An 84245-nucleotide genomic window follows, 5' to 3' on the forward strand; every position below is an offset into this window, starting at 1 on the left:
ACCTTGTTGCCCCTCCGCGGGGGCCGCGACATAGCACCCGGCGGGGGCCAGGCGCGCGCCGCCCACACCCCCCCCCTCGGCCCGGCCCGGCGGGGTCCCCCGGGCGACGCCCCTTCGTGCTTGCCTTGACGTCCGCGTAAAGGTCTACCGTCGAAGACATGCGAATCGGGGAGCTGGCCGAGCGGGCCGGGACGACCACGCGGACTCTGCGGTACTACGAGTCACGCGGACTGCTGCCTGCGCGGCGGGCCGGAAACGGGTACCGGGCGTACGACGAGGACGATCTGCGTCTGGTCCAGCAGATCAGGACCCTCCAGGACTTCGGCTTCGAACTGGAGGAGACCCGGCCGTTCGTCGAGTGCCTGCGCGCCGGCCACCCGGCCGGTGACGCCTGCCCCGCCTCGCTCGCCGTCTACCGGCGCAAGCTCGGCGAGCTCGACTCGCTCATCGAGCAACTCCAGGCGGTACGCGCCCAGGTGGGCGCACAGCTTGCGAAGGCCGAGCTGGAGGCCGCGGCGGAGTTTCCCGGCGGTCCGGAACCACGTTGTGAACTGGGAGGATGACAGATGATTCATGCAGCAGAGGGCGTGGCCGAGGTCACCGACACCACCTTCGACGGGGAGGTGCTGGCGGCCGACCTTCCCGTACTGGTCGAGTTCACCGCCGACTGGTGCGGCCCGTGCCGCCAGCTCGCCCCCGTGCTCAGCGCCGTCGCCGCCGAGGAGGCCGAGCGCATCAAGATCGTCCAGATCGACGTCGACCACAACCCGGGGATCGCGAGCCGGTACGCGGTGCTGGCGACGCCGACCCTGATGGTGTTCCGCTCCGGCGAACCGGTGAAGTCGATGGTGGGCGCCCGCCCCAAGCGCAGGCTGCTCCAGGAGCTGGAGGACGTGTTCGAGACGGTGTGAGAACGGGCCGGGGCGTACGTCCGGACAGGGAAGAACAGCGCGCAACCGTAGAGGCCGCCCTCGGGAGGCCGCTACGGCCCGCGCTTACTCGAACCGTTCCAGGCGCTCGATGAAACCGTCGATCTCGGTGAGTCCGGGCGCGTCCGGTCCGCGATACTGGCTGGTCGCGTCCCGGAGCCTGATCGCGGCGGTGCGCGCCCGCGAGAAGCGCTCCGATCCGGCCTCCAGACGCATGATGTGCGCGAGCGCTTCCAGATAGCGGTCGACGGCCATCTCGTCGTGCTTGTCCGGGGCCTGCTGGACGTAGGCGCCGAAAGCAGCGACGGCGGCGGTGGTCTCTCCGAGTTCCATGCGGCACTGGGCCGCGAAAAAGCGGCACTGCTGTGCTTCTGCGTCGTCATTGCCGAATCGGCGGCCGATTTCTTCCGCAGTCTGTTCGAAGAGCCTGAGAGCTTCCCGGTGTGCTCCCGCGAGGAACTTCACGTGCGCGAGGGAGAGATTCAGGTACTCCGCCAGCCTGCCGTCCGTGGCCCTGGCCGAGGCGGCGACCAGGACATCTGCGGCCTGCGTGAACTGCTTCTTCAGGGCCAACTCCTCCGCACGCCCTGCCGCCTCGTCGGCCTCCGCGTCGGTCAGCGGCGAGGAGGCGGGGCCTGCCTCCGCAGGAACATCGAGCACCGTCGGCACATAGGCCTGGCCTCCGCCGGTATTGCGGCGTACCGATCCGCCGAACGGCCGGGTGAAAGGCGTGCATGGATCGAGTTCCAGACCGTCAGCCGTCAGCAGACGCGGGGTTCCGAACGGGGCACCACGGCCTGCCAGGGGCAGTAACGCTTCGTAGACAGCCGCCGCCGGCACGCGTTGCTCGGAGTCCTTGTGCAGCATGCGGAGCAGAAGCTGCTCGATGTCCGCAGGCACATCGGATCGAATCCCCCTGATCGGCGGGGGCGGCGTGTGCACATGGTGCCAGGTGAGGGACTGGTCGCCGGTTGCGGTGAAAGGGGTACGGCCGGTGAGCAGTTGGTGCAGCACACAGGCGAGCGCATAGATGTCCGCCGCCGGGCCGACCGCATTGGCCAGGCTCTGCTCCGGAGACATGAAGGCCGGCGTGCCGACGGTCATGCCCTCCTGCGTCAGATGGGGGTTGGCCCCAGAACCGAGGAGCGCTGCGACACCGAAGTCGAGGACCTTCACCACCCCGCCCGGCGTGAGCATGAGGTTCGCCGGTTTGATGTCGCGGTGTACGACATCGTGGTGGTGGACCTCGTCCAGCGCGGAGGCGATCTGTGCGCCGATGGCGGCAGCCCAGGCCAACGGCAGTGGTTCGTAGTCGTAATCCGTCTCGTCGATGAGGGTCTGTACCTCACGCCCCTTCAGTAACTGCATCACCACATACAGCCGCCCGGTGCCCTCGTCGACCCCTGTGTCGTAGACCGCCGGGAGACCGGGGTGCTCGTGGAGCCCGGCGGTCGTGCGTACCTCACGGAGGAAACGCTGACGTCGGGTCTCCAGCGCCTCATGGTGGGCCGCGTTCTGGATTGCGACGGCGTACGGGGAGGGCTGCTCGGCAAGCATCATCTTGACCGCGACGCGGCGGTCAAGACTCTCGTCGTAGGCGTGCCACACCTCACCCATGCCACCGGAACCGATGGGGGCGTGCAGGCGGTACCGTCCCGCAAGCGCCCTCCCCTGTTCTGCCGCGCCCTGCCCCGGTGCCGAGTCCCCCATGTGGCACGCCTCTCCCTTGTGATGATTGTGCTGGCCGTCCGTGCAGGTTACGGCGTAAAGGGTTCCGTTCGCCGGGTTCCGCTCTTCTTCAGTTCCGCCGCCCGCTCGGCAGTGGCCAGCCGGTCCGCCTCACGTCGTGCCGGCCGACGGATCAGGTTGTAGGACTGGGCAGTTGCGACCCGCCTGAACAGACGGTTCACCGGGTCCTCGTCGAAGTACCGCACCATCAGGGCATCGTTCGACTGCGCCTGCTTGATGACAAAGTCATCCATCTCCTTGGCTAGTTCCCGACCGTACGTCTCCTCGTCCTGGTGGAGGCCGATCTCCTGCATGTCCGGGTTCTCGGCGATCGAGACCACCAACTGGCCGAGCAGGATCTGGTCCGTGGTGGACAGCTCCGCTCCCAACTCGTCGTTGATGGACTGGATGACCTCCGCGAGTGACTTCTCCTCGATCTCGACGGCCGCACCGGCCGCCTCCGGAAGCCCCGGCAACACCTGCGCGCCGACGGCATCCAGCTTCAGCTCGGGCGTGCCGGTCTGCTTGACCCGCATATGGCTCGGCACGGTCTCGCCTATATCGGCGGCTGCGGTGCCGTCCGGGCGCGGCAGCCGACGCAGCAGGAACCGGCCGTACTGGAAGAGCCGTTCGAGCTCACGGTTCTCGAAGCCGATGACATGCGAGAGCCAGCCGTACGCCTTGACGTACGACTCCAGGGCCCGGCGGAACTCCTCCGCCTTGTCCGGCTCGTTCGCCGCGAGCATGTTGAAGCGGTCCACCGCCGGGGCCGTGTACTGGTAGAGCCGGGCGTGGGCCTTCTTCACGCGGTCCTCGGAGGCCCGGCCCTCGTCGAATGCGCCGAAGTACGCCTTGACGAGCGCTTCCATATCGGCTTCCACTAGCAGCTGGTACGCCATGACCTCGTCCTGCCGGTCGAACAGCAGGTTGGGCTCGATCTCTTCGGTCAGCGACGCCTCGTAGTACTTCTGGAACGCATCGAGTATCACTTCGGGCTTGTTGGCGAAGTCCAGAACGAACAGATCTTCCTGGGACTTCTCCGGATGCGTACGGTTGAGGCGCGAGAGCGTCTGAACGGCGGCCACATTGGCGAGCGGTTTGTCCACGTACATCGTTGTCAGGAGCGGTTGGTCGAAGCCCGTCTGGTACTTTTCCGCGACGACGAGGATGCGGTACTCGGGCTTGGGCACGGACGGCGGATTCGGATCGTCGACGCGTACGTATGCGAAGCGGCCCGGCAGTTCCTTCTCGGGGAATCCGTTGAGCTTCGACTCGGTGTACTCGACGCCGTCGAGTGTGAGCGCGCCGGAGAATGCGACCAGGGCAGCACAGTCCGTGGCGCCGCGTTCGTCCACGTACTTGCGGATCTCCTGGTACAGCCGGACCGCATGCTCGCGGCTGGGGGTAACGGCCATGGCCTTGGCCCGTCCGCCCAGCTTGTCGGCGCTGTGTGAGCGGAAATGGTCCACCATGATCTTTGCCCGCTGGGCCATCGAAGCCTCGGACAGCAGCGCGGCCCGTACCAGTTTGGAGCGCGCCTTACGTGGGTCGACCTGCTGCTCGACCTGCTCGGCCGCATCGTTCTGTAGTTTGAAGTAGGTGCCCCAGGTGGTGTACGTGCCCAGCACATCGAGGATGAAGCCCTCGTCGATGGCCTGGCGCATGGAGTACACGTGGAACGGGCCCGGCTGACCGGTGGACGGATCCGGCGTGCCGAAGAGCTGCAGAGTCTTGGACTTGGGCGTGGCGGTGAACGCGAAGAAGGACATGTTCGGCTGCTTGCCACGGGCGAGCGCCTCGGCGGTCAGGGGATCGCCGTCCGCGTCCACAGCCTTGACGCCGAGCGCCTTCTTGAGCGCGGCCGAACCGTCTCCTCCTTGGGAGGAATGCGCCTCGTCGATGATCACCGCGTAGCGGAGCTTGCCGAGTCCGCCGACCTTTTTCAGGATGAACGGGAACTTCTGCAGCGTGGTGATCACGATGCGCGCGGTGGCGCCGGTCAGCGCCTCGGCGAGCTGTGCGGAGTCCTCGTCGATCCGGACGACGACACCGGGGGTGTGCGTGAACTGATAGATGGTGTCCTGGAGTTGCTTGTCCAGCACCCGACGGTCGGTGATCACGATGACCTTGTCGAAGACCGGTTGGTTCGGTTCCATCCCCTTGTCGCGCGCGGCCTCCCCGAGTTGGGCCGGGTTCTCCGGGGTGTGCAGGGAGGACAGGCGGTGCGCGAGCCAGGCGATGGTGTTGGACTTTCCGGAGCCGGCCGAATGCTGGACGAGATAGTTCTCCCCGGCACCGTTCAGTCCCGCGTGCGCGGTGAGCTCCCGCACGGCGTGCCACTGATGGAACCGCGGGAAGATCAGCGGCTGCGTGTGAGCGCTGCCGGGACGGTGCGACGGCGACTTGCCGGCCTTCGCCTGCTCGTCCTCGACATGCAGGTAACGCTCAAGGAGCTCTAGCCAGTTGTCGCGGTCCCAGATCTGCTCCCAGAGGTATGAGACGGGGTATGCCCCGTCCGCCACCTTCGACGGGTTGCCCGCACCGCCGGTTGCACCGGGCCCCCCGGTGCCGGTGTTGAACGGCAGAAACCGGGTCTTCGGACCGGCCAGGCGGGTGGTTAGAAATGCCAACTGCGGGTCCACCGCGAAGTGGACGAGGCTGCGCTTGGCAAAGAACAGCTCCTTGGGGTCGCGGTCCTTGCGGTACTGACGGATGGCATGTTCGACGTTCTGCTCGGTGAAGTGGCTCTTCAGCTCGACTGAAGCGGTGGGAATACCGTTGACGAAGAGCGCCAAGTCCACGGACTTGGCCGGAGTTTTCGCGGAGTAGTGGAACTGCCGGACGACAGTGAGACGGTTGGCGTTGTACTGATCCAGCGCCCCGGCGGCCAGCGTATGGGCGGGCCGGAAATAGGCGAGCTGGATCTTCACGTTCCGGTCGTTCACACCGCGCCGGAGCACGTCGAGCACGCCACGCTTGTCGATCTGCTCCGCCACGCGCTTGGCGAACCGCTGGATGGACGCGGTCTCGCTCTCGCCGTACTCGGCCCGCAGGCGCAGCCAGGCATTGTTCTGCGAGGCGCCGAGGAAGGTGGCGAGTTCAGCGGTGTCGATGCCGATGTCATGGTTGTACGTGTTGGACAGGCCCTTGTGCCAGCCGTGGGCCAGAAGCCCGTCCTCCACGGCGTTCTCGAAGGCTTCCTCGGTGTCGTTACGTGCCATGGAGGTCAGGCCCCTCGCTTCCCGGTCATGAGGTAGTGGACGTCACGGCAGAACTTGTCGAATGAGGGTGAGTTGCCACGCGCCATCGCGATGTCGAAGATCTCCGCGAGCGAGGCCTGGTCGACGACCGGCTTGTAGGGCCGCCCGTCCACGCGATGATGGGTGAGCCACCCCTTGCAGTCGCGAGAGGTTTCGCAGTCCGTGGGCACCTCGAGTCCGTGCGGCATGCCTCGACACCCGCCTAGCGTGGGCGCGGCCGCGATGAACCACGCTTCGAACTCGCGCTGCGCCAGAACCACAGCCGTGCGCCGGTCGGGGCGGGCAGCGGTCGCCCGCTCCAGCAGCGACGGCCCCAGGGCCGCCGGGCAGTCGTCGTCCGCGTCCAGCACGATGAGGACACCGCCCGAGCCGTCCGCCGGGACGCGGTCGGCCAGAGCATCGACCGACGCTTCGAGCCCACCCTGCTTGATCAGGCGGCCACGCCCCACCCGATAGGGCTTGAGAATGTTCGCATCCCAGACCCCTGCTTCGTGCGTCAGCCTGCGCAGGAGAATCGGCAGCGCAGACAGCTCTCCTTCGCCCTCCACCACGGAGGCGATGGTCATCCGCCCCATGTTCAGCTCTCCATTCGTGGCGGCTGCGGAACCATCTGATCGGAGCGCAACAAGTCGCCGACCGTGGCCAGGCCGTTGCGGACGATCCGCCGACTGACGTCATCCACAGGACCCACGGCCGTGACACCGTCCTGCACGACGACCACGCGAATGGCGTCAAGGTCTGCTTCCTTGCGATCGAAGAGCTCGGAACTCTGGCTCGTCGCGAGGATCTGGGTATGCAGACTTGCCTCGGTGAGTGCGTCGAACAGGGCCCCCGCAGCGCCGGGATGAAGTGCGAGCTCCGGTTCCTCCACGGCCACGAGCGGGAGCCGTCCGTCGCGAGCCCCCGGCTGGAAGAGCGCCGCCAGCAGGCCGATTGCTCGGATGGTCCCCTCGGACATGGACTCCGCCCGGAATTCCATGGGCCGCGCATCGGGGCCGACGGAGAGCGTCATCTTGGCTGCGATGTAGTCGCCGTCCTCAGTGGACGGGCCGACGTGTGTCAGTTGCGGCACGATCGCTCCCGCATACGCGGCGACACGCTCGCGCATCACAGGATCGAGAAGCCCCAGCACGCTGCCGAGGTGGCCACCGTCCTCGGCGAGTACGCCCGACCGGACAACCGGTCGGGCATCGCGGAGCGCGCAGAGCTCGGGCTCGTAGAAGAACATGCCCGAGAGGGCGTCACGCAGACGCCCGTAGGCCTCGCTGCCGGCACTCACGAGCGGTAGGAACAGCTCGCCTGGCCGCACCCTTCCCGTACGCCCTGCTGCGGGCTCTTCGACGGCTCCGTTCTCCACCTGGAACCGGGCATCAGGAGGACTGCCGACCGGGCCGATCTCGCAGTACTCGCGTTGGATCCACGCTTCGACATACCCCTGCTCCGAGCTGGGGGCGTATCCGAAAGTGATGTCGTAGCGGCCCGCCAGGACGGTGTCGTCGGAGCGCTCCGGAACGCGGAACTCCAGGGCGATGGTGCAGGTCTCGGCGGCCTCCGGAACCCGCCGCAGGACGTCCAGCAGACCTCCGCGCTCGCCGACTGCCTCGGGGAGGCCCCGGCTCACGGCGTCGCGTACGAACCTCAGAGCGTCGAGGAAGTTCGATTTGCCCGCGGCGTTCAGCCCGAGCAGGACCGTGAAGGGGCCGAGCTCGATGTCGCAATGGGCGATGGACTTGTAGTTCTCGATGCGTACGCGGGTGATGAAGGGGACGGTGGGGTTCCCGGTTTCGGTCATGAGGGATCGGTGCCTCGCCCACTGGCGGTGCTCACGTCGATCTGGCCGGTCACGGCGGCGGTGATCAGGGACTGGCGGCGCTCGGCGAGTTTGGCAAGCACTTGCTTTTGTAGCGAATTGAGCTGGTCGATTCGAGCAGTCTCGGCGTCGAGAAAGGCGGCGATGCGGCGTTGTTCCTGAATTGACGGAACCCACAACTCCACCTCGCCTAGTTCCTCGGCGTTCAAGTGAGGCTGGGCTGCGCGAGAGCTCGCCAGATTGATCTGATCTTGGAATCCAGTGCTCAAAAAGGCATGTGCCAGGTACTGGGAATCAACGGATTGAGGTGTTACGCGAAGGTCGTATCCTGGTGCGCTTCCTGCCCACTCTCTGGTAATTCGAGCGGAATCGCCTGTGTAAGCCCCACTCCGTACAACTAGGATCTCGTCCTCGTCGAGCAGTGGTGCCCTCTCAAGCGGAAGGTCCTCGAGTTTGGCGCGGAGGAGGCCGCCTTCAGTGATCCTCCCCCTGTTGATATTTGTTGCCCGCAAAATCGGAATACCATTTTCGGAAAGAGGTGGCGGTTGCCCCAAGCCGTATCGGATTTGTGCGATCCGTTTCAGAGCGACGTATTCATTCATTTGGTTACCTCTCCCAGCAGTGCCTGAATCTCCGCCTCAAGCGACTTCAGTTCCGCATCGATCTCCGCCAGCGGACGCGGCGGCTCATACACGTAAAAGTGCCGCGTGAACGGAATCTCATAGCCCACCTTGTACTGCTCGGTCAGCTTCGTCTTCGGGTTCTTGAGCTCCGCGACCCACGCGTCCTCGACGTGCGGCGTGACCTCCTCCGCCACGTACTCGTCGATGTCCCGGTCCATCGGCACGTTCTCCGCGTCGCGGAGGTCCGAATCATGCTCGGGCTGCTTGCCCTTCGCGTACTGGACCTCGCCCTCCGGATCCCGTACACCCACCGCGTCCCGCAGCGTCTTTTGGAACACCGAGCCCGACGGCCAGATCAGGCCGGCCGCCCTGACAGCCGCATGCAGGGCATCCCACGCGTCGGTCTTCTTCGACCACACCTGTCCGATCAGCGGCTTGAGCGCAGCCACGAACTCAGCCTGCCGTCGAGCCACTTCCTCCGCCTCCATCGACTTGTCGCCCAGCACCTTCTGGAGCGACGCGGACGCGGCGAGCTCAGCCAGCGTGTCCTCGGTGATCTCGAAGCGGAGTTTCAGGGGCCGGTCCACGGTGATGCGCTTGTATCCGTACTCCTCGTTGCGGAGGATCTTTACCTTGGCGTGGTCCGGGTGCGCCGGGTCCGCCGCGATCTGTTCGGCGTCGCGGTATATCGCGCTGATGCCGCCGATCTGCTCGTCGGAGATCTCCTTGCGCTTCTCGCCAAGGGACTTCCGCCGCTTCACCCATTCACCACGTGCGTCGATCATCACGACCTTGCCCTCGCGATACTTGGGCTTGCGGTTGCTGAGGATCCAGAAGTACGTGGAGATACCGGTGTTGTAGAAGAGCTGGTCCGGCAGGCCGACGATGGCCTCCAGGTAGTCGCGCTCCAGGATCCAGCGGCGGATTTCGGACTCGCCGGAACCGGCGCCTCCGGTGAAGAGAGGGGAGCCGTTGAAGACGATGGCGACGCGCGACCCGCCGATCTCCTGCCCGTTCTCGTCCTTCTTCAGCGGGGCCATCTTGTGGAGCATGTGCTGGAGGAAGAGGAAGGAGCCGTCGTTGATGCGGGGCAGGCCCGCTCCGAACCTTCCGTTGAAGCCGCGCTCATGCTCGTCCTTGACGGCCTTTTCCGCCTTCTTCCACTCCACGCCGAAGGGCGGGTTGGCCAGCATGTAGTTGAACTGGCGGTCTTCGTGCCAGTCGCGGACGAACGTGTTGCCGAGCCGGATGTTGTCCGCGGTATGCCCTTTGAGGAGCATGTCGGAGCGACAAATCGCGTACGACTCGGCGTTGATCTCCTGCCCGTAAAGATTGACCCGGGCTCCCGGCTTGATGTCCTTGATGTGTTCCTCAGCCGCGGCGAGCATGCCACCCGTGCCGCAGGCCGGGTCCAGGATGTCGATGACCTGGCCGGGGCGGCGGATCAGCGCATCGTCGGGGCCCAGCAGCAGCTCGACCATTAGCTTGACCACTTCACGCGGGGTGAAGTGCTCACCGGCCGTCTCGTTCGAGGCGTCCGCGAACTTGCGGATCAGCTCTTCGAAGACGTAACCCATGTCGTGGTTGCTGACCCTCTTGGGGCTCAGGTCGATACCCGCGAATTTCTGAACCACCTGATACAGCAGCCCGGCTTCCTGGAGCCGATCCTGCTGAATGTGGAAGTCGTACCGGTCGATGATCTCGGTGACCGCGGGGGAGAAGCCGCCGATGAAGTCCTTGAGGTTCTCGTAGACCCGCTTGTCGTCGCTGCCGATGGTCTTGAAGCTCTGCTTCGACGTGTTGTAGAAGGGCAGACCGGAGGTGGCGAGAAGGACCGCGTCCTTGCGGTCTCCGGTGTACGAGGTGTTCCGGTCCCGTACCGCCTGGCGGGTGTTGTTCTCTTCCATCACGCAGTCGAAGCGGCGCAGCACCGTGAGCGGCAGAATGACCTTGGCGTACTCCGAGCGTTTGTAGTCGCCGCGCAGCAGATCGGCCACCGACCAGATGAAGTCGGCACGTTCCTGATTGGTGTTGCTCACTCGGCACCTTCTCGTGTTACGTCCGGCGCCAGGGCGCCGTTGGTCAGTCCGTCGTAGGCCAGGTGGGCGGCCCGGTCGCCCATCCTGGCAACATCCTTGAGCCTTCGCTCGAACTTGCCCAGGTTCCGGAACGCGGCCCCATACCGGCGTTGCTGCTCTATGTCCATCTGCGGAAGATGGGTGCCCCGCAGATCGGCCCGGTGGGTGCCTGTTGTCGAGGTGTTGCGGCGGGTGTTGCCCGCGCTGCGCAGGAAGCCGCGCAGATAGTCCGTGTCGAGCTGATCGCTCGTCGAGACGGCCTCGTTCTCCTCTGTATGTACCAACCCGGCCTGGATCAGATCGCCGACGCCCACTGCGGGGAAATCGTCAAGCGACCCGGTCCCCGGGCCGGGGGGCAGGCTGGGCAGCAACTCGGCGAGTTCGCATAGCTGTTGCTCAAGCTCTGCGCGCAGCGCTAGGTACTCGGCCGGATAGTCGGGCTGGGCAGCGGTCACGTACGCGGACGGACTCAGGTCCACGTCCTCGCGCAGGAGATCGATCAATGGCACGTGCGTGACCTGGCCGGCGGCCGGCTCCAGAGGGCCGTCCGGATCGTTCTCCGTGAGGTCGACCATGCGTACGGACCGGACCGCTTCGTCCGTCGTGGAGGGGCGGCGGAGCTCCCACAGCAGGAGCGGCTGGTTGTGACTGGTCGCCAGCCCCGCAGGCAGGGCCACAATCGAGGCGAGGGCGCCACGACGTACGAGTTCCGTACGGATCCGGCGCCCGCTCCTGCGGTACGCGGCAGAGGGCGTGAGGGCGATGAGGGTACGGCCGCCCGGCGCGGTGTGGGAGTAGCAGTGCTGAAGCCAGGCAAGGTCCCCCTCGGCGCGAGGCGGTGCCCCCAGCTCCCAGCGGGAGTCGATCAACAGCTCCTCCCGGCCCCAGTCGGTCTGGCCCAGAGGTGGTTCGCAGACGACGAGCTGTGCACGTAGGCCGGGGTGCTGGTCCTCCCGGAGGGAGTCGCCGGCTTCGAGCCGGGTCTCATGGCCACCGGCAAGGCGCGCCCTCAGCCGGGCCAGGTGCACCAGACCAGTACTGATCTCCTGCCCCGCCCGGGAAGAACTCTCCGCTCCGGCGACCGCGAACAGGAGTGATCCGGCGCCGCACGCCGGGTCGTACACGAGCCCCTTGACCGGGCCTGCGAAGTGCGTGAAGGCGCGGACGAGCCGTGGGGACGAGACGGCTTGTGCGCCACTGCGTCCGACCGAGGCGATGAAGCGGTTGATCAAATCCTCGAAGAGCTGGGGCGCGGTTCGCTCGGCAGCCAGCTGGTCGACGACTTCGCGGAGGCTGTCCTGGAGTGCGTTGCCCTCCGCGTGGACCAGATACCCGCCGACATCGACAAGAGCGGTAGTCATGTCGTCGCCGTAGGCGGCGCGGAGCGCCTGCCAGAGGGCGACCTCAGGCGAGACCCCCCGTCCCTTGCGCTGTCCTGCCAGCCAGGTCTCGACCTCCTCGAGAGAGAAGAGCGGGCCCGCTGCTGTCCCGCCGACGGGAGCCGGGAAGTTGTCGTGGCGCCGACGCCAATTGGCGACCGCGGCCCGGGTGACACCGGCGAGTCGTGCGATCTGCGCCGCCGTAACGAAAGCTGCTGAAACGGATTCCTCATCCTCCATGATGGTGAGGGTACACGCGCCGACGCAACCAGCCAAGGCGTGAACGTGTTGACAGTGCTAACAACTTCCTGTCACTCTCCAATTGGCTTCGCTGTGAGCTTGCGCCTCCCTGGTGGCAGGTGCCTCACGAGAGCGAGGGGTGCCCCGGCGCGCCCGGATGTCGACGCGTCCGCCCGGCCCACCCGCCGCCCCACCGATGTCGAGGAGCAACCGTGTCCCCCAAGAAGCAGGCTTCAACTCGCAAGACCTCCCTGTACCGGCTCAACGCCCCCGCAGACCCTGGCCTCGACCTGCATACGCTGGTGGAAGAGCGGTACAGGGGCCGGGAAGGTTTCACCACCACGCCCGTCGACCACGCGGGTGTGGTTGGGTTGCTCGTGACCGGCTCCATCGCACGCGACCGCGCCGAATGGTGTGACGTCCTTTCGGAGCTCACGGGCGCCGATGTGCAGGTGGCGGGCCGCACCTCTTCCGGCCTGCTGCTTGTACGCACTGAGCGGGCCGTCTACGCCGTCACGTACGGCATGGGCCACCACATGATTGACTCGGCCCGCCTGGACCTCGGGTTCGGGCTCCAGTTCGCACTCCGCTGCCTGGACCAGGACGGCATCAGCCTGGTGCGGCGCCACCTCATGGACGCGCGCGGCCGCACCAACGAGAACTCGACCACTCGGGGCGGAAACCTGCGCGACCTCGGTACTGAATGGATCGGCTCCATCGTCAGCAAGATCACCGGAAAGGCGATCGACCTGCCTCTTACTCATACGTCCGCAGGCCGGCGGAGCCTCGGCGTCAGCTGTACCGACAGCTCCATCAGCCTTCCGCTGGGCCGCTCCCCGCAGCAGTTCCTGAACGATCTGCGGGTCATCGAGGACGCCTGTACCCAGCCCGCACCGCTGCCGGGACTGGAGTCTCTGGCCAAGGTCCGTTCATTGCGCCGCAGGGGTAAGACCGATCTCGTACGGGAGCTCAACGAACGGCTCGACCAGTACCTCGGCGATCTGGATGCCCCGGGCCTCGCCCTCAACTTCCCGGGCGAGTGCGCCTCGCATGCGACGGAGACGCGCGCCATTCGCATCATGCGTGGATCGCGCGTGATCGACGTCGGTGACCTCGACATCGATGACATCCGGCAGTTCGTCCGCGACCGCCCTGACGGATGTCGGCTGTCCACGCTCAAGGACGTTCGCGTCCAGCTGTTCGCCGACGAGGAGTGCACGGAATCCCTCAGCCCGCCGATTCCGGGACACCGCTGGATCACCGCCGAAGTGCGGAGCGGCGCGGCGCACCACTTCTACTGGCAGGGAAGTTGGTACGAGATCGGTGCTGAATTCGTCCAGGCGCTGCGGGACGATGTCACCGAACTGCTGGGCCGTCCGTCCGGCGTTGTGCTTCCGACGTGGCCCGCGGGTAAGAAGACCGACGAAGACTGGTTCAACAAGGAAGCAGCCAAGCAGCCCGGCTACGACCTCTTCGACAAGAAGAACGTCCATACGGGGACCTTCCGCGGCGGCGGTCTCGAAATCTGTGATGTCCTCGGACCCGAGGGCCAGCTCATCATGGTAAAGAAGGCCGACAAGGGAAGCTCCGGCCTGAGCCACCTGTTCGCCCAGGCGCGGACGGCCACCGAAGCGCTGCGCTATGACGCCGAGGTGAGGGAGAAGTTCCTCGCCCGGGTCGCCGAGCTGCGCCCGAACGATCCCCCGGAGGACACCCTGGCCACGCCGACTGTCGTCCTCGCCATCCGCCTCAAGTATGGCGTCCCGCTCACGGCAGACTCGCTGTTCGCCTTCTCCCAGGTTTCCCTACTGCAGACGGCGTTGGCACTGCAGGGCATGGGGGCCAAGGTCGAGGTCGTTCCCATCTACGCCTGATGTGCCCGGCTCCGTCGTGGTTCCGTCGGCTCCGCTCGGGTGGCCCGGTCGGAGTGCAGGGTGTGACGTGAGCGATGTCCAGGTGAACCCGTTGCAGGGGCGGGCGGTCGTACTTGCTGCCGTGGGCGACAGTGATGAAGTGCAGCCTCCAGTGAGTTGTCGGCGCCCGCGAGGCGGCCCTGTTCGTGTTCAAACGCCTGCACGTCGAGATGCCGACTCTCGTACGATCACAGAATCCAGGTGATCGCGACAGGGGGCGTATTCATGACCGAGAGCTATGAGCAGGGGGCATTTGATGAAGAGGACGATGAGTTTGAGAGTATCGACTCGCTCCTCGCCAGCTGGCACAGGCAGAAGGCCAAGCTTCGAGAAATCGGAGACGAAGCCAGGGGGCTGCAAGCAGAGTTGACGCCTTGGAGTGGGCGCATCGATCGCGCGCACGACTGCGATTGGATCGTCAAGCAGTTTGTGCGGCTCGCGGACGCTGCCAGGAAGGAAGACTTCGAGTCTCTGATCCTGCGCACCACGGAACTGCATCACCGCGGCACGGGTGTACTCGATCCAGATCATTCCTTCGGCCCGATCCCTTCGCCATTCGTGCGGCTCATGCCACCGGAGCAGGCCACGATGGAATCCAAGCGACTCGCACGTCAGGTACGCCATGTCGTCGCCTACCAAGCGCATATCCAGTACTGCATCGAGCACTTCACGCAGGCGTGGAATGCCCTCATCGACGGCGCCCTCATCTGCGACTGGGAGATCATCGAGGATGAGTTCCCCAAGCTCGCTCTCTTGAGCGATGAAGCGCAGCGGGCGCTGCGTATCTGGATGTCAGTGGACAAGTAGTCACGTCATAAGCAATGTGCCGCGTCGCTGTTGGGCTAGCCGATGGTGCAGGCGGCTGGAGGCGACGCCTGAGCCTTCTTCGTCTCGCTTACTGCGTGGCGAAGGATGAGGTTGGCCCTCACGGTGTTGGAATTTCGATTCGTGCCGCGGCGGAGCCTCCGGAGCAGCGGCCAGCTCTTCAGGTGGGCCATGGGTGTTCGCCAGTGCGCGGGAGTGTCAGGGGTGTTTGAGCATGCCCCGGAGTTCGGCGACGAGGCTGCGGACGCTGCGTTCGGCGTCGGCTCCGGTGGCCTGCTCGCCCGCGGCGTCCGGGTCGGGCTTGCGGCAGGGGAGGCAGAGGCCGTCGGGGAGTGCTTCGGATGGGCCGGGTGCGCCGCATTCGGTGCATTCCACCATCAGGCGGCGGACGGGAGTACCTGGCGTGGCCGGTGTCGGGGTGGTGGGCAGGTGGGGTGGGATCTTGTCGTTGAGGCGGCGGCGTACGAAGCCGATGGGGGAGCTGACCTGGGCGGGGAGGCCGGAGGCGAGGGCATGGATGAGGTAGTCGGCATCCACGCCCCGGTCGAACCACTGGGCGGCCAGTGACTCCAGGACACTGCAGTCGGTGACGGAGAGGGCCAGGCGCGGTTCGATTCGGCCCAGCTGGGCCAGGGCGAGGTACGCGGGCGAGGGGTGCTCGGGGGCCGGTTCGGGGGCCCGCTGCTGCGGTACGACGGGTACGGGGCCGGGCGAGGTGGGCTGCGCTGCGGGCTCGGACGGTGTCACAGGGGCCGGGGCCTGCGGTTCCGACCCGGCTCGGGGAGCGGTTGCCTCTTGGGCGGCCCGGTCGTTCTCGGCGTTCAGGAAGGCGCCCCACCATTCATTGTCCCGGGCGGTGCGGGACCAGAAGGTGCGGGTGACCCAGCGGACCTGGCCGCGCTGCTCGACCCGGCATTGGGCGTGCCGCAGGTGACCGGCCACTCCCAGAGCCCTGAGGGCGCTGCCGACGGCCATCTGCCCGTACGCGGGGATGTTCTTGGCGAGCGACTTGATGTCCATGGCCGCACCGTCGGGCAGATGGTCGACGTACCCGGCGATGTAGCGCTCACGCTCGGGCAACAGCATGAAGTCATCGGCACGCGGGGGGCGTTGGTCCGGTGCGGATCGCTTGCCGTAGCCGCGGTTGGCCTTCGCGTATGGGCGAGAGGATGCGGGCGTGCAGAGGGCAGGGCTAAGGTTCTCGGTAGCCACGAGATCGCTCGTTTCGATCTTTGGGTGAGACCCCGGCCCGGTGCGCTAACACCGCGTCGGGGTCGTTTCGTTGGGGGCACCGTAAGCAGCCGCGACAGCGCGCCGCAAGCTGGTCAGGATTAGTCGTACTTGCTGGCCGTGACGGGGGAGGGAGGGTGGGGAGGTTTCCCCAACCCCCTTCCTTCACCCACCGGTTGACCAAGAGCGCTCGAATCCCGGAGCCCGGATTCCGACGCCCGGATCCCGAATCTCAAGCGTCGGGACCGACCCCCTCCTCGTACCCACGAAAGAGTGGATCAGCCGGTCCCGGAGCTCGACCCCCGGCCCTCGAAGCCCGGAACTCGGGTTCCGAGGTCCGAGGTGGCGCTGCTCGACCGACGGACCCGCGTGCCACCTTCGCCCGTGAATTGCGGAGCCGATTCCTCAAACGGCACCCCGTCGGAATGACTTGCCGACCGTCTTCTTCGCCATACGCCTGAGGGACGGCGCTCTCTCCTCGATCTCAACGGACGTACCCTGAAAGGGAGGTGATCCCATGCCGCTGTCGGAGAACATTCGCAGCTTTCGACGCCGTGTCGGCCTGAGCCAAGAACAGCTCGCTGAGCAGGCGGGCCTGTCCCTGGGGGTCGTTCGAAAAGCCGAGCAAGGCGGAAGTGTGCGGGTCGAGACACTTCACATACTCGCCAGGGCGCTTGGCACCACCACGTCCAGCCTCTTCGAGACCGCGGCTCCCGAGCCGTTGCGTGGGGAAGACGGTGACAGCGTCCGCCTCATGGAACTACGCCGCGCGCTCATGCCGCCGGTCGGTCTCTCCGAGGTCCTCGTAGAACCTGAAGGTGCAGTCGGCCTCGCTTCCATCCAGCGGGACATCGACGACTCGCACGCCCTGTACCAAGCCGACCGTTACGACTCTGTCGCAAAGCTCCTGCCGGGCATCCTTCGCGCCGCCGAGGACGCCGTCGTGCTCAGCGACGCGGGGGAGCCGCGACAGAGAGCCATCATGGTCAGGGCCAGTGCCTTCCTCCTGACGGGCAAGTACCTCACCCAGGTTCGGCGCTACGACATGGCCTACCACGCACTGTCACACGGCATCAGGGATGCGAGGGAGACCGGCCGGACTCTCCTTGCGGCCACCGGGGTCGTCGGTATGGGCTGGCTCCTTCTGCGGCAGGACAGGTTCGACGAAGCCGAGCATCTCGCCACCGTCACGGCCGCCGAGGTGGAGCCGCGCATGTCCAACGCCTCGCCCGGCCAGCTCGCCGTCTGGGGAGAGCTGTGTCAGCGCGTAGCCGCTGCGGCGATGCGGAACAACCGTCCCGAAGTTGCCAAGGAAGCCCGGCGCATGGCCACGACCGCGGCCTCGGCCCTGGGCGTCGAGCACATCGACTTCCGGGAGCACTGGACCACCTTCGGCCCCGTCACGGCCGAGATGAAGGCGATCGAGGACCTCTCCCTCGTCGGGGACGCCCGCGGAGTGCTCAGCCGGGCCGACGAGGGAACTCTGAGTCGTAAGGCGCTGAAGAAGTTCGGCCGGCCGAGCGCGAACAACTGGGACCGGCACCGTCTCGACGTCGCCAGGGCCCACGCGATGCTCGGCTCCCACCAGGACGCCATGGACGAGCTGAACACCATCAGGAGGGCTTCTCCCGAGTGGCTCAGGCATCAGCAAATGGCTCGCTACATCATGAGTGACGTTCTGTCAGGCCGGAAGCGTACCCTCACCGCGGACATGCGTGACATGGCAGTTCACCTGGGCATCGCCGGGTAGTAACTACGGAGCGTGGTGCCTCCTCTTCGGCGGCCGGAAGAGTGCCACGCACCGTGCCTGGTTTGACACATTGTGCCCGCATAGCGTCTTCGGCATGGCGAGCAACCAGCAGACCGGCCCCCGTTACGGGGCGGTAGTCAAGGACACGAAGACCGACCGCTTCGGCGTCGTGATGGGCACCATCGGCGGGCGCATCCAGCTCCGCCCGATCAGCGGTGGACTGTCGTGGGAAGTCGAGCCGGACGGCATCGAGGTGCTCTCCTCGCGCCAGGAGTTGACTGTTCGCCTCGCTGCCCTCAACGCCGAATCCAGGCGTGGAGTATGAGCGGGCCCCGGGCCATCGTGAGGCACGTCCAGTGGACCCTCGCGCCGAACCAGGAATCGGATGCCGAACCTCAGACGTACGCCATGCTGTGCGTCGTCTGCGGAGGGACCTCGGCTACAGCGGAGGACTGGCACGCCCCGCAGGGATGGGCTCTCTCGCACTCGGGGCGTAACCCCTCCCATCACACGTACCGAGAACTGATCACCAGGCCCTGGCGAACGTGGATGAACTCCTGACGAGGATCACTGTCCTGCTTGCTGCGCCGCCGGACGTCGACGAACCGGCGGTGGAAGAGCGGCGCATTACACGGTGTTGCCGGTCCTGTACGGCGCGATAGCCTGCCGTTGACCAGCACATCAAGACCTGCGACGCGCGAGGGGGATCGTGGAGCGGCGCGAAGTACAAGGGCACTATGAAGAGCTGGCAGCCGAGTACGACGAGCACTGGGTCTACGGGCCGGACTACATCCCCTGGATGTCGGCCCGCATCGCTGAAAAGCTGAGGCTCACTGTTGACGACCGTATCGCCGACATCGGTTGCGGCACAGGGCTGTTCGCGCGCCAAGTGGCGAAATCCGTCCGGCCGAGCCATCCCGTTCTCTGCGCCGATCCCTCAGAGGCGATGCTTCGGCAGATCGAAATGCCGCCCCCACCCGGTCTGGCACCGATTCTTGCCTCGGCTGAAGATATTGCCGATGGGAATGTCGACCTGCCTTGTGGCCGGCTCGATGCGATGTGGCTGAAGGAATCGGTGCACCACCTCCCGGATCCGGCCCGGACGTTGCGCGGCCTGGCGGGGCGGCTGGCGGCCGGTGGACGCCTGCTCGTGGTCATGCTCCCGGCCACGATCCAGTACCCATTGTTCGATAGTGCTCTCAGACGCTTCGAGGAGCTGCAACCCGACCCGCTCGGCATCGTGGAGCATTTGGCAGCGGCTGGGATGGAGGCAGGTCTCTCCCACGTCGAGCATGAGTTGCGCATCGACCGGGACAGGTACTTCGGCATGGTGCGCGCTCGCTACATGTCCTTGCTCTCCACCTTCAGCGACCATGAGATCGAGAAGGGGATCGAGGAGATGCGTGCTGCCCACCCCGAGCCCGTCCTTGTGTTTCCCGACCGGTTCGCTTTTGTCTTCGGGGAACTGCCGGATCAACGAGGTGAGGGCGAGTGAGTACCGTGGTCGATGAGCGGCTGCGTCGGCTCCGGGGTGAACTGGACGATCACGCACGGATCGCGGACCGCCTCGGGCTCGACCTCGAACGCCCTCTGCGTTCCCTCGACGACGGTTATCCCGAGAACGCTGTCGCGCTTGTCGGCAAACTGACTGAGAAGCTGCTCAAGGAGTTATGGCGCCACCACAACATCGAAGGCGACCCTTCGACCAAGGCGCTGAACGACCTTGTCAAGCGCTGCCGTCCGCATATCCGCAGCAGTACCGTGATGGACGCTCTCGACGACATCCGCCGCCTTCGCAATCGTTCCACGCACGACGGCTACGACATCAGCGACGAGGACGGGTTGCTGGCCGTGCGCCGCCTCGTCGATGTGCTGGTCTGGTTCACGAACACGGGGAGCGCCGCGCTTCTCGGGGGAGAGCCGGACCTGGCTCCCGAGGTGGCCCGCCGCTGTGAGTTCCTCGCAGGTCTGTACGTCACCCTCGGCTATCGGCAGGCCAAACGCTTCGTTCTCAGCCCCGACACTGTCTACCAGCTGTTCTGCCGTGAATCGGGCATGCGGCTCGAGTACGTGGAGCTCATGCTCTCCCGGGACGCCGACGATCTGAGCACGGTCCTCGCTTCCAGCGACGGTGAGTTGTTGCGCACCCGATTGCCCAAGCTCACCAGGTTTGTTGTCTTGGAGGACGACAACGACAGTGCGGTATCCGGGGCGCTCCAGCAGATGCTTGGACTGGACTTCCGGATCGTCCGCTACGACGGCTTCGTCGACACTCTCGTCAACCTCGAAACCCACCTCGGCGCCGTCTCCTCCATGGCCGCACCCGCAGAGCCACGCGTGGCGATCACCGCCGCCGTGCTGTCCAACGACCCGCACACCGGGGAGCCCCGGAAAACGGAGTCCGCGGACGCTGCGGAGCTGCTCGCCCGTCTTGGCCGGGGCAGCGCGAACGTACTGGTCACCGGTCGCCCCGGGAGCGGTAAGAGCACGCTTCTACGCTCTCTGGCCGTCAACCCGGACACCCGCCGTTTCCGCTTCTACTTCGACCTCGGACTCAAGCCCAAGGACGAACCCTTCTCGGAGTACGCCGCGCGACTCCTGGCACCGTCCATGGCTTCGGACCGCTCCCGCGCCTACGACCTCTTTCTCTATTTGATCCGCTCAGGCACTGCACTCTGCGTGCTCGACGCCGTCGACGAGGGCGTCGATGAGGCGAGCCCCGCCGGTTTCCTGCGCCTGTTCGTGGATCTGGCGGCCGTGCTCTCGGCGGAGTCCGCCGTGGTCATGAGCTCGCGCGTGTCCTTCCTTGCCGACTCGCCGCAGGTCCGCCAGCTGCTGGACAGCGGCGCAGGCCGTTCCGAACAGCTCGTCGAGCAGATGTATGCCAATGGAGTCGACCCGGCCAGGGTCCCGCACTTTCACCTCGTACGCCTCGCCGAACCTGACGCAACACCCTTGGAGAAGAGGCTCACCGCGTCGCTCGGACTGTCTTCGGGGCGTTCCCTCGCCGACATCCTCGGAACGCACATCACCCGGACCCTGGCCGATCGCGGACAGGCCGGCATCGAGCAACGTCTGCCCGACTGCTTCGGGCACGCCTTTCTCACCGACCAGACGGTGTTCTCCCTCCTCGACCTGCACCGGGCGCTGGGGACAGGCGCGTTCACCGACGGACGCCTTGAGTTCGACGCCTGTGTGCTCTCACCCTTGCTGCGCCCGGCAGGGCCCGATCAGGTTGCCTTCGTGCACACCGCGTACCAGGAACTGCTTGCGGCGCGATATCTGGCCGCGGCCGGAAACCAGGATGTGGCAGTGGACGTGCCGGGCGGCGCCTTTCTCACCGAGCAGGTTCGCGCCTTCCTTGCCGGCCTTCCCAGCACTCCCGCGACCGACGACCGCGTACTGCCCGCAGGAACGTATCTGGTCGGCCCGGCTGAACGACTACTCCTCCGTCGAGTCCCGCGATCCGTACGATTCGACCGCCACGCCGTGACGGTGCAGCGCTACCGGCGCTTCCTCCAAGCACTCAACGGCGATGGCACCTCGAGCTGGGACCATCCCGATCAGCCGGCCAACGTTACGCACCACCCGTGGACCGACAGGTTGCGCGAATCCGACTACTACGTCGACGCGCGCTACGACTCGTACCCGGCCGTCTGCGTCAACTGGTGGAGCGCGTACGCCTTCGCCGGGTTCGAGGGCAAGAGACTGCCTACCTCCCTGGAGTGGGAAGCCGCTGCGCGTGGTACGAACGGCCGACTGTTCCCCTGGGGCGACGACCCCCGGGACGGACTGATCAACTGTGCGGACTCATGGGTCGGGCGCCCTGTCGTCACCTACCAGGCGTGGTACGAGGACTTCGCGGGCGACGCCGTCCGCCGGGCATGGGTGACGCCTTCCGACGAACGGCCCGGAAACCGCTCTCCGTTCGGCATCGTCGACATGGTGGGCAACTGCTGGGAATGGACGTCGACCAGCCTCGGTGATCCGGGTGAGGCAGTCATTTGCGGCGGCAGCTATGACAACCCGATGCGTGCTGTACAGGCAAGCAGTAAAGGCCTCTACCGGAAACGCGGGGGAAGCAACGCGGTTGGCTTCCGCTGCGTGGAGGACATCACTGATACCGAGGAGACGGTGGCATGAGTGGCGAGCCGCGTCACGGCACGATTGTCGACAGGCGTTCGAGTGGCGGGGGAGTGAACGGCACGCTCGGTTCGTACATCGTCCGTGACGACGAGGACCAGCGGTATTACGGATTCGACTACCGGCAGATCGTGACTGAAGGCTTCCGCACCATCCGCACCGGTGAGCGTGTCCGCTTCCATGTCTCGGCGAGCCCCGACCGGGCCGAGTTCGTCATCCGCCTCGATCAGCCCGATCCGTCCGAGTACTACGGATGACCGCCGTGTCGCCCTCACTCGAAACCATCACTGGTGTGCGTCAGGAGCTGACAGTTGTCGTCTCGGTGCGTCTGCTGCAGACTCCCGACTGGGCCGAGGGGCCGTTCCTCTTCGAGCTGGGCAGCCGTCGCACCGATACTGCGACGCGGGCAACCTATTTCGCTCCGGCCTCCGCGAGAGTCCTTTACGGCGCGCCTGGCCGGCCCCGACGCTGGTACCGGTCGGCGTCGGTCTTTCATAACGGCCTGCACCTCATTGGTATGGAGCTTCTCCGTACGGCCACCGCCCGAAATCCAGAACACGCTCTCGCAGTATTCCACTTCACGGTGTACAGACCGCTGTTGCCTGTGGTGCGCGCGATAGCGGGACGAATGATCACCGACGGCGACGCCGTGACGCTCACAGGCCCGCTGGATTCCGGCGAACTTCTCGCAGGTATCGCGGAAGTCACCAGCGGTACCGGCACATTCGCCATAGCTCGCCCCTACACCATTGCCTTTCTGACCCCCGGGGCCGAGCACACTCCAGCGCTGCGCGCAGGCCACGAAGGACCACTGCCGGCCACTGCCGACCGCTGGCTTTGGCAGCTGGCGTCACGCTCGAACCCGGCCGACTTTCCGCTTGCCCCGGAGACCGCCGCGGCAGAGCTTGGCGGCGCCGTGCGTATCTCGGCGGACTGGAGCGCCCTGGTGCTCCGGCAGGGTGCCGCATTCCTCGGCCACCGTGCCGATGCGGGGGACGGTGACTTCTACGCGTTCGGCGCGCTGCACTCGCGCACCGTCTACCTCGACGCCCTGCTGCTCGGGTCACTCCAGCGCGACCACATCGACGAGTTGACTGACGAACTCTCGGACGTCTTCGACACCACGCAACTGGCTCGAAGAGTCGCAACGCTGGAGCGGAACATCGCGGTCTTCCGCAGTACCTACTGGCGTCAGCACCTGACCGCCCACGGTCCGGCCAACGAACTGCTGCTCGCCTTCCAGCAGCAGCACCGACTACCGGACCGCTTCGGCGAAATCTTGGCCGAGGCCGCTGACTACAGTCGGCTGGTGCAGACTCAGGAGAGCCAGCAGATCAGCGGCGCCCTGGGGATCCTCACGATTCTGGGCCTGCCGCTCGGCACCGCGCTCGGCATACTCCAGGTGATCGGCGACGAGTCGCTCTCGCACCTGCTCGTCGCTCTCGGGCTCTCTGTCGCCGCAACGGCAACTGCGCTCGCGACGCCTTACGGGCGACTGGTTCTGTCCTCGCTGCGCAGGGGCAGCAGGCTGTAGGCGGGCGCTCTTCAGGCGGCTCCGGGTCAATTGTTCGACCGACGGAGCCGGACGTAGCCACCGCCCGTCCTGGCACTTTGCGCAGTCGGCCAGAATTCAGCAACCGGCCGGGACTGGACCGTCTCACCGGGCTTGCCGTCTTCTCCGCGCCCCCTCATACGTGCAGCGGGCATCCACGGACAACTCAAGGACCGCGCCCCAGACAACCCGCTCTTCCCGCTCATCACCGTCCAAGACGGCGAACAACTCACCCTCTGAGCGGCGATCATCGCCTCCAGCTCGTCCCCGCCGCCGTCCCATGTGACTGCGTCGGCCACACGCTTGACCAGGTCGAAGGCGTCCCAAGCGGCGGCCAGGACACCGGAGAGTGCGGTCGGCGCCAGAGCTGCCCCGAGAGCAACCTCCAGCCCTCGATCGGTGTGGGTGTCGTCATGCGCCCTGCGCCACGCAGTGGTCTCGAAATAGCGGCAGAACCCAGGAGTTGAGCCAGAACTCATTCTGTCGGTGCAGGGAACCGGAAGAGGCTGTAGATCAGCACCGCGCACCCGAAGATATAGACATACGCACCGGGGCCGAGGATATCGAGCTGCCCCTCGGCGTTCAGGATAGTGACCATCCATACGATCAGCCCGGTGCTGATGGTGGTGGTGACAGTGTGCAGCTGGCGGGGCCAGCGCGGCACGGGAGCGGCGGGGGAGCGGCGCGACATGTACACCGCTGTCGCGCAGGTGCTGGCACTGAGCGCAGCGGCCAAGGCGAATGGCCAGGAGCCATCGACCAGGTGGGTCAGAGCGGCTTCTCCATTCATGGCGGGCAAGACCATGGCGAGTGCCAGGGCCGCGATGGCAATCCAGAAGGGGAGAGCGGTGCGGGGGCGTGCTGGGGGGAGTGCAGTCGCGGCCGGTGTGGCCGGAGTAGCCGGGGCCTTCACGGTAACGGGCGGCGGAGCGGGGGCGGGCTGCGGCTGGCTGGTTGGGGCCATCGGGGCGGGGGTGGTGACCGTGATGGGGAGCGCCCGGGCGACCGGGGTGGGTATCCAGGTGGCAGTCTGGGAGGTGACATCGGCAGGCGGGTGGTGCTCGGTGGGTACCAGAGCGAGTTCCTCGATGAGCGCGGTCACTGTCGGGCGTTGTTCAGGGTTCTTTGCCAGGCAGCGCGTGATGATCTCCAGGCCCGACGACGGCAGTTCGGCGAGGTCCGGTTCCTCGTATGCGATACGGAAGTTGAGCGCCTGTGCTGAGCCGGCGCCGAAGGGACCTGTGCCTGTGGCTGCGTAGGTCAGTACTGCGCCGAGGGCGAACACGTCGGTGGCCGGCGTGACGGGCTTGCCGGTGAGCTGTTCGGGGGCCATGAAGCCGGGGGTACCCACGATCATTCCGGTGCGAGTGAGCGCGGTGTCCTCGGCCGCTAAGGAGATTCCGAAGTCGACCACCCGCGGGCCGTCCGGCGCGATCAGGATGTTCGAGGGCTTGAGATCCCGGTGGACCAGGTCGGCCGCGTGGATGGCTTCCAGTGCCTCGGCCAGGCCCGCGCCCAGCGCCCGCACCGAGTCCACCGGCCAGGGGCCGTGCGTTGCGACGGCCTCGTCCAGCGGCATGCCGGGTACGTAGGCGGTGGCGAGCCATGGGGTCGAGCTGTCGGGGTCGGCGTCGACCACGGCGGCTGTGAAGAAGCCGGTGACCCTCCGGGCCGCCGACACCTCGCGGGCAAACCTGCGGCGGAAGCCAGGGTCCTGGGCAAGTTCCGTCCGCACCACCTTCACCGCTACCAGCCGCCCGCTAGGCGAATGCCCCAGGTAGACACAGCCCATCCCCCCGGCGCCCAGCCGCCCGGTGATCCGGTACCGCCCTACCTGCCGCGGATCAGCGGGTTGCAGCTCGTCCACCAAAATCTCCCCTCGTCCAACGCCGCGCACGTCCCGTGATTACACACCACCCGCGCTTGTACACGCAGCTGTTGCTAGACACCCGACACGGCCATGTCTTGGCGTTCGGGGCAGTCGTCCAAGCCCGGCCCCTGGCCTAGGACGTGACGTCGAGCGGCCGCAGGAAGCGGCGCTCGTACCGCTTGATGCAGCGGGTGCTGCGAGCCAGTTCGAAGGCATCCTGGCACTCCGGGTCGGACATGCTGTCCGTGCGGTACTGCTCGTATGCGGCGAGGCTGGGAAAGGAGAAGAGGGCGTAGGCGATGTCGCTGTCGCCCTCACTCGGCAGGAAGTAGCCGTGGTGCGTCCCGCCGAAACGGTTGACGAGCCCGACCCAGCGGCGCCCGTATTCCTCGAAGTCCGCAAGCTTGTCGGCGTCGATCTCGTATTTCAGATGAATGGTGATCACGCCCACATAATGCTGCATTCCGGTTCGGGCTCGAAGGCGGCCCATGTGCCCCGAGTCCCGAGCCTCGGTCGGCCTGGCCTGGATGCTTTCCTTTTGGTGGGTATCCGAGAAATAAGTGGGTTCTTGGCGGGTGCATCCGCCGCGATGACCATGGTGCGTATGACCACGCATACGAACAGCTCGCCCACACCTGTCACCGTCATCGGCCTCGGCGCCATGGGCCGGGCACTCGCCGGCGCCCTCCTGGAAGCCGGCCACCGCACCACCGTCTGGAACCGCTCCCCGGGCAAGGGGGAAGAGCTTGTCGCCCGGGGAGCGGTCCGGGCCGGATCGGCCGAAGAGGCCGTACGGGCAAGTGAGTTGGTGGTCGTCTGCGTCGTCGACCACGAGGCCTCGCAGCAGATCCTGGACCCGCTGACGGAAGCGCTCGCCGGACGCGTCCTTGTCGACCTCACCTCGGACACCCCGGACCGTGCCCGAACCTCCGCGGCCTGGGCGGAGGACCGTTCGCTGGAGTATCTGGCGGGCGCGATCATGGTGCCGGTCGAGGTGATCGGCGGGCCGGAGGCGCTGATCTTCTACGCCGGGTCGCAGTCCGCGTACGACAGGTACGGGGCCGTGCTCAAGGCGCTCGGCGCCAATGCCCCGTTCCTGGGGCCGGATCACGCCCTCGCGGCCGCGTACGACATGGCGATGCTGGACTTCTTCTACGGCAGCATCGCGGGGCTGGTCCACTCCTTCGCCCTCGCCGCGGCCGAGAACATTCCCGCTGCCGCCATCGCCCCGTATCTGCGGACCATCGTGAACATCCTGCCGCCCATCGTGGCCGGGACAGCGGCCGACATCGACGCGAAGGCGTACGACGGCGCGGGTGCCAACCTCGCCATGATGACCGCGAGTGTCGATCACCTGCTGCACGCGTCCCGCAGCAGGGGGCTGGACACATCCCAGCTGGAGGCGATCAAGGCCGTCTGTGACCGTGCGATCGCCAAGGGGCACGGCGCCGATTCGTGGGCGAGCACGGTCGAGGCGCTCGGCGGCTGAGCGGGCATGGTGCGGGGCCCGCGGCCCGGAGCCGGCCGCGGGCCCCGAGGGTGGACTCAGACCGGCTTCAGCCAGACCGTCGCCAGCGGCGGCAGCGTCAGCAGGATGCTGCCGGGCCGGCCGTGCGCGGCCACCGAATCGGGCTTCAGCGGCCCGGGATGGTGTACGTCGCTGCCGCCGTACCGCGCGGCGTCCGTGTTGAGAACCTCCGCCCATGCGACCTGATCACCGAGGACGTCCGGGACGCCGATGCGGTAGTCGTGCCGCACCACCGGGGAGAAATTGCTGACGGCGAGAAGCGGCGAGCCGTGCGCGTCGTAGCGCAGGAAGGCGAAGGTGTTGTCCTCAGCCGCACCGCCGTCCACCCAGTCGAAGCCCTCCGGGACGGTGTCGCGCTGCCAGAGCGCGGGGGTGGCGCGGTACACCGCGTTCAGGTCACCGACCAGGGTGCGTACGCCCCGGTGGTCGCTCTCCGCCTCGTACGAAGGGTCGAGCAGCCACCAGTCCGGACCGTGCCCCTCCGACCACTCCGCGCCCTGGGCGAACTCCTGCCCCATGAAGAGGAGTTGCTTGCCGGGATGGGCCCACATGAAGCCGAGGTAAGCCCGGTGGTTGGCGCGACGCTGCCACCAGTCGCCGGGCATCTTGCTGACCAGTGCTTGCTTTCCGTGCACCACCTCGTCGTGCGAGATCGGCAGGACGTAGTTCTCGCTGTACGCGTACACCATCGAGAAGGTCATCTCGTTGTGGTGGTACTTGCGGTGCACCGGCTCCTTCGACACGTACTGCAAGGAGTCGTGCATCCAGCCCATGTTCCACTTCAGCCCGAAGCCGAGCCCGCCGAAACCGTCGGGGCCGACGTGGTGGGTGGCGCGGGTGACGCCGTTCCAGGCGGTGGACTCCTCGGCGATGGTGACGACGCCCGGATTGCGCCGGTAGACGGTTGCGTTCATTTCCTGGAGGAAGGCGACGGCATCCAGGTTCTCCCGGCCGCCGCGCTCGTTCGGGGACCATTCCCCGTCCTCGCGCGAGTAGTCGAGATAGAGCATCGAGGCGACGGCGTCGACCCGCAGCCCATCGATGTGGAACTCCTCGCACCAATAAGTGGCGTTGGCGACAAGGAAGTTGCGCACCTCCTTGCGCCCGTAGTCGAACTCCAGCGTGCCCCAGTCCGGATGCGCCGCCCGTGACGGGTCCGAGTGCTCGTACAGTGGGCGGCCGTCGAACTCCGCGAGCGCCCAGTCGTCGCGCGGGAAGTGCGCGGGCACCCAGTCGACGAGGACGCCGATACCGGCCCGGTGCAGCGCGTCGACGAGGAAACGGAAGTCGTCCGGTGTGCCCATGCGTGACGTCGGGGCGTAGAAACCGGTGACCTGATAGCCCCAGGAACCGCCGAAGGGATGCTCGGAGACCGGCATCAGCTCCACATGGGTGAACCCCAGATCCCTTACGTATGCGGGGAGTTGGGAGGCCAGCTGGCGGTATGTGAGTCCCGGCCGCCAGGACGGAAGATGCACCTCGTACACGGAGAACGGCGCCTCGTGCACCGGTAGGTCCCCGCGGTGCGCCATCCACTCCTGGTCCTGCCACTCATGGTGCGAGGCCGTCACGATCGAGGCGGTGGAGGGCGGTACTTCGGTACGGCGGGCCATCGGGTCGGCGCGTGTGGTGTGCGAACCGTCCGGGCGGCAGATGTCGAACTTGTAGAGCGCCCCCTCCCCGATCGCGGGCAGGAACAGCTCCCACACCCCGCTGGAGCCGAGCGAACGCATCGGGAAGCCGGTGCCGTCCCAGTAGTTGAAGTCCCCGGCGACCCGCACACCGCGGGCATCGGGGGCCCAGACGGTGAACCGGGTCCCCGCGACCCCCTGGTGTTCCATGGGCTGAGCGCCGAGGGCGGTCCACAGCTCCTCGTGGCGTCCCTCGCCGATCAGATGCAGATCGAGATCGCCGAGCGCGGGCAGGAAACGGTACGGATCCTGCACCTCGATCTCGTTGTCCTCGTAGCCGACCAGCAGCTGGTACTCGGGGAGTGAGGGCATCGGCAGCAGCCCGGAGAAGAGGCCGTCGCCGTCGTCGTGCAGTTGCGCCCGCAGCCCCTTGGCGAGCACGGTCACGGACCGCGCGTACGGGCGCAGCACCCGGAAGGTCACACCGCCGCGGACCATGTGGGCGCCGAGCAGGTCGTGCGGGGCATGGTGCTCACCGGCGAGCAGTCGGCCCCGGTCGCCGTCGTCGAGGGGGCGCGCCTGCCGCACTCCCTGGCTGCCGGTGCCCCCGCGGGGACGTGGCGGTGCGGCACCGTCACCGGTTCCGGCGGCTCGCCCGCCCGCCGGCTTCTTCCGCTCGGCCGGGGCCTTCGGTTCCGGGGAGGGCGGGGTGGCCACCTCCGCCGGGGGCGCGGGGGGTGCCGTCTCGGCCGGTGTGAGCACAGGGACTTGGGGGACCTCGGTGGCGGCGGGCGTTTTGCGGGACGGCTTGCGGGCGGTCACAGGGACAGCCTCCTCGGAGGGTGTTGTCGGGGCGGAACAGGACCGGACAGGGCGGAACAGCGGGGACGGACGAGGCAGGGCGGGGCGGACGGGGTGCGGGTGCGACGACGGCGGGTCCGCTGACGGGCGACGGCACCCGGGCCGTCAGTCGGCGACGGTGGCCAGCCGCTGGATCGCCGCCATCGGAACCGGAAGCCAGTCGGGCCGGTGCCGTGCCTCGTACAGCACCTCGTACACCGCCTTGTCGGTCTCGTGGGCGCGCAAGAGCTCCGGTTCGCTGCGCGGGTCGACGCCCGAGGCCTTGGCATACCCCTCGCAGTAGGCGGTCCGGCAGCGTGCCGCCCACTCGGCGTTCCACGGGCGGTGCGAGCGGGCCGCGTAGTCGAAGGAGCGGAGCATGCCGGCGATGTCGCGTACCGGTGGCTGCGGACGGCGGCGCTCGGGCAGGGGTCTGGCCGGCTCGCCCTCGAAGTCGATCAGTGACCAGAAACCGTCGGCCGCGCGCAGCGTCTGGCCGAGATGGAGATCGCCGTGGACCCGCTGGGCCGCCCAGTTGTGACCCCGGTGACCCAGCGCGGCGACCGCGTCGAAGGCGGTACGCAGCCCGGGGACGTACGGCACGAGCGCCGGTACCGCCTGTGCGGCGGCTTCCAGCCGCTGCACCATCGCGGCGGCGAGATGCTCGGTCTGGGAGCGGCGCAGGGCGGGCGTCGGCAGGGCGGCGGCGAGCGCGGTGTGCACCTCGGCGGTGGCCCTGCCGAGCGCGTGGGCCTCGATGGTGAAGTCATGGCCCGAGGCGAGGGCCCGCAGGGCGAGCTGCCAGCCGTCCTCGGCGCCGCGCAGGAACGGCTGCAGGACGCCGAGGGTGAGTGACCCCGGGGCGGTGGCTTCGAACCAGGCGACGGGGGCGGGCACCCGTCCGCAGCCCTCGCGCGCGAGCACGAGCGGCAGTTCCAGATCGGGGTTGGTGCCCGGGAAGATCCGGCGGAAGATCTTGAGGATGTAGGCGTTGCCGTAGACGAGCGAGGTGTTGGACTGCTCGGTGTCGAGCACACGCGGCGCCAGCCCCGCGGCGATGGGGGCGCCGCCCCGGTCGAAGCGCAGCGCGCCGAGGGTGCCGGGGGTACGGAATCGTTCCAGCAGGAGTTCGGCCAGGCGCGGGTCGTGCAGTCCCTCGTAGACGGTGCAGCCGGCAAGCGGTCCTCCGGCCACATGACCGATGAGTGCGGAAGCCAGCCGTGGCGGCAGTGCGGACCTTACGCCGAGCAGCAGTTGGTAACAGTCGTCCGGCGACTGCGCGGGCATGGAGGGCTGGTGGACCCGGACCAGCAGATGGAGCAGTCCGGTCCCGGTGCGGGCGCCGACCGGATCGGTGCCCACCGGCAGTATCTCGGTCGCCGACACCAGCGAGAACGCGGTGATCGGCCGGCCCTTGCCCGCGAACCACCGTTGCCGGGGCAGCCATTCGTGCAGCAGGGGGGCGAGAGACGGGAGCAGGGCTGTGCTGTCAGCCAGGGCGACCCGAGTGGATGCAGCCTCCGACATGGCATCGCGTCCTTTCCCCGGGCACACCACAGGATGCGAAGAGTGTCCCGGATTGCGGCAATAGCTGTCCGGCTGTGCGGGACGTGTCGGGTCAGGATGGTCCGTACGGACTCGACTCGAAGGGATCGAAACGCCAGATGGGGCCCGGAAGGGACCGGAAGTGTTCGATGTGGGGGAGAGTGCCCCGTGCGGGGCGGCGGAAACCGCCCCGCGGTTGGTGGTGGGAAGCGACGTCGGGTCAGTTCGGCGGTGCGTCCTTCCGCAGCCGGAACCAGTAGAACCCGTGCCCCGCGAGAGTCAGCAGGTAGGGCCACTGACCGATGGCGGGGAAGCGCACCCCACCGATCAGCTCCACCGGATGACGCCCGTTGAACGACCGCAGGTCCAGCTCCGTCGGCTGCGCGAACCGCGAGAAGTTGTGCACGCACAGCACGAGATCGTCCCCGTGCTCCCGGGTGAAGGCGAGCACGGCGGGGTTCGACGACGGCAGTTCGTTGAACGAGCCGAGACCGAAGGCATGGTTCTGCTTACGGATCTCGATCATCCGTCGCGTCCAGTGCAGCAGCGACGACGGGGAGGCCATCGCCGCCTCGACATTGGTGACTTGGTAGCCGTAGACCGGGTCCATGATCGTGGGGAGGTAGAGCCGTCCGGGATCACTGGAGGAGAATCCGGCGTTCCGGTCGGGAGTCCACTGCATCGGGGTGCGTACGGCATCCCGGTCGCCCAGCCAGATGTTGTCGCCCATCCCGATCTCGTCCCCGTAGTAGAGGATCGGGGAGCCGGGCAGGGACAGCAGCAGCGCCGTGAACAGCTCGATCTGGTTGCGGTCGTTGTCCAGCAGGGGTGCCAGCCGCCGCCGGATGCCGATGTTGGCCCGCATCCGTGGATCCTTGGCGTACTCCGCGTACATGTAGTCGCGTTCTTCGTCCGTGACCATTTCGAGGGTGAGCTCGTCGTGGTTGCGCAGGAAGATTCCCCACTGACAGTTCTTCGGGATCGCCGGTGTCTTCGCCAGGATCTCGGAGACCGGGTAGCGGCTCTCGCGCCGGACGGCCATGAAGATCCGTGGCATCACAGGGAAGTGGAACGCCATGTGGCACTCGTCGCCGCCGGCCTGGAACTCGCCGAAGTAGTCGACGACGTCCTCCGGCCACTGATTGGCCTCGGCGAGCAGCACGGTGTCCGGATAGTTCGCGTCGATCTCCTTGCGGACCCGCTTCAGGAAGTCGTGCGTCTCCGGGAGGTTCTCGCAGTTGGTGCCCTCCCGTTGGTAGAGATACGGCACGGCGTCCACCCGGAATCCGTCGATGCCGAGGTCCAGCCAGAAGCGCAGCGCGGAGATGATCTCCTCCTGCACCGCCGGGTTCTCGTAGTTGAGATCGGGCTGGTGGGAGAAGAACCGGTGCCAGTAGTACTGCTTGCGCACCGGGTCGAAGGTCCAGTTGGACGTCTCCGTGTCGACGAAGATGATCCGGGCGTCCGGGAACTGCTTGTCGTCGTCGGCCCAGACGTAGTAGTCGCCGTACGGCCCTTCCGGGTCGGTGCGGGACTGCTGGAACCACTCGTGCTGATCGCTCGTGTGGTTCATGACGAAGTCGATGATCACGCGCATCCCGCGCTGGTGCGCGGCGTCGACGAACTCCACGAAGTCGGCCAGATCGCCGAACTCCGGCAGCACGGCGGTGTAGTCGGACACGTCGTAGCCGCCGTCGCGCAGCGGCGACTTGAAGAACGGCGGCAGCCAGAGGCAGTCGACGCCCAGCCACTGCAGATAGTCCAGCTTGGCGGTGATGCCCTTGAGGTCGCCGATGCCGTCGCCGTTGGAGTCCTGGAAGGACCGGACGAGAACCTCGTAGAAAACGGCGCGCTTGAACCAGTCGGGATCGCGGTCCTTGGCCGGGGTGTCCTCGAACAGGTCGTGGACGGGCTCATTGACGATCATGGTGTGGGTGACCCTCCGGTCGGCGGGGACGGTCGCAGGACGACGATGTGCGCGGGCGTGACGCCCGGCTCCAGACGCACATAGAAGGTCCTGCCCCAGTGATAGGTATCGCCGGTGAGCTCGTCGCGCACCGGCACGCTCTCGTGCCAGTCGAGGCCGAGTTGCGGCATGTCCAACGAGACCGTGGCCTCCTGGGTGTGGTGCGGGTCGAGGTTGACGACCACCAGAACGATGTTCGAACCCGAACGCTTGCTGTACGCGATCAGCGCGTCGTTGTCCGCGGAGTGGAAGTGCACATCGCGCAGCTGCTGCAACGCCGGGTGGCGGCGCCTGATGCGGTTGAGCGAAGTGATGAGCGGAGCCAGCGAACGGCCCTCGCGCTCGGCCGACTCCCAGTCCCTGGGCCGGATTTCGTACTTCTCCGAGTCTTTGTACTCCTCGCTGCCGGGCCGGATCGGGGTGTTCTCGCACAGCTCGTACCCCGCGTACACGCCCCAGGTCGGGGAGAGCGTCGCGGCGAGAACGGCCCGCGCCTCGAAGGCCGGACGGCCCCCGTCCTGGAGGTAACCCGGCAGGATGTCAGGGGTGTTCACGAAGAAGTTGGGCCGCATGCAGGAGGCGGATTCGCCCGACAGCTCCGTGACGTACTCGGTGATTTCCTGCCTGGTGTTGCGCCAGGTGAAATACGTGTACGACTGCTGGAAGCCGATGGCGGCGAGCGTCTTCATCATTGCGGGCCGGGTGAATGCCTCGGCCAGGAAGATCACATCCGGGTCGGTCCGGTTGATATCGGCGATCACCTTCTCCCAGAAGATCACCGGTTTGGTGTGTGGATTGTCGACGCGGAAGATCCTTACCCCGTGATCCATCCAGAAGCGCAGAATGCGCAACGTCTCCCTGACCAGGCCGCGCAGATCCTTGTCGAAGGCGATCGGATAGATGTCCTGGTATTTCTTCGGCGGATTCTCCGCGTAGGCGATGGTGCCGTCGGCGCGATGGTGGAACCACTCGGGGTGTTTCTCGACCCAGGGATGGTCGGGAGAACACTGGAGTGCGAAATCCAGCGCGATCTCCATGCGCAGGGTGCGGGCGGTCTCGACGAAATGATCGAAGTCGTCGAGGGTGCCCAGCTCGGGATGGACCGCGTCGTGACCGCCCTCGGCCGAGCCGATCGCCCAGGGCACGCCCACGTCGTGGGGAGCGGGGGACAGCGAGTTGTTGGGGCCCTTGCGGTGGGTGGTTCCGATGGGGTGGACGGGCGGCAGATAGACGACGTCGAAACCCATGGCGGCGACCGCGGGAAGCCGCTCGGCAGCCGTACGGAAGGTGCCGCTGATGATCCTCGCCGGCTGTTCCGCCGCCTTGCCCGGCTTCCCCGCTCTGCCCTTCTTCTTCGCCCCGGCCGGTTCGGCCGGTTCGACCCTGGCGCCCTCCGAGCGGGGGAACAGCTCGTACCAGGAGCCGAACAGGGCCCGCCGGCGCTCGACCAGCAGAGGAAGCGGGCGGGATGCGGTGACCAGTTCGCGCAGCGGGTGACGGTCGAGCGCGGCCTGCGCCTCGGGGGCCAGCGCCGCGGCGAGCCGGGCGGCGGCAGGGCGGGACCCGTCGCGCAGTGCGTCGGCCGCGTCCAGCACCGCCTCGCGCCCGTCCCGCTTGGGTACGCCTGCGGCGGCCCGCTCGTACAGCTCGGCGCCCTCCGCCAGGACGAGCGCGGTGTCGATCCCCGCCGGGATCTTGATCACGGCGTGCCGGCGCCAGGTGGCGACCGGGTCGCTCCAGGCCTCGACCGTATACGTCCAGCGGCCCTCGGAGACCGGGGTGACATCGGCGCCCCAGCGGTCGGTGCCAGGGGCGAGCTCGCGCATCGGCGTCCAGGGACCGGGGCGCCCGCTCGGGTCCAGCAGGACCACATTGGCGGCGACGGCGTCATGACCCTCGCGGAAGACGGTCGCGGTGACCTGGAAGGTCTCTGAGACAACGGCCTTGGCGGGCCTTCTGCCGCAGTCGACGAGGGGACGGACGTCGAGGACGGGAATGCGACCGATCATGGAATCACCTGGGGACTGAGGCTCGGGCTGAACGGGGCGCGCTGCGGCCGCGGAGGGCGAAATGCGCGCACCGCGACCGACGGGGTCCGTCCTTTCTAGCTGCTCCGTTGACGGCTGATGGGGTGTGGGCATGGCCGCTCCTGTCCGCATTCACTCGAATGGCACTCGAATAGCTGGGGTGCGGATGTGTTGCGCGGATGTAAACCGGCTGAACACCGGTCCCGCAGGTGCCTCGCATTCGTGCTGCATTCGGGCGGCATTCGCGTGGTCACGGGATGCACTCGGGCTGTGTACCGGAGAAGCCTTCCCATGCTTCTCGGGGGGCCAATCCGGTGGTGTGTTAACTACTCGGGCGTATCTGTGACGACCTGAATGCGCCGAGCGCCGCCCCGCCTGCGCGGGGCCCGCCGACGCCCCTGTGGACGCCACTGGGCAGCTTTCCCCTTGGTGTGAAGTGCCACAAGACCGAACGAGGGGATGGAATCGGCCATTACCTATGCGGCGGATGTGCCTGGACCGGCCGTTCGGGGCCCCGGAGGCGGATGAGGCGGGAGGTCGCCACGGGGCGGAAACGGGGTGGGCGACCCGGCAGGCGGCACGCGCTGTGAGCCGGTCGCGCGCCGTGGCTGCGGCGTACGGCCACCGTTAACGTCGAGGGTGACGAAGAGGCGCACACCGTGGTGCGTCCCCTCGGATTCGTACGTCCCCTGTAAAGGTGGAATACGTGAAGGCCATTCGTCGATTCACCGTGCGTCCCGTCCTCCCCGATCCCCTTCAACCACTCAGTGACCTCGCCCGTAATCTGCGCTGGTCCTGGCACACGGAGACCCGTGAGCTCTTCCAGGCCGTCGACCCGGAGACCCGGCGGACGGCGGAATGCGACCCCGTGCGGCTGCTCGGTGCCGTATCCGCCGGGCGACTCGCCGAGCTGGCCCTGGACCAGCAGTTCCTGCACCGGCTGACCGAGGTGTCCGCAGACCTCCGGGACTACCTGGACGGTCCCAGGTGGTACCAGGAGCGGCTGGCCCAGGGAGCAGAGCTGCCGGCCGCCGTCGCCTACTTCTCACCCGAGTTCGGCGTGACCGCCGCACTGCCCCAGTACTCCGGCGGGCTGGGCATCCTCGCCGGCGACCATCTCAAGGCCTCCAGTGATCTGGGCGTTCCCCTCATCGCGGTCGGCCTGCTCTACCGGCACGGCTACTTCCGCCAGAGCCTGTCCCGCGACGGCTGGCAGCAGGAGCACTATCCCCTGCTCGATCCGAACGAGCTGCCGCTCACCCTGATCCGCGAAGCCGACGGAACCCCGTGCCGGGTGATCCTCGCCCTTCCCGGTGGCCGTTCCCTGCACGCCCACATCTGGCAGGCCCAGGTGGGACGCGTACCGCTGCTGATGCTCGACTCCGACGTGGAGGAGAACGCGCCGGGCGAACGCGAGGTGACCGACCGGCTGTACGGCGGCGGCAGCGAGCACCGGCTGCTGCAGGAGATGCTCCTCGGCATCGGCGGCGTACGGGCCGTGCGGACGTACTGCCGCCTCACGGGGCATCCGGCGCCCGAGGTGTTCCACACCAACGAGGGGCACGCCGGCTTCCTCGGACTCGAACGCATCCGTGAACTCTCCGGCACCGGGCTGGACTTCGACTCCGCGGTGGAGTCCGTGCGGGCCGGCACGGTCTTCACCACCCACACGCCCGTGCCCGCCGGGATCGACCGGTTCGACCGCGAACTCGTCGCCCGGCACTTCGGGGACGACGGCGAACTCCCGGGAGTGGGTGTCGAACGCATCCTGCAACTGGGCATGGAGACCCACCCCGGCGGTGAGCCCGAGCTCTTCAACATGGCGGTGATGGGGCTGCGGCTCGCCCAGCGGGCCAACGGGGTCTCCACCCTCCACGGGTCGGTCAGCCGCGAGATGTTCGCCGGGCTGTGGCCGGGCTTCGACGCCGCGGAGGTCCCGATCACCTCGGTGACCAACGGGGTCCACGCACCCACCTGGGTCGCGCCCGAGATCCTCCGGCTGCGCAAGGGATACGGCGGCACTCCCGGACGCTGGGACTCCGCCGCCGACGTCCCGGACCGGGAACTCTGGGACCTGCGGCGGGCCCTGCGCGGACAACTGGTCACCGAGGTGCGCGAGCGGCTCTACGCCTCGTGGCGCACCCGGGGCGCGGAAGCGGCCGAACTCGGCTGGATCGACAGCGTGCTGGACCCGGACGTGCTGACGATCGGCTTCGCCAGGCGAGTGCCCTCGTACAAGCGGCTGACGCTGATGCTGCGCGACCGCGACCGGCTGAGGGAACTGCTGCTCCACCCGACCCGCCCGATCCAGATCGTCGTCGCAGGCAAGGCCCACCCCGCCGACGACAGCGGAAAGCGGCTGGTGCGGGAGCTGGTGCGGTTCTCCGACGACCCCCGGGTGCGCCATCGCATCGTGTTCCTGCCGGACTACGGGATGGCCATGGCGCAGAAGCTCTACCCGGGCTGCGACGTCTGGCTCAACAACCCGCTGCGCCCCCTGGAGGCCTGTGGTACGAGCGGCATGAAGGCGGCGCTCAACGGCTGCCTCAATCTCTCGGTCCTCGACGGCTGGTGGGACGAGTGGTTCGAGCCGGACTTCGGATGGGCGATCCCGACGGCCGACGGTCTGGCCGTGGACGAGGACCGCCGTGACGATCTGGAGGCGGGTGCTCTCTACGAGCTGATCGAGGACAGGGTCGCGCCGCGCTTCTACGACCGGGGCGGCGAAGGGCTCCCCGAGCGCTGGATCGAGATGGTCCGCCGCACGCTGGGCACCCTCGGGCCCAAGGTGCTGGCAGGTCGCATGGTGTCCGAGTATGTGGAACGGCTGTACGCGCCCGCCGCGATCGCCCAGCGTGCGCTGGATCCCGGCACGGCCCGTCAGCTCGCCGACTGGAAGGCCAGGGTCCGCGCCGCCTGGCCGCGCGTGGCCGTCGACCATGTGGAGGCCGCGGCGCCCAGTACGGCGGGCGGCTCGGCCGAGCTGGGGTCGACGCTGGTGCTGCGGGTGCGGATCGCCCTCGGGGTGCTGGAGCCGGCCGATGTGGAGGTCCAGGCGGTGGCCGGCCGGGTGGACGCCGCCGACGGGATCTCGGACGCCCAGGTCTTCCCGCTGAAGCCCGCCGGGGGCCAGGACCTGGAGGGCCGCTGGCTGTACGACGGTCCGCTGGCCCTCGATCGCACCGGGCCGTACGGCTACACGGTGCGGGTGCTTCCCGCCCATCCGCTGCTGGCGACCAGCGCGGAACTCGGCCTGGTGGCACTGCCCACGGAGGCGATGGGTGACGGCGCGGGTCTGCTGATGCGCTGACGCACCGTCCTGTGGGGCCCGGCACCTGCGCGGTGCCGGGCCCCTTCGTTATCTGAACCCAACGCCTTGACGTGTCCATGGGATGCCTTTAAGTTCCTCACTCATTGCAGAGTTCACAACTCGATTCGATGTCCACGTCCGTGAACTTCCTTGGCTGTCCGACGAGTTGCTGAACCGCCCCTCGTACCGGAAGGCACCCCACATGCGCACCGGATCTTTTCGGCGAGGCCTCGGTCTCGCCACCGCTCTCGCATCGCTGATCACCGTGGTCTTCATGGCGCCCGCATCGGCGGACAGGGCCGCCCGCGGCGCGCACCCCCCGGCGATGAAGCCCGCCGCGATCGCCGCCCCCGCCTCCTTCACCCACCCCGGCGTCCTCGTCAGCCGCCCCCAACTCGACTTCGTACGAGCGAAGGTGCAGGCCGGTGCGCAGCCCTGGAAGGGTGCGTACGACCAGATGCTGGCCAGCAAGTACGCATCGCTCACCCGCACCGCCAAGCCGCGCGCCGTCGTCGAGTGCGGTTCGTACTCCAACCCCAACTACGGCTGCACCGACGAGCGCGAGGACGCGATCGCCGCCTACACGCTCTCGCTGGCCTGGTACATCGGTCAGGACAGCCGCTACGCCAATAAGGCCGTCGAGATCATGGACGCATGGTCGGCCGTGATCCAGGACCACACCAACAGCAACGCCCCGCTCCAGACCGGCTGGGCCGGTTCCTCCTGGCCGCGCGCCGCCGAGATCATCAAGTACACCTACAGCAGCTGGCCGAACTCCGGCCGCTTCGCGACCATGCTGCGCAACGTCTATCTCCCGAAGGTCATCAACGGCTCCAACAGCAACGGGAACTGGGAGCTGAGCATGACCGAGGCCGCGATCGGCATCGCGGTCTTCCTGGAGGACCGCACCTCCTACGACAAGGCGGTCGCCAAGTTCCGCGGGCGCGTTCCCGCGTACATCTATCTGACCTCCGACGGCGCCCTGCCGAAGACCGCGCCGGGCAGCGGCCTCGACACCCGCGACGAGATCATCAAGTACTGGCAGGGCCAGTCGACCTTCATGGACGGCCTCTCCCAGGAGACCTGCCGCGATCTCACCCACACCGGTTACGGACTCTCCGCCATCTCGCACATCGCCGAGACCAGCCGGATCCAGGGCCAGGACCTCTACCCCGAGATCGCCGACCGTCTGCGCCACGCACTGGGGCTGCACGCCAAGTACCAGCTCGGCGCGGCCGTCCCGGCGTCGCTGTGCGGCGGAACCCTGAAGGACAGCCTGGGCCCGGTCACCGAGGTCGGCTTCAACGCCCTGCACAACCGGATGGGCATCGCCATGACCAATACCCAGACCCTCACCGAGCAGCAGCGGCCCGCCGGGTCCAACAACCTGTTCGTCGCCTGGGAGACCCTGACCCACGCGAACAACCCCAACTGACCCGATCCTGCCGCGAACAGGAAACCGCCCGGGAGGAGCGTGCGCTCCTCCCGGGCGGCTCGGCCGGGTCAGGCCCGGCTCCGGGTTCAGAAGGTCAGCTTGAAGCTGTTGATCTTTCCGGTGTCACCCGAGTAGACGTCCTGGACCTTGAGCTTCCAGGTGCCGTTGGCCACCTCGGAGGAGGCGTTGACCGTGTAGGTCGTCTGGACGTTGTCCGCCGAGTCGGCGGACGAGGAGTTCTTCAGCCGGTAGGCCGTGCCGTCCGGGGCGACGAGGTCGATGACCAGGTCACCGCGCCAGGTGTGGGTGATGTCCACGCCGACCTTCAGGGTGCTGGGCGCGTTGCCCGTGCGGCCGGTGACGTTGACCGAGCTGGTGACGGCCGAGCCGTGGTCCGGGATGGCGACGGCGGTGGTGTTCTCGAAGACCGTGCCGCCGGGGTCGGTGCCGCCGGGGCGCGAGCCGACGTTGATGCCGGCCCAGGCGTCGGCGACGGACTTGTACTCGGCGCTGGTCGTGCCGTACAGCTCACCGGCCGCGGCGAGGGTGCCGGTGCGGGCCGCCGCGTAGTTCGTCGTGGAGGTGAACTTGGTGGTGAGCGCCTTGAACCAGATCAGGGCGGCCTTGTCGCGGCCGATGCCGGTCACCGGCAGACCGTCGGAGGTCGGGGAGTCGTACGAGACGCCGTCGATGACCTTGGCGCCGCTGCCCTCGGAGAGCAGGTAGAAGAAGTGGTTCGCCGGGCCCGAGGAGTAGTGGACGTCGACGTTGCCGATGCCGGAGTACCACGAGTCCTTGGACGCGCCGTCCTTGCTGGGCTTGTCCTGGTAGCGCAGCGGGGTGCCGTCGCCGTTGATGTCGATCTTCTCACCGATGAGGTAGTCGCCCTTGTCGGTGGCGTTGTTGGCGTAGAACTCGACCGCGGTGGCGAAGATGTCGCTGGTCGCCTCGTTGAGGCCACCGGACTCACCGCTGTAGACCAGGTCGGCGGTGGCGGAGGTGACACCGTGAGTCATCTCGTGCGCGGCCACGTCGAGGGAGGTCAGCGGGTTCGCGTTGCCGCTGCCGTCGCCGTACGTCATGCAGAAGCAGCTGTCGTCCCAGAAGGCGTTGACGTAGTTGTTGCCGTAGTGGACGCGGGAGTACGCACCGACGCCGTCGCCCCGGATACCGGTGCGGCCCTGCACGTTCTTGTAGTAGTCCCAGGTCTCGGCCGCGCCGTAGTGCGCGTCCGCGGCCGCCGTCTCGGCGTTCTGCGGGGTGCCGTCGCCCCAGACGTCGTCGGAGCCGGAGAAGAGCGTCCCGGTGCCGGACGTGCCGTGGTTCAGGTTGTACGTCTTGTGGTTGCCGCGGCCCGTGTCGGTCAGCGTGTACGACGGTGCGGTGCCGAGGGTGACCTGGCCGCTGTACTCGGTGTTCCCGGTGCCGTTCTCGATGGCCTGCCACTCGTACAGCTTCGCGCCGGTGGTGGCGTCGGTGATGACGTGCAGCTGGTTCGGGGTGCCGTCCTCCTGGAGCCCGCCGACGACGGTCTCGTAGGCGAGCTGCGGCTTGCCCTGCGCCATCCAGACCACCTTGCGGGGTGCCCGGTCGGCCTCGGTCTTCTTGGAGCCGTCGGCCTTGGCGAGTCCGAGTGCCTGCTTCTCGGCTGCGGCGGGCGCGACATCGGCCGTCGTGTCCACGGCCTTCAGCTGGCCGCTGGTGACCTTGGACGCCTTGGTGACGCCCTCGGTCGCCCCGGACTTGGTCTCCTGGACGACAAGGTCGCCACCGAGCACCGGAAGTCCTGCGAAGGTGCGCTCGTAACGCGTGTGCGTGGTGCCGTCGTTGTCCTGGATGACGTCCTTGACGACGAGCTTTTCCTGAGAGCCGAGACCGAGCTCCTTGGCCGTGGCCGCCTTGGTCGCGTCGGCCTCGCGGATCAGCTCGGCGCGCTTGGACGGGGTGAGCTGCTTGGCCAGGGCACCGTGGTCGGCGCCGGCGGCCGCCGGTACCGCTGCGGTGGCGCTGCCGGGAGTGGCAGTGGCCGTACCGGTCTGGACTCCGACGGCGAGGAGGGCTGCTGCGGCTATCAGAGCGCCGGTCGCGGTGGCACGACGGCTGGGCGTGGATCTCACGCGGACTCCTTCTGCGAGGGGGGTACCGGCGGCAGGGTGAGCCGACGGGGTGAGCGAGAAGTGCGCAGAACGGGGTGAAGAGTGTCAGCCGGAAGACGGTTCTGTCAGGACCGCGTCAACAAGTTGGCCGGAACTCGTCCGTTGCCGGAAAGGTCATGTTCGTTAAGCGGACGTTTCGCCGATCATCACCGCGATGCCGTCCAGCGTCCTTCGCAGGCCGAATTCGAAGAGCGAGTCCAGGTCGAGCTCGAACTCATCGTGTTCGAACAGAGAGTTGAGGAACGGGTAGTCGCCACTGGCCGAGATGGCGTCGAACTGTGGCTCATTTCTTACCATCCACTCCGCGTCGGACAGCCCGGTGTCCTGTCGCGCCTGTGCCTCCATGCCGGCGGCCATGGCCAGTCCCTGGACATGGGCGAACAGCGTGAGATGGATGTGCAGCATCGTGTGCGGCGAGAGCCCCGTGCCCGTCAGGGCGTGCAGTACCCACTCCGTGTACCGCATCGCGCGCGGGGACGCCGTCGGCCGGGTGAAGGAAGCCATGGCCTGAGCCATCCACGGATGGCGCCCGTACACCGACCGGAGCCACCGGGCGGCGACTTCCAGCCCCGACCGCCAGTCACGGGGCGCGGCGCCCAGCGGGCGCTCACCGAAGACCTCGTCCGACATCAGCCGCACCAGCTCGGCCTTGCCCGGTACATGGCGGTACAGCGCCATGGTGGAGGTGGACAGCGTGGTCGCGACCCGGCGCATGGACACCGCGGGCAGCCCCTCGGCGTCGGCCAGTTCGATGGCCGTACGCACAATGCGCTCACGGCTCAGGGCGGGGCCGCCCCCCGGGCCGGCGAGCCCCGGAGCGCGACGCTCGACGACGACCGTGCCGACACCCGGCACCGCCCGTACGAGACCTTCGCCGCGCAGCACCGACAGCGCCTTGGTGGCGGTCGCCATGGCGACACCCCACTCCTGGACGATCGCACGGGTGGAGGGCACCCGGTCGCCCGGGGCGAGATCACCGGAGACGATCCGGCGACGGATCTCACCGGCGATGCCGAGGTAGGGCGGTTCGGTCTGCACCGGTGCACTGTACTAGTGCACCGGAGACGGCGTACGCCCCGTCAAATCGGGTAATACGACAGGCCGTACGAGTCCGTCGAGAGGTGCACCACGGCGGTGTTTGCGGTGTACGCGCGGCGGCTGCTGTGCTCCCGGCACGACCTCAGGACCGCACATCCCGGCACCGCCCGTATCAGCCTGCGGCACCGGCGCGCCCGAGCCCGCCGCCCCGGGCTTCCTCTCACTCACCCGGATCGGGACGGAATCGCCGCTGTGGATGACACTCGCCGGGTCCGCCGTCTACGCGGGCGGGCTGGTCTCCGCGATGACGCTCGCCAATGAACTCGCCCTCGGCGCCGCACCGCCCGAGCGCGCGGGCCCCGCTGCCGCCGTCCTCGAATCGGGTCAGGAGCTCGACGGCGCCCTGGGGACGGCGATGCTCGGTTCGGCCGGCGCCGCCGTGTACGGCCGGGGCATGAGCAGTACGGTGCCCGCCGTACGCGACGCCGCGCGGGAGACCCTGTCGGGTGCGGTCGCGGTGGCCCGGCAGCTGCCGTACCAGCTGCGGGAAACGGTGCTCTCCGCCGCTTTCCGGGCCTTCACCCACAGCATGAACATGGCCGCGGCCGGTGTCGCCGTTCTCTCCGTCGCCCTGCTCCGGGGCGCGGGCTCCGTACCGGCCGACGGAGCGGGCAGCGACGTCCGTACCGAGCAGAAGCGACGGCCGCGGTGAAGACCGGCGCCCCTGCGCGGGGCCGGGGGCGTCAGCCGGTGGTGAGCACCATCCGGAAGCGGGCGGCACCGGACATCATCTTCCGGTACGCCTCGTCGGCCCCGTCCAGCGGCACGGTCTCGGTCATCGGGCGGATTCCTCGCAGGGCGCTGAACGCCATGGTGTCCTCTACGTCCTGCGCGGTGCCCGTCGGGTGGCCCCGGACGACCCTGCCGCTCATGATCAGCTGATTCGGGCTGATCCCCAGAGGCTCGGAAGCCGCGCCGATGACCACCAGCTCACCGCGGGGGGCGAGCCCTTCCACGGTCGCCGTGATGGCCGCGGAGTTGGCGGCGGTGGCCAGGACGATCCTGGCGCCGCCGAGGGCCTGCAGCGCGTCCGCGACGGAGGTGTCCGCCGTGCTGTCGACGTAGTGGTGCGCGCCGAGTTCCTTGGCGAAGTCGGCCTTGGCTGCTCCACGGGCGATGGCCACGGTCTCGAAGCCCATCGCGGCCGCGTACTGCACCCCCAGGTGGCCGAGCCCGCCGATGCCGAGCACGGCGACCAGGTCGCCCGGCCGGGCGGAGCTGCGCCGCAGCCCGTTGTACGTGGTCACCCCCGCGCAGCCCATGGGCGCCGCGTCGGTCGCCGCCAGCGCGTCGGGGATGCGGGCCAGGGCGTCCACCGGCGCGATCACCGTCTCGGCGTAGCCCCCGTCGTACGCCCATCCGGGAACCTTCAGGTTCCGGCACATGATGAAGTCGCCCTGCCTGCAGGGGGTGCAGTGGCCGCAGCTGCCGCCGAACCAGCCCACCGCCACGCGGTCGCCCACCTGCCAGGCGTTCTGCGCTCCCTCACCGAGCTCCTCGATCCGCCCGGCGATCTCATGCCCGGGGACCAGTGGGAACCGTACGCCCGGAACCGCGTCGTCCACGAAGAAGGAGTCACTGTGGCAGACCCCGCAGGCATCCACGGCCACCCGTACGTGACAGGGGCCCGGCTGCGGCACCTCGCGCTCGACGATCTCGAACGGACCGCCGGCGGTGGTGACCTGTGCGGCTCGATAGACGCTCATCTGGATCTCTCCGGGATGCGGGTGGACGGCCCCCGGAATCAGCAGACCAGCTCCGGCCCGATCGCGCGCGCCGAGTGGTGCGGGCGAGGGGCGGGCCCCGCCGCGGCCGCGCGTCGCCGGCTCAGGAGGAAGGCGGGCCTTCGCCGTGCCAGGAGCGCCGGAGCACGACGTAGGCGCCGTCGGCTGCCTAGATCGTCGTGGGCCCGCTCGACCACCGGGGCGGGCGGCGCGAGCACCCGGCCGGCGAACTGCTCGCGGATGCGCGCCAGGGTCCGCTCACCGAAGTGGTGTCCTGCGTAGCCGGCGCAACGGGTCAGGAGGAGCTGCGCCACGGCGAAGACGAGGATGGTGAGCGCCAGACGGTCCACCGCGGCCTACAGGCTGTTCCGGATCAGGAATGTCCCCGAGCGATTGCAATCCCCGCAGGGCAATGGCGTTGGCGGACAGTGATGAGAGGTCGCGGCAGACCTGGCACCGTCTGACCGCCCGGGAAGCGCGGAGCCCCGCGCACGGCCGCGCCAGTCCCCGACCCTGCTCATGGCTGCTCCGCGCGACCCGCACGGGCGACGTGGGCGACGGCGCGGCGGCGCCAGTTCGACGTCCACCAGGTGCGGCGAGCCGAGCGCGGCGATGTAGCGGGCGAGCGCCTGTCTGGCCTGCTCCTCGGTGGGGTAGTCCTCGCCGGTGCTCAGCGGTGCGGAGAACGGGTTGTCGTCGCTGTAGTGCGCCCAGGTCCATTCGGTGTCCACACCCGTCAACCTATCCACACCTTCCGCCCGGCACAGGGAAGTTGTGGCGGTTCAGAGCCTGTCCGTCATGGAGTTCCTGACGGGGACCTCCTCCCGAGCGTTCAGTTGGCGAGACACGTCAACTGAAGCGTTGAGCCGACGGGGGGAGCCGGTCATGATCCTGTTCGTGACTGCTGCGCGGGTGGTGCAGCCGCCCTACGATGCTTGATGTTGACGGCCGAAGCCTTGGCCAGTGCCAGGGGGTTCAAGAAACGCAGCGGACCGATCAGGCGGGATGCGAACAGATGCATGTGCCGCGCCAGCGATGCGTCGCGCGCTGCCGCCGAGAACATCAGCCGTTCCATGGGGTTGAACGGGCGGGCCTTGGCGTAGTCGGCGGCCAGGAGCTGGTGACCGCGCAGTCGGCGCCGGTGTCTGCGTGCGTACACCACGAGCGACCTGTCGAGGTCGCCGCGACCGGTTGCGGCCGAGGCGACCGCCTCTGCCAGCCATTGCGCGGACTGCAGAGCCCACCCGCATCCCACTCCCCACAGAGGATCGCCGGTCAGGGCGGCGTCGCCGATGAACGCGACGCCCGGTGCGGTCGGCTTGCGGCTGTGAAGCGGGTAGTTGACAGTGCCGGTGATCTTCGTGATGTGCTCGGCGGAGTCGATGGGCGGTGCCTCGGGCAGGGCGCGGACGAATTCGAAGAAGCTGCCCTCCAGGTCTTCCCGGAAGGCCGGCAGCCGCTTCTTGTCCGGGAGCACCGCGATGACCGTCACCCCGTCGTCGTTCGGAAACGCGTACGCCATGTCGGGCTCCAGGAACCAGGCGTGACTGATCCCGCCGTGCAGCGGAAGATCGCGGAACTGCGCGAGATAGCCGAACCGCATGTTCTCGTACTGCCGAGCAGGCACCCCGGCGAACTTCGCCACGGCCGAGTCCTTGCCATCGGCGCCGACCACCAGGCGGGCCCGGATCTCGCGCTTGCCCTGTGGTGTCGACGCGCGCACCCCCGAGGTTCGTCCGGCTTCCCGGACCAGCCCGGTCACATGGTGACCGAGGAGCAGATCGACGCCAGGGGTCTTTGCCGCACGGGACCTGATCAACGGGTCGAGGGTGCTACGCCGAATGTTGTACCCGTACGGCAGCGCGGGGCCCGCCGACGCGGCCCTCGGCTCGATCCATCCCCAGCGGGTGTACCAGCGGGCCTCGTTGCGGACGGCTCCCGCCTTCTCGAGCGCGGGGATGAGGCCGAGTTCGTCCAGCACCGGGTAGGCGTTGGCTGTGATGGAGTGGGTGCAAAGCACCTTGTGCGCTTCGGGGTCGGAGCGGCGTTCCAGCAGTGCCACGCGGACACCGCGTCGAGCGAGCAAGATCGCCGCGGTGCTCCCGGCGAGGCTGGCTCCGCTGATGACGACGTCGTAGTCGTACACCGCGCTCTCAGGCTTGGGCATGCGCTGATCGCCCCTTTCGGGTGTGGTGCCGTTGGTGGAAGTCGTGCAGTGTACTGCTGTCAGGCACATGATCAGTGTAAAAAGCAGTGGATCGGGTGATGTGTGATCAGGTCGGGCCGGGCAGTGGTTCACCGCCCGCCCGAGGCGATCCGGGGCGTCCTCGGGAGCTGGTCAGCCGGCCCTCCGGGGCCGTCTGAGGCCCCCCTCACGCCAGGAGGGGGCGCCAGCGGTCGGCCGACTCCATGATGTCCAGGCCGCCCCGCTCCAGGAATGCCCCTGCCCTGGCCATCCGCTGCCCCACGGGGCTGGGGTGAAGACCTCCCGGTCACCTGGGACGCGTGACCGGGAGGATCACTTTGGACGCCGAGCGCTGCGGCGGCTCCGGGATGTGCGTGTTGACGGTCGGCGAGGTGTTCGACCAGCGTCAGGACGACGGCAAGGCGATCGTGCCGCGACCCGAGCCGCCCGCTGACACGCGGGAATCGGTTCGCGAGGCCGTCGACCTGTGCCCTGCCGCAGCGATCGTCCTGCCGACCCCGGATGCCCCTGTTTCGTGGGTGGTCGCCCATGGAAGCCGAACCGGTCGGCCGCGTCCGAGAAGGTCTCCACCCGCCCCACCAGGCGCCCCGAGCCGGAGACCGCTCACGCCAGGCTCTCCCGCCACGCCCGGTGGAGCCCGGCGAAGCGGCCCGTGCCGCCGATGAGTTCGGACGGGGCACCGTCCTCCACGATGCGCCCGTGCTCCATCACCAGGACCCGGTCCGCGATCTCCACGGTCGACAGACGGTGCGCGATCACGACCGCGGTGCGGCCGTGCAGCACCGTGTCCATGGCCCGCTGCACCGCCCGTTCGCCGGGGATGTCCAGGGAGCTCGTCGCCTCGTCGAGGATCAGCACCGCCGGGTTCGCCAGCAGGGCCCGTGCGAACGCGACCAACTGGCGCTGACCGGCCGAGATCCGGCCGCCCCTCTTGCGTACGTCCGTGTCGTATCCCTCGGGCAGTCCGGCGATGAAATCGTGTGCGCCGATCGCCTTGGCGGCCTGCTCGATCTCCTCACGGGTCGCGTCAGGGCTGCCGATCGCGATGTTCTCGGCGACGGTCCCGGAGAACAGGAACGCCTCCTGGGTCACCATCACCACACCCCGCCGCAGCTCGGGCACGGCCAGATCCCGCAGATCGGTCCCGTCCAGCAGCACCCGTCCGTCGGTCGGGTCGTAGAAGCGGGCCAGCAGCTTGGCGAGCGTCGACTTTCCGGCGCCCGTCGAACCGACCACGGCCACGGTCTGGCCGGCCGGGACGGTCAGATCGAAGCGGGGCAGCACCTCGCCGCCCGTCCGGTAGGCGAACCGCACCGAGTCGAAGACGACCTCGCGGCCCGGGTGATCACCCGCGAGGGCGGGCAGCTCCCGCGGATCCGATGTCTCGGGGACGGAAGGGGTCTGGTCGAGCAGGCCCGCGATCTTCTCCAGCGAAGCCGCGGCCGACTGGTAGGAGTTGAGGAACATGCCGAGCCGGTCGATCGGGTCGTACAGCCGGCGCAGATAGAGCACGGCCGCAGCCAGCACACCGAGTGCCAGGGTGCCCGAAGCCACGCGGTACGCACCCCACAGCACGATCCCGGCGACCGCCGTGTTGGCGACCAGCCGGGAGCCGACGACATAGCGCGCCATCTCCAGCATCGCGCCGCCGTTCTTCCAGGCGTGTGTGCTGTTGAGGTCCTCGAAGTGCCTGTCGTTGATGCGCTCGCGGCGGAAGGCCTGGACGGGGCGGATGCCGTTCATCGACTCGGCGAACTTCACGATGACCGCGGCGATCGCCGTCGACCGCGCCGCGTAGAGCACTCCGGCCCGCTGCCGGTAGAGCCGTACCAGCAGATACAGGGGCACGAAGGAGAGCACCGCGACCGCGCCGAGGCCGAAGTCCAGCCAGAGGAGAACCAGCGAGATGGAGACGAAGGACAGGACGATGCCGATCAGTTCCTGCAGTCCCTCGCTGAGCAGTTCCCGCAGCGACTCCACATCCGTGGTGGAGCGGGAGATCAGCCGGCCCGAGGTGTAGCGCTCATGGAAGTCCACGCTCAACGCCTGTGCATGGCGGAAGATCCGCCCGCGCAGATCGAGCAGCACGTCCTGGTTGATCCGGGCGGAGGCCCGGATGAACGCGTACTGCATGCACCCCGCGGCCGCCGAGCACAGCGCGTATCCCACGGCCACCGCGATCAGCGGCCCGTAGTCCTTGTCCCGGAAGGCGGGCACACCGCTGTCGATGGCGTAGGCGACGAGCAGCGGGCCCGCCTGTACCGCCGCCTGCTGGATCAGCAGCAACAGCGCGGACACCATCACCCGGCCCCGGTGCGGCCGGAGCAGCGACATCAGCAGTGTGCGGGTCGCACCACGGGGCGTGGGCAGATCGTCCCGGTCGAACTGATCACCGGCGCCGTCGGAGGGGGACGGGCCCTCGGGCTTCTTCCGCGCATCGCGCCGGTCGGCGGGCCCGGTCGTCGTCGTACTGGTCATCGGGTGCGGCCCTTCTCGGCAGGGACGTCCGGCACAAGGCGGTGCTCGTCGGACGGGTCGGGGAAGGCGTCCTCGGCAAAGGCGCCGTCCTGTGCGCCTACGGCGCCCGCCATCAGCCAGGCGTACTCGGCACTACCGCGCAGCAGTTCCTGATGGGTGCCGACAGCGGTGATCCGGCCCTCCGACAGCAGCGCCACCCGGTCCGCCAGCATCACGGTGGACGGTCGGTGCGCGACGACGATCGCGGTCGTCTCCTCGAGCACCTGCCGCAGGGCGGCCTCCACCAGCGCCTCCGTGTGCACATCCAGGGCGGAGAGCGGATCGTCGAGCACCAGGAAACGTGGCCGGCCCACCACGGCGCGGGCCAGCGCGAGCCGCTGCCGCTGTCCGCCGGAGAGACTGAGCCCCTGCTCGCCGACCTGGGTGTCGATGCCCTCGGGCAGGTCGTACACGAAGTCGGCCTGCGCGACCGCGAGCGCCCGCCGCAGCGCTTCCTCCCCGGCGCCTTCGGCGCCCATCAGTACGTTCTCCCCGACACTCGCCGAGAAGAGCGTCGGCTCCTCGAAGGCCACGGACACCAGCTCGCGCAGCTCCTGACGGGGCATGGCGGTGATGTCCCTGCCGTCCAGCGTGATCCGCCCCGCGGTCGCCTCGTGCAGCCGCGGCACGAGCGCGGTGAGCGTCGTCTTTCCGGAACCCGTGGCCCCGACCAGGGCCATCGTCTCGCCGGGGCGGATGCGCAGATCGATCCGGGACAGTACGGGTACGGAGCCGGCCTCGGCATCGGGGTAGCGGAACTCCACCCCCTCGAAGGCCATTTCGCCCTGACCGGCCGTGTCCTTCGGCGCGCGGCCGTCGGCGGCGGCCGTGTCGTCCTCCTCGGCCACATCCATCACTTCGAAGAACCGTTCGGTCGCCGTCGCCGACTCCTGGCTCATCGCCAGCAGGAAGCCGATCGACTCGATCGGCCACCGCAGCGCGAGCGCCGTGGAGAGGAAGGCGACCAGCGTGCCCGCCGAGAGCCCGCCGTCCGCGACCTGGACCGTGCCGAGGACCAGCGCCGCACCGATGGCCAGCTCGGGGATCATGGTGATGGCGGCCCAGATGCCCGCGAGCAGACGGGCCTTGCCCAGCTCCGTGCTCCGAAGCCGCTGCGAGAGGGCACGGAACGCGAGGGCCTGGCTGCGGTGCCGGCCGAAGCCCTTGATGATGCGGATGCCGAGCACGCTCTCCTCGACGACCGTCGTCAGATCGCCGACCTGATCCTGCGCCTTGCGCGCGACGAGCGAGTACTTCGTCTCGAAGACCGAGCAGAGAATCACCAACGGGACCACCGGGGCGAGGAGCACCAGTCCCAGCGTCCACTGCTGCATCAGCAGAATGATGAAACCGATCAGGATCGTCGTTCCGTTGACCAGCAGGAAGGTCAGCGGAAAAGCCAGGAACATGCGCACCAGCATCAGGTCCGTGGTCCCGCGCGAGAGCAACTGCCCCGACGGCCAGCGGTCGTGGAACGCCACCGGCAGCCGCTGCAGATGCCGGTACAGGTCGGCCCGCATCGCCGCCTCGACCCCCGCCAGCGGCCGGGCCACCATCCACCGTCGCACCCCGAAGAGCGCGGCCTCGGCGAGGCCCAGCAACAGCAGATACAGCGCGCCGAGCCAGACGCCGCCCGGGTTGCGGCCGGCCACCGGGCCGTCGACGATCCACTTCAGTACGAGAGGGATCACCAGGCCGATACAGGAAGCGACTATCGCGACCAGAGCTGCGCCGAACAGGCGCTTCCGTACTGGCTTCACATAGGGCCACAACCGCAGCAGGGAGCGCGCGGTGGACCGGTCCTTGGGCTCTACATGTTCTTCGGGCATCACAGGCGAGCCTACGGTTCACCACTGACATCGCTCATGTGGTTTTCGGCCGTCCGGCGCCGGCGGAGCCTCGTACCAGGCCCTGCGGACCGCTGGTCGTACCCCGTATCAACCGATCGGCCGATGCCGCTTCGAGCGCGATGGACGATGGTGCGCCGGTCCCCGCGACACGATTCTCGTAGGCATGGCAATCATCGAAGTGAACGGGGTGCACAAGGCCTACGCCGGGCGCCCCGCCGTGGACGGAGTGAGTTTCGCCGTCGACGAGGGGGAGATCTTCGGGATCCTCGGACCCAACGGTGCGGGCAAGACCACCACCGTCGAGTGCGTCGAGGGACTGCGGGTTCCCGACGCCGGTACGGTCCGCGTGGCCGGTCTCGACCCCGTCGCCGACCACGACCGGGTGACCCGGCTGCTCGGCGCCCAGCTCCAGGAGAGCGAGCTGCAGCCCAAGCTCACCGTGGCCGAGGCGCTGGAGCTGTACAGCGCCTTCTACCCGGACCCCGCCGACTGGCGTGCGCTGGCCGAACGGCTCGGTCTGCACACCAAGTACGGCACCAGGTTCGCCAAACTGTCCGGCGGTCAGAAGCAGCGGCTGTCCATCGCGCTCGCCCTGGTCGGCAACCCGCGGGTCGTGGTCCTCGACGAGCTGACCACGGGCCTGGACCCGCGGGCCCGCCGGGACACCTGGAAGCTGATCGAGGATGTACGCGACAGCGGCGTGACGGTCCTTCTGGTCACCCACTTCATGGAAGAGGCCAGCCGGCTCTGCGACCGTGTCGCCGTGATCGACAAGGGAAAGGTCGTCGCCCTCGACACCCCGTCCGGCCTGATCAGCAGGGCCGGCAGCGCCACGGTCATCTCCTTCACGCCTTCACAGCCGCTCGACGACACCGAGCTGGGCCTGCTGCCCGGGGCGGTCTCCGTCGAGCAGAACGACGGCCGGATCGTCATCAACGGCACCGACGAGACGGTCAACGCGGTGATCTCGCTGCTGGCCCGCCACCGCATCACCGCACACCAACTCCGCGTCACCGAGGCAACGCTGGACGACGCCTTCCTCGACCTCACAGAACAGGCGGCCTGAGATGACCACGGCGAACCCGGCCAAGGCGATGGACACACCCACCCCATGGGCAGCGGTACTCAAGGCCGAGACCCGGCTCTTTCTCCGTGAGCCCGGCAGCCTGTTCTGGATCCTCGTCTTCCCGACCGTGCTGCTGACGGTCCTCGGCCTGATCCCGTCCTTCCGGGACCCCGACGACGCACTCGGCGGCCGCCGCGTCATCGACCTGTACGTACCGGTGTCGGTGCTGCTCGCCATGATCATGGCCGGACTGCAGGCCATGCCGCCCGTCCTCACCGGCTACCGCGAGCGCGGGATCCTGCGCCGCATGTCGACCACTCCGGTACGGCCGTCCGCCCTGCTCACCTCGCAGATCGCCCTGCACGGCGCCGCGGCCCTCGGCTCCGCCGCGCTGGTGATGGCCGTCGGCCGGACCGCCTTCGACGTCACGCTGCCCGGACAGCCCGTCGGTTATGTCCTGGCGCTGCTCCTGGCGACGGCGAGTGTCCTCGCCCTCGGCGCACTGCTCTGTGCGCTCTCCCGCACCACCAAGGCATCCGCCGCCATCGGGTCGGTCGTCTACCTCGTGATGATGTTCACCGCCGGAGTCTGGATCCCGGTACAGACCATGCCCGACACCCTCCGGCGCATCGTTCAGGTCACCCCGTTCGGCGCGGCCTCCCAGGCGCTGGACCGGGCGGCGTCCGGCGGCTGGCCCGGCTGGGCCCAGCTGGGCGTGATGGCCCTGTGGGCCGCCCTGGTGACCCTGCTGGCGACCCGTCTGTTCCGATGGGAGTGAATGGTTCCGGGGGAGACTTCACCCATGAACGCGCAGGACACGGCTGAGGCGACCACCACCGGACCTACGACAGCCGCGCAGTGGTGGGAACGGTTCTTCCGGTACGGGCCGTACGGTCTGCTCGGCCTGGGCACCGCGGTCTCGGCGGTGACCGCCGACCTCATCATGTCCCGTTCGGACGTGCACGCCACCGCGGTGCTGGTCCCGGTGGCGCTCGTCCTCCAGCTCTGGTGGGGGCGGGTCCGGCCGAGTGTTCCCCCGAAGTCACGGGCGGCGCAGTTCTACTTCGTCGCCCGCACGGCGCTCGCCTTCGCACTGACCTGGTGCAACCCGTTCTTCTCCATGTTCGCGATTCTCGGTTACTTCGATGCCGGCCGACTGCTTCCGCACCGGGCCGTCAGAGCCGGGCTGCTGGCCACCGCCGTCATCATGGCGGGCTCGCAGTGCGGCAGCGGCCTGCCGCCGGTCTCCCTCATGAACTGGATCGCCTTCGGTATCGTCCTCGCCCTGCACGTGACTCTCACCATGGTCTTCGCCCAGATCGGCGACCGGGAGGCCGACCACGCCCGCACCCAGGTCGACACCATCGCCGAACTGGAGTCCGCCAATGCCCGCCTCGAACAGGCCATGGCGGAGAACGCGGGCCTGCACGCCCAACTCCTCGTCCAGGCCCGCGAAGCGGGCGTCGCCGACGAGCGGCGCCGGCTCGCCGCCGAGATCCACGACACCCTCGCGCAAGGCCTGACGGGCATCATTGCCCAGCTCCAGGTGGTGACCTCGATCGCCGACACCGACCCCGCGCTGGCCCGGCAGCACCTCGACCGCGCCGCCGCCCTCGCCCGGCACAGCCTGGGGGAGGCGCGCCGCTCGGTACACGATCTGGTCCCCGCCGCACTGGAGCACGACGACCTTCCGGGCGCGCTGGAGAAGACGGTCGCCGGATGGGCCGAACGCCAGGCGGTCCGGGCCGAGTTCACCGTCACCGGTACCGTCGAGCCGCTCCACGACGAGATAGCGGCCACCCTGCTCCGTATCGCCGAGGAAGCCCTCGCCAACGCCGGCCGCCACGCCGGGGCCTCACGGGTCGGCATCACCCTGTCCTTCATGGGCGACGAACTGACCCTGGACGTACGGGACGACGGCCGCGGCTTCGACCCGGCCGCCCTGCCGCCGTACAGCGGCGCGGGCGGTTTCGGGCTCGGCGGCATGCGGGCCCGCGCCGAACGCATCGCGGGCACCGTGGAGGTGGAGACGGAGCCGGGCCGCGGCACGGCGGTCTGCGCCCGGGTGCCACTGGTTCAGCACAGCCGATGACCAGTACGGTTGGCCTGCCATGGCTGAGGATTCCGCACGCGTCATCACGCTCGTCGTCGTCGACGACCACCCCGTCGTACGGGACGGTCTGCGCGGCATGTTCGATTCGGCTCCCGGCTTCCGGGTCCTCGGGGAGGCGTCGAACGGGGTGGAGGGCGTCGACCTCGTGGCCCGGCTCGACCCCGATGTCGTCCTGATGGATCTGCGGATGCCGGGCGGCGGCGGGGTCGCCGCCATCGCCGAACTGACCGGGCGCGGCGCCCGGTCCAAGGTGCTCGTCCTGACCACGTACGACACCGACTCCGACACTCTCCCCGCGATCGAGGCCGGCGCGACCGGCTATCTGCTCAAGGACGCGCCCCGCGACGAGCTGTTCAACGCAGTCCGCGCCGCGGCCGACGGCCGGACCGTGCTCTCGCCCGCCGTCGCCTCCCGACTGATCTCACGGGTGCGCACCCCGGCGGCGCAGGGCAACGAGTCGCTGTCGGGCCGTGAGCGCGAGGTGCTCGAACTCGTCGCGAAGGGCACCTCGAACCGTGAGATAGCCGCCGAGCTGTTCATCAGCGAGGCCACGGTGAAGACCCACCTCACCCATATCTTCGCCAAGCTGGGCGCCAAGGACCGGGCCGCCGCCGTCGCGGTCGGCTACGACCGGGGCATCCTCGGCTGACCCCGGGGCGGCTGAGTGCCTCTCACTCCCTGACCCGCAGCAGCAGCACCGACCTGGCCGGTACGGTCAGCGGCCCGCCGCCCTGGTGGACGGTGCCGGGTGCCATGGCCTGGTCCTCCCGCGAGGTGTCCAGGACCAGTTCGTAGCTCTGCGCCCACGGCGGTCCCGGGAGCCGGAAGCCGCTCGGCCGGTGGTCCGCGTGCAGGATCGCCAGGAAGCTGTCGTCCGTTACCTGTTCGCCGCGTGCGTCCCGGCCGGGGATGTCGCGTCCGGAGAGATAGAGCCCGACCGTCGCGGCCGGTGCGTACCAGTCCTCCTCCGTCATCTCCGCCCCCTGCCGGGTGAACCACGCCAGGTCCCGCAGCCCGTCCGCCGCCTGCGCCCGCCCGGAGAAGAAGGCCCGGCGGCGCAGCACCGGGTGGGTGTGGCGCAGGGTGAGGACCCGGGAGGTCAGCTCGGTCAGCGCCCGCCATCCGGGCTGGTCGAGCAGTGACCAGTCCAGCCAGCTGACCTCGTTGTCCTGGCAGTACGCGTTGTTGTTGCCGCCCTGCGTACGGCCCATCTCGTCGCCCGCGACCAGCATCGGCACACCCGTCGACAGCAGCAGTGTGGTGAGCAGATTGCGCAGCTGAAGACGGCGCAGCGCGTTGATGCCGGGGTCGTCGCTCTCGCCCTCGGCGCCGCAGTTCCAGGCCCGGTTGTCCGAGGTTCCGTCCCGGTTGCCCTCGCCGTTGGCCTCGTTGTGCTTCTGCTCGTAGCTGACCAGATCGCGCAGGGTGAAGCCGTCGTGCGCGGTGATGAAGTTGACCGAGGCGTACGGGCGCCGGCCGCCCCACGCGTAGAGATCGCTGGATCCGGTCAGCCGGTAGCCGAGATCCCGTACGTCGGGCAGGGCGCCGCGCCAGAAGTCCCGCACGGCGTCCCGGTAGCGGTCGTTCCACTCGGTCCACAGCGGAGGGAAGGCACCCACCTGGTAGCCGCCGTTGCCGACGTCCCACGGCTCGGCGATCAGCTTCACCCGGCGCAGCACCGGGTCCTGGGCAATCACCGCGAGGAACGGGGAGAGCATGTCGACGTCGTGCATCGAGCGGGCCAGCGCGGCCGCCAGATCGAAGCGGAAGCCGTCGACACCCATCTCCGTGACCCAGTAGCGCAGCGAGTCCGTGATCAGCCGCAGGACGTGCGGCTGGACCACATGCAGGGTGTTGCCGCAGCCGGTGTAGTCCGCGTATCTGCGGGCGTCGGCCTGGAGGCGGTAGTAGCCCCGGTTGTCGATGCCGCGCAGCGACAGCATCGGACCCAGCTCGCTCGCCTCCGCCGTGTGGTTGTAGACCACATCGAGGATCACCTCGATCCCGGCGTCGTGCAGGGCCCGCACCATCCGCTTGAACTCGCCGACCTGCTGGCCCGTGGTCCCGCTCGCCGAGTAGTCGGAGTGCGGGGCGAAGTAGCCGATGGAGTTGTAGCCCCAGTAGTTGTGCAGGCCGCGCCGGAGCAGATGGTCCTCGTGGGCGAACTGATGTACTGGCAGCAGTTCGACCGCCGTGACCCCGAGCCGCTGCAGATGGCCGATGGCCGCCGGGTGGGCGAGACCGGCGTACGTGCCCCGCAGCTCCTCGGGGATTTCGGGGTGCAGCTTGGTGAAGCCGCGCACATGCAGCTCGTAGATGACGGAGTCCGCCCACGGGGTCTTGGGCCGGCGGTCCTGTGCCCAGTCGTCGTCGTCATGGACCACGACACCCTTCGGTACGTACGGGGCGGAGTCCCGTTCGTCGCGCACGGTGTCGGCGACCTGTTGGTGCGGCCAGTCCCTCACATGGCCGTACACCTCGGCCGGGAGGGTGAAAGAGCCGTCCACGGCCCGTGCGTACGGATCGAGGAGCAGCTTCGCCGCGTTCCAGCGGGCGCCGGTCCAGGGGTCCCAGCGGCCGTGCACCCGGTAGCCGTACCGCTGCCCCGGCCGCACGCCCGGCACGAAGCCGTGCCAGACCTCGTGGGTCAGCTCGGTCAGCGGGAGACGTGTCTCGCTCCCGCCCTCGTCGAAGAGGCAGAGCTCGACGGCCTCCGCGCCGCCCGCCCAGAGCGCGAAATTGGTGCCGGCCACCCCGTCGGGGCCCACCCGGAAGCGGGCCCCGAGCGGCATCGGGGCGCCGGGCCACACGGCGGGAGGCCGCGCCGGCACGGCCTCCCGCGTGCTCTCCGGCACGGCTGTCGTCTCCGTCTTCTGCACTGCCTCCTGCTCGGCTGCGCTCGACACCTGCTCGCCTCCCGCGGCTCGTGGGGACCGGCACCGAAAGGGAGCGCGCGGCGTCCCGGCCGCGGCTCCCCGAGTGTGGTCCTCCCCTCTGTTCTGCCCACACGAGGGCCCGCACTCACGTTTCCCCCGACCGGCCCCCGTCGTTGGGGGGACGTGAACCACGTAGCGAAGAGGGCGGTGGCGAGCTCGGCCACCGTGCTGACATGGGCAGGACTGCTCGCCGTGCTGGCCGTACTGAGCGGCTGCACCGGTGCCGGATCCATCTTCAGCGGCAAGGCACGCCCCCCGCAGGAGGCGATCCTCATCACCCCGCTGGACGGTGCGAAGAACATCGGTCCGGACGACCGGATGGAGGTGAAGGTTCCCGACGGGCGGCTGGAGAGCGTCAAGGTGACGCGGATCGCGGACGCACAGCGGCAGGAGGTGCCGGGCCGGATCGCGCACGACGGTCTCTCCTGGACGCCCGGGGGGACGACGGGCCGGCTCAGGCTCGCCTCCAAATACAGCGTCGACGCGGTCGCCCTGGACGGCGCCGGGAACCGCTCGGCCCGTCACACCACCTTCACCACGGTGGTCCCCGAACACCGTTTCATCGGCTACTTCAGACCGGAGAACCGGTCCACGGTCGGCACCGGAATGATCGTTTCCTTCAACTTCAACCGCCCGGTCAAGAACCGTGCGGCCGTGCAGAAGGCCATTCGGGTGGCCTCCGTTCCGGCGGTCGAGGTGGTGGGGCACTGGTTCGGCGACAACCGTCTCGACTTCCGCCCCGCCGCCTACTGGGCGCCGGGCACCGAGGTCACCGTGAGGGTGGGGCTGCGCGATGTGGAGGGCGCGCCGCATGTGTACGGCACTCAGGACAAGACGGTCGCCTTCAAGGTGGGGCGTTCCCAGACGTCCCTGGTCGACGCGGCGGCGCACACGATGGAGGTACGTCGCGACGGCCGGCTCTTCTCCACGGTCCCGATCACGGCGGGTTACCCGGGGATGGACACGTACAACGGGAAGATGGTGGTCAGCGAGAAGTACGACGTGACCCGGATGGACGGCAGCACAGTCGGCTTCGGCGGCGAGTACGACATCACGGATGTCCCGCACGCCCTCCGGCTCACCGATTCCGGCACCTTCGTGCACGGCAACTACTGGTCGGACGAAAGCGTCTTCGGCTCGAGCAACGTCAGCCACGGCTGTGTCGGGCTGCTCGATGTGCGGGGTGGCAGCAGCGACACCCCGGCCGCCCGGTTCTTCGACCGGACACTCATCGGCGATGTGATCGAGGTCGTCAACTCCGAGGACAAGCAGGTGGCACCGGACAACGGGCTCGGAGGCTGGAATCTGGACTGGACCCGGTGGAAGGCCGGCTCGGCCCTCCGCTGAGGCCCCGTCGGATCCCCCGGGGCCTGTCCGGCGGATCAGGAAACGGACAGGCCGGCCGGCACCGCCGCACCCGTACCCCGTGTCACCTGGTGAAGTCCCGGGACAAGTTGGGACTGAACGGTGACATCCGCGGGGTCATCTCCCCGTGATCGGTGTGATTATCTTTCGCTGAGCGCGCATGTGCAGCGCGCGGGGGCGGGGGCCTGCGGGTTCCCAGGGCCTTGGCGGGGCCAGGCCGTGTGAGGGGAGACGAGCACATTGAACGGGCAGCCGATATCGGGGACATCGGCCGGGGCGAACAGCGGACGGCGTGGACGAGGGGCCACCGGACTGCTGGCTCTGGTACTGGGTGCATTGCTGTTGCTGGTGACGGCGTGCGGCGGGGGAGACGACGCCGGCAGCGCAGGCAAGGACGGCAAGGGCGGGTCGAAGGTCGACGACACCACCGCCTCGCAGGCCGTGGTGACCATCGCGCCGAAGGACGGGGCGGACTCCGTCGCCACCAGCGGGGCACTGAAGATCTCCGCCGAGCAGGGGAAGCTGACCACGGTGAAGGTCGCCGACCCCAAGGGCGCCGAGGTCGAGGGGAAGATCGCGGCGGACGGCACGAGCTGGACACCGGACCAGCATCTGGCCGCGGCGACCAAGTACAAGGTCCACGCGGTCGCCAAGGACGCGAAGGGCCGTGAGTCGGCGAAGGACACCAGCTTCACGACGCTGGTCCCGCAGAACACCTTCATCGGGCAGTACACCCCGGAGGACGGTTCCACGGTCGGCGTCGGCATGCCCGTCTCGATCCACTTCACCCGTGGCATCACCGACCCGGCAGCGGTCGAGAACGCCATCAAGGTGACGGCCGAGCCGTCCGTGCCGATCGAGGGCCACTGGTTCGGCAACGACCGCCTCGACTTCCGCCCCGAGGACTACTGGGCCGCGGGCACCAAGGTGACCGTGAAGCTCAACCTCGACGGTGTCGAGGGGCGGCCGGGCGTCTACGGCAAGCAGGCCAAGACGGTCTCCTTCACCATCGGCCGCAAGCAGGTCAGCAACGTCGACGCGAGCACGCACCGGATGAAGGTCGTCCGCGACGGCAAGCAGATCAAGGACATCCCGATCTCGGCGGGCGCCCCGGCGACCACCACGTACAACGGCCAGATGGTCATCAGCGAGAAGCTCAAGGTGACCCGGATGAACGGTGACACCGTCGGCTTCGGCGGCGAGTACGACATCAAGGACGTGCCGCACGCGATGCGCCTGTCCACCTCGGGCACCTTCATCCACGGCAACTACTGGGGCGCCTCCGGCGTCTTCGGTACGACCAACACCAGCCATGGCTGCGTCGGTCTCCAGGACGTGCGTGGTGCCTGGAGCAAGAAGACCCCGGCGGCCTGGTTCTTCGACAACTCGCTCATCGGCGACGTAGTGGTCGTGAAGAACTCGAAGGACAGGACGATCCAGCCGGACAACGGCCTCAACGGCTGGAACATGTCCTGGTCGGAGTGGACCAAGTAGCTCACGTCGTACGGAAAGCGAGCGGGCCCGGTGCTGTGACCAACAGCACCGGGCCGCTCGTGTTAGCCCCGGTTAACCTGCCTCTCATGACCGCAACCCTCGAAGTAAGTGACGGCGTCGGCACGATCCTGCTGGACCGGCCGCCCATGAACGCCCTGGATGTCGCCACCCAGGACCGGCTGCGTGAACTCGCCGAAGAGGCGACCCGGCGCGACGACGTGCGTGCCGTGGTCCTCTACGGCGGTGAGAAGGTGTTCGCGGCGGGCGCGGACATCAAGGAGATGCAGGCGATGGACCACACGGCGATGGTCGTACGGTCCAAGGCGCTGCAGGACTCCTTCACCGCGGTGGCCCGGATCCCCAAGCCCGTCGTCGCCGCAGTGACCGGCTACGCGCTGGGCGGCGGCTGCGAGCTGGCGCTCTGTGCCGACTTCCGGGTCGCCGCCGACAACGCCAGGCTGGGCCAGCCCGAGATCCTGCTCGGCCTGATCCCCGGAGCGGGCGGCACCCAGCGCCTCGCCCGGCTGATCGGCCCCTCCCGGGCCAAGGACCTGATTTTCACCGGCCGTCATGTGAAGGCCGAGGAGGCCCTGACGATCGGTCTGGTGGACCGCGTGGTGCCCGCCGCCGAGGTGTACGAGCAGGCGCATGCCTGGGCCGCCAAGCTGGCGAAGGGGCCCGCCCTCGCGCTGCGCGCCGCCAAGGAATCCGTCGACGCCGGCCTGGAGACGGACATCGACACGGGGCTCACGATCGAGCGGAACTGGTTCGCCGGTCTGTTCGCCACCGAGGACCGGGAGCGCGGTATGCGCAGCTTTGTGGAAGAGGGTCCGGGCAAGGCCAAGTTCCTCTGACCGAACGCCAGTTGGGCACAGAATGACGCGGGTTCATCCGTGCGGGCGGATTAGCTGGGCCTTAAGGGAACCTTAAGGCCCAGCTGGCCGAAGGGGCTGGCAACCTCGCCCGGAAGCGCTGTCTGTGCAGGTCAGAACGGGTGTGTCGGGCTGCATTCTGCCAGTGGCATATGCCCATCGACCTCTCCGGAATGATGCATTCCGGGGTGTGGATTCCTTTGGAACGGCCCCGGAGCACCCGCCTTGAGGTCATGATGGTGTGCATGGCGGGCCTGGAGGGTGTGGAACAGCCGCGACCGCGCAGCGGCGCGACAGCGGCGCGCTGGACGCCGGCGGTCGATGACGAACAGGCGTTCAAAGCGCTGGAGTTGTTCGGAAACCCGGCGGAGGGTGAAGTCCGGCTGCCGTCCCGCCCGGAGTCCGCGGCCACGGCCCGAAGACTCACCTCGTGCGTGGTGCTGCGTCAGTGGGCGCTCTCCCCGCATACCGCTGAATACGCCGTGCTGCTCGTCTCGGAGCTCGTCGGCAATGCGGTACGGCACACCGGCGCCCGGGTTTTCGGGTTGCGGATGCTGCGCCGTCGCGGATGGATCCGGATCGAGGTGCGCGACCCCTCGCGTGGACTGCCGTGTCTGATGCCCGTCCAGGAGATGGACATCAGCGGCCGGGGGCTTTTCCTCGTCGACAAGCTCTCCGACCGGTGGGGCGTGGATCTGCTGCCGCGCGGCAAGACCACCTGGTTCGAGATGCGGATCTCCGACCGTTGACTCCCGGTGCGCGCGTGCCCGGATGCACAGAAGCCCCCGGTCTGCCGTGGTGCGGCGCTTCGGGGGCTTCTGTGTGGGGGCCGTGAAATGGGGGGTGTGTTCACGGCCGCTTGTGACGACCGGGCTCGGGTCAATGCGGTCGTGTCACCGACTATGGCAGACGGGCGCCCTCGTCGCCAAAGGCCCAAATGGGTCATAAGTGATCATAGCGTGACATTCATCAGGTGAATCGCAGGTGTGATGGGTCACTTGCCTGGAAAACTGTGAATATTTATGAGATTCAGCGGGTGATTCATTCGCGTCACCCAGATGCTCATATATTGTCATTCTTTATACCTTTTGCCCCTATTGTTCTTCACATGAACGCCTCCGACGCACCGGTGCACCGCCGCAGCGCTCTGCGCGCGGGAGCAGGGGCCGCCATCGCCGGTGCCCTCGCCGCCGGATGTGCGGACCGCGGCGACGCCGGTACGTCGGCCAGGACCGTCCCGACCGCAGGGAGCCCGAAGAACCCCGTCACCGCGACCACCCGGCCCGCGGCCCCGCACCCCGCGCCCGCCCCGCACCGCTTCCCCGGGCAGCCGGTCCAGATCGACCACGGCCCCCGCGACCGCGCCCGCGTCGCCCTCACCTTCCACGGCCAGGGCGACCCCGCCATCGCCCGGACCGTACTCGCCGAGGCCGAACGGGCCCACGCCCGGATCACCGTCCTCGCCGTCGGCAGCTGGCTCGACGAACACCCCGGGATGGCCCGCCGCATCCTCGACGGCGGCCACGACCTCGGCAACCACACTCAGCGCCACATCGACATCTCCTCGATGGGAGAGGCCGAGGCGTACGCGGAGATCACCGGCTGCGCCCAGCGGCTGCGCCGGCTCACCGGATCCATCGGCACCTGGTTCAGGCCCTCCCGCACCCGGTACGCCACCCCGCTCGTCCAGCGGCTCGCCGCCAGGGCGGGCTACCCGCACGTCCTCTCGTACGACGTGGACTCCCTCGACTTCACCTCTCCCGGCGCCGCGGCCGTCACCCGCAAGGTCGCCGGGGAGATCCGCAACGGATCGGTGGTGAGCCTGCATTTCGGCTATGCGGACACGGTCGCCGCCCTGCCTCTCCTCCTCACCGAAATCGACCGCCGCCGACTGCGCGCGGTGACGACCACGGAGCTGCTGACCTGATGCCTCCCTCCACCAAGCACACCGCGGCCTTGCTCGGGGGCGTCCTGCTGGCGGTACTCACCGGCTGCGGCACTTCCGCCGAGAAGGGGAACGCCGAGGCCGCCACACCGTCCGGAAGGGCGAAGTCCGCACTGCCCGGCATGCCACCGGTGCTCGACGTCAAGGACGTCTACGCGGCCGACCGGCCGGGGAATCTCTCCCCGGTCGTCAAGGACTTCCCGTCGCGGGTGTACGTCCCCAACACCAACTCCGACACGGTGTCGGTGATCGATCCCGCGACCTACAAGGTCATCAGGACCATCAAGGTCGGCCGCCAGCCGCAGCATGTCGTCCCGTCCTGGGACCTGAAGACCCTCTGGGTCAACAACGACATCGGTGACAGCCTCACGGCCATCGATCCGGCCACCGGGAAGGTGAGCCGCACGGTGCCCGTCTCCGACCCGTACAACCTCTACTTCACACCGGACGGCAAGTACGCCGTGGTGATGGCCTCGATGGACCGCCAACTGGTCTTCCGTGACGCCCGCACCATGAAGACGGCCAGGACCCTCCCGGTCAGCTGCGAGGGCGTCAACCATGCCGACTTCTCCATGGACGGCCGGTACTTCATCGTCTCCTGCGAGTTCTCCGGGGAACTCCTCAAGGTCGACACGGCGCAGATGAAGGTCGTCGGCCGGCAGAAGCTGCCGTTCAAGGGCGCGATGCCGCAGGACGTGAAGCTGTCGCCCGACGGCGGTACGTTCTACATCGCGGACATGATGGCCAACGGGGTGTGGGTGCTGGACGGGAAGAAGTTCACCACCCCGAAGCTGCTGCGCACCGGCAAGGGTGCTCACGGCCTCTACGTCAGCCGCGACTCCAAGGAGATGTACATCTCCAACCGGGGCGAGGGTTCCATCTCCGTCTTCGACTTCGCACAGCGCAAACTGGCGAAGAAATGGCGCCTGCCGAACGGCGGCAGCCCCGACATGGGCGGAGTCTCGGCGGACGGCAAGGTCCTCTGGCTGAGCGGGCGTTACAACTCCGAGGTGTACGCGATCGACACCACCAGCGGCAAACAGCTCGCCCGGATCCCGGTGGGCAGGGGCCCGCACGGACTCGCCGTCTACCCGCAGCCGGGCCGCTACTCACTCGGCCACACCGGCGTCTTCCGCTGACGGCCCGGCGTCCGCCACGAGCCGTGACCCGGCCGACCCGCTGAACACTCACCCCGCGACCAACAGGGCCTCCGAGCCCACCGGCCGGTAGCCCGCCGCCTGGAACGTCCGCACACTGCGGGCGTTCCCCGGCGACTGCTGCGCCCACACCACCGCGGCCGGCACCAGATGCCGGGCCGCCCGCGCCAGCCGTTCGCCCAGCCGCCGGCCGCGCGCCTCCTCGGCCACCTCGACCGCGGTCTCCCAGCGCCCCGCGACTCCCCGGCCGAGGATCACCACACCGCCGTCGGCGGACCAGACCCGCACCTCGTCGCGGTACTTCATCGCCCGCGCCACCCGAGGATGCTCCGGGTCCTCGATCTCCCGCAGCGCGATCTCCGGCTCACCCGGCAGCGCGTCCGCGACCGTCAGCAGATCGATGGTGTTCATGTGCCGGCCGCTCCGGGCCAGCAGCGCGCTCAGGAAGTACGGATTCATCGTCGCGGCGAGCGCGTCACCGGGGGTGGCGGCCAGCACGGCCCGCACCCACCGCGGATCCTCGTCGGTGAACACCACCGAGTGCGCGGTGAACGCCAGCACTCCCGCATCCCGGGCGCCGGGCTGCCCCACCACCGTCGTGGACCCGTCCGGCGGGGGAAACCGTCCGTGCGCCGCAGCCTCCAGGATCTTTGCCAGTGCGTCGTCCATCGGTGTGCCGCTCCCCGGTCCCGAACGCGGTCCGCCGGGCGGCGGACACCGCATCCATGATCGACTACCGGCCGCCGCGACCGCCATCCGTCGCGCCCGTTAATCTGACCCCCGTCAGTCAGACACTGGTCAGGCATTGGTCAGGCATTACGAAGGGGCGGAACTGTGGCGGACATCGAGTCGGCACGCAAAGCATTCCAGCGGTTCGATCTGAACGGCGACGGGCTGATATCGGCTGCCGAGTACAAGAGCGTGATGGCTCAGCTCGGCGACCCCTATGTCACCGAGCCGGTGGCCCAGGCCGTCATCAACTCGCACGACGCCAATGGCGACGGGCTGCTCACGTTCGACGAGTTCTGGGCGGCGCAGAACAAGGACTGATGCCGGGAGGGCCCCCGGCCCCCGGGCCGTGGGCCGCCGCCCGCGCCGCTGCCGGCGGCCCACCGACCGGTGTCAGGAGTTGCTCCGGTACGGTGCCCAGCCGTGCAGCTCCTCGTCTCGCGGGGCGCTCACCACGGCGGGCTCTCCGGGGCCGAAGCCCATCACCGGGCGGGACGTGTCCCAGGCGGGCCAGCCGGGATCACCGGAGGCGGCGAACCGCACCCACGCCGCGTGCATCGCGTCGGCCAGCTCCTGCGGGGCGTCCTCGCCGGCCAGAGCCACCGCGTCGGGCCGGTCCAGTGTGTCGAAGACGAAGGCGATCTCCAGCCCGTGACAGGCGCCGAGCCGCAGCACGGGGGACGGCCAGCCGAACTCGTAGAGATGGGTGCTCCCCGAGGCACCGGCGCGTGCATCGGCCACCCGGTTCAGCGGGACGCGCAGCAGCAGATCGGTGGCCAGCGCCCCGAGCAGCTCACCCGGAGTGGCACCGGGCCGGTTCGCGCGGTACGTGCGTGCCGTGGCGCCCGGCACCTTGAACTTCAGCAGGGCCAGCCGCAGCTTGATCCTGGACAGCCGCTCCGTCAGACCGCTCGGCACGAACCAGAGCCGGTACTCCTCGCTGTTCGCGCCCATCAGCAGATCGACGTCGTCCGCGGCGCCGTCCAGCAGCGCTTCGAGCGGATCTCGGGGCAGCAGATCGCCGTCCACCACGATCTGGAAGGAATTCCCGCCGGTCAGCGGGGAGCCGCCGGAAGTCACCTCGGTCTGCGCCGCCAGGAGTCCGGCCGGGTCCACCGCAGCCAGCGCCCCGGCCGTCGCCGCGACCCCCAGCCTTTTCGCGATCAGTTCGGTGGTGCGGCGGGCGGCGGCATCCAGGGGCAGCGCGGTCGGCGCACCGCTCTGCAGCACCGCACGCCGGAACAGGCCCTTGGCACGCGGGGCGGCCAGCAGGGCGGCGATGCTGATGGCCCCCGCCGACTCACCGCACACCGTGACCAGGTCCGGATCGCCGCCGAACGCCGCGATGTTGTCCCGCACCCAGGCCAGCGCCGCGAGCTGATCGAGCAGCCCCCGGTTGGCGGGCGCGTCCGGGAACACCCCGAACCCCTCGATGCCGAGGCGGTAGTTGACCGACACGAGGACGACGCCGTCACGGGCGAACGCCGCCCCGTCGTACAACGGCACGGCCGACGAGCCGTGCAGCAGCGAACCGCCGTGGATCCAGACGAGGACGGGCAGTCCCGTACGGTCCGGGGACGGCGTCCACACATTGAGGTTGAGGCAGTCGTCGCCCGGCACGTCGGGATCGGGCAGCAGCCGGTCCAGCGGCGGGGAGTACGGCCGCTTGGGCGCGGTCGGCCCGAACGCCACCGCTTCCCGTACCCCCTCCCAGGGCTCGGGCGGCTCCGGCGCCCGGAAGCGGCGGGCGCCGACCGGCGCAGCCGCGTACGGGATACCGCGGAAGACGGCGACGCCCTGCTCCAGCGTGCCGCGCACCGCCCCGTGGACCGTGCCGACCTGCGGTGACGTCATGGATATGGGAGGGGGTACGGCAGCCATGAGGTGGTTTCAGCCCTTCTGCGGCGCGATCGCGGACGGTGCGGTTGCGGAGAGTGCGACGGACCGAGCCGGACGGATGGTGGGTGAGGGAGCCGTCGGGGTGCGGCACCTCCACCGGTACCGGTGACTCGATACGTACCCGGTCCGGGGCCGCGTCGACCCGGACGTGGCTCCGGGCGTCGTCGGCCGGGGCGTCGGCGTCGGCCCGACGGATCAGGAGGAGGCGGCCGTCAGTGCCCGTTTGAGGACCTTGCCGGTCGGGCCGAGCGGCAGCGTCTCCATGAACCGCACGATCCGCGGATACTTGTGCCGCCCGAGCCGGTCCCGGGACCAGGCGATCACGTCCTCCTCCGTCACCGCACCCGCATCCGCACGCAGCACGACCACCGCGCAGATCTCCTCGCCGCGCGCCTCGTCCGGCACGCCGATCACCGCGACCTCGGAGATCGCCGGATGGCGCACGAGCACCTCTTCGACCTCACGCGGATAGATGTTGAAGCCGCCCCGGATGACCAGGTCCTTCTTCCGGTCGACGATGCTCAGGAAGCCGTCCTCGTCCCGCACCCCGAGATCCCCGGTGCGGAACCAGCCGTCGACCACGGCGGCGGCCGTCGCCTCCGGATCGTTGAGATACCCCGCGAAGACGTTGTGGCCGCGCACCACGACCTCGCCGACCTCTCCGTCCGGCAGCAGCAGCACGGCGTCCTCGACCGCCGCGTCCGCGACACCGATCTCCACGCCCCAGACCGGGTGGCCGACCGTGCCGGGCCGCCGGCCGAGCTCCGGCTGGTTGAAGGTGGCGACGGGGGAGGTCTCGGTCAGCCCGTAACCCTCCAGGACCTGCGTCGCGAAGGTCTCCTCGAAGCGTTCGAGCACGGCGACGGGGAGCGCGGCGCCGCCCGAGACGGCCAGGCGCAGAGTGAGACGGGGCGTCGTGTCGTCCCGCGCCGCGGCGTCCTTCGCCGCCTCGACGAGTGCGTGATACATCGTCGGTACGCCCATGAAGACGCTCACGCCCTCGGCGGCCAGCAGTTCGAGTGCGCCCGCGCCGCTGAAGCGCGGCATGAGGACGAGCGTGGCCCCTGCCCGTAGCGTCGCGTTCATCGCACAGGTCTGCCCGTAGCTGTGGAACAGCGGCAGACAGCCCAGGACCACGTCGTCGACGCCCAGCCCCACCAGGTCGTGGGTGATCACGGATGCGTTCATCACGATGTTGAGATGGGTGAGAAGTGCACCCTTCGGCCGCCCGGTCGTGCCGCTCGTGTAGAGGATCACCGCGGTGTCGTCCGGCGCCGCGGGCTCCGGCGCGGGCAGCGGGTCACCGTCCGTCGGGACGCCGCGCACGGCCCGCACCTCCGCGGCACGCGCCCCCTCCTCGGCCACCGGCCACAACGGACCACCGCTGATCAGCGCAACGGAACCGCTGTGCCGCAGTACGTACGCCACCTCGTCGGCCACCAGCAGCCCATGCACCGGTACGACCGTCGCCCCGGCGGCCAGCGCCCCGTAGTACGCGTACAGGAAGTCCGCCGAATTGGGCAGCAGCACCGCCACCCGGTCCCCCGGACGCACCCCGGACGCCCGCAGCGCGCCCGCGCAGCGCAGCGCCCGGGCCCACAGCTCCCGATAGGTGAGCCGTGTGTCCGAATCGACCACGGCGACGCGGTCGGGATACCTGCGGGCCGACTCACCGAGGACATTGGCGACGCTGAGAAACATGACACGCTCCAGGAAACATGGCGTTCACACGGCTGCTGCTGCTCAGAATCAGCCGTCGGCCCGTCTCCACACAATGTGCAGGTGCCCACCATGCGCATCGCCCACCTGGGCAGCAGCCCCTCGGAGAGGTGTGCGACAAGGCATCCGCCTATCGGGAGGGCGGCGTTAACCTTCCGGCATGGCGGACAATCCCGGAGCCCGGACCCCTCGCGGCGACGACCACGGCAGCGGCGGCGCGGACGGCGAGCTGCGCCGCGCCCTGGCCGCCGCTCTGGTGCCGCAGATCGACGAACTGACCCGGCGGGTCGTCGCTGACATCCATGCGCACAGCGGTACGTACGCCTCCGGCGCGCCCGTCAGCCGGGACGATCTGTGGGAGATCTGCCGCGACAATCTGCTGCGGGCACTGGAGGACTTCGGCGGACTGCCCTCCAGCGGGGGTCACTTCGAGTATGCGGCGCGCGAGACGGGACGGCGGCGCGCGGAGCAGAACGTACCGCTGGACACCGTGCTGCAGGCCTACCGGCGCGGGGGCCGGGTGATGTGGCAGGTGATGGCCGAGCACCTGCGGGCGGCACGGGCCGGACGGGCCGGTGGGACCGGGCGGGGGCAGGACCCCGTGGGCATGGTCGCGGGCGACCGGGACACCGAGCTCGACATGGCGGGTGCCGTGTGGGAGACCATCGACCGCTACTCGCTCGTGATGGCCGAGTCGTACCGGCTGACCCAGCTGGAGATGCAGGGCCGCCAGGACACCCGCCGCGTCGCCCTCTTCGAGGCCCTGCTCGACGGGCGCGGGGACGACCCGGCGGTCGCCGCGGCAGCCTCGGCCGCGCTCGGAGTACCGGTCCACGACCGGTACGTCGTCGTCGCCGCCGCCCAGGACCCGGCCGCGCCGCCCAACCCGGCGCCCGTCCTCGACGACCACGGCATCTGGTCCTTCTGGCGGCCGAGATCGGGCCGGTACGCGGGAATCGTGCGGCTGGCCGCGGGAGAGTCCGGCGTACTGCTCGACCTGCTGCGCCACCGCACCGGCGCCACCGCGGGCCTGTCACCGGAGTTCGACCGGCTCGCCCAGGCGGGCCGGGCCCTGCGGCTGGCCGAGCAGGCCCTGCGTACGCTGCCCGCCGGAAGCGGCGAGGCGGCGGCGTTCGACGACCGGCTGGCGGAGGTCCTCCTGGTCGGCCGGCCCGAGATCGCCGAGCGCATCGTCACCACGCAATTGGGCGCCGTCCTGGACACGGCGGCCGAACGCGACGCGCTGCTCGGCACGCTGCGGGTCTGGCTCGACAACGGCTGCTCGGCGGCGCGTGCCGCCGAGCTCCTCTACTGCCACCGCAACACGGTCCTCAACCGGATCGGCCGGATCGCCGAACTCACCGGCCGTTCCGCGGAGTCGGGCGAGGCGCGGCTGGGCTGGGCACTGGCCCTCAGGGCGTTGCCGCTGAGGGGCGCCGATGGCGAACCGGCGCCCGCGGAGGACTACTTGGGCTAGAGGCGAGCGCTCCGGAGATCCTGTCGGACGACGACCGGTGGCGGCGCGGAGGCCGGAGAGCCGCCGTCGGGCCTCCGGAGACCTGGCTCCCGCCTCCGGCCCCGCGCCATGCTCTGCCGTCCGGTCAGGCGGCGAAGTACCGTGACAGCGAATCCCGTTCGTCGATCTCCACCAGATCGGGACGGGTGTAGCGTTCCGCGCGGGCGTGATAGTCGAAGTCGCCCCGGACCAGTCCGCGGTAGTCCTGTACGCACCGCTCCAGCGCGGCGCGGGTGCGGCCGTGTATTCCGGCCGCCTCTATTTCGTCGATCAGTTCCTTCTCGGCTCGCTGCACCCGGTCCGCTATCTGGGCGAGCTGCACCCCGGCCTCGTCGACGGCCTCCTGGAGGGTGAATCCGCTGTCGCGCTGAATGAGTCGTACCGCATTGTGTTCGTAACCGAGCAGGGCCTCCTTCTCGAAGGAGCAGATGTCGTTGCAGAGTCCCGAGTGGTCGGTTACGGCGTTGCGCAGGGCGATATACGCGGGAAGGCTCCGGGCCGATTCAGGAAGGTCGATGCCGGCGGTGATCTCATGCAGATCGAGGAAGGGCTGCATGGCCACCGAATCGCGGCGGTGCTTCACGAATTCGTTCCTGGTCGGCACCTGCCCGGCGGCCCGTTCCACCGCCTCGGCGTAGTAGGTCCACAGCCAGGAGACCGTGTCCCGCCGGAACTGCCGGATCCAGCGGGGCGAGCGGTCGTGGTACGTCCGGGCCCGCAGGCCCACGAGTGCGTACTCCATGGCGCCGCGCGGCTCTTCGCCGTCGAGTACGGCCACCAGCCGGTCGATCGCCGCCTCGCACATGCGGGGATCACGTCCGGCGGGGCCGTCGTCGAACTCGTCGTCGACGAGGAAGGCCCAGAAGAGCCACTGGCAGAAGAGATCGAGATGCTGCTGTGAAGCAGTGGGAAATATGAGGGATATCCAGAGTTCGGGCCTGGTCCGGATCATCTTCTTCCGGGCCATCGGGGAGAGTGTCAGACCGTTGGTTTCGGCCCAGTCCCAAGCGACCTTCCCGGTCTCCTCGATGCCGGGATTGCATCCCGCGCTCTGGAACGGCATATGAAACTCTGGCAGCGCAATCTGGCTCATTGGTGCCCCTCGTCGAGACGATGCGGATGAACGATACGAACGGGGATCTGATCGAATTCACGCGTCGGCGCCAGTACGCATCGGGGTGCGGGCCGCCCGCTCCCGCTCGGCCCTGGCCAGAGGGTCACCGTGCGAGATGAGCCGGTCATCCCTGCTCACTCTCCTCCGCCGGGGGTCGGGGCATCGGGGCCGGGCTCGCGGGCCCGCGGTGGCAAGCGCCCTTGGCTCAGGACGTCGGCATCACCATGCGTGACCCACAGTCAACCCGCTGTGGGCGAGGGAGGGAAGCCATTTGTGACTGAAATTGCCTGATCGTCAGGAACGAGTGAACATCTCTGAGCAGTTGACGATCTCTTGGGCGATCGCTGTGCCGACGGCGCGGACGCCTGCCAAGTTCGTCGATTTCAAGCCGATCCGGGGGGCCGTTCCTCACCAGGGGCCCGGACACGCCTGCGGGCCCCTGGGCCGCACTTCCTGACCCAGGGGTTGGTCCACGCCTTGCTCAGGCGCCCTTCAGATGCCTCATCAGTCGCTCGAAGTCCTGCCACCCCGACAGATCCGACGGGTCGCCCGGCAGCGGGTAGTACAGCGCCGGACGGGACCTCGGGCCGAGCTGGACCGGCGGCTCGGACAGCGGAGTGCGCCGGGCACGGTCGCCGGGCATCTCGCGGACCTCCTCCGCGCCGAGCACGAAGGCCAGCGGGACACCGGGCCCCTCGAAGCGCGGTGGAACGGCCAAATCGCGCCGTGCCTTGCGGAGCTGGACGAGCATCGACTGCAGGTGATGACGGGTGGCGAGCACCTCCGCGGCCCGGGGCAGGGCGTCCAGCGGCGGCTCCTCGTCGGGCCCGTAGCCGAACGCCAGCGTGACGTCCTCCTCCACACCCGCCTTCGTACGGCTGATGCGGACCGTCGCCAGACCCGGTCGGTCCGGGCTGCCGACCACCACGATCCAGGTCGGCTCGGGCGCCCTCTCGAAGGCGACATCGGTCAGCCGGCGCAACGACCAGGGGAGGTTGGCGGGCTCCGCGGTGCCCCAGCCGGCCGGAGCCTCGCCGGTCAGCTCGCGCCACACCGACTCCAGGGCACCGCCGAGCACCAGCCGGTCGTCCGCGGGGTGGACCGTGCGGAACGAGACGGCCAGCTGCCGCTCGCCGGTGTTCGCGACCTCCTGGTATGAGGCGGCCACCGGCGTGCGCGGGTCCCCGGGGACCGGGGCGGCCGCCTCGACCGGTGCGAACAGGCCGTTCTGCCAACGCAGTACGGCACCGGACAGGCCGTCGTAGTAGCCGTCCTCCTCGTCCTGCACCACCCAGCGGGACGGCCAACCGCTCAGGCTGTTGCGTACGGCGGGGGAGAGCGTGGCCCCCGGCGAGGTGACGATCTGGAGCCCCAGCTCGGCATTGGCGGCGGCCCGGAAGGCGTCCGAGAGCCAGGCCGTCATGGCAATCACCGGACGGTCCTGGATGACGACGGCGACCTTGTCGGTGAGGGCGTCGACGGCGGGCTGCGCGGCCGCGGGTGTGGGCGCGACGCTCACGCCCTCGGTCTTCACCACGGCGAGGGAACGCGCGGCCTCCGGCGGCCAGGCGGAGCCCCCGGCCAGCGTGGCGAGCCGGGCCGCGAAGGTGCCCGCGAGCAGCTCGGCCTCCTCGACGCCGGTGGTGGCGCGAGCCTCCGTCCACCAGAACGGAACCGGGGGCGCGGTGGCCCCGAGCAGCCGCTCGGCCTCGCCCGCGACCTGCACCAGCAGTGGTGCCTCGACGGAGACGAGCGGTCGGCCCTGCTCGTCGCAGAGCTGCACGACGGCGCCCTCGCCCGTCGTCCCCACCAGTTTGTCGGGGCCGCCCGAGAGCAGACCCGCGAGCACGGTCAGCGGGTCGGGCATGCGCCGGGTCAGGGCGATGACGTCCTTGGTCATGTGGTCGGCCGTTCCTTCTTCGTCCGGGATGCGGATGTGCCGCGGGGCATGCCCCGCGGGTACGGGACGGCTCCCCGGTGCGTCACTCGGCGGTGTACACGGTCTGGATCAGGCGGTTGGGCCGGCCCCTGCGGATGAACACACCGCGGCCCGCCGGCTGCTGCGAGGCGTACACACCGGGGAACAGCTGGCCCTCGCTGCGGTCGCCCGACATGAGGAGCGCCGAGGCACCCGACTCGCGCAGGCCCAGCACCAGCGGGTCGTACATGCCGCGCGACGCGCCCGCGACGCGGCGTGTCAGGACGAAGTGGAGACCGATGTCGACCGCGGACGGGATGTACGGCAGGAACGGGTCGAGCGGCGCCTGGCCCGCGGTGGTCAGCACGTCGTAGTCGTCGACGAGGATCACGATCCGCGGACCGCTGCCCCAGCTGCCGGGCTCCAGGTCCTCGGTGTCCGCCCGGTCGTCGGGCAGCCGCTTCTCCAGCTCGGTGGCGATACCGGCGGCGAGGCCCGCGCACATCTTGGGGTTGTACGCGTAGCCGCCGCGGAACTCCTCGGGGATCGCGCCGCGCAGGCCGCGCCGCGGGTCCATGACGGCGAAGACCAGCTCCTCCTCGCCGTAGCGCTCGATGAGTCCACCGGCGATGGCCTTCAGCAGGTTCGTCTTGCCGCACTCGCTGTCGCCCATGATCAGCAGATGCTGGTCGTAATGGAACAGGTCGAGCAGGGCGGGCGCCAGCGCCGTCTGGTCCAGGCCGATCGGCACCCGCTGGGGCTCGGCGACCGGGCCCGGCAGCAGCTGCGGCTCCAGGACGTGCGGCAGGATCCGTACCGGCTGGGCGACCTCGCCGCTCCAGGTGGCGCGGACCGTACGGGCCGTGTGCTCCAGAACGGCGCCGAGGTCCGAGGTGTCGGCCAGCCCGTCCGTACGCGGCAGCGCGACCTGTGCGAAGAGCTTGCCGTCGGTGAGGATTCGGCCCGGCTCGTCCGGCGACAGGGTCTGGGCGAGCTTGCGGTCGATGCTGGACTCGCTGGGGTCGTTCAGCCGCAGCTCGACACGGGTGCCGAAGTTCGACTGGGTGGCGATGCGTACGTCGTTCCAGCGGAGCATGCCCGCGACGACATGGATGCCGTAGCCGCCACCGCGCTTGAGGATGTCGACGACGGCGTCGTCCAGCTCGTCGAAGTCGTCGCGCAGCGCGCCGAAGCCGTCGATGATCAGCACGATCTCGGCCGAGGCCAGCTGGGGCAGCCGGCCCGCCGCGTGCAGGGAACGCAGCTGCTCCACGGAGTCGATGTTGTGCTCGCGGAACAGCTCCTCACGGATCGCGAGCATGCCCCGTACCTCCTCGACCGTGCGTCCCGCGCGCTCCCGGTCCGCACGGCCGGCCACCCCGCCGACGTGCGGCAGGCCCGACACCGCCTGAAGACCGCCGCCGACCAGGTCGAGGCCGTAGACGCCGACCTCCTGCGGGGTGTGTGTCAGCGACAGCGCGAGAGCGAGCGTGCGCAGGAGCGTGGTCTTTCCGGCCTGCGGACCGCCGATGATCGCGGCGTGGCCGCCCGCCACCGTCAGGTCCAGATACCACTGTCCCTGCCACTGCTTGGTCGGGTCGTCCAGCAGGCCGAGCGGTACCTGGAGCGGGCCCCGCCGCTTGGCCAGCTGCATCCCGCGCGGGCCGACGTCCAGTGGGCCCGCGACCTTGTCCAGGGCGATGGCATCGGGCAGCGGCGGCAGCCAGATACGGCGCACCGGACCGGCCGCGCTGCGCAGCTGATCGACGATGACACCCATCTCGGTCGGCCCGGTCTCACGCCGCCGCGCCTTCGGCTCCTCGCCCGGACTCTCCGGCTCGGCAAGGGTGTTGAAGGCCTCGTACTCAAGGGCGAGGGGGCCGGTGTCCTCCTCCTGCGTACGCTGTACCGGGCCCCGGTACGCGCCCGAGACATAGCTCGCCTTGAACCGCTCGTAGTGACTGGTGTCGACCTTCAGATAGCCGAACCCGGGCAGCGGCGGCAGATGGAAGGCGTCCGTGGTGTCCAGGACCGTACGGGACTCGTCGGCCGAGAAGGTACGCAGACCGAGCCGGTACGAGAGATAGGTGTCCAGGCCCTTGAGCTTGCCGCCCTCGATGCGCTGGCTGGACAGCAGCAGATGCACACCGATGGAGCGGCCGATGCGGCCGATGGACAGGAACAGGTCGATGAAGTCCGGCTTGGCGGTGAGGAGTTCACCGAATTCGTCGATGACGACGAACAGATGCGGCAGCGGGTCCAGATCGGGCCGCCGGTCGGCGCGCAGCGCCGCGTAGTCACCGATGTCGGCGACATTCCCCGCGTCCTTGAGGACCTGCTGGCGGCGCTTGACCTCACCGGCGAGCGAGGCGTGGACGCGCTCGACGAGGCCCGCCTGGTTCTCCAGGTTGGTGATGACACCGGCCACATGCGGCAGGTCCGCGAACGGCGCGAAGGTCGCACCGCCCTTGTAGTCGACGAGGACCAGGGCGAGGTCCTCCGGCGGGTGCGTGGCTACCAGGGCGAGTACGAGGGTGCGCAGCAGCTCCGACTTCCCGGAACCGGTGGCACCGACACACAGCCCGTGCGGGCCCATGCCCAGCTCCGAGGACTCCTTCAGGTCGAGGAGCACCGGCTGGTGGGAGTCGCTGATGCCGATCGGCACGCGCAGGAAGGCACGTTCGCCGCGCGGCGCCCACAGGTGCGACAGATCGAGCTGCGCCACGTCGTCGATGCCGAGCAGGTCGGCGAAGTCGACGGGCCCGGACAGCGGGGCGTCGACGAGCGACTCGGCGGACAGCCGCATCGGCGCCAGCATCCGGGCCAGGCCCTCGGCGAACGGGATGCTGACCTCGTCCACGGTGCCGTGGGCGCTGATCGGCTCCTGCTCACGCAGGTCCTCGATGACCACCCGGTCGCCGTCGACGGTGATCCGGACGCTGACGTGTCCCGGCTCCTGGACCCGGTGTTCGAGCAGGTGCAGCACGCTGACACCCATCTCACGCAGACCGACCGCGTCGTCGGGGCGCGGCAGGTCGACGGCGTCCTCGCCGTGCCCGTCGGTGACGACGAGCAGCCGGGACGTCATGGACAGCGCGTCCTTGCCGGACAGACCGCGCCGCACCTCGGCCGCGTACGAGGCGCGACGGCGCAGCTCAGGGCCGATCTGGCGGGCGAGCTGCGGCGCGGAGGGGGCGATCCGGCGCGCGGCGACGGGGCCGTCGAACTGCTCGGGGTCGAGCAGATGCGGCATCCACTTGGCCCACTCCCAGTCGGCCAGCCGGTCGCCGGGCACGGCGAGTGCCATCGCCACGTCGTCGGGGGCGTGCGTGGCCGCGGTCTGGACGAGCAGGGCGCGTGCGACGCGCAGACAGTCCTCGCGGGGGCCGATGACGCTGATGTTGCCGACCCGGTCGAGCGGGACGGTGAGCGGCAGTTCGGTGCCGGTACGGAAGCGGTCCATCAGCGCCGACGCCTCGTTGAGCATGAAGAGGTCGGGCGGCGAAAGGACCGACGAGCCCTGCTGGGCGACCTTCAGATCGCGTACCGGCATCTCACCGGTGCCGACGCGCACCCGCAGGAAGTCGCCGTCCGGACGGCGGCGCTCCCACACCCGGGCCGGGTCGCGCACTATGTCGTACAGGGCGTGCGGCGGAGGGTTGAGGATGTCGGCCCGCTCGGCCCGCTTGCGCTCCTCGACGGAGAGCTCCTCGCGCAGGTCTTCCAGATAGGCGAGGTAGGCCTCGCGCTGGGTACGGCGGGTGCGCTGGGCCTTGCCACGCTGTGAGAAGACGAGCGCGACGGAGCCGATGACGGTGACGACGAGAATGATCGCGCCGAGCCCGGCGAACTGACTGTTGCGTACGACCGTCATCATCACGACCGACGACATCACACCGGCGACGGGCAACAGCGACATCGCGATGTTGCCCGACTTGCCCTCGGGCAGGTTCGGCGGGGCCTCGATGGTGCGCGCCTCGGAGGCGGCCGGCGGCCGGGTGGTCCTGGCCGGGCGGTGGATCAGTCGGGTACTCATCGTCGTCCGTCACTCGGGGTCGGGCTCGGCATCGGGGATCAGTGGTGCTGCTGATCTGTGGTCAGTGGTGCTGCTGGGAGAGCCGGAACACATCCGCGGCGAGACGGGTGGCGGCCTCTCTGGTCGTGTGCGCCAGGAGATCGGTACGGATCGCGCCGCCGGCCGCCAGATGCCGGTCGTACGGCAGGACCTGGACGCCCGCTCCGGTGGACCTGAGCTTCTCGGCGGCCTCGTCGAGGTCGAGCCCGGGGTGCGGCACCAGTTCGCTGAGCACGACGACCGTGCCGGCGATCACATGCCGGGGCAGCGACTGCATCCACTGCAGCACCGCGTACGTACTGGTGATGCCCTCCAGCGTGGCGGGTGCGGCCAGCACGCGGGCCTGCGCGGCGGACAGCGCCACCCGGGCGACCTCGGCGGGCAGTGTCTCGCAGTCGACGACGGTGACGCCGAAGTAGCGGCGCAGCGAGATCATGACCCGCTCGTACGCCCTGCTGTCCAGCATCGCGCCGATCTGGCCCTGGCTGCCGGGCAGCAGCCAGGCGTTGCCCGGGAGCTGGACGAGATAGCCGGTGATGTCCAGCAGCGACATCTGCGGCTCGATGATGCCCGCCAGGTCGCCGGTGGTCCAGCGCAGCGTCTCGGCGCCGAGACGCAGCGGCAGCGAGCCGAGCGCCGGGTCGGCCTCGACGAAGAGGACCGGGTCCTGCCGGTAGTGCGCGTACGTGGTGCCGAGCAGCGCGGCGACGGTCGACTTGCCGGCGCCGCCCCGGATGGAGGTGACGGCGATCTGCCGGCCGGTCGTCACGGGCTGCTGGAGCATCTCGGCGGTGGCAGTGGTCCTGGCGACCTCGCGCGCGGCCGACGACGACACGCTCACCCGCAGGGCGCGCGCGGCCCGCGTGGCGAACGGCTCGCCGCGCCGCGCCTTGCGCCCGACGGCGGCCAGCCCCTTGTCCACCACGGGCCGGGAGTCGGGGGTGCGGTGGGGGCGGGTGCCGGGGGTGTACGCGGCCTGGGCCCGGGCCTGCTGCGGCTGCCCGACTGGGTTGGCCGCCATCGGCTGCTGTCCCTGGTGGCCGGGGTGCTGGGCCTGCTGCTGTTCCTGGTAGGCGGCGTATTGGGCTGCCTGCTGCTGTTCCTGGTAGCCGGCCTGCTGCTGGGGCGGCCCGTACGCGGCGGCGCTCTGCGCGGGAAGGCCGGGGTTCGACGCGGGGGCGGCGTACGGCTGACCGCTCTGCCCCTGCGCGGGGGCACCGTGCCCCCGCCCGCCAGGGCCCTGCGCGCTCTCCTGGGCGGCACCGCCCCTCATGGCGCGCAGCACATCGCCCTGCCAGTTGTCTTCGTTCGGCATGTCTGCCCTTCTTTTCCGCCCTGCTGCCCCGCCCGGAGCACCTGCGCGTCGACTCAGAACTTGTTGAGCAGCTGTCCGTACACGCCGAACACACCGACGGCGAGCGGGAAGAGCCCCACCACACCGATGGATTCGACCAGATCGGCCACACGCCGCAGCCGGACCTGCACATGCTCGGGCGGCTGCACCGCCAGGACGAGCAGCGGCAGCACCGCCGCCACGCACAGCATGGCGAGCGGTCCGGCACCCCCGGCGTGCTGCATCCACAGCACGACGAGGCGTACGACCAGGATCGCGGCGGCGGCGAAGAGCGCCACGACCTCGGCGACCAACGGGAAGGCCCGTGCCCGGGAGAGCAGCACCAGGGCCACGAGCGAGGGGAGTGCCACGGTCCACACGGACGGCTTGTCGGCCAGGGTGAGCAGCCAGCCGCCGGCCGCCGCGGAGACCGCGGTGACCACCGTCGCGAGGGCCAGGCCGCGGTGGGTGGCCGCGAGCGCGTTGCCGACCTGGTGGCGGCTGACCGAGACGCCGCCGGAGCGGCGGTCGTCGAGTGCGGTGAGCCCCGATGCCGCGAGCGCGAGCCGGGGAAGCAGACCGAGCAGGACCACCGAGAAGACGGCCATGACGGCGCCGAGCCGGGCCAGGTCGTCCTGGACGGCGGCAACGGCCTCCCACACCACAACGATTGCGGTGGTCGCCACGGCACCGATGAGCCCGCCGCGGCCGAGCGGCGAGAAGTAGCCGAGAAGCACCAGCATCAGGACGAGCGCGCCCGCGACGCCGGCGAGCCGCGAAGCCCCCGACCAGTCGTACGCATCCGCGGCGGTCCACGCGGTGGCGATGCCGAGGCTGCCGGAGGCGAGCAGAAGCGCGGTCGCCAGACCCCGGTTGCCCTGCCCGACCCTGGCGATGAGCGCACCGGCAGCCAGCAGCACGAGCGTGACGGCCACGAGGGGGCCGGTCAGGGCTTCGAGGGTGAACTCGCGGCGGGCGAGCAGCGCGGCGATCACCGCGAAGGCCACGGACGCCACACCCGCACTGGTCCGGCGCGCGGCGGGACGCCAGCGCCAGGCCTGCAGATCGAGGTCGTCGGCCACCAGATCGGTGACATCGTGCACGACCGGGGCGGGGGGCGCGGAGTGGGCCCGGACGAGCCGGAGCACGGCGCCGTCCGCGATCCCGGCCGAGGACAGTGTGCTGTCGTGCGGCAGTGCGGAGCCGTCCGACGTGATCAACTGCCGTGTCATCGGGCGCGCAGCGGCCCGGTCGTCCAGCAACTGCAGAATGTCCGGCAGCAGCTGCCCGATCGGCGTATCGGACGGCAGGACTATATCGGCCCGGCGTCGCTCACCGACCAGGGTCACCCGGCTGAGCTGCGCTCGGGAAGTCGTTGCTGTGCTCACCACTTTACGGGAACCTATCATCGCGACGTTTGAGGAGTCGGGCAGCTTGGCGTGCCCATGCTACTAGCGCCTTCTCCGTCCCCTTTACGGGGAACTCTTTCTGAATTTGCCGGAGTTACCGAGTTACTGGGGATTTTTCGCTGATTCCCCACTTTTATCTGGTTGTGCCGATTTCGCCGGCTGCTCGTACTGCTGTTCCTGGCGCTGCTGCTTCTGCTGCTCGGCCTTCTGTTTCTCCAGCATGTTCTGGATAAACGACCACCCGACACATCCCGCGCACAGCACGGCCGCGATGGCGATCCCCGCGAAGACCTTTCCGAGCCGTTCGTCCGCCGTGCGCCGCGCCCGCTGCGCGCCGAAGAGCAGCGCGTCCCGCATCCTGCGCCGGCGTACCGCCACCGACTCCAGAAGCTGGCTGTCGTAATCCCGTGCCATTCGTCTCGTCGTCCGTTGTCTCAGTCGTACGTTGCGTCGGTCATGGTCGCTGCGTCACCGGCCGTCGGTCCGAGGGCCGGTGGCCGGGGCCGGGGTCGGGTTACTCCCGCTCACTCCTGCTCACTGCGAAGGAGCGGCATATTACGCATCAGCCGGCGCGCACCATACGGGAATCCCCCTAATACCTCCTGCAACATAAGGCATGGGCGAGGAGGCGGTACAGCCCGGCCTGCGGCGTGAACAAGTTGTGGAGCGAGCGCGAACAGCCAACGCGGATTCCGCATTCTTCAGGGATCGTCATGGGTGCCGGCGACCTCGGTCTCGTACCACGAACACAGCGACTCGGCCACGGCGTCGATGAGTCCGTCTTTCGCCGCCTGGGCAATCGTCCCGTCCGAGAACCGCTCCCCGCGCACCACCGCCGTGGCCGCGCGCACGGCGTCGGCCGGGCTCATCCGGCCGTCGAGCGGCACGGTGGGCGGCGGATTGTCCTGCCAGAGGTACGCGGGTGTCACGGCGCCGACAGCGGGCAGCGCCCGGACCACGCGTTCGAGCCGCCTGCTGTGGAGCGGATAGCTCATCTGCCGGGTGCCGTCCGGCTGCTCCCCGCCCTTGGACCACTGGACATCACGGTCCTCGTCCGTCAGCGCGGCGAGCCCTTCCCTCAACTGGCGCCATGCGTCGGCGTTCCCACGGTCGAGCTGGGCCAGCAGACGCCGGTCGTCGGCTTCGGTCACGACGTGGGCCAGCTCCGTGAGCGCGGCCAGGGACGGGGCCACGGCCAGCGAGTCCGGGACGATATGGCTGACGCACCTGGGGTCCGAGCCGCGGACCAGCTCGGCGAGCGCGGCTGTGGGTACGAGCCCGCGCGCCTTGGCCGCGTTCAGCTTTGTGGACCACTTGAGCCCTTCGTTGAACCCGGCCCGGTCACCGGCGGGCCGCAGGCACCAACCGGCGGCGCCGTCCTCGTCGTTGGCCCACAGGTAGCCCATCGCCTCGCCGCGGGCGTTGGCGACGGCGAGGTAGCGGACCGGCTTGTCGCTCTCGCCGCGGTAACGCGGTGCGTCGGGTTCGTACGTCATGATCCGCTCTTGCCGTGGCGTCGGTGCGGGACCTCAGCCCCCGCTTGCCAGTTCCTTGAGTTCGGCGAGCGACGGAGCCTCGGCCAGCGAGCCGGGTACGACACCGCTGCCCTTGATGTCACTCGTGTCCCGGACCAGCTCGGCGAGCAGGGCAGTGGGAGCGATCCCGCGGGACTTCGCGTCCCGCAGCTTCCTGAGCCATGCGGCTCCGGCGTTGATCGCGGCGGCCCCCAGCCCCTGCGGGGTCACCCAGCCGGCGGCTTCACCCTCGTCATTGGCCCATACGTAGCCGATCACCACGCCGTCGCTGTCGGCGACCCGCACGTACTGCACGGGCCCCTGCGCGACACGGTTGTAGCGGGGCGGCCCGGCGACCCGCTTGAGCTGCATGTCTTCCTCGAAGCGCGGATTGGGTCGGTTCTCGCTGGTCATGCACTCTTCCTTTGTCACTTCGGCAGGACTTCGCCGTACACCTGGGCCTGTCCGGCCTCGTCCACGAAGACTCGGGTCACCCGGTACTCCGAGCCGCGCCCGAGAAGGATCTCACGCTCGGTCACGCCGTAATGGCTGACCTTCTCCAGCCACAGCGCGGGCGTCCCCTTCGGGACCCGCAGGTGAAGGATGGCGTCCTTGCCCGCGAAGCTGGGTACCGGGTGGTTGCCGAGCGATGTGGACAGATAGCCCTCGTCACCGTATGTGCCACCCAGCATTTCGAGAGGCGAGTCGAGGTCGAGGTGCCCGATGCCCGTGCCGCGCACCACCATCACGTCCTCGGGCACGGGGCGGGTCGACATCACCCGGTCCATCTCGCTGATGTCGTGCAGCACCTCGGGCCTGGGCCCGTAGTAGGGGTCGTTCCGCAGGTAGCCGTTCATGTCCTTGTACGAGGGGAACGAGTCGCCCGTGTAGTCCCGGAGCGCCTGCTGTGCGGACGGGTCCAGGTTGTCCACGTAGTCGTTCCAGTGGTCCCGGCCGTACTGGATCGCATCGAAGTCGTCCGCGAACGGCACAGTGCCGTCGGTGAGTTCGGCGGCGGCGACCCGGTGCTTCTCGGCGGTGGAGAGTGCGTCGAAATCAGCTTCCGACACGTGGGGCGTGTACTTGAAGTCGTCCGCCGTACCGCCCACGCCGGGGCCGTCCGCACCGTGGTGACCGGCCGTCGTCGCGTCGTCTGCGCCGTGCAGGGCGTCACCGGCGGCGCCGTGCGGGTCCACATGCCCGCCGTGGTCACCGGCGTGCGCCGCGTCGTCGCCGTGCGCGGCCACATCGTCCGCGTGCCCGCCGTGCGAACCGTCGTGCCCGCCGCTGTGCGAACCGTCGTGCCCGTGCGCGCCCGGTCCGTCGTGGCCCGGAGTGTGCGGGGCGTCCGTCGTGTGCGGGGTGCTGCCGGGCAGGTCGTGGCCAGGGCCGTGCGGGCCCGTGGGCGGCAGGTCGTGCCCCGGAGTCGTGTGACCCGGGATGTCGTGCCCCGCGCCTGTCGGGAAGTGGTCGGCAGGAACGTGACTGCCGACGCCGCCCGGGACATGACCGGGTGCGTGGCTTGCGGGATCGAAGGCGGCCGGTGCGGGACCGAACGATCCGTTCGGTACGTGGCCGGGTACCCCGCCCGGTACGTGGCTGGGTACTCCGCCCGGTACATGGCTGCTTGTGCCGCTCGGCACGTTGTCGAAGCCGCTTCCCGCGTGAACTCCCGGCGCCACCGGCTGCTGAATCTGCCAGGACGACGGCAGGCCCGACGCATGGGGGATCGTGTCGTGCGGGATCGGAGTCGTTTCGACCACGCCGTTCGGAGCGACGAGGTTGCCGTTGGGCTCCAGGATGCGCCCATCGGGCAACTGCACCGAACCGTCGGGGAGTTTGGGGATCTCGATGTTGCCGATGCCCTTGAGGCCCTTGGTGATGTCGCCGATCTTGGAGAGGCCTGCGCCTGCGCCCTTGGCGATGTAGGTCATCGGGTCGATGACCTTGCCCGCCTTCCCGGCGACGGACAGGACCTTGGCGACCGCGCCGGCCTTGCCGGCTCCGGCGGCTGCTCCGCCGGCGCCGCCGGTGAACACGGTCGTCAGGACGTTGAAGGTGACGGCTCCGGCGGCACGTCCGGGGTTCTTGCCCCATTCGTCCCAGGCGACCAGGGCCTTGCCGGTCTCCTTCATCGCGGTGCGCGAGTCGCGGAGCCAGGAGGGGAGCTTGTCGTCGGGCAGGGCCCAGAACAGGGTGCCCGCACCGGGGACCGCGGAGATGACGAGGCCGGTGGCGAGCTGGGCCAGCCCCTTCCAGGCCTGGCCCATCGCGTCCCAGCCGCCGAACCCGACGAGGGTGCCGAGCCCCTTGATGGTGCCCCATACCCCGTCGACGATCAGGCCGTCCCAGACGAACGACTTGACCCAGTGCCCGACCTCCCAGACGTGGTGCTTCTCCTCGACCGGGTCGCCCCAGGGGAGCTTGGCGTTCTTCAGGTCGTCCGCGTCGAACCCGTACTGGTCCTTGCGCTCCGACCCGTCGCCCGCGACCATCTGCACCCCGCCGGGAAACAGGGCGGTGATCTTGTTGTGGCAGGTGCGCTCGGCGGCCCAGAACGCGGCGACGGTCGCGGTGATGTCGTCGCGGAGCTGGTTGTGCTCGTCGACCTTGTCCTCGTCGTACTCCCAGTCGTCGTCGTCCTTGTTCGCGTTGACGAACTTCGTCGCGTCCGTCTTCAGCTGGGCGAGCTTCGTGACCAGCGGACGGATCTCGCTCGCGTAGTCCGACAACGACGAGGCGACCTTCTCCAGATCGTCCGCGAACCCGTCCGCCCGGTCCTTGACCGGCTTCGTCGTCGCGAAGAGCTGCTCGGCCTCGGGGGCCTGGTAGTAGGCGGACAGGGCCTGGAAGTGGGTGTGGACGGAGGAACCGGTGTCGCGGATGTGCCCGGCATCGGTCTTCAGGC

At 69.0% G+C, this 84245-nt stretch carries 62 protein-coding genes; 27 read left to right on the top strand and 35 right to left on the bottom strand.

From position 1 onward, the window contains the following. Positions 1-158 precede the first annotated feature (158 nt). Positions 159-563, top strand: coding sequence for a MerR family transcriptional regulator (locus ACFVYE_RS11825; protein WP_383972892.1), 405 nt, complete (start codon positions 159-161; stop codon positions 561-563). Positions 564-566: 3 nt separating this feature from the next. Then, positions 567-911 carry a thioredoxin gene (gene trxA / locus ACFVYE_RS11830; RefSeq protein WP_389605241.1) on the top strand — a complete coding sequence of 115 codons (345 nt, stop codon included), beginning with the start codon at positions 567-569 and terminating at the stop codon, positions 909-911. A gap of 84 nt (positions 912-995) precedes the next feature. On the opposite strand, the gene ACFVYE_RS11835 is transcribed toward trxA, so the two are convergent. Genes ACFVYE_RS11835 through ACFVYE_RS11865 form a run of 7 tightly spaced genes read right to left on the bottom strand, consistent with a single transcriptional unit; the run spans position 996 to position 12047 of the window. After that, positions 996-2639 (bottom strand): protein kinase, encoded by a 1644-nt coding sequence (locus ACFVYE_RS11835; protein WP_389605243.1) that lies wholly within the window; start codon positions 2637-2639, stop codon positions 996-998. Between the two features lie 47 nt (positions 2640-2686). After that, complete coding sequence (locus tag ACFVYE_RS11840) at positions 2687-5878, bottom strand: type I restriction endonuclease subunit R (protein WP_389605245.1); 3192 nt, start codon at positions 5876-5878, stop codon at positions 2687-2689. 5 nt (positions 5879-5883) lie between these two features. Beyond that, complete coding sequence (locus tag ACFVYE_RS11845; protein WP_389605247.1) at positions 5884-6483, bottom strand: DUF4276 family protein; 600 nt, start codon at positions 6481-6483, stop codon at positions 5884-5886. Positions 6484-6494: 11 nt separating this feature from the next. After that, positions 6495-7709: an AAA family ATPase gene (locus tag ACFVYE_RS11850; RefSeq protein WP_389605249.1), complete on the bottom strand. Its 1215-nt coding sequence runs from the start codon at positions 7707-7709 to the stop codon at positions 6495-6497. Next, the gene (locus ACFVYE_RS11855) at positions 7706-8329 is read right to left on the bottom strand and encodes a restriction endonuclease subunit S (RefSeq protein WP_389605251.1); all 624 of its coding nucleotides are present in this window, start codon (positions 8327-8329) and stop codon (positions 7706-7708) included. The genes ACFVYE_RS11850 and ACFVYE_RS11855 overlap by 4 nt, the downstream gene beginning before the upstream one ends. Continuing rightward, entirely contained in the window at positions 8326-10389 is a 2064-nt protein-coding gene (locus ACFVYE_RS11860) for an N-6 DNA methylase (RefSeq protein ID WP_389605253.1), read from the bottom strand. The genes ACFVYE_RS11855 and ACFVYE_RS11860 overlap by 4 nt, the downstream gene beginning before the upstream one ends. After that, positions 10386-12047 (bottom strand): N-6 DNA methylase, encoded by a 1662-nt coding sequence (locus tag ACFVYE_RS11865; RefSeq protein ID WP_389605255.1) that lies wholly within the window; start codon positions 12045-12047, stop codon positions 10386-10388. The genes ACFVYE_RS11860 and ACFVYE_RS11865 overlap by 4 nt, the downstream gene beginning before the upstream one ends. A 212-nt stretch (positions 12048-12259) precedes the next feature. On the opposite strand from ACFVYE_RS11865, the gene ACFVYE_RS11870 reads away from it, so the two are divergent. Next, positions 12260-13921: a DUF6119 family protein gene (locus ACFVYE_RS11870; RefSeq protein WP_389605257.1), complete on the top strand. Its 1662-nt coding sequence runs from the start codon at positions 12260-12262 to the stop codon at positions 13919-13921. Between the two features lie 264 nt (positions 13922-14185). Beyond that, on the top strand, positions 14186-14767 hold the full coding sequence (locus ACFVYE_RS11875; RefSeq protein WP_389605259.1) for a hypothetical protein: 582 nt from the start codon (positions 14186-14188) through the stop codon (positions 14765-14767). Between the two features lie 216 nt (positions 14768-14983). Here ACFVYE_RS11875 and ACFVYE_RS11880 read toward each other — a convergent pair whose 3' ends face one another. After that, complete coding sequence (locus ACFVYE_RS11880) at positions 14984-15997, bottom strand: MarR family transcriptional regulator (RefSeq protein ID WP_389605261.1); 1014 nt, start codon at positions 15995-15997, stop codon at positions 14984-14986. Between the two features lie 535 nt (positions 15998-16532). On the opposite strand from ACFVYE_RS11880, the gene ACFVYE_RS11885 reads away from it, so the two are divergent. From ACFVYE_RS11885 to ACFVYE_RS11910, 6 genes are all read left to right on the top strand, one after another. Next, a complete protein-coding gene (locus ACFVYE_RS11885; protein WP_389605263.1) occupies positions 16533-17765 on the top strand; it encodes a helix-turn-helix domain-containing protein in 1233 nt (410 codons plus the stop codon). Positions 17766-17859: 94 nt separating this feature from the next. Then, positions 17860-18090, top strand: coding sequence for a hypothetical protein (locus ACFVYE_RS11890; RefSeq protein WP_389605265.1), 231 nt, complete (start codon positions 17860-17862; stop codon positions 18088-18090). Between the two features lie 384 nt (positions 18091-18474). Continuing rightward, complete coding sequence (locus tag ACFVYE_RS11895; protein ID WP_389605267.1) at positions 18475-19260, top strand: class I SAM-dependent methyltransferase; 786 nt, start codon at positions 18475-18477, stop codon at positions 19258-19260. Next, positions 19257-21908, top strand: coding sequence for an SUMF1/EgtB/PvdO family nonheme iron enzyme (locus tag ACFVYE_RS11900; protein WP_389605269.1), 2652 nt, complete (start codon positions 19257-19259; stop codon positions 21906-21908). Before ACFVYE_RS11895 ends, ACFVYE_RS11900 begins: the two co-directional genes overlap by 4 nt. Next, positions 21905-22165 (top strand): hypothetical protein, encoded by a 261-nt coding sequence (locus ACFVYE_RS11905; RefSeq protein ID WP_114246738.1) that lies wholly within the window; start codon positions 21905-21907, stop codon positions 22163-22165. Before ACFVYE_RS11900 ends, ACFVYE_RS11905 begins: the two co-directional genes overlap by 4 nt. Beyond that, complete coding sequence (locus ACFVYE_RS11910) at positions 22162-23442, top strand: hypothetical protein (protein WP_389605272.1); 1281 nt, start codon at positions 22162-22164, stop codon at positions 23440-23442. The genes ACFVYE_RS11905 and ACFVYE_RS11910 overlap by 4 nt, the downstream gene beginning before the upstream one ends. A gap of 493 nt (positions 23443-23935) precedes the next feature. Here the strand turns inward: ACFVYE_RS11910 and ACFVYE_RS11915 are convergent, their stop codons facing one another. Then, a complete protein-coding gene (locus tag ACFVYE_RS11915; protein ID WP_383972874.1) occupies positions 23936-25327 on the bottom strand; it encodes a serine/threonine-protein kinase in 1392 nt (463 codons plus the stop codon). A gap of 136 nt (positions 25328-25463) precedes the next feature. After that, positions 25464-25775 (bottom strand): NIPSNAP family protein, encoded by a 312-nt coding sequence (locus tag ACFVYE_RS11920; RefSeq protein WP_383972872.1) that lies wholly within the window; start codon positions 25773-25775, stop codon positions 25464-25466. 159 nt (positions 25776-25934) lie between these two features. Here ACFVYE_RS11920 and ACFVYE_RS11925 point away from each other — a divergent pair, with 159 nt between their 5' ends. Beyond that, a complete protein-coding gene (locus tag ACFVYE_RS11925; RefSeq protein WP_383972870.1) occupies positions 25935-26819 on the top strand; it encodes an NAD(P)-dependent oxidoreductase in 885 nt (294 codons plus the stop codon). 56 nt (positions 26820-26875) lie between these two features. Here ACFVYE_RS11925 and glgB read toward each other — a convergent pair whose 3' ends face one another. The 4 genes from glgB to ACFVYE_RS11945 all read right to left on the bottom strand — a co-directional run bounded on the left by glgB (position 26876) and on the right by ACFVYE_RS11945 (position 34849). After that, positions 26876-29311: a 1,4-alpha-glucan branching enzyme gene (glgB, locus tag ACFVYE_RS11930; protein WP_383972868.1), complete on the bottom strand. Its 2436-nt coding sequence runs from the start codon at positions 29309-29311 to the stop codon at positions 26876-26878. A gap of 144 nt (positions 29312-29455) precedes the next feature. Beyond that, positions 29456-30856 (bottom strand): maltokinase, encoded by a 1401-nt coding sequence (locus ACFVYE_RS11935; protein ID WP_383972866.1) that lies wholly within the window; start codon positions 30854-30856, stop codon positions 29456-29458. A gap of 238 nt (positions 30857-31094) precedes the next feature. Then, positions 31095-32801: a maltose alpha-D-glucosyltransferase gene (treS, locus tag ACFVYE_RS11940; protein ID WP_383972863.1), complete on the bottom strand. Its 1707-nt coding sequence runs from the start codon at positions 32799-32801 to the stop codon at positions 31095-31097. After that, a complete protein-coding gene (locus ACFVYE_RS11945) occupies positions 32798-34849 on the bottom strand; it encodes an alpha-1,4-glucan--maltose-1-phosphate maltosyltransferase (RefSeq protein ID WP_383972861.1) in 2052 nt (683 codons plus the stop codon). Before ACFVYE_RS11945 ends, treS begins: the two co-directional genes overlap by 4 nt. A 724-nt stretch (positions 34850-35573) precedes the next feature. Between ACFVYE_RS11945 and glgP the strand changes: the two genes are divergently transcribed. Together glgP and ACFVYE_RS11955 are read left to right on the top strand one after the other, a co-directional pair. Further along, entirely contained in the window at positions 35574-38177 is a 2604-nt protein-coding gene (gene glgP / locus ACFVYE_RS11950) for an alpha-glucan family phosphorylase (RefSeq protein WP_383972859.1), read from the top strand. Positions 38178-38379: 202 nt separating this feature from the next. After that, the gene (locus ACFVYE_RS11955) at positions 38380-39612 is read left to right on the top strand and encodes an alginate lyase family protein (RefSeq protein WP_383979851.1); all 1233 of its coding nucleotides are present in this window, start codon (positions 38380-38382) and stop codon (positions 39610-39612) included. Between the two features lie 86 nt (positions 39613-39698). On the opposite strand, the gene ACFVYE_RS11960 is transcribed toward ACFVYE_RS11955, so the two are convergent. Continuing rightward, positions 39699-41729: a M4 family metallopeptidase gene (locus ACFVYE_RS11960; RefSeq protein ID WP_383973647.1), complete on the bottom strand. Its 2031-nt coding sequence runs from the start codon at positions 41727-41729 to the stop codon at positions 39699-39701. A gap of 162 nt (positions 41730-41891) precedes the next feature. After that, entirely contained in the window at positions 41892-42806 is a 915-nt protein-coding gene (locus ACFVYE_RS11965) for a TetR/AcrR family transcriptional regulator C-terminal domain-containing protein (protein ID WP_389605276.1), read from the bottom strand. A 256-nt stretch (positions 42807-43062) separates the two neighbouring features. Here ACFVYE_RS11965 and ACFVYE_RS11970 point away from each other — a divergent pair, with 256 nt between their 5' ends. Next, positions 43063-43518, top strand: coding sequence for a hypothetical protein (locus tag ACFVYE_RS11970; RefSeq protein ID WP_389605278.1), 456 nt, complete (start codon positions 43063-43065; stop codon positions 43516-43518). 31 nt (positions 43519-43549) lie between these two features. On the opposite strand, the gene ACFVYE_RS11975 is transcribed toward ACFVYE_RS11970, so the two are convergent. The 4 genes from ACFVYE_RS11975 to ACFVYE_RS11990 form a co-directional block, all read right to left on the bottom strand. Next, positions 43550-44572, bottom strand: coding sequence for an alcohol dehydrogenase (locus tag ACFVYE_RS11975; RefSeq protein ID WP_389605280.1), 1023 nt, complete (start codon positions 44570-44572; stop codon positions 43550-43552). A gap of 38 nt (positions 44573-44610) precedes the next feature. After that, on the bottom strand, positions 44611-44940 hold the full coding sequence (locus tag ACFVYE_RS11980; RefSeq protein ID WP_383973641.1) for a hypothetical protein: 330 nt from the start codon (positions 44938-44940) through the stop codon (positions 44611-44613). A 6-nt stretch (positions 44941-44946) separates the two neighbouring features. Further along, the gene (locus ACFVYE_RS11985) at positions 44947-45321 is read right to left on the bottom strand and encodes a hypothetical protein (protein WP_383973639.1); all 375 of its coding nucleotides are present in this window, start codon (positions 45319-45321) and stop codon (positions 44947-44949) included. Positions 45322-45473: 152 nt separating this feature from the next. Beyond that, positions 45474-46757 (bottom strand): NAD(P)/FAD-dependent oxidoreductase, encoded by a 1284-nt coding sequence (locus ACFVYE_RS11990; protein WP_389605282.1) that lies wholly within the window; start codon positions 46755-46757, stop codon positions 45474-45476. A gap of 338 nt (positions 46758-47095) precedes the next feature. Between ACFVYE_RS11990 and ACFVYE_RS11995 the strand changes: the two genes are divergently transcribed. Then, positions 47096-47461, top strand: coding sequence for a ferredoxin (locus tag ACFVYE_RS11995; protein ID WP_383973635.1), 366 nt, complete (start codon positions 47096-47098; stop codon positions 47459-47461). On the opposite strand, the gene ACFVYE_RS12000 is transcribed toward ACFVYE_RS11995, so the two are convergent. Together ACFVYE_RS12000 and ACFVYE_RS12005 are read right to left on the bottom strand one after the other, a co-directional pair. After that, on the bottom strand, positions 47400-49274 hold the full coding sequence (locus ACFVYE_RS12000) for an ABC transporter ATP-binding protein (RefSeq protein ID WP_383973633.1): 1875 nt from the start codon (positions 49272-49274) through the stop codon (positions 47400-47402). The genes ACFVYE_RS11995 and ACFVYE_RS12000 overlap by 62 nt on opposite strands. Then, complete coding sequence (locus ACFVYE_RS12005; protein ID WP_383973631.1) at positions 49271-51142, bottom strand: ABC transporter ATP-binding protein; 1872 nt, start codon at positions 51140-51142, stop codon at positions 49271-49273. The genes ACFVYE_RS12000 and ACFVYE_RS12005 overlap by 4 nt, the downstream gene beginning before the upstream one ends. 184 nt (positions 51143-51326) lie before the next feature. On the opposite strand from ACFVYE_RS12005, the gene ACFVYE_RS12010 reads away from it, so the two are divergent. From ACFVYE_RS12010 to ACFVYE_RS12025, 4 genes are read left to right on the top strand one after another with little or no spacing between them, the layout of a single operon-like run. Continuing rightward, positions 51327-52229, top strand: a complete 903-nt coding sequence (locus ACFVYE_RS12010; RefSeq protein WP_383973629.1) for an ABC transporter ATP-binding protein — start codon at positions 51327-51329, stop codon at positions 52227-52229. 1 nt (position 52230) lies between these two features. After that, positions 52231-53007, top strand: a complete 777-nt coding sequence (locus ACFVYE_RS12015) for an ABC transporter permease (RefSeq protein ID WP_383973627.1) — start codon at positions 52231-52233, stop codon at positions 53005-53007. A 24-nt stretch (positions 53008-53031) separates the two neighbouring features. After that, the gene (locus tag ACFVYE_RS12020) at positions 53032-54321 is read left to right on the top strand and encodes a sensor histidine kinase (RefSeq protein WP_383973626.1); all 1290 of its coding nucleotides are present in this window, start codon (positions 53032-53034) and stop codon (positions 54319-54321) included. Positions 54322-54340: 19 nt separating this feature from the next. Then, a complete protein-coding gene (locus ACFVYE_RS12025) occupies positions 54341-54991 on the top strand; it encodes a response regulator (protein ID WP_383973624.1) in 651 nt (216 codons plus the stop codon). Positions 54992-55013: 22 nt separating this feature from the next. Here the strand turns inward: ACFVYE_RS12025 and glgX are convergent, their stop codons facing one another. Beyond that, the gene (gene glgX, locus ACFVYE_RS12030; protein ID WP_389605308.1) at positions 55014-57197 is read right to left on the bottom strand and encodes a glycogen debranching protein GlgX; all 2184 of its coding nucleotides are present in this window, start codon (positions 57195-57197) and stop codon (positions 55014-55016) included. Positions 57198-57401: 204 nt separating this feature from the next. Here glgX and ACFVYE_RS12035 point away from each other — a divergent pair, with 204 nt between their 5' ends. The 6 genes from ACFVYE_RS12035 to ACFVYE_RS12060 all read left to right on the top strand — a co-directional run bounded on the left by ACFVYE_RS12035 (position 57402) and on the right by ACFVYE_RS12060 (position 64093). Beyond that, positions 57402-58625 (top strand): Ig-like domain-containing protein, encoded by a 1224-nt coding sequence (locus ACFVYE_RS12035; protein ID WP_389605286.1) that lies wholly within the window; start codon positions 57402-57404, stop codon positions 58623-58625. 258 nt (positions 58626-58883) lie between these two features. After that, positions 58884-60137 carry an Ig-like domain-containing protein gene (locus ACFVYE_RS12040; protein WP_383973620.1) on the top strand — a complete coding sequence of 418 codons (1254 nt, stop codon included), beginning with the start codon at positions 58884-58886 and terminating at the stop codon, positions 60135-60137. Between the two features lie 86 nt (positions 60138-60223). Beyond that, the gene (locus ACFVYE_RS12045) at positions 60224-60991 is read left to right on the top strand and encodes an enoyl-CoA hydratase/isomerase family protein (protein ID WP_383979015.1); all 768 of its coding nucleotides are present in this window, start codon (positions 60224-60226) and stop codon (positions 60989-60991) included. A gap of 251 nt (positions 60992-61242) precedes the next feature. Beyond that, positions 61243-61758: an ATP-binding protein gene (locus tag ACFVYE_RS12050; protein WP_383979017.1), complete on the top strand. Its 516-nt coding sequence runs from the start codon at positions 61243-61245 to the stop codon at positions 61756-61758. A 359-nt stretch (positions 61759-62117) separates the two neighbouring features. Then, complete coding sequence (locus ACFVYE_RS12055) at positions 62118-62936, top strand: polysaccharide deacetylase family protein (RefSeq protein ID WP_383979013.1); 819 nt, start codon at positions 62118-62120, stop codon at positions 62934-62936. Continuing rightward, positions 62936-64093 (top strand): hypothetical protein, encoded by a 1158-nt coding sequence (locus tag ACFVYE_RS12060; protein ID WP_383979010.1) that lies wholly within the window; start codon positions 62936-62938, stop codon positions 64091-64093. Before ACFVYE_RS12055 ends, ACFVYE_RS12060 begins: the two co-directional genes overlap by 1 nt. A gap of 48 nt (positions 64094-64141) precedes the next feature. On the opposite strand, the gene ACFVYE_RS12065 is transcribed toward ACFVYE_RS12060, so the two are convergent. Beyond that, a complete protein-coding gene (locus ACFVYE_RS12065; protein ID WP_389605289.1) occupies positions 64142-64780 on the bottom strand; it encodes a GNAT family N-acetyltransferase in 639 nt (212 codons plus the stop codon). 165 nt (positions 64781-64945) lie between these two features. Between ACFVYE_RS12065 and ACFVYE_RS12070 the strand changes: the two genes are divergently transcribed. Continuing rightward, complete coding sequence (locus tag ACFVYE_RS12070; protein ID WP_327272816.1) at positions 64946-65161, top strand: EF-hand domain-containing protein; 216 nt, start codon at positions 64946-64948, stop codon at positions 65159-65161. Between the two features lie 72 nt (positions 65162-65233). On the opposite strand, the gene ACFVYE_RS12075 is transcribed toward ACFVYE_RS12070, so the two are convergent. Both ACFVYE_RS12075 and ACFVYE_RS12080 read right to left on the bottom strand, forming a co-directional pair. Then, the gene (locus ACFVYE_RS12075) at positions 65234-66721 is read right to left on the bottom strand and encodes a carboxylesterase/lipase family protein (RefSeq protein ID WP_389605292.1); all 1488 of its coding nucleotides are present in this window, start codon (positions 66719-66721) and stop codon (positions 65234-65236) included. A 213-nt stretch (positions 66722-66934) separates the two neighbouring features. Next, positions 66935-68440 carry a long-chain fatty acid--CoA ligase gene (locus ACFVYE_RS12080; protein WP_383974397.1) on the bottom strand — a complete coding sequence of 502 codons (1506 nt, stop codon included), beginning with the start codon at positions 68438-68440 and terminating at the stop codon, positions 66935-66937. A 178-nt stretch (positions 68441-68618) separates the two neighbouring features. Between ACFVYE_RS12080 and ACFVYE_RS12085 the strand changes: the two genes are divergently transcribed. Further along, entirely contained in the window at positions 68619-69935 is a 1317-nt protein-coding gene (locus tag ACFVYE_RS12085; protein WP_389605294.1) for a PucR family transcriptional regulator, read from the top strand. A 124-nt stretch (positions 69936-70059) separates the two neighbouring features. On the opposite strand, the gene ACFVYE_RS12090 is transcribed toward ACFVYE_RS12085, so the two are convergent. The 9 genes from ACFVYE_RS12090 to ACFVYE_RS12130 all read right to left on the bottom strand — a co-directional run. Beyond that, positions 70060-71037 carry a terpene synthase family protein gene (locus ACFVYE_RS12090; protein WP_383974403.1) on the bottom strand — a complete coding sequence of 326 codons (978 nt, stop codon included), beginning with the start codon at positions 71035-71037 and terminating at the stop codon, positions 70060-70062. A gap of 532 nt (positions 71038-71569) precedes the next feature. After that, positions 71570-72988, bottom strand: a complete 1419-nt coding sequence (locus ACFVYE_RS12095; RefSeq protein ID WP_383974391.1) for a DUF6177 family protein — start codon at positions 72986-72988, stop codon at positions 71570-71572. Positions 72989-73070: 82 nt separating this feature from the next. Next, complete coding sequence (eccCa, locus tag ACFVYE_RS12100) at positions 73071-77042, bottom strand: type VII secretion protein EccCa (RefSeq protein WP_383974388.1); 3972 nt, start codon at positions 77040-77042, stop codon at positions 73071-73073. Between the two features lie 61 nt (positions 77043-77103). After that, complete coding sequence (locus ACFVYE_RS12105) at positions 77104-78396, bottom strand: MinD/ParA family protein (RefSeq protein ID WP_383974386.1); 1293 nt, start codon at positions 78394-78396, stop codon at positions 77104-77106. Between the two features lie 53 nt (positions 78397-78449). Then, positions 78450-79823, bottom strand: coding sequence for a type VII secretion integral membrane protein EccD (gene eccD / locus ACFVYE_RS12110; protein ID WP_383974383.1), 1374 nt, complete (start codon positions 79821-79823; stop codon positions 78450-78452). Between the two features lie 102 nt (positions 79824-79925). Further along, positions 79926-80237 carry a hypothetical protein gene (locus ACFVYE_RS12115; RefSeq protein ID WP_383974381.1) on the bottom strand — a complete coding sequence of 104 codons (312 nt, stop codon included), beginning with the start codon at positions 80235-80237 and terminating at the stop codon, positions 79926-79928. 287 nt (positions 80238-80524) lie between these two features. Beyond that, positions 80525-81319, bottom strand: a complete 795-nt coding sequence (locus tag ACFVYE_RS12120; protein ID WP_383974378.1) for a DUF6508 domain-containing protein — start codon at positions 81317-81319, stop codon at positions 80525-80527. A 33-nt stretch (positions 81320-81352) separates the two neighbouring features. After that, complete coding sequence (locus ACFVYE_RS12125) at positions 81353-81751, bottom strand: hypothetical protein (protein ID WP_383974376.1); 399 nt, start codon at positions 81749-81751, stop codon at positions 81353-81355. Positions 81752-81765: 14 nt separating this feature from the next. Then, positions 81766-84245 (bottom strand): ADP-ribosyltransferase (locus tag ACFVYE_RS12130; protein ID WP_389605298.1); only part of this gene is annotated, 2480 nt, incomplete at its 5' end.

The sequence above is a fragment of the Streptomyces sp. NPDC058239 genome, from assembly GCF_042882185.1.
Taxonomy (GTDB): Bacteria; Actinomycetota; Actinomycetes; order Streptomycetales; family Streptomycetaceae; genus Streptomyces.

Coding starts and splice junctions, on each gene's coding strand:
- ACFVYE_RS11825 (WP_383972892.1), top strand. CDS start 159: ATGCGAATCGGGGAGCTGGCCGAGCGGGCCGGGACGACCACGCGGACT.
- trxA (WP_389605241.1), top strand. CDS start 567: ATGATTCATGCAGCAGAGGGCGTGGCCGAGGTCACCGACACCACCTTC.
- ACFVYE_RS11835 (WP_389605243.1), bottom strand. CDS start 2,639: ATGGGGGACTCGGCACCGGGGCAGGGCGCGGCAGAACAGGGGAGGGCG.
- ACFVYE_RS11840 (WP_389605245.1), bottom strand. CDS start 5,878: ATGGCACGTAACGACACCGAGGAAGCCTTCGAGAACGCCGTGGAGGAC.
- ACFVYE_RS11845 (WP_389605247.1), bottom strand. CDS start 6,483: ATGACCATCGCCTCCGTGGTGGAGGGCGAAGGAGAGCTGTCTGCGCTG.
- ACFVYE_RS11850 (WP_389605249.1), bottom strand. CDS start 7,709: ATGACCGAAACCGGGAACCCCACCGTCCCCTTCATCACCCGCGTACGC.
- ACFVYE_RS11855 (WP_389605251.1), bottom strand. CDS start 8,329: ATGAATGAATACGTCGCTCTGAAACGGATCGCACAAATCCGATACGGC.
- ACFVYE_RS11865 (WP_389605255.1), bottom strand. CDS start 12,047: ATGGAGGATGAGGAATCCGTTTCAGCAGCTTTCGTTACGGCGGCGCAG.
- ACFVYE_RS11875 (WP_389605259.1), top strand. CDS start 14,186: ATGACCGAGAGCTATGAGCAGGGGGCATTTGATGAAGAGGACGATGAG.
- ACFVYE_RS11885 (WP_389605263.1), top strand. CDS start 16,533: ATGCCGCTGTCGGAGAACATTCGCAGCTTTCGACGCCGTGTCGGCCTG.
- ACFVYE_RS11890 (WP_389605265.1), top strand. CDS start 17,860: ATGGCGAGCAACCAGCAGACCGGCCCCCGTTACGGGGCGGTAGTCAAG.
- ACFVYE_RS11905 (WP_114246738.1), top strand. CDS start 21,905: ATGAGTGGCGAGCCGCGTCACGGCACGATTGTCGACAGGCGTTCGAGT.
- ACFVYE_RS11910 (WP_389605272.1), top strand. CDS start 22,162: ATGACCGCCGTGTCGCCCTCACTCGAAACCATCACTGGTGTGCGTCAG.
- ACFVYE_RS11925 (WP_383972870.1), top strand. CDS start 25,935: ATGACCACGCATACGAACAGCTCGCCCACACCTGTCACCGTCATCGGC.
- ACFVYE_RS11935 (WP_383972866.1), bottom strand. CDS start 30,856: ATGTCGGAGGCTGCATCCACTCGGGTCGCCCTGGCTGACAGCACAGCC.
- treS (WP_383972863.1), bottom strand. CDS start 32,801: ATGATCGTCAATGAGCCCGTCCACGACCTGTTCGAGGACACCCCGGCC.
- ACFVYE_RS11945 (WP_383972861.1), bottom strand. CDS start 34,849: ATGATCGGTCGCATTCCCGTCCTCGACGTCCGTCCCCTCGTCGACTGC.
- ACFVYE_RS11955 (WP_383979851.1), top strand. CDS start 38,380: ATGCGCACCGGATCTTTTCGGCGAGGCCTCGGTCTCGCCACCGCTCTC.
- ACFVYE_RS11970 (WP_389605278.1), top strand. CDS start 43,063: ATGACACTCGCCGGGTCCGCCGTCTACGCGGGCGGGCTGGTCTCCGCG.
- ACFVYE_RS11975 (WP_389605280.1), bottom strand. CDS start 44,572: ATGAGCGTCTATCGAGCCGCACAGGTCACCACCGCCGGCGGTCCGTTC.
- ACFVYE_RS11990 (WP_389605282.1), bottom strand. CDS start 46,757: ATGCCCAAGCCTGAGAGCGCGGTGTACGACTACGACGTCGTCATCAGC.
- ACFVYE_RS12000 (WP_383973633.1), bottom strand. CDS start 49,274: ATGACCAGTACGACGACGACCGGGCCCGCCGACCGGCGCGATGCGCGG.
- ACFVYE_RS12005 (WP_383973631.1), bottom strand. CDS start 51,142: ATGCCCGAAGAACATGTAGAGCCCAAGGACCGGTCCACCGCGCGCTCC.
- ACFVYE_RS12010 (WP_383973629.1), top strand. CDS start 51,327: ATGGCAATCATCGAAGTGAACGGGGTGCACAAGGCCTACGCCGGGCGC.
- ACFVYE_RS12015 (WP_383973627.1), top strand. CDS start 52,231: ATGACCACGGCGAACCCGGCCAAGGCGATGGACACACCCACCCCATGG.
- ACFVYE_RS12020 (WP_383973626.1), top strand. CDS start 53,032: ATGAACGCGCAGGACACGGCTGAGGCGACCACCACCGGACCTACGACA.
- ACFVYE_RS12025 (WP_383973624.1), top strand. CDS start 54,341: ATGGCTGAGGATTCCGCACGCGTCATCACGCTCGTCGTCGTCGACGAC.
- ACFVYE_RS12045 (WP_383979015.1), top strand. CDS start 60,224: ATGACCGCAACCCTCGAAGTAAGTGACGGCGTCGGCACGATCCTGCTG.
- ACFVYE_RS12050 (WP_383979017.1), top strand. CDS start 61,243: ATGATGGTGTGCATGGCGGGCCTGGAGGGTGTGGAACAGCCGCGACCG.
- ACFVYE_RS12055 (WP_383979013.1), top strand. CDS start 62,118: ATGAACGCCTCCGACGCACCGGTGCACCGCCGCAGCGCTCTGCGCGCG.
- ACFVYE_RS12060 (WP_383979010.1), top strand. CDS start 62,936: ATGCCTCCCTCCACCAAGCACACCGCGGCCTTGCTCGGGGGCGTCCTG.
- ACFVYE_RS12065 (WP_389605289.1), bottom strand. CDS start 64,780: ATGGACGACGCACTGGCAAAGATCCTGGAGGCTGCGGCGCACGGACGG.
- ACFVYE_RS12075 (WP_389605292.1), bottom strand. CDS start 66,721: ATGGCTGCCGTACCCCCTCCCATATCCATGACGTCACCGCAGGTCGGC.
- ACFVYE_RS12080 (WP_383974397.1), bottom strand. CDS start 68,440: ATGTTTCTCAGCGTCGCCAATGTCCTCGGTGAGTCGGCCCGCAGGTAT.
- ACFVYE_RS12085 (WP_389605294.1), top strand. CDS start 68,619: ATGGCGGACAATCCCGGAGCCCGGACCCCTCGCGGCGACGACCACGGC.
- ACFVYE_RS12090 (WP_383974403.1), bottom strand. CDS start 71,037: ATGCCGTTCCAGAGCGCGGGATGCAATCCCGGCATCGAGGAGACCGGG.
- ACFVYE_RS12095 (WP_383974391.1), bottom strand. CDS start 72,988: ATGACCAAGGACGTCATCGCCCTGACCCGGCGCATGCCCGACCCGCTG.
- eccCa (WP_383974388.1), bottom strand. CDS start 77,042: ATGAGTACCCGACTGATCCACCGCCCGGCCAGGACCACCCGGCCGCCG.
- ACFVYE_RS12105 (WP_383974386.1), bottom strand. CDS start 78,396: ATGCCGAACGAAGACAACTGGCAGGGCGATGTGCTGCGCGCCATGAGG.
- eccD (WP_383974383.1), bottom strand. CDS start 79,823: ATGATAGGTTCCCGTAAAGTGGTGAGCACAGCAACGACTTCCCGAGCG.
- ACFVYE_RS12115 (WP_383974381.1), bottom strand. CDS start 80,237: ATGGCACGGGATTACGACAGCCAGCTTCTGGAGTCGGTGGCGGTACGC.
- ACFVYE_RS12120 (WP_383974378.1), bottom strand. CDS start 81,319: ATGACGTACGAACCCGACGCACCGCGTTACCGCGGCGAGAGCGACAAG.
- ACFVYE_RS12125 (WP_383974376.1), bottom strand. CDS start 81,751: ATGACCAGCGAGAACCGACCCAATCCGCGCTTCGAGGAAGACATGCAG.